105 protein-coding genes and 6 pseudogenes (2 of these 111 running past the window's edge) are annotated in these 115343 nt (G+C 62.9%); 71 read left to right on the top strand and 40 right to left on the bottom strand.

The genetic code is table 11. From position 1 onward, the window contains the following. The 3 genes in view from X265_RS05450 to X265_RS05460 are tightly spaced (each overlapping or abutting the next) and all read left to right on the top strand, a layout consistent with a single transcriptional unit that may run on beyond the window. On the top strand, positions 1-1545 hold the 3' portion of the coding sequence (locus tag X265_RS05450) for a TRAP transporter permease (RefSeq protein WP_164938440.1). 567 nt of this gene lie to the left of the window's left edge; the window shows 1545 of its 2112 coding nt (coding positions 568-2112); its start codon lies off the left edge, out of view; its stop codon occupies positions 1543-1545. After that, positions 1542-1934 carry a DUF1850 domain-containing protein gene (locus tag X265_RS05455; protein WP_244659259.1) on the top strand — a complete coding sequence of 131 codons (393 nt, stop codon included), beginning with the start codon at positions 1542-1544 and terminating at the stop codon, positions 1932-1934. Before X265_RS05450 ends, X265_RS05455 begins: the two co-directional genes overlap by 4 nt. Further along, positions 1934-2740, top strand: coding sequence for an SDR family NAD(P)-dependent oxidoreductase (locus X265_RS05460; protein WP_128969152.1), 807 nt, complete (start codon positions 1934-1936; stop codon positions 2738-2740). Before X265_RS05455 ends, X265_RS05460 begins: the two co-directional genes overlap by 1 nt. A gap of 68 nt (positions 2741-2808) precedes the next feature. Here X265_RS05460 and X265_RS05465 read toward each other — a convergent pair whose 3' ends face one another. Further along, positions 2809-3579, bottom strand: coding sequence for a hypothetical protein (locus X265_RS05465; protein WP_128963971.1), 771 nt, complete (start codon positions 3577-3579; stop codon positions 2809-2811). A gap of 85 nt (positions 3580-3664) precedes the next feature. Beyond that, the gene (locus X265_RS05470; RefSeq protein ID WP_128963972.1) at positions 3665-5209 is read right to left on the bottom strand and encodes a cation:proton antiporter; all 1545 of its coding nucleotides are present in this window, start codon (positions 5207-5209) and stop codon (positions 3665-3667) included. 103 nt (positions 5210-5312) lie between these two features. Here X265_RS05470 and X265_RS05475 point away from each other — a divergent pair, with 103 nt between their 5' ends. The 5 genes from X265_RS05475 (at position 5313) to X265_RS05495 (ending at position 10984) form a co-directional block, all read left to right on the top strand. Continuing rightward, the gene (locus X265_RS05475) at positions 5313-6077 is read left to right on the top strand and encodes a tetratricopeptide repeat protein (protein WP_164938441.1); all 765 of its coding nucleotides are present in this window, start codon (positions 5313-5315) and stop codon (positions 6075-6077) included. A 97-nt stretch (positions 6078-6174) separates the two neighbouring features. Further along, positions 6175-7557, top strand: coding sequence for a tetratricopeptide repeat protein (locus X265_RS05480; RefSeq protein ID WP_128963974.1), 1383 nt, complete (start codon positions 6175-6177; stop codon positions 7555-7557). A gap of 210 nt (positions 7558-7767) precedes the next feature. Then, the gene (locus X265_RS05485; protein ID WP_128963975.1) at positions 7768-9678 is read left to right on the top strand and encodes a propionyl-CoA synthetase; all 1911 of its coding nucleotides are present in this window, start codon (positions 7768-7770) and stop codon (positions 9676-9678) included. A gap of 63 nt (positions 9679-9741) precedes the next feature. After that, a complete protein-coding gene (locus X265_RS05490; RefSeq protein WP_128963976.1) occupies positions 9742-10011 on the top strand; it encodes a hypothetical protein in 270 nt (89 codons plus the stop codon). A gap of 244 nt (positions 10012-10255) precedes the next feature. Continuing rightward, positions 10256-10984: an OmpW/AlkL family protein gene (locus X265_RS05495; RefSeq protein WP_128963977.1), complete on the top strand. Its 729-nt coding sequence runs from the start codon at positions 10256-10258 to the stop codon at positions 10982-10984. 72 nt (positions 10985-11056) lie between these two features. Here the strand turns inward: X265_RS05495 and X265_RS05500 are convergent, their stop codons facing one another. Both X265_RS05500 and X265_RS05505 read right to left on the bottom strand, forming a co-directional pair. Then, the gene (locus tag X265_RS05500; protein WP_128963978.1) at positions 11057-11242 is read right to left on the bottom strand and encodes a hypothetical protein; all 186 of its coding nucleotides are present in this window, start codon (positions 11240-11242) and stop codon (positions 11057-11059) included. 136 nt (positions 11243-11378) lie between these two features. Further along, on the bottom strand, positions 11379-12074 hold the full coding sequence (locus X265_RS05505; protein ID WP_128963979.1) for a DUF1013 domain-containing protein: 696 nt from the start codon (positions 12072-12074) through the stop codon (positions 11379-11381). A 266-nt stretch (positions 12075-12340) separates the two neighbouring features. Here X265_RS05505 and ispH point away from each other — a divergent pair, with 266 nt between their 5' ends. The 3 genes from ispH to rnhA are packed head-to-tail and all read left to right on the top strand — an operon-like array spanning position 12341 to position 14772. Then, positions 12341-13309: a 4-hydroxy-3-methylbut-2-enyl diphosphate reductase gene (gene ispH, locus X265_RS05510; protein WP_128963980.1), complete on the top strand. Its 969-nt coding sequence runs from the start codon at positions 12341-12343 to the stop codon at positions 13307-13309. Positions 13310-13315: 6 nt separating this feature from the next. Then, positions 13316-14311 (top strand): homoserine kinase, encoded by a 996-nt coding sequence (locus tag X265_RS05515; RefSeq protein WP_128963981.1) that lies wholly within the window; start codon positions 13316-13318, stop codon positions 14309-14311. Continuing rightward, positions 14308-14772, top strand: a complete 465-nt coding sequence (gene rnhA / locus X265_RS05520; protein WP_128963982.1) for a ribonuclease HI — start codon at positions 14308-14310, stop codon at positions 14770-14772. Before X265_RS05515 ends, rnhA begins: the two co-directional genes overlap by 4 nt. 110 nt (positions 14773-14882) lie before the next feature. Here the strand turns inward: rnhA and X265_RS05530 are convergent, their stop codons facing one another. The 4 genes from X265_RS05530 to X265_RS05545 form a co-directional block, all read right to left on the bottom strand. After that, on the bottom strand, positions 14883-15368 hold the full coding sequence (locus X265_RS05530) for a peroxiredoxin (protein ID WP_128963983.1): 486 nt from the start codon (positions 15366-15368) through the stop codon (positions 14883-14885). Positions 15369-15594: 226 nt separating this feature from the next. Then, on the bottom strand, positions 15595-17280 hold the full coding sequence (locus X265_RS05535; protein ID WP_128963984.1) for a long-chain fatty acid--CoA ligase: 1686 nt from the start codon (positions 17278-17280) through the stop codon (positions 15595-15597). Positions 17281-17480: 200 nt separating this feature from the next. Beyond that, positions 17481-18962, bottom strand: a complete 1482-nt coding sequence (locus X265_RS05540) for a serine hydrolase (RefSeq protein WP_128963985.1) — start codon at positions 18960-18962, stop codon at positions 17481-17483. A gap of 190 nt (positions 18963-19152) precedes the next feature. Further along, entirely contained in the window at positions 19153-20961 is a 1809-nt protein-coding gene (locus X265_RS05545; protein ID WP_128963986.1) for a glucan ABC transporter ATP-binding protein/ permease, read from the bottom strand. Between the two features lie 304 nt (positions 20962-21265). Between X265_RS05545 and X265_RS05550 the strand changes: the two genes are divergently transcribed. From X265_RS05550 to X265_RS05580, 7 genes are all read left to right on the top strand, one after another. Then, positions 21266-21637 (top strand): hypothetical protein, encoded by a 372-nt coding sequence (locus X265_RS05550; RefSeq protein ID WP_128963987.1) that lies wholly within the window; start codon positions 21266-21268, stop codon positions 21635-21637. A 117-nt stretch (positions 21638-21754) separates the two neighbouring features. Further along, positions 21755-22159, top strand: a complete 405-nt coding sequence (gene hisE, locus X265_RS05555) for a phosphoribosyl-ATP diphosphatase (RefSeq protein ID WP_128963988.1) — start codon at positions 21755-21757, stop codon at positions 22157-22159. 35 nt (positions 22160-22194) lie between these two features. Next, the gene (locus X265_RS05560; protein ID WP_188637356.1) at positions 22195-22797 is read left to right on the top strand and encodes a YqaA family protein; all 603 of its coding nucleotides are present in this window, start codon (positions 22195-22197) and stop codon (positions 22795-22797) included. A gap of 46 nt (positions 22798-22843) precedes the next feature. Beyond that, entirely contained in the window at positions 22844-23383 is a 540-nt protein-coding gene (locus X265_RS05565; RefSeq protein WP_128963989.1) for a hypothetical protein, read from the top strand. Positions 23384-23411: 28 nt separating this feature from the next. Next, positions 23412-24812 carry an aspartate ammonia-lyase gene (locus X265_RS05570; RefSeq protein ID WP_128963990.1) on the top strand — a complete coding sequence of 467 codons (1401 nt, stop codon included), beginning with the start codon at positions 23412-23414 and terminating at the stop codon, positions 24810-24812. 261 nt (positions 24813-25073) lie between these two features. Then, on the top strand, positions 25074-26042 hold the full coding sequence (locus X265_RS05575) for an NAD(P)H-dependent flavin oxidoreductase (RefSeq protein WP_128963991.1): 969 nt from the start codon (positions 25074-25076) through the stop codon (positions 26040-26042). Positions 26043-26187: 145 nt separating this feature from the next. Next, positions 26188-26961, top strand: coding sequence for a thioesterase family protein (locus X265_RS05580; protein WP_128963992.1), 774 nt, complete (start codon positions 26188-26190; stop codon positions 26959-26961). A 393-nt stretch (positions 26962-27354) separates the two neighbouring features. Here the strand turns inward: X265_RS05580 and X265_RS05585 are convergent. Next, positions 27355-28314 (bottom strand): annotated as a pseudogene (locus tag X265_RS05585) (AMP-binding protein); the annotation flags it as partial. Between the two features lie 222 nt (positions 28315-28536). Here X265_RS05585 and X265_RS05590 point away from each other — a divergent pair. The 4 genes from X265_RS05590 to X265_RS05605 all read left to right on the top strand — a co-directional run bounded on the left by X265_RS05590 (position 28537) and on the right by X265_RS05605 (position 31478). After that, complete coding sequence (locus X265_RS05590) at positions 28537-29502, top strand: NAD(P)H-dependent flavin oxidoreductase (RefSeq protein WP_128963993.1); 966 nt, start codon at positions 28537-28539, stop codon at positions 29500-29502. A gap of 122 nt (positions 29503-29624) precedes the next feature. Then, positions 29625-29873, top strand: coding sequence for a hypothetical protein (locus tag X265_RS05595; RefSeq protein ID WP_128963994.1), 249 nt, complete (start codon positions 29625-29627; stop codon positions 29871-29873). A 133-nt stretch (positions 29874-30006) separates the two neighbouring features. After that, on the top strand, positions 30007-30717 hold the full coding sequence (locus X265_RS05600; protein WP_164938442.1) for a hypothetical protein: 711 nt from the start codon (positions 30007-30009) through the stop codon (positions 30715-30717). A gap of 86 nt (positions 30718-30803) precedes the next feature. Beyond that, entirely contained in the window at positions 30804-31478 is a 675-nt protein-coding gene (locus tag X265_RS05605) for a hypothetical protein (RefSeq protein ID WP_128963995.1), read from the top strand. A 60-nt stretch (positions 31479-31538) separates the two neighbouring features. Here the strand turns inward: X265_RS05605 and X265_RS05610 are convergent, their stop codons facing one another. Further along, complete coding sequence (locus tag X265_RS05610) at positions 31539-31763, bottom strand: cysteine rich repeat-containing protein (protein ID WP_128963996.1); 225 nt, start codon at positions 31761-31763, stop codon at positions 31539-31541. Positions 31764-31997: 234 nt separating this feature from the next. Here X265_RS05610 and X265_RS05615 point away from each other — a divergent pair, with 234 nt between their 5' ends. Continuing rightward, entirely contained in the window at positions 31998-32288 is a 291-nt protein-coding gene (locus tag X265_RS05615) for a hypothetical protein (protein ID WP_128963997.1), read from the top strand. 159 nt (positions 32289-32447) lie between these two features. Here X265_RS05615 and X265_RS05620 read toward each other — a convergent pair whose 3' ends face one another. The 3 genes from X265_RS05620 to X265_RS05630 all read right to left on the bottom strand — a co-directional run bounded on the left by X265_RS05620 (position 32448) and on the right by X265_RS05630 (position 37802). Next, complete coding sequence (locus X265_RS05620; protein WP_128963998.1) at positions 32448-34364, bottom strand: sensor histidine kinase; 1917 nt, start codon at positions 34362-34364, stop codon at positions 32448-32450. Then, a complete protein-coding gene (locus X265_RS05625) occupies positions 34361-35032 on the bottom strand; it encodes a response regulator (RefSeq protein ID WP_164938443.1) in 672 nt (223 codons plus the stop codon). Before X265_RS05625 ends, X265_RS05620 begins: the two co-directional genes overlap by 4 nt. A 76-nt stretch (positions 35033-35108) precedes the next feature. Then, the gene (locus tag X265_RS05630) at positions 35109-37802 is read right to left on the bottom strand and encodes a T6SS phospholipase effector Tle1-like catalytic domain-containing protein (protein WP_128964000.1); all 2694 of its coding nucleotides are present in this window, start codon (positions 37800-37802) and stop codon (positions 35109-35111) included. 159 nt (positions 37803-37961) lie between these two features. Here X265_RS05630 and X265_RS05635 point away from each other — a divergent pair, with 159 nt between their 5' ends. Then, positions 37962-38231 (top strand): helix-turn-helix transcriptional regulator, encoded by a 270-nt coding sequence (locus X265_RS05635; RefSeq protein ID WP_244659257.1) that lies wholly within the window; start codon positions 37962-37964, stop codon positions 38229-38231. Positions 38232-38237: 6 nt separating this feature from the next. Here the strand turns inward: X265_RS05635 and X265_RS05640 are convergent, their stop codons facing one another. Beyond that, entirely contained in the window at positions 38238-38471 is a 234-nt protein-coding gene (locus tag X265_RS05640) for a hypothetical protein (protein ID WP_128964001.1), read from the bottom strand. A gap of 79 nt (positions 38472-38550) precedes the next feature. Between X265_RS05640 and X265_RS05645 the strand changes: the two genes are divergently transcribed. Beyond that, positions 38551-39009 carry a DUF6314 family protein gene (locus X265_RS05645; RefSeq protein ID WP_128964002.1) on the top strand — a complete coding sequence of 153 codons (459 nt, stop codon included), beginning with the start codon at positions 38551-38553 and terminating at the stop codon, positions 39007-39009. Between the two features lie 26 nt (positions 39010-39035). On the opposite strand, the gene X265_RS42215 is transcribed toward X265_RS05645, so the two are convergent. After that, entirely contained in the window at positions 39036-39332 is a 297-nt protein-coding gene (locus X265_RS42215) for a (2Fe-2S)-binding protein (protein WP_430648581.1), read from the bottom strand. Further along, complete coding sequence (locus tag X265_RS05655; RefSeq protein WP_128964004.1) at positions 39230-40066, bottom strand: xanthine dehydrogenase; 837 nt, start codon at positions 40064-40066, stop codon at positions 39230-39232. The genes X265_RS42215 and X265_RS05655 overlap by 103 nt, the downstream gene beginning before the upstream one ends. A 318-nt stretch (positions 40067-40384) precedes the next feature. On the opposite strand from X265_RS05655, the gene X265_RS05660 reads away from it, so the two are divergent. The 8 genes and pseudogenes from X265_RS05660 (at position 40385) to X265_RS05695 (ending at position 48773) form a co-directional block, all read left to right on the top strand. Continuing rightward, positions 40385-41224 carry an SDR family NAD(P)-dependent oxidoreductase gene (locus tag X265_RS05660; protein WP_373291566.1) on the top strand — a complete coding sequence of 280 codons (840 nt, stop codon included), beginning with the start codon at positions 40385-40387 and terminating at the stop codon, positions 41222-41224. A 255-nt stretch (positions 41225-41479) separates the two neighbouring features. Beyond that, on the top strand, positions 41480-43210 hold the full coding sequence (nifA, locus tag X265_RS05665; RefSeq protein WP_128964005.1) for a nif-specific transcriptional activator NifA: 1731 nt from the start codon (positions 41480-41482) through the stop codon (positions 43208-43210). Positions 43211-43353: 143 nt separating this feature from the next. Next, positions 43354-43548 (top strand): 4Fe-4S binding protein, encoded by a 195-nt coding sequence (locus tag X265_RS05670; RefSeq protein ID WP_028137126.1) that lies wholly within the window; start codon positions 43354-43356, stop codon positions 43546-43548. Between the two features lie 52 nt (positions 43549-43600). Beyond that, positions 43601-45097, top strand: a complete 1497-nt coding sequence (gene sufB / locus X265_RS05675) for a Fe-S cluster assembly protein SufB (RefSeq protein WP_128964006.1) — start codon at positions 43601-43603, stop codon at positions 45095-45097. Continuing rightward, positions 45094-45852 (top strand): Fe-S cluster assembly ATPase SufC, encoded by a 759-nt coding sequence (sufC, locus tag X265_RS05680; protein ID WP_128964007.1) that lies wholly within the window; start codon positions 45094-45096, stop codon positions 45850-45852. The genes sufB and sufC overlap by 4 nt, the downstream gene beginning before the upstream one ends. Before the next feature lie 4 nt (positions 45853-45856). Then, the gene (gene sufD, locus X265_RS05685; protein WP_128964008.1) at positions 45857-47176 is read left to right on the top strand and encodes a Fe-S cluster assembly protein SufD; all 1320 of its coding nucleotides are present in this window, start codon (positions 45857-45859) and stop codon (positions 47174-47176) included. Between the two features lie 4 nt (positions 47177-47180). Next, positions 47181-48423 (top strand): annotated as a pseudogene (locus X265_RS05690) (cysteine desulfurase). Then, positions 48420-48773, top strand: a complete 354-nt coding sequence (locus tag X265_RS05695; protein ID WP_128964009.1) for a nitrogen fixation protein NifZ — start codon at positions 48420-48422, stop codon at positions 48771-48773. Before X265_RS05690 ends, X265_RS05695 begins: the two are co-directional and overlap by 4 nt. Before the next feature lie 14 nt (positions 48774-48787). Here X265_RS05695 and X265_RS05700 read toward each other — a convergent pair whose 3' ends face one another. Then, positions 48788-49171 (bottom strand): SufE family protein, encoded by a 384-nt coding sequence (locus X265_RS05700; RefSeq protein WP_244659256.1) that lies wholly within the window; start codon positions 49169-49171, stop codon positions 48788-48790. On the opposite strand from X265_RS05700, the pseudogene X265_RS05705 reads away from it, so the two are divergent. From X265_RS05705 to X265_RS05740, 8 genes and pseudogenes are all read left to right on the top strand, one after another. Continuing rightward, positions 49148-50353, top strand: a pseudogene (locus X265_RS05705) (Kae1-like domain-containing protein); the annotation flags it as partial. The gene X265_RS05700 and the pseudogene X265_RS05705 overlap by 24 nt on opposite strands. Next, entirely contained in the window at positions 50353-50589 is a 237-nt protein-coding gene (locus tag X265_RS05710; protein WP_128964012.1) for a HypC/HybG/HupF family hydrogenase formation chaperone, read from the top strand. The pseudogene X265_RS05705 and the gene X265_RS05710, both read left to right, overlap by 1 nt. Further along, positions 50586-51726 (top strand): annotated as a pseudogene (gene hypD, locus X265_RS05715) (hydrogenase formation protein HypD). The gene X265_RS05710 and the pseudogene hypD overlap by 4 nt, the downstream one beginning before the upstream one ends. Continuing rightward, positions 51723-52763: a hydrogenase expression/formation protein HypE gene (gene hypE / locus X265_RS05720; RefSeq protein WP_128964013.1), complete on the top strand. Its 1041-nt coding sequence runs from the start codon at positions 51723-51725 to the stop codon at positions 52761-52763. The pseudogene hypD and the gene hypE overlap by 4 nt, the downstream one beginning before the upstream one ends. Before the next feature lie 9 nt (positions 52764-52772). Continuing rightward, positions 52773-54473 (top strand): hydrogenase maturation protein, encoded by a 1701-nt coding sequence (locus X265_RS05725; protein WP_128964014.1) that lies wholly within the window; start codon positions 52773-52775, stop codon positions 54471-54473. Next, entirely contained in the window at positions 54470-55927 is a 1458-nt protein-coding gene (locus X265_RS05730; RefSeq protein ID WP_128964015.1) for a sigma-54-dependent transcriptional regulator, read from the top strand. The genes X265_RS05725 and X265_RS05730 overlap by 4 nt, the downstream gene beginning before the upstream one ends. After that, positions 55902-57290 carry a sensor histidine kinase gene (locus X265_RS05735; RefSeq protein ID WP_128964016.1) on the top strand — a complete coding sequence of 463 codons (1389 nt, stop codon included), beginning with the start codon at positions 55902-55904 and terminating at the stop codon, positions 57288-57290. Before X265_RS05730 ends, X265_RS05735 begins: the two co-directional genes overlap by 26 nt. A 646-nt stretch (positions 57291-57936) precedes the next feature. Beyond that, on the top strand, positions 57937-58539 hold the full coding sequence (locus tag X265_RS05740; protein WP_006022661.1) for a hypothetical protein: 603 nt from the start codon (positions 57937-57939) through the stop codon (positions 58537-58539). 50 nt (positions 58540-58589) lie between these two features. On the opposite strand, the gene X265_RS41025 is transcribed toward X265_RS05740, so the two are convergent. The 12 genes and pseudogenes from X265_RS41025 to X265_RS05800 form a co-directional block, all read right to left on the bottom strand. Continuing rightward, on the bottom strand, positions 58590-59423 hold the full coding sequence (locus X265_RS41025) for a DUF2971 domain-containing protein (RefSeq protein WP_006022660.1): 834 nt from the start codon (positions 59421-59423) through the stop codon (positions 58590-58592). Between the two features lie 41 nt (positions 59424-59464). After that, positions 59465-59830 carry a hypothetical protein gene (locus tag X265_RS41225; protein ID WP_237863170.1) on the bottom strand — a complete coding sequence of 122 codons (366 nt, stop codon included), beginning with the start codon at positions 59828-59830 and terminating at the stop codon, positions 59465-59467. A 253-nt stretch (positions 59831-60083) separates the two neighbouring features. After that, positions 60084-61358, bottom strand: coding sequence for a DUF4238 domain-containing protein (locus X265_RS05755; protein WP_006022658.1), 1275 nt, complete (start codon positions 61356-61358; stop codon positions 60084-60086). Positions 61359-61397: 39 nt separating this feature from the next. Beyond that, positions 61398-63263, bottom strand: a complete 1866-nt coding sequence (locus X265_RS05760; protein ID WP_006022657.1) for a competence protein CoiA family protein — start codon at positions 63261-63263, stop codon at positions 61398-61400. Positions 63264-63302: 39 nt separating this feature from the next. Continuing rightward, positions 63303-65093, bottom strand: coding sequence for an SIR2 family protein (locus X265_RS05765; protein ID WP_006022656.1), 1791 nt, complete (start codon positions 65091-65093; stop codon positions 63303-63305). A gap of 56 nt (positions 65094-65149) precedes the next feature. Beyond that, positions 65150-65420: pseudogene (locus X265_RS42220) on the bottom strand (ArdC-like ssDNA-binding domain-containing protein). Between the two features lie 316 nt (positions 65421-65736). Further along, a complete protein-coding gene (locus tag X265_RS05775; RefSeq protein WP_006022655.1) occupies positions 65737-66240 on the bottom strand; it encodes a GIY-YIG nuclease family protein in 504 nt (167 codons plus the stop codon). An 18-nt stretch (positions 66241-66258) separates the two neighbouring features. Then, a complete protein-coding gene (locus X265_RS05780) occupies positions 66259-66516 on the bottom strand; it encodes a phage exclusion protein Lit family protein (RefSeq protein WP_006022654.1) in 258 nt (85 codons plus the stop codon). Beyond that, positions 66507-67181, bottom strand: coding sequence for a phage exclusion protein Lit family protein (locus X265_RS05785; RefSeq protein ID WP_006022653.1), 675 nt, complete (start codon positions 67179-67181; stop codon positions 66507-66509). Before X265_RS05785 ends, X265_RS05780 begins: the two co-directional genes overlap by 10 nt. A 55-nt stretch (positions 67182-67236) precedes the next feature. Then, positions 67237-68631, bottom strand: a complete 1395-nt coding sequence (locus X265_RS05790) for a hypothetical protein (RefSeq protein WP_006022652.1) — start codon at positions 68629-68631, stop codon at positions 67237-67239. A gap of 51 nt (positions 68632-68682) precedes the next feature. After that, complete coding sequence (locus X265_RS05795) at positions 68683-69609, bottom strand: hypothetical protein (RefSeq protein ID WP_006022651.1); 927 nt, start codon at positions 69607-69609, stop codon at positions 68683-68685. Between the two features lie 9 nt (positions 69610-69618). Beyond that, on the bottom strand, positions 69619-70173 hold the full coding sequence (locus X265_RS05800; RefSeq protein WP_006022650.1) for a hypothetical protein: 555 nt from the start codon (positions 70171-70173) through the stop codon (positions 69619-69621). Positions 70174-70266: 93 nt separating this feature from the next. Between X265_RS05800 and X265_RS05805 the strand changes: the two genes are divergently transcribed. The 9 genes from X265_RS05805 to X265_RS05845 all read left to right on the top strand — a co-directional run bounded on the left by X265_RS05805 (position 70267) and on the right by X265_RS05845 (position 84331). Then, positions 70267-70902, top strand: a complete 636-nt coding sequence (locus X265_RS05805) for a hypothetical protein (RefSeq protein WP_006022649.1) — start codon at positions 70267-70269, stop codon at positions 70900-70902. Beyond that, positions 70899-72011 carry a toll/interleukin-1 receptor domain-containing protein gene (locus X265_RS05810; RefSeq protein ID WP_006022648.1) on the top strand — a complete coding sequence of 371 codons (1113 nt, stop codon included), beginning with the start codon at positions 70899-70901 and terminating at the stop codon, positions 72009-72011. The genes X265_RS05805 and X265_RS05810 overlap by 4 nt, the downstream gene beginning before the upstream one ends. Next, positions 72011-73342 (top strand): hypothetical protein, encoded by a 1332-nt coding sequence (locus tag X265_RS05815; RefSeq protein WP_006022647.1) that lies wholly within the window; start codon positions 72011-72013, stop codon positions 73340-73342. Before X265_RS05810 ends, X265_RS05815 begins: the two co-directional genes overlap by 1 nt. Positions 73343-73423: 81 nt before the next feature. After that, on the top strand, positions 73424-74017 hold the full coding sequence (locus X265_RS05820; RefSeq protein WP_006022646.1) for a DUF6088 family protein: 594 nt from the start codon (positions 73424-73426) through the stop codon (positions 74015-74017). Next, entirely contained in the window at positions 74010-75026 is a 1017-nt protein-coding gene (locus X265_RS05825; protein WP_006022645.1) for a nucleotidyl transferase AbiEii/AbiGii toxin family protein, read from the top strand. Before X265_RS05820 ends, X265_RS05825 begins: the two co-directional genes overlap by 8 nt. An 18-nt stretch (positions 75027-75044) precedes the next feature. Beyond that, positions 75045-76349: an SIR2 family protein gene (locus X265_RS05830; protein WP_006022644.1), complete on the top strand. Its 1305-nt coding sequence runs from the start codon at positions 75045-75047 to the stop codon at positions 76347-76349. Continuing rightward, positions 76339-78369, top strand: coding sequence for an ATP-binding protein (locus X265_RS05835; protein ID WP_006022643.1), 2031 nt, complete (start codon positions 76339-76341; stop codon positions 78367-78369). The genes X265_RS05830 and X265_RS05835 overlap by 11 nt, the downstream gene beginning before the upstream one ends. Positions 78370-79025: 656 nt before the next feature. Beyond that, the gene (locus X265_RS05840) at positions 79026-81020 is read left to right on the top strand and encodes a PD-(D/E)XK nuclease family protein (protein ID WP_237863169.1); all 1995 of its coding nucleotides are present in this window, start codon (positions 79026-79028) and stop codon (positions 81018-81020) included. Further along, positions 81017-84331 (top strand): UvrD-helicase domain-containing protein, encoded by a 3315-nt coding sequence (locus tag X265_RS05845; RefSeq protein ID WP_006022641.1) that lies wholly within the window; start codon positions 81017-81019, stop codon positions 84329-84331. The genes X265_RS05840 and X265_RS05845 overlap by 4 nt, the downstream gene beginning before the upstream one ends. A 311-nt stretch (positions 84332-84642) precedes the next feature. On the opposite strand, the gene X265_RS05850 is transcribed toward X265_RS05845, so the two are convergent. From X265_RS05850 to X265_RS05875, 6 genes and pseudogenes are all read right to left on the bottom strand, one after another. Next, on the bottom strand, positions 84643-86382 hold the full coding sequence (locus tag X265_RS05850; RefSeq protein WP_128964017.1) for a phospholipase D-like domain-containing protein: 1740 nt from the start codon (positions 86380-86382) through the stop codon (positions 84643-84645). After that, entirely contained in the window at positions 86379-89822 is a 3444-nt protein-coding gene (locus X265_RS05855; RefSeq protein ID WP_006022639.1) for a DEAD/DEAH box helicase, read from the bottom strand. The genes X265_RS05850 and X265_RS05855 overlap by 4 nt, the downstream gene beginning before the upstream one ends. A gap of 234 nt (positions 89823-90056) precedes the next feature. Next, positions 90057-91124 (bottom strand): annotated as a pseudogene (gene dinB, locus X265_RS05860) (DNA polymerase IV). Then, the gene (locus X265_RS05865; protein WP_006022636.1) at positions 91121-91846 is read right to left on the bottom strand and encodes an SOS response-associated peptidase; all 726 of its coding nucleotides are present in this window, start codon (positions 91844-91846) and stop codon (positions 91121-91123) included. The pseudogene dinB and the gene X265_RS05865 overlap by 4 nt, the downstream one beginning before the upstream one ends. 3 nt (positions 91847-91849) lie before the next feature. Next, positions 91850-92299: a hypothetical protein gene (locus X265_RS05870; protein WP_006022635.1), complete on the bottom strand. Its 450-nt coding sequence runs from the start codon at positions 92297-92299 to the stop codon at positions 91850-91852. A gap of 46 nt (positions 92300-92345) precedes the next feature. Next, positions 92346-92741 (bottom strand): hypothetical protein, encoded by a 396-nt coding sequence (locus X265_RS05875; protein WP_024337238.1) that lies wholly within the window; start codon positions 92739-92741, stop codon positions 92346-92348. 145 nt (positions 92742-92886) lie between these two features. On the opposite strand from X265_RS05875, the gene ku reads away from it, so the two are divergent. The 3 genes from ku to X265_RS05895 all read left to right on the top strand — a co-directional run bounded on the left by ku (position 92887) and on the right by X265_RS05895 (position 95071). Then, the gene (gene ku / locus X265_RS05880) at positions 92887-93819 is read left to right on the top strand and encodes a non-homologous end joining protein Ku (RefSeq protein WP_006022633.1); all 933 of its coding nucleotides are present in this window, start codon (positions 92887-92889) and stop codon (positions 93817-93819) included. A gap of 284 nt (positions 93820-94103) precedes the next feature. Beyond that, positions 94104-94610, top strand: a complete 507-nt coding sequence (locus tag X265_RS05890) for an NUDIX hydrolase (protein ID WP_028145790.1) — start codon at positions 94104-94106, stop codon at positions 94608-94610. Further along, positions 94607-95071: a metallophosphoesterase family protein gene (locus tag X265_RS05895; RefSeq protein ID WP_006022631.1), complete on the top strand. Its 465-nt coding sequence runs from the start codon at positions 94607-94609 to the stop codon at positions 95069-95071. The genes X265_RS05890 and X265_RS05895 overlap by 4 nt, the downstream gene beginning before the upstream one ends. 52 nt (positions 95072-95123) lie before the next feature. Here the strand turns inward: X265_RS05895 and ligD (X265_RS05900) are convergent, their stop codons facing one another. Continuing rightward, positions 95124-96071, bottom strand: coding sequence for a non-homologous end-joining DNA ligase (gene ligD, locus X265_RS05900; protein WP_006022630.1), 948 nt, complete (start codon positions 96069-96071; stop codon positions 95124-95126). 138 nt (positions 96072-96209) lie between these two features. Here ligD (X265_RS05900) and X265_RS05905 point away from each other — a divergent pair, with 138 nt between their 5' ends. After that, entirely contained in the window at positions 96210-96812 is a 603-nt protein-coding gene (locus X265_RS05905) for a hypothetical protein (protein WP_006022629.1), read from the top strand. Between the two features lie 95 nt (positions 96813-96907). Here the strand turns inward: X265_RS05905 and X265_RS05910 are convergent, their stop codons facing one another. Together X265_RS05910 and ligD (X265_RS05915) are read right to left on the bottom strand one after the other, a co-directional pair. Beyond that, entirely contained in the window at positions 96908-97111 is a 204-nt protein-coding gene (locus X265_RS05910; RefSeq protein WP_006022628.1) for a hypothetical protein, read from the bottom strand. A gap of 353 nt (positions 97112-97464) precedes the next feature. Then, positions 97465-98385, bottom strand: a complete 921-nt coding sequence (ligD, locus tag X265_RS05915) for a non-homologous end-joining DNA ligase (RefSeq protein ID WP_006022626.1) — start codon at positions 98383-98385, stop codon at positions 97465-97467. A 104-nt stretch (positions 98386-98489) separates the two neighbouring features. On the opposite strand from ligD (X265_RS05915), the gene X265_RS05920 reads away from it, so the two are divergent. After that, positions 98490-98678: a DUF3606 domain-containing protein gene (locus X265_RS05920; RefSeq protein ID WP_006022625.1), complete on the top strand. Its 189-nt coding sequence runs from the start codon at positions 98490-98492 to the stop codon at positions 98676-98678. Positions 98679-98703: 25 nt separating this feature from the next. Here the strand turns inward: X265_RS05920 and X265_RS05925 are convergent, their stop codons facing one another. After that, the gene (locus X265_RS05925; RefSeq protein WP_006022624.1) at positions 98704-98982 is read right to left on the bottom strand and encodes a hypothetical protein; all 279 of its coding nucleotides are present in this window, start codon (positions 98980-98982) and stop codon (positions 98704-98706) included. A gap of 571 nt (positions 98983-99553) precedes the next feature. Between X265_RS05925 and X265_RS05930 the strand changes: the two genes are divergently transcribed. From X265_RS05930 to X265_RS05970, 8 genes are all read left to right on the top strand, one after another. Continuing rightward, complete coding sequence (locus X265_RS05930) at positions 99554-100516, top strand: ArdC family protein (RefSeq protein ID WP_024337240.1); 963 nt, start codon at positions 99554-99556, stop codon at positions 100514-100516. Between the two features lie 97 nt (positions 100517-100613). Beyond that, positions 100614-102728, top strand: a complete 2115-nt coding sequence (locus X265_RS05935; protein ID WP_006018709.1) for a ParB/RepB/Spo0J family partition protein — start codon at positions 100614-100616, stop codon at positions 102726-102728. A 186-nt stretch (positions 102729-102914) separates the two neighbouring features. Next, entirely contained in the window at positions 102915-107234 is a 4320-nt protein-coding gene (locus X265_RS05940) for a bifunctional class I SAM-dependent methyltransferase/DEAD/DEAH box helicase (RefSeq protein ID WP_006018710.1), read from the top strand. Further along, complete coding sequence (locus X265_RS05945; RefSeq protein ID WP_006018711.1) at positions 107234-108295, top strand: DUF7146 domain-containing protein; 1062 nt, start codon at positions 107234-107236, stop codon at positions 108293-108295. The genes X265_RS05940 and X265_RS05945 overlap by 1 nt, the downstream gene beginning before the upstream one ends. Before the next feature lie 339 nt (positions 108296-108634). Then, entirely contained in the window at positions 108635-109558 is a 924-nt protein-coding gene (locus tag X265_RS05950; protein ID WP_006018712.1) for a DUF2493 domain-containing protein, read from the top strand. A 140-nt stretch (positions 109559-109698) separates the two neighbouring features. Next, positions 109699-110148, top strand: coding sequence for a hypothetical protein (locus X265_RS05955; RefSeq protein ID WP_006018713.1), 450 nt, complete (start codon positions 109699-109701; stop codon positions 110146-110148). 92 nt (positions 110149-110240) lie between these two features. Next, on the top strand, positions 110241-110537 hold the full coding sequence (locus X265_RS05960) for a hypothetical protein (protein WP_080654815.1): 297 nt from the start codon (positions 110241-110243) through the stop codon (positions 110535-110537). Between the two features lie 188 nt (positions 110538-110725). Next, a complete protein-coding gene (locus X265_RS05970) occupies positions 110726-111046 on the top strand; it encodes a DUF736 domain-containing protein (protein WP_006018714.1) in 321 nt (106 codons plus the stop codon). A gap of 101 nt (positions 111047-111147) precedes the next feature. On the opposite strand, the gene X265_RS05975 is transcribed toward X265_RS05970, so the two are convergent. Then, complete coding sequence (locus X265_RS05975) at positions 111148-111396, bottom strand: helix-turn-helix domain-containing protein (protein WP_024337241.1); 249 nt, start codon at positions 111394-111396, stop codon at positions 111148-111150. Between the two features lie 146 nt (positions 111397-111542). On the opposite strand from X265_RS05975, the gene X265_RS05980 reads away from it, so the two are divergent. From X265_RS05980 to X265_RS06015, 8 genes are all read left to right on the top strand, one after another. Then, on the top strand, positions 111543-111815 hold the full coding sequence (locus X265_RS05980; protein WP_006018715.1) for a hypothetical protein: 273 nt from the start codon (positions 111543-111545) through the stop codon (positions 111813-111815). A 165-nt stretch (positions 111816-111980) separates the two neighbouring features. After that, positions 111981-112175, top strand: a complete 195-nt coding sequence (locus X265_RS05985) for a transcriptional regulator domain-containing protein (RefSeq protein ID WP_006018716.1) — start codon at positions 111981-111983, stop codon at positions 112173-112175. 136 nt (positions 112176-112311) lie between these two features. Then, entirely contained in the window at positions 112312-112752 is a 441-nt protein-coding gene (locus X265_RS05990; protein ID WP_024337242.1) for a DUF2285 domain-containing protein, read from the top strand. A 134-nt stretch (positions 112753-112886) separates the two neighbouring features. Then, on the top strand, positions 112887-113168 hold the full coding sequence (locus X265_RS05995; protein WP_006018718.1) for a helix-turn-helix transcriptional regulator: 282 nt from the start codon (positions 112887-112889) through the stop codon (positions 113166-113168). A gap of 22 nt (positions 113169-113190) precedes the next feature. Further along, entirely contained in the window at positions 113191-114072 is an 882-nt protein-coding gene (locus X265_RS06000) for a replication initiator protein A (protein ID WP_006018719.1), read from the top strand. A gap of 289 nt (positions 114073-114361) precedes the next feature. Further along, entirely contained in the window at positions 114362-114826 is a 465-nt protein-coding gene (locus tag X265_RS06005) for a DUF2840 domain-containing protein (protein ID WP_006018720.1), read from the top strand. Further along, positions 114823-115335 (top strand): S26 family signal peptidase, encoded by a 513-nt coding sequence (locus X265_RS06010; RefSeq protein WP_006018721.1) that lies wholly within the window; start codon positions 114823-114825, stop codon positions 115333-115335. Before X265_RS06005 ends, X265_RS06010 begins: the two co-directional genes overlap by 4 nt. A gap of 2 nt (positions 115336-115337) precedes the next feature. Then, positions 115338-115343, top strand: the start of a protein-coding gene (locus tag X265_RS06015; RefSeq protein ID WP_006018722.1) for a lytic transglycosylase domain-containing protein. The gene runs 825 nt beyond the window's last position; 6 of the gene's 831 nt are visible here — the first part of the coding sequence; the start codon lies at positions 115338-115340; its stop codon lies beyond the right edge, outside the window.

Genomic DNA, 115343 nt, shown 5'->3' on the forward strand with positions numbered 1-115343 from the left:
GGCGTTCCGATCTACGTCTCGGCGACGTATATCTTCCTCTTCATCCTGTTCGGCTCGTTCCTGGAGCGCGCCGGCATGATCCAGCTGTTCACCGACGTCTCGCTCGGCCTGTTCGGCCGCTCCCGCGGCGGACCGGCCAAGGTTGCGGTGTTTGCCTCGGGCATGATGGGCACGATCTCCGGATCAGGGGTCGCCAACGTCGTCACCGTCGGCCAGTTCACCATTCCCCTGATGATCAGGTTCGGCTATCGCCGCGCCTTCGCGGCCGGCGTCGAGGCGACCGCTTCGATGGGCGGGCAGATCATGCCGCCGGTGATGGGCGCCGTCGCCTTCATCATGGCCGAGACGCTCGGCGTCCAGTATTCCGAGATTGTCAAAGCCGCTGCGATCCCCGCGATCCTTTATTTTGCCTCCGCATTCTGGATGGTGCATCTGGAAGCCGGCAAACACGGCCTTACCGGCATGAAGCGCTCGGAGACTCCGAGCGCCTGGAACGCGCTGGTGAAGGGCTGGTACCTCGTGCTGCCGCTCGCCGCACTCGTCTACATGCTGTTCGAAGGTTTTACGCCGCTCTACGCCGGCAGCATGGGTCTTGCACTGACGGTGGCGCTGATCCTGGGGGCGAGCATCACAGCGGGCGCCTCCTCCAATGTGATCCGCACCATCTTCTGGATCGGCCTTGCGCTCGTCGTCGCGGCGCTCTCGCGCGACGGCCTGAAGATCGTGCCGGTCGGCTGTGTCGTCGTCGCGCTGATCCTGATCACCGCCTTCGTCCGCGGCGGGATGGCCGCGTTGCGCTCCTGCCGCGACTCGCTGGCCGAAAGCGCAAAATCCGCCATCACCGTCGGCATGGCCTGCGCGATCGTCGGCGTCATCATCGGCATGATGTCGCAAACCGGCGTCGGCACCATCTTCGGCAGCTGGGTGATCGGTCTTGGCGAGAAGAGCCTGTTCCTGGCGCTGATCATGACGATGCTGCTGTCCATTCTGCTCGGCACCGGCATTCCGACCATCCCGACCTACATCATCACCGCCGCGCTCGCAGCACCTGCGCTGGCGAAACTCGGTGTGCCCTTGATCGCGAGCCACATGTTCGCGTTCTACTACGGCATCATGGCCGACCTCTCGCCGCCCGTGGCGCTGGCCGCGCTCGCGGCGGCGCCGATCGCGAAGGAGAATCCGGACAAGATCGGCTGGGAGGCGATGCGGATTGCGCTCGCCGGCTACGTCATCCCCTTCATCTTCGTCTATTCGCCGGCACTCATGCTGCAGGCCGGCGATCCCATGGCGGCAAAGCTTGGTTTCTATGGCGCGGTGGCGTTGGCAAGCTTCAAGGCGCTGGTAGCGATCGCGCTGTTCGGCATGGTTGCGATCGGCTTCCTGTTCACGCGGCTGACGCTGATCGAACGCCTCGTGGCGCTCGGCGCCGCGCTCTGTCTGCTCGGGGACTTCCCGTTCAGCGACACGGCCGGCTTCGTTCTGTCCGCTGCGCTGGTGCTATGGCAGTGGCGGCAACGCCCGCCAGCCGTGGTCGAGCCGGCGTGAGCCTCTGCTTCGCAACAGCCGGCAGCGTGAAGGCGCTGGCGCTGTCCACGTTCACGCTGGTGTGGACGCATTCGATCGCCAAGGTCGACTGGCAGGAAGATTGGCGCGTCACGCCTGCAGGACTCGAGCTGGTGCAGGCCCGCGTCAAGGGCACCGGCCCCGGCATGGAGCCGCCGCCCGAGGCGCGGCTCGTCGATGGCTGGTTTCAGTGGCAGCCGACGCGCGCACCGATGCCGGAGGTCGTGCTCGGCAATTCCGGCGCCGCAGGGGAATGGCGGCTATGCCATGATGGACGCTGCCAGACGCTTTCGGAGATTGTCGGCCATCCCATCGGTGCTAACGTCACCACGATGCGTATCTGCGGCGAACAGCAGAAGGGAGACAAATGATGGACCGGCTCAAGGGCAAGGTTGCGATGGTGGTGGGCGCCGGCTCGATCGGGCCTGGCTGGGGCAACGGCAAGGCGACCGCGGTGACCTTTGCGCGCGAGGGCGCGCAGGTGTTTTGCGTCGATCGCAATGGCGCGGCCGCGGAGGAGACCGCCAAGATCATCGCCGGCGAAGGCGGCAAGGCGACCGCGTTCACCGCCGACGTCTCGCGGCCTGCCGAGATCGAGGCGATGGTCGCCGCATGCCTGAAGACCTATGGCCGGATCGACGTGCTCGACAACAATGTCGGCATCGCCGAGATGGGCAGCGTGGTCGAGGTCACCGAGGAGAGCTGGGATCGCGTCTTCAGCGTCAACCTCAAGAGCGCCTATTTCGCCATGAAGCACGTGATCCCGGTCATGGTGAAGCAGGGCGGCGGCTCGATCATCAACATCTCCTCGATCGCCTCGATCCGCCACATGGGCATCTCCTACGTCACCTATGGCTCGTCGAAGGCGGCAATGAACCAGATGACGCGCACCACCGCGATCGAGTTCGCGCGCCATCATGTGCGGGTGAATGCGATCCTGCCCGGCCTGATGAAGACGCCGATGGTCGAGCATTCCGCCGGTCTCGCCAACAGCTACGCCAAGGGTGATGTCGAGGCGATGTGGCGTGCCCGCGACGCGCAGGTGCCGATGGGCCACATGGGCGATGCCTTCGACGTCGCCAACGCCGCGCTGTTCCTGGCGTCGGACGAGTCGAAATATGTGACGGGGATCGAGCTCGTGGTCGACGGCGGGATCACGTGCAAGGCGGGGGCGTAGGCTTCGCCGCGCCCCCCCCGCAGTCGTTCCGGATCCGCACTTCGCTCGTCCGGGAAGAGGGTGGAGATCTACTGCGCCAGCGCCAGGATTCCGCCGGCGAACGCGTGCCACGCCGCGCTTTCGCTGATCGGCCAGTTCAGCACTTTCAGCGCCAGCAGCGCGAGCGTGCCGTAGATGTAGACCGGATGGACGCGGCCCTCGTTGCGCCAGTCCCGCACCATGGCAACGACGAGCAGGAGCGAGGCAACCACGGCCGGCGCGATCGTCACCGGCACCGGAGGCGGGCCGGGCGGTCCGGGAGGGGCCAGGAAAGTCAGGAACCAGCGCGCGATCGCGGCATCGAGGATCGAAACTGCCGCGAGCAGCATCAATCGCTTGTGGATCTCGGGTTTGCGTGTGTTCATGATCGCAAGCACGAACACCACGGCAAAGAACGCGATCCCGCTCATCGGCACGATCGCGAAGCCGATGCCGGCCTCGCGCTGCCCGAGCTCCGCGGAATGCTTCATCACATGCACGGAGGCGAGGAAGCCGAAGATCGTCATGGCGGTCGCGAGCGAGACCCCGACGACGCCGAACGACCGGTGATTGATCACGCGTCCCGAGGCCGCGAGCCAGGTCTGGACCACGAAATAGAAAGACCAGGTGAAGAAGATCAGTCCGTGAAAATGAATCACCGGGCTCCCGGAGAACGTCCGGTGGGCGAGCGGCACGAAATAGGTCGGTGCGAAGCCGAGAAACGCGGTGGCCGCGCAGGCCAGCGCCATGTGGAAATAGAAATACCGTGCAGGCGACGCATCACGCGCGCGTACACGACGGTCGTCGATCAAGGTCGTCATCTGGGATGAGTCTGGGCAGGCCGCATTTGGTTCAATGCGCCGACCTCCCGCCCTGACGCGCAGAGGCAGGCGAGGCGGGAAGGGCTCAGCCTCCCGCGCTCAGTTCCGCCCGATCCAGCTCCTCCTCGATCCGGTGGAACGCGTCGTCGCCGATCACTTCGGTGGCGCGGAGCTCGAAGATGGACCTGCGCGCGGCAGCGATGGCGCGGCGGCGCAGGGGATCGGCAGGCAGCTCACCGTTGGCGATGCCGCCGTGCGGATCGTCGTCGGCTTGCATCATGATGGCGCGGTATTCCAGCCGCAGGATTTCGGCCTCCTCGGACGGATCGTCCTCGATCGCGTCGAGCGCAGCCCGATAGGCGATGGTACGTGCGCGCGCGACCTCGATCCCGACGGGATCGTCGTCCTTGAGTCCGAAGGCCAGGATCAGCGGCCGCAGCGTCAGGCCCTGGACGATCAGCGATCCCAGCACCACCGCAAAGGCGATGAAGACGATGAAATCGCGATAGGGAAAATTCTCCGGCAGCGCGAAGGCCGTGGCGAGCGTGACGAGACCACGCATGCCGCACCAGGAGATGATGAGACCGCCCTTCGGGGAGGCCACGGTGTTCGGATCTTTCGGATGATAGATCCCTTGCGAGATCAACACGCGCAGCGTTGTGCGGTAGAACGTCACCCAGAGCAGCCGCACCAGCACCACCGTCAGCAGGATCCAGGCGGCGGCCATGCAATATTCCCAGCGCACGTCCGTTTCCAGCCGCGTCCAGATCGGACGCATCTGCATGCCGATCAACATGAAGGCGAGCACATTGAGCACGAACACGGTCGTCTCCCACACGGCATAGGACGGCACCCGCAGCCGCGCCGGCATGCGCATCCCCGCTCCGCGCGCCATCGTCATCGCATAGACGACGATGGTGAGAATGCCGGAAAGGCCGAGATGCTCGGCGGCGATCCAGACCAGGAAGGTGGTCGCGAACTGCACGATGATCGCGCTCGGTGCCTCCTTCACCCGTTCAATGAACAGGGGAATGATGCGCCCTGCAAGAAAACCGGCGATGACACTGCCGACGAGTGCCAGCGTCATGATCGGCGCAACCTGGCCCCATGTCAGATGCTCGGTGACGACAGCGCCGACCGCGATACGATAGATCAGCAGCGCGGTCGCATCGTTGAGCAGGCTCTCGCCTTCCAGCACCTTCACCATGCGGTAGGGCAGCTTCACCTGGCTCAGGATCGCGACTGCGGCTGCTGCGTCCGGTGGCGCCACGATCGCGCCCAGCGCCACGGCGGCGGCCCAGGGCATCCCGGGCATCAGCCGGTGCGCAACATAGGCAACGCCCGCCGTGGTCAGGCCAACCGCGGCGACAACCAGGGTGGAGACCGGAACCCAATTGCTGCGCAGATCCCGCAGCGAGGTGTCGAAGGCGGCATCGAGCAGGACTGGCGCGACAAAAAGGGCCAACGCCAGGTCCGGCTGCAGCGTCCAGGTCGGACTATCGGGCACGAAGGCGATCAGTGCGCCGCCGATGGCGAGAAAGGTCGGGTAGGGGACCTTGATCCGCCGCGCCAGCGCCGATAATGCAACGGCGCCGAGCAGAAGCACGATGATCCATTCGAATGTCGACAAATTGGTCCCCGAAACCGATGTGAACGGCGCAACAAGCTAGCACCAATCCGCCCGTATGATGGATAGTGTACCCAGAAAGCAAGGCGATCCGACTGCAACGAGCATGCGTTTTCAGAATCTCATTCGATTGTCAGCCGCCCTGATGCTCTCTGCGCTCTGGAGCGGCCTGGCCCGAGGTGCGACCGGCGGCGAGCCGGCTGCCGTCGTGCAGGTCGACGTCGCGGCGTGCCTTGCGGCAGCCGCGGCCGATGACATGGACAAAGCGGGCCCGGCCTGCGCTGCCGTCATCGACAACGAGAAGACCGCAAAGCCCGACCTGGTCAAGGCGCTGGTCGCGCGCGGCGCGTTGCTGGCACGACATGACCAGATCGATCGTGCCATCGCCGACGACAGCCGTGCCTTGCAGCTCGATCCCACGCTTGCCGACGTCTTCAACGCGCGCGGCGAGCTTTGGCTGAAAAAGGGAGACAAGCCGAAAGCCGTGCAGGATTTCGGCGCGGCGCTGAAGATCGACCCGAACCACGAAAAGGCCAAGGCCAATCACAGGGCGATGGCACGCGAGCTCGAACGGATCGGCGCGCAGATGGCGGTCGCCGGCAAGCCCAGCTTCAATTGCGCGGGCGCGCGCCGCCCGGTCGAGAAGGCGATCTGCGCAAACCACGAACTCGCCGATCTCGACCGCGAGGTCTATGCCGCCAATGCGCGCGTGATCCGCGAAGCGCGCGATGCAGATGAGGCCAGGAAACTTCAGCATGAGCAGGATGATTTCATCGTCCGCCGCAATGCCGGATTTGGCCGGCCGGGTTACGATATGAAGAAGGCGATGCAGGAGCGGCTCCAGCGATTGAACGGGGCGGATGGATATTAACGGTCTTTCGGCCTCCTGACGCTGAAAGCTGCCGCATTTTGAACCGATCCCTCGCCCGCCGCGACAATGGAAAAACCGATGTTGCGGAGCTTTCCTCATGTGCGGCACGCGTTCTTCCGCGCAAATCGTCCCGTTCACAAACCCATTGCGCGCCTTCCTTCTCGGAGCTGCAATCAGTCTTGTCCTCGCCGTTCCAGCATCGGCCGCCGCCGACTGCGTGATGGGCAGCAAGGCCGCCCCGGCGGAGATCATCAACTCGTGCAGCGCCATCATCGACCAGACCTCGAATCCGAATTCCGACCGCGTTGCAGCGCTGCTGGTCCGAGCCGATGCCAATGCGCGGACATCGGGCGGGCTCACGCAAGCGCTGCGAGACATTGATCGCGCCATCGCGCTCGACGCAAGGAACGCGCGCGCCTGGCGGCTGCGTGGCGACCTGTTGCGGCAGGCGGGCGGTGATCTCAACCGCGCCACGTCCGATCTCAGCAAGGCCATCGAGCTCGATCCGCAGGACGCCGAAGCCTATGAACTGCGCGGCGTCGCCTACACCAATCAGCGCCGGCTCGACCGCGCGATTGCCGACTACGACCAGGCCATCAAGCTGAAGCCGGATGATGCGCAGGCATGGTCCGATCGCGGCGCGACCTACTATCTCAACGGCGATAACGAGAAGGCGATCGCCGATCTCAGCGAGGCTTTGCGGCTCGATCCCAACCGGGCGCGCAGCTATACCAACCGCGGCGCCGCCTACAAGAAGCTCGGGCAGCTCGACAAATCGATTGCCGACGACAGCGAGGCGATCAGGCTCGATCCGAAAGTGCCGGAATATTACGACAATCGCGGGCTCTCCTACGCGGCAATGAAAGACTACGACAAGGCGATAGCCGATTACGATCAGGCGCTGCGATTGGCACCGCGGCCCAACTTCTTCACCAACCGCGGCGATTCCTACCAGTTCAAGGGTGAGTTCGGTGCCGCGCTCAGCGATTACGAGGCCGCGCTGAAGCTCGATCCCGACTTCGCGAAGACCTACAACAACCGCGCCGTGCTCTATTCCAAGATGGGCGAGCGCAAGAAGGCGCTGGCCGACTACGAGACCGCGCTGCGGCTCGACCCCGGTAACGAGAACGCCGCGAACGGCCGTCGCACCATGATGGCGGAGATCGCGAAGTTCGGCGCCGAATCGCCACGGCCGCTGGCCGCCAATTCCGGCAACGGACCGTCATTCGATTGCGCGGATGCGAAGCGCGAAGTCGAGAAGGTGATCTGCGCCGACCCGCAGCTTGGAATCCTCGACCGCCAGATCGCCGAGACCTATGAGCGCGTGCTGAAATCGATGAGCCGTCGCTCGGCGGCCGGCCTTCGCAAATCTCAGCACGAGTTCCTCGCCACCCGCGACGCCAGCTTCCGCCGCCCCGGGTATGACCTGAAAAAGGTCATGCAGGACCGCTTGCAGCGCTTGAACGCGATGCAGGGCTAGGTTCTTCCTCTCTCGCAGGCGGGGCGAGGGGTCCGCTACCCGTGCACAACCGTGCCTCCTCCAAAAAGCCTATCCTTATGGGCTTGAACCGCGGCGCGTTCCCGGGAAAATAGCTCTCAAACAAGGTCGAACTTGATCCGAGTCATGGCGGGACGCCGGTCCTGCCGCAAGGTTCAGGATGAGGCCAATAAAGGGAACGGGAGCGCGGGAATGAACAGCCAGGTGCAGAGCAAATATCACGAGGTCCATGCGCGCTCGCTGGCCGATCCCGAAGGCTTCTGGGCCGAGGCCGCGAAAGAGATCGACTGGATCGAGCCGCCGAAGAAGATCTTCGATCCGGCGCAGGGCGTCTACGGCCGTTGGTTCGCCGACGGCGTCGTAAACACCTGCTACAACGCGCTCGACCGCCATGTCGGAGGCGGCCGCGCCGATCAGGTGGCGCTGATCCATGATTCACCGCTGGCGGGCTCGCTCACCAAATTGACCTACGCCGAGCTGCTGGGCGAAGTGCAGGCGCTCGGTGCCATCATGCAGGATTTCGGCGTCGCCAAGGGCGACCGCGTGATCCTCTATATGCCGATGGTGCCGGAGGCGGTGGTCGCGATGCTTGCCTGCGCGCGCATCGGGGCGGTGCATTCCGTGGTGTTCGGCGGCTTTGCCGCCAAGGAGCTCGCGACCCGCATCGACGACGCGCAGCCGAAGCTCATTTTGTCCGCGAGCTGCGGCATCGAGCCGGGTCGTATCGTGCAATACAAACCGCTGCTCGACGAGGCGATCAAGCTCGCATCTGCCAAGCCCAGGGCCTGCATCATATTGCAGCGTCCGCAGCTCGTCTGCGATCTCACGCCAAAGCGCGACTATGACTGGGCGAGCCTGCGCCGCAAGGCGGTGAACGAGGGCAAGAAAGCGCCTTGTGCCCCGGTCGCCGCGACCGATCCGCTCTACATCCTCTACACGTCGGGCACCACAGGCATTCCCAAGGGCGTCGTGCGCGACAATGGCGGGCATCTGGTTGCGGTGAAATGGTCGATGTTCAACCTCTATGGCGTCAAGCCGGGCGAGGTCTGGTGGTGCGGCAGCGACATCGGCTGGGTGGTCGGCCACAGCTATATCGTCTACGGCCCGCTGCTGCATGGCGCGACCACGATCATGTACGAGGGCAAGCCGGTCGGCACCCCCGACGCCGGCGCGTTCTGGCGCGTGATCTCGGAGCACAAGGCGGTCGCCTTGTTCACCGCGCCGACCGCATTCCGCGCCATTCGCAAAGAGGATCCGGAAGGAAAATTCATCCGGCAATACGACTTGTCGAAATTCCGCACGCTGTTCCTCGCCGGCGAGCGTGCCGACCCGCCGACGGTGGAATGGGCTGAGCAGCAGCTGAAAGTGCCTGTCATCGACCATTGGTGGCAGACCGAGACCGGCTGGTGCATCGCCGGCAATCCTGTGGGCCTGGGCTTGCTGCCGGTGAAGCATGGCTCGCCGACGGTCCCGATGCCGGGCTATCAGGTCGATGTGGTCGACGAAGCGGCGAAGCCCGTCGGTCCCAATACCATGGGCTCGATCGTCATCAAGCTGCCGATGCCGCCGGGCTGCCTGCCGACGCTGTGGAATCAGGACGACCGTTTCAGGGAAGCCTATCTCAGCGAATTTCCCGGCTACTACAAGACCTCGGATGCCGGTTACAAGGACGAGGACGGATATGTCTTCGTCATGGGCCGCACCGACGATATCATCAACGTCGCCGGCCATCGTCTGTCCACCGGCGGCATGGAGGAGATTCTGGCCTCGCATCCCGACGTCGCCGAGTGCGCCGTGCTCGGCGTCAAGGACGCGATCAAGGGCGAGGTGCCCTGCGGCTTCCTGGTGCTGAAGGCCGGCGTGAAGCGGCCGCCTGCCGAGATCGAGAAAGAGATCATCGCACTGGTGCGCGACAAGCTCGGTCCGGTGGCCGCGTTCAAGCTCGCCATCACCGTCGGCCGGCTGCCCAAGACGCGCTCGGGAAAGATCCTGCGCGGCACCATCAAGAAGATCGCCGACGGCGAGGCCTGGTCGATGCCGGCCACGATCGAGGATCCCAAGGTGCTGGACGAGATCGGGGATGCGCTGAAGGGGAGGGTGTGAGGGGCGGGGACTTACATTCTCCGCATTCCGGGGTAAACAGGGCCGGCCAACAGGGGACCTTGTATGCCACTCGCCACCGCGCCGCGCCTGCTTGCAGCCATCCTGCTCGCCATCGCTCTGTCCGCCTGCTCGGCGCGTTACCAGACGCCGACCGCGATGGGCGGTGACGACGATGACGCGGTGTGCCAGAGCCGCGGCTATGCGGTGGGCTCGCCGGAATACGTGGCCTGCCGCAAGGACCGCGACGTCCAGCGCAGTGCGGCGATCTCCCGCTCAGATCGCCGTCAGCGCGATCTCGGCGAATACATGCTGAACCATCCCGAGCGCCCGTAATTCACACTGGACATGTTGGATCGAAGCGGCTCGCCGTCGTCGGCGCCGTTACCGCGCGTTTCCATGTACCGAGCTACCGCGCAAGTCGCTCGCAATGTCGTCTGCCGTGGCAGATGTGCAACGCTGTCGCTGAATTGTGACGCGCCAGTCCGGATTTGATGCAGGTCAAATCCGAGGGCCCCTCCTTTCTGCTCTGTCATGTCCGATCGCGCAACGGGGCGCGCATGGCTTTAAGGGGAATTCAATGCGAAGGACAATTAAGAGTGCCGCACGGCTGGCAGTGCTTGCCGCCGCGTTTGGTGGGGCGCTTGCATCGGCGCAAGCTGCGGATTTGCCGGTCTATACCAAGGCACCGCCGGCAGCAGAGGCGTGGAATCCCTGGATGATCCGTCTGCGTGTGCTCGGCGTGTTGCCGGATACCGGTGGCAGCTCAGTCAACGTCGCGGGCGTGCCTGCGCTGTCGTCGCCGAACTCGGGCCTTCACATCAGCAACCAGGTCGTCCCCGAGCTCGACATCTCTTATTTCTTCACCCAGAACATCGCGGCTGAGCTGATCCTCGGCGTCACCCGGCATCACCTCACCGGTTCGGGTACGCTCCAGGGGCTCGATATCGGCAAAACCACGCTGCTGCCGCCTACGCTCACCCTGCAATATCACTTCACCAATTTCGGCGCGTTCAAGCCCTATATCGGTGCCGGTGTGAACTACACCGTGTTCTTCAACAACTCGGCGTCTAACATTCCGTTCGCCGGCCTCGCCGTCACCAGTCTGCATGTCAGCAACCAGTGGGGCGGTGCCGTGCAATTCGGCTTCGACTACATGCTCAACAAGCATTGGGGCCTGAACGTCGACGTGAAGAAGCTGTGGCTTCAGCCGAACTACTCGGCCATGGTCAATGGTGCGATCCCGGTCACCGGCACCGCGCATATCGATCCGTGGCTGGTCGGCGCGGGCGTGACCTACAAGTTCTAACGTTTTCGCGGCGCCGGGCGAGACCCGGCGCCGCGAAATCATTCTCTCGATTCCTCACGGGCGCAGACGCCGTTATCCCGCGTGTACCGTGCGCGGATGGCGCTCGTGTAATAGCTTCGCCAGGGCGTCGCGATCGCCCGGGTGGTCTTTGACGGCAATTTCGAACAGCGCTTCCTGGATGTCCCGGGGCATATCTCCCCAGGCGGCCAGCACGGCCCGTCCCAGCATCACCGCAAAATCGTCTTCGTCGGCCCGCATCGCTGATCCTCCGCGTCGGACACAATGCGACGCGAGCAGCATCGTTCCCGCAGCCGCGCCGCAAAAGTTCCCGCTTGAAAACAAAACGCGGCGGATCGCTCCGCCGCGCTCGAACCGGATGCGGTGAGGGAGGAGCCTACTCCTCCTCTTCCTCGTGCTTCTTGCCGCCGAGGGTTTTCAGCTTGGCGAACACGGCGTCGACGTTGAGGTCGTCGCTCGACTTCTCCGACGGCTCGTACTCGTCCTTCTTGGTGGTCTCGGAAGCCGGCAGCAGGGTCGCGCCGCCATAGGCTGCGTCGACCGGCTTTTCCTTGGCCGCGCGGGCCACTTCGAAATCGAGCTCGATCTGCGAGCAGAGGCCGAGAGTCACGGGATCGATCGGCGTCAGCTGGGACGTGTTCCAGTGCGTGCGGTCCCGAACGCTGGCAATCGTGCTCTTGGTGGTGCCGACCAGACGCATGATCTGGGCATCCTTGAGCTCCGGATGGCTGCGCAGCAGCCAGAGGATGGCGCTGGGGCGCTCGTGGCGCCGCGACACCGGGGTGTAGCGCGGGCCCTTGCGCTTGGGCTGCGGCGGCAGCACCACCTTGCTCTCCTGAAGGCGAAGCCGGTAGTCCGGATTCTTCTCGCCCTTTTCGATCTCCTCACGGGTCAGCTGGCCGTTGGAAAGGGGATCCATGCCCTTGATGCCCTGGGCGGCGTCGCCGTCGGCGATCGCGCGCACCTCGAGGGGATGCATCTTGGTGAAATCGGCGACCTGGTCGAAGGTCAGCGCGGTGTTGTCGAGCAGCCAGACGGCGGTCGCCTTGGGCATCAGAGGTGCGTTGCTCATGGCAAATCTCCTTTGTGCTTCGCCCACCCCCTTAGGAGGCGAAACCGGTGGTCATCAGCGATGACAGGGAATTGGCGCTATATAAGCCCGGAGGGGGTAGCCACGCAATGGTTCTGCTATAGATAGTGCCTTGACAGCGCCCGAAAGGGGGCCCAATTCCCTCTGAAGTCGCTGCAAAGTCCAAGCAGACCGTTTTTAGCCCCTTTCCACCCATCGACCGCCCCCGCCAGAAGGCGAAACGGGTGATTCGGTCCCGAGATCGCTCAATGTCAGCCAAACCAGACCTCAAGATCGTGCTTTGTTCTCCCCGCGGCTTTTGCGCCGGGGTGGTCCGGGCGATCGACACCGTGGAACGGGCGCTCGATAAGTACGGCGCTCCCGTCTATGTTCGCCACGAGATTGTGCACAACAAGTACGTCGTCGACGGGTTGAAGAAGAAGGGCGCGATCTTCGTCGAGGAACTCGCCGAGATCCCGGAGAACACCACCGCGCCGGTGGTTTTCTCCGCTCATGGCGTGCCGAAATCGGTTCCGGCCGACGCTACCTCCCGTAACCTGTTCTCGCTGGATGCGACCTGCCCGCTGGTGACCAAGGTGCACCGCGAAGCCGCGATCCACTTCAAGCGCGGTCGCGAGATCTTCCTGATCGGCCATTCGCATCATCCGGAGGTGGTCGGCACGCTCGGCCAGCTTCCGGTCGGCGCGGTCACCCTGATCGAGACCGCCGAGGACGCCAAGACGATCAATCCGAAGGACCCTGACAACCTCGCCTTCGTGACCCAGACCACGCTGTCGATCGACGACACCGCGGAGATCGTGGCGCTGCTCAAAGAGCGCTTTCCGAACATCAACGGGCCGCACAAGGAAGACATCTGCTACGCCACCACCAACCGCCAGCTCGCGGTGAAGAAGGTGGCGCCGGTGGTCGACGCGCTCATCGTTGTCGGTGCGCCCAATTCGTCGAACTCGCAGCGCTTGCGCGAGGTCGCCGAGCGCGAGGGCTGCAAGATCGCGGTGCTGGCGCAGCGCGCCGCCGACATCGATTGGGACAAGTTCGGCAACATCACCAGCCTCGGCATCACCGCGGGCGCATCCGCGCCGGAAGTGATCGTCGAAGAGATCATGGACGCCTTCGCCGAGCGCTACACGCTCCATGTGGAGACGGTCTCGGCCGCGGAAGAGAACGAGTTCTTCCCGCTGCCGCGTCAGGTGCGCCCTGAAGCCGCCGCCGAGTAGACCTTGATGGCGGTCTACACCGACGTTGCCGCCGACGAGCTTGCGGATTTCCTGAGGCAATACGATCTCGGCGAGTTGCTCTCCTACAAGGGCATTGCCGAGGGTGTCGAGAACACCAATTTCCTGCTGCACACGAGCCAGGGAAATAAGCAGGCCTCGTTCATCCTCACGCTCTACGAGAAGCGCGTGGCGAAGAACGATCTGCCGTTCTTCCTCGCGCTGATGACGCATCTGGCCGAGCACGGCGTCAGCTGTCCGCTCCCGGTGAAGGCGAGGGACGGCGAGGCTCTGCGCGAGCTGTCGGGGCGGCCTGCCGCGATCATCACCTTTCTCGAAGGCATGTGGCCGCGCAAGCCGAACGTGACGCACTGTGCCGGTGTCGGCGAGGGGCTCGCCAGGATGCATCTGGCCGGCGCGAACTTTGCGATCAAGCGAGCCAACGCGCTGTCGGTCGCCGGCTGGCGGCCGTTATTCGACGCGGCTTCGAACCGCGCTGACGAGGTGCAGCCGGGCCTGCGCGCGTTTCTCGCGGCTGAGCTCGACTATCTCTCGAGCGGCGTCTGGCCTACCGATCTGCCCGAGGGCGTGATCCACGCCGATCTCTTCAACGACAACGTCTTCTTCCTCGGCGACAAGCTCTCCGGCATCATCGACTTCACGTTCGCCTGCAACGACATGCTGGCCTATGACGTCGCGATCTGTCTGAATGCCTGGTGCTTCGAGCCGGATCATTCCTTCAACGTCACCAAGGCGCGGGCCTTCCTCAACGCCTATGGCCGGGTGCGCAAGCTGAGCGAAGCCGAAGAGGCCGCACTGCCGCTGCTCGCGCGGGGCGCGGCGATTCGCTTCCTGCTGACGCGGCTGGTCGACTGGCTCAACGTGCCGCCGGGGGCGCTGGTGAAGCCAAAGGATCCGCTGGAATATGTCCGCAAGCTGCGCTTCCACCAAACCGTCTCCAGCGCGCGCGACTACGGGCTGATGCCATCGGGACTGGTCGCGTGAGCGAGCTTCCCAACGTCACGATCTTCACCGACGGCGCATGCTCGGGGAATCCCGGGCCCGGCGGCTGGGGCGCGATCCTCAAGTTTGGCGACAAGGAAAAAGAGCTGAACGGCGGCGAGCCGCACACCACCAACAACCAGATGGAATTGATGGCGGCAATCTCCGCGCTCGAAGCGCTGAAGAAGCCGTGCACCGTCGATCTCTACACCGACAGCCAATATGTCCGGCAGGGCATCACCGGCTGGATTCACGGTTGGAAGCGCAACGGATGGCGCACCGCGGACAAGAAGCCGGTGAAGAATGTCGAGCTATGGCAGCGCCTCGATACTGCGTTGAAGGCGCACGAGGTGCGCTGGCATTGGGTCAAGGGCCATGCCGGCCATCCCGAGAACGAGCGCGCCGATCAGCTCGCGCGCGACGGGATCGTCAAGGCGAGGCTGCAGCAGCGGGTGAGGGAGTAGGGGTCATTCCGGGGCGCCCGGAGGGCGAGCTCGGAATCCATTCCTCTGTGCGCTCTGAGGTGAGATGGATTCCGGGTTCGCGCTACGCGCGCCCCGGAATGACGAGAGTCTTACAGCTGCCCCAGCAGCGTATCGCCGCCGGACACCTCGACCTTGCCGGGCATCGCCTCGAGGTTCAGCTTCTTGACCACGCCATCCTCGACCAGCATCGAATAGCGCTTGGAGCGGATGCCGAGGCCGTTGCCGGAGGCATCTAGCTCCATGCCGATCGCCTTGGTGAAGTCCGCATTGCCGTCGGCGAGGAAGATCGCCTCGTCGCGCTGGTCGGTGTCGCGCTTCCAGGCGTTCATGACGAAGGCGTCGTTGACGGAAACGATGGCGATGGTGTCGATGCCCTTGTCCTTCATGGCATAGGCGTTGAGGAAGATGCTCGGCAGATGCATCTTGTGGCATGTGCCGGTGTAGGCGCCGGGCACTGCGAACAGCGCAACCTTCTTGCCTTTGAAGATGTCGTCGGTGGTCTTCACCTGCGGGCCTTCCGCCGTCATCACGCGGAATTTCGTCTCGGGCAGCTTGTCGCCAACTTGGATGGTCATCGCCGTTTCTCCATGGAAGGGGCCGGGCTGTTCTAGATCATTTTACCGCTGGATGGAAACGGGTTCGAAGAGGTGTGATGGGAGGGGGACGCCAATTTTCGGTCATTGCGAGCGCAGCGAAGCAATCCAGACTACTTCCGCGGGCACATTCCTGGATTGCTTCGCTGCGCTCGCAATGACGAAAGGGTGCGCAAGTGCGCGCCCCTTCGAGGAGAGAGGCGCGCCTTTAGGCCGCCTGGGCCTTCTTCTCGTCGCGCAGCTCGCGGCGCAGGATCTTGCCGACGTTGGTCTTCGGCAGGTCGGTGCGGAATTCGATGTGCTTGGGCACCTTGTAGCCCGTGAGCTGCTCGTGGCAGAACTTGATCACGGCTTCGGCCGTGAGGTTCGGGTCCTTCCTGACCACGAAGGCCTTCACCGCTTCGCCGGACTTGGAATCGGGAATGCCGATCACGGCGCATTCGAGTACGCCCGGATGGCTCGCGATGACTTCCTCGATCTCGTTCGGATAGACATTGAATCCGGAAACCAGGATCATGTCCTTCTTGCGGTCGACGATCTTGGTGTAACCCTTCTCGTCCATCACGCCGATATCGCCGGTGCGGAAATAGCCGTCCGCGGTCATCACCTTGGCGGTTTCCTCAGGCCTGTTCCAATAGCCCGACATCACCTGCGGGCCCTTGGCGCAGATCTCGCCGGCCTGGCCGAGCGGGACCTCGTTGCCGTCGTCGTCGCGAATGGAGATCCAGGTTGAAGGCACCGGGATGCCGATCGTGCCCGTGAATTCCGTTGCGTTCGCCGGATTGCAGGTCAGCGTCGGCGAGGTCTCGGACAGGCCATAGCCTTCGGCAATGAAGCAGCCGGTGATCGCTTTCCATTGATCGGCCACGGGGCGTTGCACCGCCATGCCGCCGCCGTTGGAAATCTTCAGTTTCGAGAAGTCGAGCTTCTTGAAGTCGGGATGGTGCATCAGGCCGTTGTACAGCGTGTTCACGGCAGGGAAGCTGTTGACCTGGTACTTCGCCAGCTCCTTGACGAAGCCCGCGATATCGCGCGGGTTCGGGATCAGCAGATTGCAGCCGCCGGCGCGCACCGCGAGCAGATAGCAGGCCGTCAGCGCGAAGATGTGATAGAGCGGCAGCGCGCAGACGATCATGAGCTGCTCGACATGCGGCGGCGCGTTGAGCGCCGGCTGCAGCCAGGCGTCGTTCTGCAGCACGTTGGCGACGATGTTGCGATGAAGCAGCGTGGCGCCCTTGGAGACGCCCGTCGTGCCGCCGGTATATTGCAGGAAGGCGACGTCGCCGGGCGAGAGCTTTGGCTTGTTGAAGGTCTGGCTGCGACCGGCCGAGAGCGCGTCGTTGAACGAGACCGCGCCCGGCAGCGACCAGGCCGGTACCATCTTCTTGACGCGACGGACGACGAGATTGACGATCACGCCCTTGAAGCCGAGCAGATCGCCCATGCTGGCGACGATCACGTGCTTCACCGGCGTCTTCGCGATCACCTGCTCGACAGTGTGGGCGAAGTTCTCCAGCACGATGACGGCTTCGGCGCCGGAATCCTTGAGCTGATGCTCGAGCTCGCGCGGGGTGTAGAGCGGGTTGACGTTGACCACGGCAAAGCCGGCGCGCAGCACCGCGGCGGTGGCAACCGGGTATTGCAGCACGTTCGGCATCATGATCGCGACGCGGGCGCCGCGTTGCAGGCCGCGCCCTTGCAAATAGGCGGCCAGCGCCAGCGACATCTGGTCGAGGTCGCGGTAGCTGATCGCCTTGTCCATGCAGATGAACGCCTTGCGGTCGGCGAACTTGGTAAAGCTCTCCTCCAGGAGGTCGACCAGCGATGCGTATTGCGTCGGCTCGATATCAGCGGGCACGCCGGGCGGATATTGTTTGAGCCAGATGCGCTCCATGGAAACTCCCCTCTCTTGCACCAGAGCCCGTTGTGTCTCGGGCTTGCCTCATTGCCGGCAGTATCGAGCCTGCCGGAACGGCTGGCAAGCGGTCGAGGCTTAGGGCAAAGGCTAGGGAGTGGCTACTGGAATCGTCGCAAATGGCTGCCGCAGGTGCGAATTGCGGGGTTTCTGCCCGAGCGGGGACTTGGCCCGTGAGCCTAGCTGTTGTTGGCACCGGGCTTCGGCGCAGGTTTTGTGGCCGCCTTGGGCTTGGCAGGCTTAGCCCCCTGATCGCGGGTCGCCGGCTTTTCTGCAGGCTTGGCCGCGGCATGCTTGCTCGCTGCCGGCTTTGCAGCGGTCTTTGCATCACCCTTTGCATCGCCCTTGGCCGAAGCGTCGGGCTTGGTCGTTGCCGGTTTCGCCGCGGCGGTCTTGCGATCGGTCTTCGCCTCGGTCTTGGCCTCGGTCTTGGCATCGCTGCCGGCGTCGGGCTTCTTGGCGACGCGCGACTTCTTGCCACGCGCCTTCGGCGGATTCTGCTGGTCGGTGTCGGCCGCGACGGCCGCGACCAGGGCTGCACCGGTGCGGGTCGGGCCGGTATAGACCACGACAGGCTCTGCGGCCGCAGGCGCGGAAGCCATCAGCTCGGAGGCCTTCATCAGCGGCGGCTGGAGCCCTGCGGTGAAGAAGGTGACCTGGGCTTCGCCGCCGGTGGCGGAGGCCGAGCCGCTGGTGCCGTTGGTCGCGATCAGCGCATCGTCGTCGTCGCTGGCCGGCCGCTTGTGGTGACCGCCGCACATCTCCTCGCGCAAATTCGGCGGCGAGGCATCGACCGGCACGAGGTTCTCGACGGTGCCGAGCGAGGGGCGCAGCCACGACAGATTGTCCTGGCTGAAGCCGCGCTCGAGCAGCTGCGCCGCCTTCACGGCGCGCGCCGTGCCGGAGTTGGCGCCGAGCACCACCGCGATCAGGCGACGGCCGTTGCGGGTGGCTGAGGCGACGAGATTGTAGCCGGAAGCGCAGATGAAGCCGGTCTTGAAACCGTCGGCGCCGGGATAACGGCCGATCAGCTTGTTGAAGTTCGGCGTGATGCGCTTGCCGAAGCGGATCGCGGGAATGTGCACGAAATATTCGTATTCCGGGAGGTCACGGAGAAACGCGCGCGCGAGAATGCCGAGGTCGCGCGCCGAGGTGACGTGTCCGTCCGCGGGGAGACCGTTCGGATTGACGTAGTTCGTCTGGGTCATGCCGAGCTTCTTCGCGGTGTCGTTCATCATCGCCGCGAAGCCGTCGATCGAGCCGCCGACGCCTTCGGCCAGCACCACGGCCATGTCGTTCGCCGATTTGACCATCATCATCTTCAACGCATTGTCGACGGTGAGCTGTGTTCCCGGACGCAGGCCCATTTTCGATGGCGATTGCGAGGCGGCGGTCGGCGACACCGTAAACAGCGTGTCGAGCGTGATCCTGCCGTCCTTCACCGCCTTCAGCGTCACATAGGCGGTCATGATCTTGGTGACCGAGGCCGGGTACCAGGGAATGGTCGCGTTCTCCGCCTGCAACACCTTGCCGCTGTCGGCTTCGATCAGCAGCAGCGCTTCGGCGCTTGCCGCGCGCGGCGCGAGAAGCGCACCAACGGCGAGCGCCGCAGCGAAAAGGTTGAACAGGGGTTTGCGAAGCAGCGGGCGTAAGGCGTGCACTATCCGATTTCCGGTCTTGGAGATCCGCCTGATGCGGACGGCTCTCGTGATCTGAGGTTCGGGTTCTGAAATCCAGCGCCGCCGCTTGCGGCGTCGCAAACCTATACCGGCTCGTGCGTCGAGAATAGGGGCTTCGCTTGCGTATTCCGCAATGAAATAGGCTGAATTTCGACGGTACTACAGGGATCTGTTAAGGCGACTTGGCGGCAGAAAAAGTGGCCTCGGCGGCACTCGCGCCGGCCTGTGCCTTCGGCAATGCCTGTTCCTGCACCATGAACTGGGCCTTGGCGAGCTCGGCGAAATGGCCGCCTTTGGCCACGAGTTCATCGAAAGTTCCACTTTCGATCACGCGACCATGCTCGAACACGAGGATCCGCGTGGCGTTGCGGATGGTGGAGAGGCGGTGGGCGATCACGAACGTCGTGCGGCCCTTCATCACTTCATCGAGAGCGGCATTCACCTTGGCCTCGGTGACCGCGTCGAGCGCGCTGGTCGCCTCGTCCAGGATCAGGATCGGAGGGTCCTTCAGCAATGCGCGTGCGATCGACAGCCGCTGCCGTTCGCCGCCCGAGAGCATGCGGCCGCGTTCGCCGGCATTGGTCTCAAATCCGCCGCTGCGATCGATGAATTCGATGGCCTGCGCGCGCTCCGCAGCCTTGCGCATCTCGGCTTCGGTCGCATCCGGCTTGCCGACGCGCAAGTTCTCGGCGATCGAGCGGTTGAACAGCAGCGCTTCCTGGAACACGACGCCGATGTTCCGCCGCAGCGAGGTGAGCGTGACACCGCGCACGTCCATGCCGTCGATCTTGATGAAGCCGGATTGCGGGTCGAAGGCACGGTGCAGCAGCGCAATCGCGGTGGACTTGCCGGCGCCGGTCGGGCCGACCAGTGCGATGGTCTGGCCGGGCAGTGCGGTGAAGGAGAGATCCTCGATCGCCGGCCGCTTGCCGTCATAGGAGAAGGTGACGTCGTTGAATTCGACGAGGCCGGAGAGCCGGCCTGCGTCGATCGCATCGGGCCGGTCGTGAACGGCGGGCACGGCATCGAGCACGCCGAAGAATTCGCGCAGGCGCGGCGCTTCCATGAAAACGTTGTTGATGAAGCTGACGACCTGCTCGAGCTTCTGAATCAGCAGCGTGGCGAAGCTCACGAACATCACGATCTCGCCGACCGAGGTCAGGCCCTGGTCGTGCAGCGCGATGCCGAGCGTGAAGATCGCGAGCACGGTGATCGTGGTCGAGGCGCGCGTGATCACGGTGACGAGCGCCCACCAGGACAGCACCGGCATTTGCGCCGCGAGCAGCGCATCCGCGACGGAGCGCAGGCCTTGCACCTCGGATTCGACGCGGACGAAGCTTTGCACCAGCGCGACATTGCCGAGCGCGTCGGAGGCCCGCGCGGAGAGCTCGCTATACTGCTCCTCGACCGCCATCTGCATGCCGAACGTCTTGCGCACGACGAAGGTGGTCAGCGCGGTGAAGACGATGCACAGCACGAACAAGAGGATCGCCAGCCGCCAGTTCAAATAGAGCGACAGCGGCAGCAGCACCACGACCGACAGGATCGCGGCAAAGTGTTCGCGGAAAAAGCCGAGCCAGAGCCGCCACAGCGCATCGGTGCCGTTGAGCATGACCTTCATCAGCCGGCCCGAATGGGTGCCGGAATGGAAGGTCAGCGGCAGTTGCAGGATGTGTTCGAAATAGCTCGTCAGCACCGCCTGGCGCTGGCGATGCGAGAGCCGGTCGGCCTGCAGCGCCACGAGCGCGCTACAGCCGATCGTGAACAGTCCGAACGCGACCCAGGCGGCCAGAAACGGCCAGGCCGAGTCGGAGCCCGCTACCGTCTTGCCGGAGAGGACGTCGACGATCCGGCCAAACAGCACCGGCTCGGCAAATTGCGAGCCTGCCAGGAGGAGGTTGGCAATCGCAAGCAGCCAGCCGAGCCCCGCCTCCTTGCCGAGCAGTTCGAGAACGCGGGTATAGAGGCGGAGGATGGACATGTGGCAGGCGGTAACCTGTAAGCGGTGTGACGATGAGGTTGCATTTTAAGCAGGGATCGCCGGCGAGATACAGCGAAGCTTTTTGCATGTTTGGCCGGTGTGTCCCGCCCGCGAGGCTCAGCCCGCTTGTGCCGGCGCCGCGTGCTTCGTCCAACCTGAACGGAAGATGAGCGGAGGTTGCGTCATGATCGCGCAACCTCGTTCAGCTTGTGTTGGGGTGGGGGAACCCAACATGGGATGCGGGTGTTTGAAGGACATGAGCCTGTCTCGAGGCACCGTTGAAGGTCCCAAGGAGGGTCCAATCATGTTTGATCGAATTTCGAAACTGACCGGCCGCAAGGCCGTTCTCGTCGCCGCGGCGGTGCTGGCACTGACCAGTGTCGCTCCCACCGCATCGTTCGCAGGCGGCCGTCACTGGCATGGCGGCGGCGGTGCGGCCTTCGCGGGCGCGGCAATTGCCGGTGCCATCGGCACTGGCCTTGCGATCGCCGCGACGCGTGACGCCTACGCCTATGACAACGGCCCCTACTATGGTGGCCCCGCTTATTACAGCGGGCCGGCCTATTACGGTGACGGGCCCTATTACGGTCCGGGCCCTGACTACCAGTACCAGCGCTATGGCGGCACGGCTCCGTCCGAGCTCTGCGGCCAGGGCCACTACACGAACTGCTACTAGCTCTGGCTACCAGGGATTGACCACAACAGGCCGCCGCGCCTGCCGCGGCGGCCGTTTTTGCCTTTTATTGTCAAGCGTTAACGCGCTCGCCATTTGTTTAGAGTAGTTTTCAGAACCATGAGTGATTCGCTTGAGCGGCTATATCTGGCTGTGCTCGCGGCCAGGGACCTTGATCCGGCAACATCGCGCACCGCCCGGCTGTTTCAGCGTGGGCCCTCCAAAATGGCGAAGAAGCTCGCCGAAGAGGCGATCGAGGTCGTCATTGATGCGGTCAACGGCGATACGGAGGCCGTGGTTCGGGAAAGCGCCGATCTGCTCTACAATGTCACCGTGCTCTGGGCTTCCGCCGGCGTGCGCCCTGAAGATGTCTGGCGTGAAATGTCGCGACGCGAGGACATGCTGGGCATTGCCGAAAAGCTGCCGAAGTCGCCGATGAAGCTGCCCAAGGTCGCCTCACCGCGCGTCGCTGCCAGGCGGCCAATCGCCGCGCTCGAGGGCCGCGTCGCACGCAAGCGGCACTAAAGGGTCACAAAACTGGCGATGGACAAATCCGTCCCATGGTGCTTCATCCCGGCACCATGCTGAAACGTATCTACGACTGGTGCATCGACGCCGCCCATAAGCCCTACGCGCTCTGGATCATGGGGGCCGTGGCTTTCGCAGAAAGCTCCTTCTTTCCTGTTCCCCCCGATGTGATGCTGATCCCGATGTCGCTGGCGCGCCCGCAGCGCGCCTGGGCCTATGCGGCGATCTGCACCGGGACGTCGGTGTTGGGTGGCCTGCTGGGCTATGCGATTGGCGCGCTGCTGTTCGACTCGGTCGGCCACTGGCTGATCCAGGTCTATGGCCTCGGCGACAAGGTCGATGCTTTTCGCGCATCCTATGCCCAATGGGGCGCGGTGATCATCCTGCTCAAGGGCCTGACGCCGATTCCCTACAAGCTGGTGACCATCACCTCGGGCTTTGCCGGCTACAATCTCGTGCTGTTCATCCTGTGCTCGATCGTCGCGCGTGGCGGACGCTTCTTTATCGTGGCGATCTTGCTGAACCGCTATGGCGACTGGATTCGCGAGCGGATCGAGCGGCATCTCGGCCTTTGGGTGGCGCTCGGCGCCGCGGTGCTGGTGCTCGGCTTCGTGGTGGCGATCAAGCTGATCTAACCCGCAAAGCTTTGCCGCCGCGTCCGGTTCGGCTACGGTTGTGGCCATGATGGTTCGATCTGGCAGTTCGGTCCTGCGGCTGGGGACGCTGATAGTTGCAGCGCTTTCACTCCTGCTTAGCTCCAGCGGGACCGGTTGGCCGCAATCCGCGCCGCCGACGCTCGGTCTCCAGGAGCAGGGGCCGCAGGCCGCGCCGCCGCCCTCGACGCCCGCGCCGTCGAGCCCGGCGTCAGGCGAGGAGAATCCCGGGCTGATCCACGAGATGGGAAAGCTGTTCGACAAGCTGCCTTCGATCCTGCCGCCGATCAAAAGCCCCAGCGAGACCCTCGACGATCTATCCCGGTTGGCCAAACCCTCCGCCATGATCTCGGGACGCGCGGTTTGCCCGGTCTCCGCGAACGGCGCGCCCGACTGCAAGCCCGCGGCCGACCAGCTGTGCCAGAGCAAGGGCTACAAGGAAGGCAGGAGCCTCAACACCGACTCTGCCGAGAAGTGCTCGGCCAAGGTTCTCATTCCGGGCAGGCAACGCAAACCGGATGATTGCCGGACCGATACCGTCGTCACCAGCGCGTTGTGCCAGAACTGACGCCACGCGCGAGCAGCAAGGAGCGCCCATGAGCCGCTACGAGCAGGACTTCCTCGGACAGCGTGAGATCGCCGACGACATCTACTACGGCGTCCAGACCATCCGGGGTAAGGAAAACTTCCATATCACCGGCATTCCGATGAACCAGGAGCCTTACTTCGTGAAGGCGCTGGGTTACGTCAAGAAGGCTGCGGTGATGGCCAATCGCGATCTCGGCGCGATTGATACGAAGGTGGCCGACGCGATCATCATCGGCTGTGACCGCGTCATCGCCGGAGACATGATGGACCAGTTCGTCACCGACTTCATCCAGGGCGGCGCCGGCACTTCGACCAACATGAACGCCAACGAGGTGATCGCTAACCTCGCGCTGGAATCGCTCGGCTTCGTCAAGGGCGACTATCAGCACGTCAGCCCCAACGACCACGTCAATTACGGCCAGTCCACCAACGACACCTATCCGACTGCGTTTCGCCTCGCTCTCATCCTGCGCCTGGAAAGCTACATGACGGCGCTGCGCCAGCTGCAGGAGGCGTTCTTCGCCAAGGGCCGGGAATTCGATCGCGTGCTGAAGATGGGCCGCACACATCTGCAGGACGCGGTCCCGATGTCGCTCGGGGCCGAATTCAGGGGATGGGGTACCACGATCGGGGAGGAGGTCGACCGCATCTCGGAAGCACGTGCGCTGCTGCGCGAGATCAATCTCGGCGCCACCGCGATCGGCACCTCCGTCACGGCTGCGGTCGGCTATCCCAAACTCGCGGTCCGGCACCTGAGCGCATTGACCGGCGTCGACTTCATTCTCGCGGGCGATTTGGTCGAAGCGACGTCGGACACCGGCGCTTACGTGCAGCTCTCGGGCGTGCTCAAGCGCACTGCCAGCAAGCTGACCAAGATCTGCAACGACATCCGCCTGCTCGCTTCGGGCCCGCGCGCGGGCTTCAACGAGATCAACCTGCCGCAATTGCAGCCGGGCTCCTCGATCATGCCCGGCAAAGTCAACCCAGTCATCCCCGAGGTCGTCAACCAGACCAGCTTCCTGGTCATTGGCCTCGACACCACGGTGACGCTGGCAGCTTCAGCCGGCCAGCTTCAACTCAACGTGATGGAGCCGGTGATCTCGTTCGCGCTGTTCTTCTCGATCCGCACCATGGAGCGCGCGGTCAACAGCCTGCGCGAGAATTGCGTCGTCGGCATCACCGCCAACGAGGAGCACACCCGCAACATGGTGCTGAACTCGCTCGGCATCGTCACCGTGCTGAAGCCGCTGCTCGGCTACAAGCAATGCGCCGAGATCGCGCGCGAGGGCTACAAGAGCGGCAAGTCGTTGCATCAGATCGTCGTGATGGAGCGCAAGCTGTTGACGCAGGAAAAGTGGGACGAGATGTTCTCGTTCGAGCGGCTGATCAATCCGGATGTGGTGGGATAGGCGCTGGAATCACCTCCCGTCATTCCGGGGCGCGCGGAAGCGCGAGCCCGGAATCCATCGCACCATTTGCGCTGACGCTCGATGGATTCCGGGCTCGACGCTACGCGTCGCCCCGGAATGACACCTCAGGAATTCCGCGGGTTGGAATTGCGGTAACGACATCCGCCGCGACGTCCCAACGCAATACTTGACAGTGGAAAGATTGCCTTGTTGGTATGGTCCCCAACCTCCAATGGTCTGCCAACAAAGGATCGCTCCGCAATGTCCATGCCTGCTCTTTTCAAGGGGCGCCTGTCGATCCCCGTGATCGGTTCGCCGCTCTTCATCATCTCGGTGCCTGATCTCGTGATCGCGCAGTGCAAGGCCGGCGTGGTCGGCTCGTTCCCGGCGCTGAACGCGCGGCCGCCGGAGCTGCTCGACGAATGGCTGGCGCGGATCACCGAAGAGCTCGCGGCTTATGATCGCGCCCATCCGGAACGGCCGTCGGCACCGTTCGCGGTGAATCAGATCGTGCACAAGTCCAACAACCGTCTCGACCACGACATGCAGCTCTGCGCCAAGTACAAGGTGCCGATGATCATCTCCTCGCTCGGTGCGCGCGAGGAGCTCAACCAGGCCGTCCACGGCTGGGGCGGCATCGTCTTCCACGACGTGATCAACCAGAAATTCGCCCACAAGGCGATCGAGAAGGGCGCCGACGGTCTGATCCTGGTCGCGGCCGGCGCCGGCGGCCATGCCGGCACCATCTCGCCGCTCGCCTTCGTCGCCGAGACGCGCAAATGGTTCGACGGCCCGATCGCGCTCTCGGGCGCCATCGGCAATGGCAAGGCGATCCGCGCCGCGCGCATTCTCGGCGCCGACTTCGCCTATATCGGCTCGGCGTTCATCGCGACCAAGGAAGCCAATGCGGTCGAGAAGTACAAGGAGATGATCGCGGGCTCGAGCGCCGACGACATCGTCTACTCCAATCTCTTCACCGGCGTGCACGGCAATTATCTGAAGCCCTCGATCCTCGCCGCCGGCATGGATCCGGACAACCTGCCGACCTCCGATCCCTCCAAGATGAATTTCGGTACCGACGCCTCCGGCGAGCGCGCCAAGCCGAAGGCCTGGAAGGAGATCTGGGGCTCGGGCCAGGGTATCGGCAGCGTGGACAAGGTCGTACCCGCCGCCGAACTGATCGCGCGCTTCAAGAAGGAATACGACGAGGCGGTCGATCCGCCGTTGTAAACCGGCCTTGTGTCCCGGACGCGCTGCAGCGTGCAACGCTACTGCGCAGAGCCGGGACCCGCCGCTCCCCCTAGACCCCGGATCTGCAGCGCATCGTTTGCGCGCTGCGCAGCGTCCGGGGAACGCAGCTGCGATCGAGTGAAGCATGAGTGCCATCTACCGCGTCGACGGCAACAGCGTCGTCACCAGCCCCGCTGCCGCCGGTCCGTGGGACCGGCGCATGCAGCACGGTTCGGCGCCGTCGGCGCTGGTGACCTGGGCGGCGGAGCGGATTCCGACGCCGGTGCCGATGAACATCGCGCGGGTGACGATCGATCTGATGCGCCCGGTGCCGGTGGCGCCGCTCACGATCGAAAGCGAAGTTTTGCGCGAAGGGCGCAAGATCCAGCTCTGCGCGGTCAAGCTGCTTGCTGACGGCGTTCAGGTCGTCGGTGCCACCGTGCTCAAGATCAAGCAGCAGACGCAGCAATTGCCCGCCGACGTCGAGGACTTGCCGGTCACGTTGCCGTCGCCCGAGGATTCGCTGGTCGAGGACGGCCATGGCGCGACCAGTCCGTTCGCCGGCATGGTCTCGATGCGCGCGGCGCGCGGTCGTTTTGGCCAGGCTGGCGCCGGTGCGATCTGGTTTCGTCTCGATCATCCGCTGGTCGAAGGCGAGGCGGTCTCGCAGGTAATGCGCGCTGTGGTCGCCGCCGATTTCTCCAACGGCACCGCCTCGACGCTCGATTTTCGCACCTGGACCTACATCAACGCCGACCTCTCGGTGAGTCTTGCGCGCCAACCGGTTGGCGACTGGATTTTGCTCGACGGTGAATCCTGGATTGGCCCCGATGGCGCGGGTCTTGCCATGTCGCGTTTGGCTGATCGGCAGGGCTATTTCGGCCGCGCTGTGCAGAGCCTGGTGATCGAGAAGCGGTAAGCGTGACGGCGAGCGCCGCGACCATCTCTGGGGCCGATTGAACGGCAGACTTCCGCCGCCGCGGAAGGGATGCCCCAGCATCCTGCCAGTTCACAATCCGTAGAAGATCTTGATCTCCCACAGCACCACGACGATAGCCGTGATCAACGTGATCGCGGCGACTGCACTTTCCAGGGAAGCGACTCTCATTGCTTACTCCGCTTCCCAGCCCCGTCAGCGGTCTAGTTGATTCCCGGATTCGCGGGCAATCGCCCAGGCTGAGCGGCCGCACACTCCGTCGGGCATTGTGGTGCCGGAGCCACAACGACACCGTAGAATCCCGGGTGAGATCGCTCAAATGCCCGGGCTTTCGCGCGATACGTGTATTCCGAACTCGTCGCAGCAATCAGGGCGTTACCCCACCATCCGGTCCCGTCCGCTCCAGAAGCCCGCGCGCAGCACCTTCTTGTCGACCTTGCCGACGCCTGTCATCGGCAGCTGCTTGACGAACTGGATCTGCTTCGGCGCATGGGCCGAGCCCTTTCGCGTCCGCACCATGTTGATCAGCTCATCCGGATCGGGCCTTGTGCCCTCGCGCGGCACGACGATGGCGGTGACCGCTTCACCCCACTTCTCGTCGGGAATGCCGACGACCGCGACCATTGCGACGTCGGCGTGTTGCGACAGCACGTCCTCGACCTCGCGCGGAAAGATGTTGAAGCCGCCAGTGACGATCATGTCCTTCTTGCGGTCGAGGATGAACATGTAGCCGCGCTCATCCTGCCGCGCGATGTCGCCGGTGTGGACCCAGCCGTTCTTCAGCGTTTCGGCGGTGATGTCCGGTCGCTTCCAGTATTCCGCCATCACATGCGGCGCACGCACGCAGATCTCGCCGGCTTCGCCCGTCTTCACTTCCTGATCATCGTCGTCGAGGATCTTGACCTCGCACGCCGCGATCGGAAAGCCGCACGACAAAAACAGCTCGGGCGTCCTGGGATCGTGATCTCCCTTGCGCAGCACCGAAACGGGATAGCATTCGGTCTGGCCGTAAAGCTGCGAGAACACCGGCCCGATGCGCTCGATACCTTCGAGCAACCGGCTCGGCGACATCGCGGAGGCGCCGTAGAGTACGAGCTCGAGCGAGGAGAGATCGGTCTTGCCGAGGGCGGGATGATCGAGCAGCACATAGATCATGGTCGGAACGAATAGCGTGAAATTGATGCGCTCGCGCGCGATCGTCGCCAGCACGACTTCGGGGTCGAAGCCCTTCAGCATGTGCACGGTGCCGCCGCGCATCAAGGTCGGCAGCACCTTTGTGCCGGCAACGTGGCTGATCGGCGCGACGGTGAGATAGCGCGCGGCGTCAGGGATTTCCCTGATAGCTCAGTGATCCCCCGGGCCAGGCGAAAGCCGTCCGGTCGGGATAGCGCGCTAGCGCCCGTAGCGTCTGCGCACAAGTCGGGGACGATGCGTGGAGCGGATCGGCCATAAGTTTCCTCGTTGCTTTGTCATCGGCTTCTCGCGTGCCAATGTTGCCGACGACGCTAGCACAGGGAAAACGCGATGGAACGACAAAGCCCGCGCAGGGAGGCATGGTTGACACACAATCGACTGCAATGCTTCGGCGACCGCCTCGCTTTGCCGCTGATCGCGGCGCCGATGTTTCTCGTCTCAGGCGTCGAACTGATGGTCGCCGCCTGCCGTAATGGCGTGATCGGCAGCTTTCCTACCGTGAATTGCCGCAGCACGGAGCAGCTCGATGCCTGGTTCGCAGAGATCGCAATGCGGCTGCGGCAGCACGAGGATCAATCCGGCCGCAAGGCGGCGCCGCTCTGTCCGAACCTGATCGTGCATCGCTCCAACGCGCGGCTGGAGCAGGATGTCGCCGTGCTGCTCAAGCACACGCCTGAGATCGTCATTACGTCGGTCGGTTCGCCGGCGCCCGTGCTGAAACCCCTGCATGATGTCGGCGCGCTGGTACTGGCGGACGTTGCCTCGATCCGTCACGCCGAGCGCGCGGCGGAAGCGGGCGCCGACGGCTTGGTGCTGCTCACCGCGGGTGCGGGCGGACAGACGGGCTGGCTCAACCCGTTCGCTTTCGTCCGCGCAGTGCGCGCATTCTACGACGGCATCATCGTGCTCGCCGGCGGTATCGGCGATGGCCATGCCCTGTACGCGGCCGAAGTGCTCGGCTGCGATCTCGCCTACATGGGCACGAAATTCATCGCGACGCGCGAGAGCATGGCGGACGAACGTCACAACCAGATGCTGGTCGAGAGCAGCGCCGACGACATCCTGCTCACCACGGCGTTCACGGGCCTGCAGACCAGCATGCTGAAGCCGTCGATCGTCGCCGCCGGTCTCGACCCCGACGACCTGCCGGCGCGTGGCGCCATCGACATCGGCAAGGACATTGACGTCACCGCGCGCGAGGTCAGGCCCAAGCGCTGGCGCGATATCTGGAGCGGCGGGCATTCGACCTCGGGCGTGACGGGCGTGATGGCGGTCGATGACCTCGTGGCCCGGACGACCGCCGAATACCGCGCCGCATCGGGGCGATAGGCTTTTGCGCCGCAGCACGGTTAATCCCGCATAGCTCCGCAACACTGCACTTAACGGCAGATTAACCAAGCCCCGCCAAGAATCTCCCTCACGGCCGCCAATCGGGACGAGAGGGACAGGCGATGGATTTCGATTTTCTCAACAGCAAGACAGCCGCAACGCTGGACGAGATCCGCGTCCGCGTCGCCCATGCGCTGGCCCGTCACCCGCTCTGCCGCAATGTCCGCTTCGACATCGTCCGCGTCCCCCGCACCCGCCGGGGCGGTAATTGGACGGTGACGCTGCAATCGGTGGAGCCGCGCGCGGTCTGGGAGGCTTCCGAGATCGTCGCCGATATCCAGGATGCCTACGACCTGGCGATAGCTGCTTGATTTTGCTGAGTGTTTTGACTTTGTCGCGGCAGGCAGGATGATTGTCGCCGCAAAGGCACACTCAAGCCTTATTTCGCGCCCTTTTCCCGGGCATCTCTAACAACATCGTGAAGCGGTCCTTCCGGAGAGACGTTTGTCCAGAGCCATCACCATCACCGTGCTGACCTGCTTCCTCGTCCTCGGTGCCGCCACCACTGCCATTCTCGGCCGCGACAGCGTCCCCAGCGTCAGTGCCGAGATGATCACCCAGGCCCCGTCGAAGCCGCTCGCTCCCAACCGCGCCGCCAAGGCCGACCGGCTGGTTCCAACGCTGGCGCTAGCCTCCGCTGCGATTGAGCCGGTTCAAGTGCCAGCCGACAAGCTATCCCAGGCGCCGGTCCTGACCGAGCCGCTGCGTCAGGCCTTTGCTGCGGCCACGCCGTCAGACTTCCCAATGCCCAAAGCGGACATCAACGAGGCGCCCGCGCCTGCGGAAGCCCCGGCCGCCGTCGAAGCCCCGGCCAAGCCGAAGCTGGCGGCGAAGCCGCAGCCGCCCAAAACCTATTCGCTGCTCTCCGACGCGCAGATCGCGGGCATCAGGGATCGCCTGAAACTGTCGTCGTCGCAGGAATACTATTGGCCCTCGGTGGAAACCGCGCTGCGCAACGTCGTCCGCAAGATCTCGGCCAACAAGCTCTCAAATCCCCACGGACCCAACGTGCAGATCGATCCGGACTGCGACGAGGTCCAGCAGTTGAAATCGGCCGCGATGCCGCTGCTGTTCCAGCTGCGCGACGACCAGAAGGAAGAAGTGCGCAAGCTCGCCCGCATCATCGGGCTGGAGAAGGTCGCGCAGCAGATCTAACGCGCAAGTTCCTGCAGGAACTATGCTGGAGTCAGGAACATCCGGCAATTGACAGGCGTTGCACGGTCCAAAGAGGGAGTGGACCAATGCGCGCCTCGACAGCTTATTTCGTCGGTGCCGGGTCGATCGTCGCCGCCATCGCCATTGGTCTCGGCGGCGGCATCGTCGCTGGCAACATCATGAATCCGATCGCGCCCAAGCAGGGGCCTGACACCAGCAAGATGGCGCAGCGCTCTGGGGCCGCCGGAGCGGCCACCACGAACGCGCCCTCGGAGCGCGTGCAATATCTCACGGGCTCGCAGGCGTTCGGCGCCATGATCGCCGCGCCGGCTCAGGCCGAAGCCAAGCCGGACGTCAAGCCTGAGACCGGAACGACGCAGGCGAATGCTGAGCCGCCGGCGCCGCCGCAGACGGCGGCAACTGAGCCGGCCAAGCCAACACCTTCCCCGCCGCAAGCGGCAAGGCCTGCCGAACAGCAGGCCGCCACAGAGCCGGCATCCTCTCCTGAGAATGCCTATGCCAAGGCCAGGGAGTCTGACGTCAAGCGCGCCGCGTCTGAGCGGCGCCGGGCGGAGCGACATGCGCGCTGGGCCGAGCGCCGCCGCTATGACCAGCGCGATGCCCGCGGTGGGCGCGATCAGACCAATTGGGATGATGTCGCGCGCAACATCCGCGAGGATTCCGACTCACGCGACTATGCGAGCCGTCCGCGCGGCGGCTTCCCGCAGATCCGTCTGTTCGGCTCCGACGACGATGACTAGCGCCTGAGGCCGTAGGCCGCTTGTTGGCCTTCTCCCCATAAAGGGGAGAAGGAGCAGACGTCACCCCCCGTGCGATTCAACCACCTTGCGACAGGCGTCCGAGAGCTTGGTCTTGTTCTCGCGCAGGCAGGCATTCATCTGCGGCGGCTTGCCGATGTGCTCGGCGCAGAACTTGCTCGCGTCGCCGCGGCAGGCCATCTGCTCCTGCGGGGAGGGGCCGGATTGCGCTGAAGCGGGCACGGCAGCGACGGTGAGCAGCAGCGCGGCAAGAATTGAAGTCTTCATAAAGCACCTCTTCGAAATTGTGATTTCTCTCGCTCGGGATCGGGCGAGCCGGACCATCTCGCGGAGATCCATGGCCGGTCCATGCCATGTTCATGGCATCGGTTCGGAGGCTTGCCTGGCACACCCCCATCTTCATGGCATGTCTTGGCGCGTCGTCTTTTGCCATTGAAGCTGCACGTCGGCTGCGAGACCCGGTGATTGCACCGGGCGCCGGACGGGAAGCAGGAGAGCGAAATGTCGAAAAAAGCGGGAGCGCTGAGCGCCGGACTGACGGTGATGATGCTGGCCGGTGCGGCGACGGTGTCGTTGGGCACGAGCCCGGCGCAGGCGGTGGTCTATTGCAAGACGGTCGGTGTACCCAAAGGCTGCGTGGTGCGGCCGGATGCGGCGGTGGTGGTTGCGCCGGGCGCACCGGTTGCGGCCGCGGTCGTGGCGACGCCCGGCGTGGGCGCGCCCGGAGTCGGCGTCCGCGCAGGCACGCCGATGAATCGCGGCGGCCCCGTCAATCGCGTCGGCGTGCGCTGACGAAGGTGTTGGATTGAGTTGATTGCATTCTTCGGGCCAAGGAAGTCTTGCAAGAAAGCCCTGCAAGCGAGCCTGCGAACGAACCCCCCGTCCTTCGCAAGCCAACATCCCGGCCCGGTCCCTCTCTCCGAACGTCCCATGCGTTCGGGGAGAGGCCTTTCAACCCGCGGCCGCATCGCTGTCGGGAAACACTTGCGGCAATTGCAGCCGCACACATGTGCCCGATTGATCCGAGCTCAGATCGAGCACGGCACCGCAACGCGCGGCGCGGCTTCTCATGTTGCGCAGGCCACGCGCGGTCTGGTTCGCATCCGGCGCTTCGCCATCGCCATCAAGGTCAAAGCCGCCGCCGTCGTCGGCGACGCTGATGACGCCGTACGGTCCCTCGCCGTCGTCGCGCGTGTCGATGGTCACCGTGATGTGGCGCGCGGCCGCATGCTTGACCGCATTGGTCACGGCCTCGTCCAGGATGCGCACAATCTGGATGACGTGCCAGGGCCGCAGTTCAGGATGCAGCGGCAGGCCCTGCGGGGTCGCCACGCGCCAGTGAAGCTTGATGTCATGCGGCCGCAATTGCATCGCAGCGCGCTCGCGCCAGGAGCCGAGCGCGAGCATGATGTCACCGCCGATGTCGTCCATGGAATCGATGACCAGGCGCAAATCCTTCAGCGCGGCGCGGGCCGCATCTGTGATGGTCGCGCCCTCGTGCCCGCGCTCGGAGAGCGCGACGATGCTGATCAATTGGCCGCCCAGGCCGTCATGGAGGTCGCGCATCAGCCGGGTGCGCTCGTTGGCGAGGGCTGCGGCCCTTGCGCGCGCCTCCTCGCGGGCGAAGCTCGCCTTCAATCGCTCCTCGGCCTCGCGCACGCGGGCGACGAGCTGGCCGGCAAAGCTGTCGACCTGGTTCAGCGCACGGGCGAAGCGCCAGGTCAGCCCGGCACCGATCGCGACCAGCATTGCCGAATAGGACAGCCGCGAGACGAAGGTGCGTTCGTTGGTGACGAACTCGAACACCGACAGCATGTCGTGGATCCAGCAGGTCAGCACGATCGTCACCGCGCAGCCGATCGTGAGGCTCGCCGCATCCTGCCGTCGCACCACGGCGGCCGCGGTGACGCCGGCCATCAGGACGAGGCTGATCCCGACGGTGGGGATGCCGAGCAGCAGGAACAGGATGCGCGGCAGCGGCGGTCCTGCGATCAGGCCGACCGCGAACACGATAAGACCCGGCACGAACAGCAGCATGCCGTAGCGCGGCCAGCGCCAGCCGAAGAACAGCACCCCGAACACGACGATCAGCGCGCTCTCGATCGGCGCGGACGCAAGTAGTACGGAGGCGAGTCGCGATACGGTTCCCGGCGGCACCGGCGGCGGCATGAAGGCCTGGACGACGCCCAGCACCATCGCAGCCGCCAGCACGCCGTAGACCGGCTCGCGCCGCCGCATCAGCCACATGATCGCAAGGATGACGGCGAGGATCGATTGCCAGGCGGAGAACACCACGGGGAGTGTGACGAACAGGAGCGTGCGGGTCTCGAAAGCCGGACGCAAGGCAGCGTCCGGTCCGATATAGACGGTGTCGAGAAAGCCCTTCAGCGGACCCCACACGAACAACCGCACCGTGATCTCGTTGCTGCCGTCATGCAGCAGCGAGGAGGGGATCGCGGCAATCTCGGGCGTGTTGCGGTCGGGCCGGTTGGCATTGGCGTCGCGGCGGGAATCGAGCACGACCACGCCGTTGATTGCGACCTCCACCGCATTGCTGAAGCGCGGCAGGAACACGGACCATGCGGCATCGCCGTTTTTGAAGGCGAAGGCCCCGGTGTAGAGCGGAGGATCCGCAAGCGAATAGCGCGAGGACGTGAAATGCGGCAGCGTCACCGGGCGTGTAGTGCCGTCCTCCCGGAGCGAAAATCCGCTCAGCGCGAAATCGTCGGGGTCGCTGGGCTGGAGCAATTGCAGCCCGAGAACGGTCGCGATCACGATCAGCGCCTGAAGCAACAGATAAGGCACGAAGCGTGAAACGATCAGCCGGCGTCTCGGTCGCGCCGGTGCCTTGGCCGCGATTTCGCTCACAGCTTGATCAGGCCCTGCTGCACCGCCTCGAACACCGCTTCGCTGCGCGTGTGCACTTCGAGCTTGCGGTAGATGTTCTTGATGTGGCCGGGCACGGTCTGCCGGGACAGGCCGAGATGGCTCGCGATCTCGGCGTAGCTGAAGCCCTTGGCGATGCCCCAGAGGATGTCGATCTCGCGCGGCGTGAGCTTTGCGGTGTTGAGTGCCGGGCCCGGCGGCGGCTCGGATGAGCTCTGCGTTCGCCTTACGATGAAGCGGGCGATCGAAGCCGAGATCGGCGAATGCCCGGCGACGAGGTCGCGGACGGTGGTGGCGATGTCGGTCGGGAAGGCGTCCTTGAGCAGATAGCCGGTGGCGCCGACGGTGATGGCGGAGATCACGCTTTCCTCGTCGCCCAGTGCCGAGATCACCATGATCTCGGTGTCGGGGAAGCGCCGCCTGGTCTCGCGGATCAGCTCGACGCCATGGCCGTCGGGCAGCCGCAGGTCGGTCAGCAGCACGCGCGGCGCGCGGACCGCGAGCGCACTGCGGGCTTCGCCCAGCGTGCCGGCCGTGCGCACCTCGTAGCCCGCCTTCACCAGCGCGTCCTGGAGGCGCCAGCAGGTCGGTGCGTCGTCTTCGACGAGGAGGATGGTGATGGCCTCACCGGTCTCGCCTTGGTCCGTCATGATCATGGTCCCGGCCGCGTGTCCCCCGCGGCGCACGGCAAGTCTAGCCGCCGCGCGGCGGCCGCGACACCCATAATCATGGGAGCGACGGCGCTGGCAACCGCTGCACTCGGATCGTCGCCGTTCCACTGTTGTTTTTGTAGAACTGGACGCGTCGGCCCTGGACCCAAACGAGCCAGCGCGGCGCATGCCGCGTGGAGATCAGGCGAGGGAAGAGCTGGACGGCGTCGTTGACGTAGAAGAACAATTCGCCAGCCTCGGGCGCCTGGAATTCCGCGACGAATAGCTCCGACAATCCCTGCTTGCGCCACAGCGCCCGCGCTGCCGGCAGCGCCGCTTGCGGGATCGGCTCGAAATCCCCGAATGGCTTCCAGACACGATTCAATTCGCTACCAGGGGTCTTGAACTCGGGGGAGTCCTCGACATGGATCGGGTAGTTGTCCTTGCTATCGTCTTCATAATCCGGCAGCGTCGCGTTGACCCGCCGTGGCAGGTCGTTCGCCGGCAGCCCGTTGATGGCTTGCAGCGGCACGTCGTACGACCCGCGCGCGCCGATCCGCACGATGGGCTGGAACCAGTCTGCGCCCTGGAGCCGCAGGATGGGAACGGCCAGGCGATGGGGCGGATCCGGCGGGGTCCTAAATCCATTCAGGCCGGTCATGATGGTGCGGTCGAACCACGGATCGGCCATCTGGATCCAGACGCGGTATTTGCGGCCCTTCTCGACGGCGAGACGGCTGGGCCAGCAGAAATCGCTGACGTCGAACAATTCGCCGTCGCGAGCGGTCACCGGCGCGTCCCCGACAGCCCGTGTCGATGCGCTGCTCTTGCAGAAGTCGCCGACGCCCGAACGCCAGTCGAAATAGCCGCGGGAGAGCAGCAGCAGTCCCGAACCGAATATGGCCGCGAGGAAAACCGCCGGCATCAGCACATTGGTGAAGGCCATGCGCACGGGCCAGGTGTGCAGTCGCATCCAGCGGCCGATCGCAAGCAGCCAGCCGGACTTGCTGACCCGCTTTCGCGATGCCATCCGGTCCGGCCGGTACCAGGCCAGTCGGGCGCGCTCCTGAATGCTGTCGCGTAGCGCCGTATTCCTGTTCCAGGCGATCAGAATGATGATGACGAGAACCGTGGTGAGGAAGGGATAGTAGAGCGCGATGCCAAGCCAAGGTGCAGCGTAGGACGGCAGTACGCTCGCGAGCAGATCGGCGAATGGTTTGACGACGGTGCTCGTGCCGTTGTCGATCGCCGTGATCCATTTGAGCAGCGTGGTATCTTCGAGCCCGTGCGCCTTGGACGAGCCCACGATCGCGCGCGCGATCCAAGGCCATATCACGAAGATGACGAGCGCGATCACCAGAGAGAAGTAGGCTACGCGGCGCCACCACACCGTGTCGAGGACCTGCCGTGCCATCTCGGGATTCGGCGGGCTCATCGCCATGAACGCGTCGGCTTCGGCCGCCTTATGGCTGTTGCCTGCTCTCTTCGCATAAGCGGACCTCATGGCTTTGCGCGTTTCGTCGCGCGTCAGCGGCAGCACGTCTCCGTTTGGCAGCAGCACTCTGGCACTGGCCGGAAGCATCAGCGGCGCGTAATTGTCGCAGCCATGCAGCATCCGTTCGACCACGGCGAAGTGCACCACCGGCGGTCCGCCATCCTCGACGCGCTCATGGATCGGCCGCGGACCGTAGCGGTACAGCACGCCAGCACCGCTCCGTGAATCGTGCATCGGCCCGATCGCCGACTGATATTCGCGAAAGCGCTCGATGGTGCCGTCCTGGAACCGAAGCTGGTTGCCGAGCTGCTCGGCCATCCACACCAGCGGCACAAAGGACAGCGTGGATTCCGGATAACCGCCGCCGATGTCGGAATGGACGCCCGCAAACCACACCTCCTTTACGATCTGCCCCTTAGCCAGGTCGGCCTGGTCGATGCGTAGCGGATGGAAGGTGGTGCGTTCGTCGTCGAGCGCCAGCGCGTGGCAAGCCTGCTTCACCTTGTCGGAGAGCCGGTAGTTTCGAAACGAGATCGGCCAGATCGCCCAGTCGATAGCGACACGGAGTTCCTCGACCGGTACGCCGAACGCCTCGACCGTGTCGAACAGGCCGAGGAATTCGATCTTGACATCCTTGCGACCGTCCATCGCCTCGCGAACGCTGGCATAAGAGCGATGCCTGAGAATGAAGTGATAGAGAAAGATCAAGAGGTTGCGCAGCCACCGCGCAAGCCAGATTGTCGGCAGGCTGAAAAAGCCCACGGACTCTTCGCGATACTTTCGCCATGCGGCCATCGTGTTGCGCTGCATCTCCGCATGCGACACCGCCACTTTGTCGATCACTGCCGGCACCAGGCCCTGGCTCGCGATCAGGGCTGCCAGAGTGCGCGCGGTGAAGGCGCCGCGGCTGAAGCCGAAGATGTAGATCTCGTCGCCTTCGCGCCAGTTCCAGCACAGGAAGCGATAGAGCTTGCGGACGTTGGAAGGAACGCCGATGCCGGTGGCGCCGTCGAGAGCGGCGAGTGGCGCCCAACCCGCCGTGCCGACACCCTTGATGTAGTAGGCGATCTGATCGGGCTGGGTGTGATCGAGCGCCTCGTAGAGCCGCCAGACACTGGATTCCTGGGTTGTGAAGGCGTTGCCGGTGCCGTCGGCGAACAGCACCAGCTTGCGCGGCGATCGCGCGTCGGTCGCGTCAGCCGCAGCATCTGGATCATCGTGCGGGTGGGCTGGCCTTGCAGGGCCGCCATGCAGCGCTCCGTCCTGGTGCGTCATGGACTGCTCCGAAAATCAGTGAGGATGCTCCAAGCCCCGCTCGGGTGGCATCATCCGAATGCGATCACAAGTGTGTCATGAAACGTGCAAACAGGTGTATTCGTCCCGTAAGCGCGCTGAGGTAGCAAGAAGAATGGCGGTGTCTTGCTCCGGAGGTCTATGATCTGGGCCACAATTGGCAAAAGAAATGCCCGGGCAGCCGCCGGTCTCTCCGAGCGCTACGTCAACGAGCTCCTGTTCGAGGCCGGCGCGAGCTTCACCACACGCCTCACCGAGTTGCGCTTGCGCAAGGCGGCCGATCTGCTCGCCCATCGCGCAGGTCGCATCAGCGACATCGCCTTCGCCTGCGGCTTCAACGATCTCTCCTATTTCAACCGCTGCTTTCGCCGCAGGTTCGGGCTGACGCCGACTGCGGCAAGGGGCAAGTGATCGCGCCTACAACGTCTCCATCTTCGGCGGCGGATATCGTCGCGCCAGCATCGACAGCGGCAGGCGCCGCTCGTCCGCCGACAGCTCCCGCCAGGCCAGCACCAGCGGCCCCTTCCAGTCGCCGACGCCCAAATCCATGTCCACCCATTTCTGCGGCTCGGGCCTTTCGAGGCCGCGGACCCAGACGAAATAGCGGGGCAGGTCGTCGGCGTCCGTATCGGTCCTGGGTTTCCTGGCCATCACACGCTCGCTGCATCGACACGCATTGGCTCAGGATATAGGTACTTGCTCATCCATGTCGAATTCGGATCCAGAGGACATGAACGAAACCGTGATCGACGGCTGGGGGGACGCCTCCGAGGTGGTGACGAGGCTGGCCGGCTCCTGGTCGTTCAGCCGAATCGTCACAGGTCACGTGACCGTGGAGGGTGTCGCGGTCGTGATGCCGTCGGACGACGGGGCGTTCGCCTATCGCGAGCAGGGGCATCTGACGCTGGCGAATGGCACCACGCTCGAAGCAGAGCGCGAATATATCTTTCGCCGGGGCGAGCGCGGATTTTCGGTCTTCTTCAAGGAGACGCCGCCGCGGCTGTTCCACGAGATATCGCTATTCGCATCTGGTGGAGGCGCCCTCAGCGGAAGCGCCGGACATCTCTGCCATCTGGATCATTATCAGTCGGCTTACACCTTTTTCCGCAACGGTCGCTTCGTCGTGCGTCATGTCGTGTCGGGTCCACGCAAGGACTACACCATGGTGACGACCTATAGGCGGCAATGAATCAGGGAGCTGCGAACGGGGCCTCGTCAGAGAATTGCACGACACGCGGACCGCGGCGCCTGCTCGTCGAGAATTCGCCGTACCGATTGCGAGCAGCGTCCGCATCTGACAGTGCAGCCCAGGCAGTCGTAGACCTGGGCAGCCGAGAACGGTGCGTCGTCGGTCGCCACGACCGCGTCCCGGATGTCGTGATCGCTGATGACGTTGCAGGAACAGACGATCATGCCGGATTCCGTTGCGTGACGGAGCGCGCGGCGTGGAGCCTGACAGCCGCGGCCGTGGCGTTGGCAATGGCACGCCCGCGCTGGTCGGTTCCGGTCCATTGCGCGTCACGCCCGCGCGGGTCAATCTCGAGCAGCTTGACGCCGGCCGGCACCTCGCAGCCGTCGCGGGCGATGCCGCGCAAGATGCCGTCGCGCGGGGCGAGCAGAGGAATGCCGGAGAGATGGCCGAGCACAAGGTCCTTGTAGACGCGGGTGCCGATCTCGACCGGCGTGTGCCAGCGTCCCGCGAATTGCGCGTAGACGAAGCGCTCCGCGCCGACATCGCCGAGCGCGCTTGCGACGCCGTCGACGGGGTCGGTCCAGCGCGCGTCGGTGACCAGCCCGATCTTGCCGGGCCGGGTCTCCACCGCGACATCGCAGTTGAAGTTCGACGAGAAGCCTGGCCCAAGCCCGATGGCCAGCCGGGCCAGCCGCCTGAGGTCGGGCGTGATCCGGCGCTTCTGCAGGCGCGCGTCGATCAGGACATCGATGTGACGAACCGGAAGCAGGTCGAGCAGGCCGAGCCAGGTGACCATGACCTGCGGCGGCCGGCCAAGCGCCCGATAGACCTGCATCCCGTCGTCCACGCGCTCGGCCACGACGCCCTCGAGCTGCGCAGTGTCGGTGTAGAGTGCGTCGTGAAACGCCATCTTGCGCCGGATCACCGGTGGATCCGGATCGTGCGACAGCACCACGCAATATCCGGCGCGCATCAACTGGATGCCGATCGCGGATGCGATCTCATTGGTGCCGAGGATGACGGCAAAGAGTCGGCGGTCGTTCGGCTGGGGCATTTGAAACCAATTGTGCGAGTAAGTGCAGCAGGGCACGATCGGACTTGAGACACGCAGAGCAAGAGCCGGGCCATTTGGAACGATTGAAAACCAGCTCTCAACTGCCGACCAACACTAAGAAAGCGGCAACGCCCGTGAAGAGGCGTACGTGGTTCGAAATCGCACGCGATCGTGTCGCGAACCTTCCAGCGTGTCGCAAAGCCGACGTCCCGCGGCGAAATCTGCTGCGACCGAGCGGCGGCGCGTGGCCCAATTCCTGCAAAGTTGCTGCCATTGTCATTTTGTCAGGCGTTCGGTTGGACGCGGCGAGGAGCTTGCGTGACGCTCGATTTGCTGGATCGCGATGGGGAGCCGTCCGGCGCGCCACCGCCCGATGCCGCGCTGTGTCCGTTTCACGGCGACAGGTCGCGCGCGCAAGACGGCGAGCGGAAGACGCTCGTGCTGACCGGCGCCTCGCGCGGCATCGGTCACGCCACGGGAAAGCTGTTTTCCGACGCCGGTTGGCGGATCATCACCTGTTCGAGGCAACCGTTCGACGGCGGCCGCTGTCCCTGGGATTCAGGGGCAGACAACCATGTGCAGGTCGAATTGAGCGACCATCGCGCGCTGCCGCGCGCGGTCGCCGAGATCAAGGAGCGGCTCAACGGCAGCCCGCTGCACGCGCTGATCAACAATGCCGGGATCTCGCCGAAGGCCGCTGACGGCTCGCGGCTGAACTCGATGACAACACCGGTCGAAACCTGGATGAGTGTGTTCCACGTCAACCTGCTGGCGCCGGTGCTGTTCGCGCAAGGCTTGGTGGAGGAATTGAAGCGGGCCGCCGGTTCGATTGTCAACGTCACATCGATCGTGGGCTCGCGGGTGCATCCGTTTGCGGGTACGGCCTATGCGACGTCGAAAGCCGCGCTCGCGTGTCTCACCCGGGAGATGGCGCACGATTACGCGCCGTTCGGAATCCGCGTCAATGCGATTGCGCCCGGCGAGATCAAGACCGACATCCTGTCGCCGGAGACCGAGGCGCAACTGGCGCCGATCATTCCGCTGCACCGCGTCGGCACGCCGGACGAGGTCGCCAAGGTGATCTTCTTCCTGTGCTCGGATGCGGCCAGCTACGTCACAGGTGCGGAAGTACCGATCAACGGAGGGCAGCACGTGTGATCAAAAGGTAAGCGCCGATCGCCAAAGAAACTTTGCCGATTTGCGCTAGATCAATGCGGTAAACCGGCTTTCGCGCGTGGCGCCCTTTCCGGTGGAAAATTCCACGAACCGGATCACAAAGCGTGCAAGTGGGACGGAATCTTTTTGCAGCGATGCTGACAAGTTGAGCGCGACTCCCGACACAACATGAATCAGAATACGACAAATTCCAAAGAAGGCCGCAGGGAGGATGTCACAGGCAACGGAGATTCCGTCATGCTGCCCGCAGCTCCCACGGTTGAACGCCCGCAGACCCATGAGACCGCGCCGCTCGTGCCGCTGAACGAGATCGCGCTGACCGGCATTTTCGAGATTTCCAAGATATTGACGGCGCCGACGCGGCTGGAGACCACGCTCGCCAACGTCATCAACCTGCTGCAATCGTTTCTCCAGATGCGCCATGGCGTGGTGGCGCTGCTCTCCGACGACGGCGTCCCGGATCTGGCTGTGGGCGCCGGCTGGAGCGAGGGCAGTGACGAGCGCTATCGCACCCGCCTGCCGCAGAAAGCCATCGACCAGATCGTCGCGACCGCGATGCCGCTCCTTGCGGAGAACATCGGGACCCATCCCGCTTTCAATCCGGCGGACGTCGAGACCCTCGGAGCGTCGGAGACGACTCGTGTGTCATTCATCGGCGTGCCGATCCGGATCGATGCCAAGGTGGTGGGTACGCTGACGATCGACAGGGTCTGGGACGAGCGTCCGTTGTACCGGCTCGATTCCGATGTTCGTCTGTTGACCATGATCGCCAACCTGGTCGGGCAGACCGTGAAGCTGCACCGCGTCGTCGCGCAGGACCGGGAACGGCTGATGCATGAGAGCTATCGGTTGCAGAAGGAGCTGTCTGAGCTCAAGCCGGCGCGGGATCGCCGCAAGATCCAGGTCGGCGGGATCATCGGCGACAGTCCAGCCCTAAGAGGGCTGCTCGACAAGATCGCGGTCGTGGCGAAGTCGAACTCCACGGTGCTGCTGCGCGGCGAATCCGGTACGGGCAAGGAGCTGATCGCGAAGGCCATTCACGAGCTGTCGCCGCGCGCCAAGCGTCCGTTCATCAAGATCAATTGCGCGGCTCTGCCGGAAACGGTGCTGGAGTCCGAATTGTTCGGCCACGAGAAGGGCGCCTTCACGGGGGCGCTCAATTCCCGCAAGGGCAGGTTCGAGCTCGCCGACAAGGGGACCTTGTTCCTGGACGAGATCGGCGAGATCTCGGCCTCGTTCCAGGCCAAGCTGTTGCGGGTGCTGCAGGAGCAGGAGTTCGAACGCGTCGGCGGCAACCAGACCATCAAGGTCGATGTTCGCGTCATCGCCGCGACCAACCGCAATCTGGAAGAGGCCGTCGCGCGCAACGAATTCCGGGCCGACTTGTATTATCGCATCAGTGTCGTGCCGATGCTGCTGCCGCCGCTGAGAGAACGGCGCAGCGACATTCCGCTATTGGCCAACGAGTTCCTGAAAAACTTCAACACCGAGAATGGCCGCACGCTGAGCTTCGATCGGCACGCGATCGAAGTGCTGATGAGCTGCGGCTTTCCCGGCAACGTGCGCGAGCTCGAGAATTGCGTCCAGCGCACGGCGACGCTGGCGCCAGGTCCGGAGATCGTCCGGAACGATTTCGCCTGCTGTCACAGCCAGTGTCTATCCGCGATTTTGTGGAACGGTGGATCCGAGCTCGCCTCGCCGCGGTCCTTGCCGATCGTGCCGCTCTCGGTGCTTCCGCCCGCCGCCCAACGCGAGTCGGCCGGCGGTGGTTCGCAGCAACCCCTCGAGCCCGGGGGGAACGCCCCCAGCCCGTCGCCGGCCGCGGGCGCTGCCGACCGCGATGGCGTCATTGCCGCGATGGAGAAGTCCGGCTGGGTTCAGGCCAAGGCGGCGCGTTTGCTCGGGCTGACGCCACGCCAGATCGGCTACGCGCTGAAGAAGCACGGCATCGAGGTCAAGCGGCTCTGACGACTGTCGCAGATGCGACATGCTGTCGGGGCCACGACAATCGCCTTGGGCGAAATACCCGTTGAGTTTCCGGGGCTTCGCTGTTGGCATGACGCTTGAAGGGGAAGTGTTCGACGGCATCATCCACTTAAGGAGTCGAACCCATGGCCTACAAGATCGTCGCCTCGCAATGCACGGTTTGCGGCGCGTGTGAGTTCGAGTGTCCGAACGCCGCGATCAGCCTCAAGCGGGACATGTACGTGATCGATCCGAAGAAGTGCACCGAGTGCGAAGGGCACTTCGACACAGCGCAATGCGCGGTGGTCTGCCCGGTTCCCGACACCTGCATTCCGGCCTGAGAGCTGGTCGATGATGCAGGCTGCGCGATCTCCATTGCGAACGGAGCGATAGATGGCTGCGGTTCAGGAAACCGTCGAACGGGTCCGCGGCATCGACGTCGACCAGTATCGTTATGGGTTTGAGACCCTGATCGACTCCGAGAAGGCCCCCAAGGGGCTGTCGGAAGAGATCGTCAAGTTCATCTCGCAGAAGAAGAACGAACCCGACTGGATGCTCCAGTGGCGGCTGGAGGCTTACAGGCGCTGGCTGACCATGCAGGAGCCGACCTGGGCCCGCGTCGACTATCCCAAGATCGATTTCCAGGATCTCTACTATTACGCGGCGCCGAAGCCGAAGAAGACGGTCTCGTCACTGGATGAGATCGACCCGGAGATCCTGAAGACCTACGAGAAGCTCGGCATTCCCTTGCGGGAAGTCGCCATGCTCGAAGGCATCGAGCCCAAGGTGGGCGAGGAAGACCCGGCCCGTCGCAAGATCGCGGTCGATGCCGTGTTCGATTCGGTCTCGGTTGCGACCACCTTCAAGGCCGAGCTGAAGAAAGCCGGCGTGATCTTCATGCCGATCTCCGAAGCCATCCGCGAGCATCCTGAACTCGTGCAGAAATATCTGGGTTCGGTGGTGCCGACCTCTGACAATTTCTACGCGACGCTGAACTCGGCGGTGTTCTCCGACGGCTCGTTCGTCTACGTGCCGCCGGGCGTGCGCTGCCCGATGGAGCTGTCGACCTATTTCCGCATCAACGAGCGCAACACCGGCCAGTTCGAACGCACGCTGATCATCGCCGACAAGGGCGCCTACGTCTCCTATCTCGAAGGCTGCACCGCGCCGCAGCGCGACGAGAACCAGCTGCACGCCGCCGTGGTCGAGCTCGTCGCCCATGACGATGCCGAGATCAAATATTCGACGGTACAGAACTGGTATCCCGGCAATTCGGAAGGCAAGGGCGGCATCTACAATTTCGTCACCAAGCGTGGCGACTGCCGCGGTGCCAATTCCAAGATCTCCTGGACCCAGGTCGAGACGGGGTCGGCGATCACCTGGAAATATCCGAGCTGCATCCTGCGCGGCGATAACTCACGTGGCGAGTTCTACTCGATCGCGATCTCGAACGGCTTCCAGCAGGTCGATTCGGGCACCAAGATGATCCATCTCGGCAAGAACACGTCGAGCCGCATCATCTCCAAGGGCATCGCCGCCGGGAAGTCGCAGAACACCTATCGCGGTCTCGTCACCGCGCACCGCAAGGCGCTAGGGACGCGCAACTTCACCGCCTGCGACTCGCTGCTGATCGGCGACAAATGCGGCGCACACACCGTGCCCTACATCGAGGCCAAGAATTCCTCGGCGACGTTCGAGCACGAGGCGACGACCTCGAAGATCTCCGAGGACGTGCTGTTCTACTGCATCCAGCGCGGGCTCAGCCAGGAAGAGGCCGTCGGCCTCGTCGTCAACGGCTTCGTCAAGGACGTGCTGCAGCAACTGCCGATGGAATTCGCGGTGGAAGCGCAGAAGCTGATCTCGATTTCGCTTGAAGGGAGCGTGGGATGACGGTGCTTCTCGATATTCGCGGACTGAAGGCTGAGATCGATGGACGTCAGATCCTCAACGGTCTCGATCTCACCGTGAACAAGGGTGAGATCCACGCCATCATGGGCCCGAACGGCGCCGGCAAGTCGACGCTGTCCTACGTACTGTCCGGCAAGCCGGGTTACGAGATCACCGGCGGTGAGGTGTCATTCAACGGCGAGGACCTGCTTGCCATGGACCCCGACGAGCGGGCTGCCAAGGGGCTGTTCCTGGCCTTCCAATACCCGCTCGAAATCCCGGGTGTCGCCACCCTGACGTTCCTGCGCACGGCCCTGAATGCCCAACGCAAGAAGCGCGGCGAGGAGGAGTTGTCGTCGCCCGACGTACTCAGGCGCGTCCGTGAGCTTGCTAAGCAGTTGAGCATAGATCCGGAGATGCTGAAGCGGCCGCTCAATGTCGGCTTCTCCGGCGGCGAGAAGAAGCGCAACGAGACGCTTCAGATGGCGCTGCTCGAGCCAAGGCTGTGCGTGCTGGACGAGACCGACTCAGGCCTCGATATCGACGCGCTGCGCATCGTGGCCGATGGCGTCAATCGCCTGCGCGCGTCCGATCGCGGCATGATCGTCATCACCCATTATCAGCGGCTGCTCGACTACATCGTGCCAGATGTCGTGCACGTGCTCGCGGCCGGGCGCATCGTCAAAACCGGCGGCAAGGAGCTCGCGCTCGAACTGGAGGCGACGGGCTATGCGCAGTATCAGAGCAAGGCGGCGTGATCCCATGAATGCCGAGATTCGCCCCGTGAAAACCGCCGCCGAGATCGGCTTTGCGGATCTCTTCGCAACCACGCGACAGAGCCTGCCCGGTGGACCAAGGACCAAGGCTCTCCGGCGTGATGCTTTCGACCGTTTCGTAGCGCAGGGGCTACCGAACTCCCGGGTCGAGGCCTGGAAGTATACCGACTTGCGGCGTCTGGTGCGCGACGCCAAGCCGCTGGCGCCTCGCCCCGGCGCGGAGGCCCGGACTATCGCCCGCAGCGCTGGTGCGGCCTTCGCCGGCCTCGACATGCGCCGGCTCCTGATCGTCAACGGCGCCTTCGTGCCGGAACTCTCCGATCTCGCAGGCCTCGAACCCGGGATCAGCATTCGCGCGACTGCCGAGGCGCTGGGAGCGGACGAGACGGTTCTCCCGCTCGAGATGGCCGGGACCGATCCGGCCGCAGCGCTCAACACCGCACTCGCCGCCGACGGCGTCGTGATCACAGTCGGTGTCGATGTGGCTGTGGAACGGCCGATCCATCTCGTCTTCGTGACGACTGGCACTGCGCCTGCAGCAATGTTCACGCGCTCGCGACTGGAGATCGGCAGCGGGGCTGCGTTCACGTTGGTCGAGACGCATGAGGGCCCGGATCAGTCCGACTACCAGGTCAATGCGGCGTTGCAGATGAACATCGGCGACAAAGCTCGCCTCGACCACATCAAGATCACCGGTGAAGGTACGGCGGCGTTGCATATCGCCACGCTGGAGGCCTCGATCGGAGCCGGCGCGGACTACCGCGAATTCGGCTTTGCGGCGGGCGGCGCGGTGGTGCGCAACCAGATGTTTCTGCAGCTTGCTGGCGAGGGAACCAACGCAAGCGTGCATCAGGCCAGTCTGCTCTCGGGCCGCCAGCACGCGGATACCACGCTCACCATCGATCATGTCGCCGCGGGCTCGCAGAGCCGCGAGGTCTTCAAGGCGGTCGTCGACGACGAGGCGCGCGCGGTGTTCCAGGGCAGGATCACCGTGCAGCCTGGTGCGCAACAGACCGATGCCAGGATGATGGCGCGGGCGCTGCTGCTGTCGGACGACGCCGTCGCCAACTGCAAGCCGGAGCTCGAGATCTTCGCAGACGACGTACAGTGCGGTCATGGCACCACCACCGGCGCGCTGGACGATCAGTTGAAATTCTATCTGATGGCTCGCGGCATTCCGGAAAAGCAGGCCGAAGCGCTGTTGATCGAGGCCTTCGTCGGCGAGGTGATCGACGCCGTCGCGCGCGAGGATTTGCGCGATGCCTTGTCGCGGATGATGCTCGTCTGGCTCAAGGGACGGGAATGATGCCATGCATCCGGCGGTGAGCAATGGAAGCTATGACGTCGACCGCGTCCGTCAGGATTTTCCGATCCTTTCGACGCAGGTGTACGGAAAGCCGCTGGTCTATCTGGACAATGCCGCCTCGGCCCAGAAGCCGAGGACAGTGCTCGACCGGCTAACGCAGACCTACACCAGCGAATACGCCAACGTGCATCGCGGCCTGCATTACCTCGCCAATGCCGCGACGGAGGCCTATGAGGGCGCGCGCGACAAAGTCGCGAAATTCCTCAATGCGGACCGGCGCGAAGAGATCGTGTTCACGCGCGGCGCCACCGAGGCGATCAATCTCGTAGCGCAGACCTTCGGGCGCGAACGGGTCGGCGAGGGCGACGAAATCTTGCTCTCGATCATGGAGCACCACGCCAACATCGTGCCATGGCACTTCCTGCGTGAGCGTCAGGGCGCCGTGATTAGATGGGCGCCGGTCGATGATCACGGCAATTTCCTGATTGGCGAGTTCGAGAAGCTCCTGACGCCGAAGACGAAGCTGGTCGCGATAACCCAGATGTCGAACGTGCTGGGCAGCGTCGTGCCAGTCAAGGAGGTCGTCCGTTTGGCGCATGCGCGCGGGATTCCAGTCCTGGTCGACGGCTCGCAAGCGGCGGTCCACATGGATGTCGATGTCCGCGACATCGATTGCGATTTCTACGTCATGACCGGTCACAAGCTGTACGGACCGACCGGCATCGGCGTGCTCTACGGCAAATACGGGCATCTGGCGGCCATGCCCCCCCTTCAATGGCGGCGGTGAGATGATCCGGGAAGTCTCATGCGAAGACGTCAGCTATGGCGATCCGCCGCATCGTTTTGAGGCGGGAACGCCGCCGATCGTGCAGGCCATTGGTCTGGGTGCGGCGATCGACTATATCGAATCCATCGGCAAGACGCGGATTCGCAGCCACGAAAGCAATCTGCTGTCCTATGCCCAGGAGCGGCTGCGCGGGATCAATTCGCTGCGGATCATCGGGCTCGCCCTGGACAAGGGGCCGGTCGTGTCGTTCGAGATGAACAACGCCCACGCCCACGACTTCGCGACGGTCATCGACCGCTCCGGCGTTGCGGTGCGGGCCGGCACTCATTGCGCGATGCCGCTGCTCGACCGACTCGGCGTGACCGCGACCTGCCGTGCCTCCTTCGCACTCTACAATACCATGGACGAGGTCGACGCGCTCGCCGAGGCCCTGACGAAGGCGCAGGAGCTGTTCTCATGAGTGATCCGGTCGCCGCCAAACGACGGCCCGCCAAGTTGCGGCCCGTTGCCCGCATCGTCTGTGATGCCCGCCGGCGCCGGACGATGCGCAACATGGAGCGGCGGTTCACCGGCGAGTTTTCGCCCGGCGAGCCGGTCCGCGCCTCGGCTGTGATCAGGAACGATGGCATGTATCCGCACAAGGACGTCGGCGAGCCGCTGGTGCATCCCGGCGACACCGGGATCGTCCGCGAGAGCTGGCGCTTTCTGGGCGAAGTGTACTATACGGTCGAGTTCGTGGCCCGATCCGTGTTTGTCATCATGCGAGGCCACGAAATGGCACGAATGGGAGCTTCGTTCGACCACGCCTGACGCGCCGGCGGATATCACATGGCTTCGGCCATGACCGTGGTCGCGTCTGCCCGCATCCGTGACACCATCGATCGGAAGCCGTTCGAGCGTTGTGGCGTCAGATGCTCGCCGAGCCCGAGGCGCTCGAACAGCGCGTGTGGATCTTCGCCGACGATCTCCGCCGCGGAGCGCCCCGACAGAAGCGCAATCAGGATGGCGACTAGACCGCGCACGATGTGAGCATCGCTGTCGCCGGCAAAGCCGAGCAACGGCCGCCCATCCCGGTGCTCGACGGTGGTCGCCAGCCAGACCTGGCTGACGCAGCCCGGCACCTTGTTGGCGTCGGTGCGCTGCGCTTCGGGAAACGGCGGCAACCTGCGCCCGAGTTCGATCACGTAGCCGACCTCGTCGTTTCCCACGACCGAGACATCGTCACTCGTTCCGATGATTCCGTGGCGATGGTCGTCGCCGGCCGGACGCAGTTCATCCGCCGTGCCCGGGGCTATGTGCCCGAGCCGGTCCGCCTGGCGCGGCCGGTGCCGCCGATTCTTAGCGTCGGCGGCGCGCTGAAGTCGACGGTGACGGTTACGCGCGGCAACGAGGCCTTTGTCTCCCAGCACATTGGTGACCTCGATACCGCGGAAGGTGTTCGCTTCTTCGAGGAGACGGTCGACCATCTATTATCGACCTTGGACGTCGATCCGGTCGTCGTTGCGCACGATCTGCACCCGAACATGGCCTCGACCCGTTTTGCCGAGGCGAGCGGGCGGCGACTGATCGCGGTCCAGCACCACCATGCCCATGCCGCCTCGGTGATGGCCGAACACGGCGTCGTGGCGCCGGCGCTGGCTCTGGTGCTCGACGGCTTCGGCCAAGGCAGCGACGGCGGCGTCTGGGGCGGCGAATTGTTGCTGTGCGAGGGCGCACAGTTCCGGCGGCTCGGCCATCTCGCGCCGATGAAGATGCCGGGCGGCGATCGTGCCGCGCGCGAGCCGTGGCGCATGGCGGCGAGCGTTCTGCATGGGTTGCAGCACGGTGACGCTATCGCGACGCGATTTGCAACGCAGCCGCAGGCCGTGCGTCTCTGCGCGATGCTCGATCAGCCCGGCGTTCCCCTGACCACCAGTGCGGGCCGGCTGTTCGACGCCGCCGCAGGGCTGCTCGGTGTTTGTCCGGTGCAGGGTTACGAGGGCGAAGCCGCGATGAAGCTGGAGGCCCTGGTTCGCATGCCCCGCATCATGCACGACGGTTGGACCGTCACGCGCGGCGTGCTGTCTTTGTTGCCGTTGCTTAGTCGCCTGGCCGCCAAAGATATCGATCCGGTCGAGGGAGCCGAGCTGTTTCATGGCACCTTCGCGGCCGCCTGCGTCGACTGGATCGTGCGCGCGGCCCGCGAGACCGGCATCACGACGGTCACCTTGAGCGGTGGCTGTTTCCTCAACGCGATCCTGGCGGAGGAGGTCGGACGCGGCTGCGTGGCCGCCGGTCTCAATCCGCTGCTGCCGCGGCAATTGCCGCCCAATGACGGCGGTCTCAGCCTCGGTCAGGCCTGGATTGCCGCGCTCCAACTCGAACAGCACGGCCTGGAAGGAACCGCCTGATGTGTCTCGCGATACCGGCTGAGGTCACAAAACTCCTGCCTGACGAGATGGCGATCGTGTCCATCGACGGGGTCAGCAAGGAGATTTCGGTGGCCCTGATCGAGGACCTCGCTGTCGGCGACTACGTGATCATCCATGTCGGCTATGCCCTGACCAAGATTGATCCTGATGAGGCGAAGCGGACGCTCGACTTGCTGCGCGAGCTCAGCGCCGAGGCACAGGGAGCAGCGTCATGAAATATGCCGACGAGTTTCGCGATAAGGAGATCGCGCTCGGGCTCGCCAAAGCGATCCGCGCGGAGGCCGATCCGCAAGAGCCCTATCGCTTCATGGAATTCTGCGGCGGTCACACCCATGCGATCTCGCGCTACGGCCTCGAGGACATGCTGCCGAAGAACGTGCGGATGATCCACGGTCCAGCGTCCGGTCTGCGTGCTGCCGGCCGGGCGCATCGACATGGCCATCCGCCTCGCGATGCGGCCGGACATCATCCTGTGCGTCTATGGCGACTTGATGCGCGTTCCAGGCTCGCAAGGTGCCTCGCTCCTGAAGGCGAAGGCGCGCGGCGCCGACATTCGCATGGTCTATTCCACCATCGACGCGATCAGGATTGCCGAGGATAATCCCGGGCGGGAAATCGTGTTCTTCGCCATCGGCTTCGAGACCACGACGCCGCCGACGGCGGTCATGATCCGGCTTGCGGAGAAGAAGCAGCTCGAAAACTTCACCGTCTTCTGCAATCACGTGCTGACGCCGCCGGCGATGCAGAACATCTTGGAGAGCCCCGATATCCGCAATATCGGCCGGGTCGAGATCGACGGCTTCGTCGGGCCGGCGCACGTTTCGACTATCATCGGCACGGCGCCTTACGAGTTCTTCGCCGAGGAGTTCGGCAAGCCCGTGGTGATCTCGGGCTTCGAGCCGCTCGACATGATGCAGGCGATCCTGATGCTGGTGCAGCAGGTCAACGAGAACAGGCACGAGGTCGAGAACCAGTATAGCCGCGCCGTGAGCCGCGACGGCAATCTGCGCGCCAAAGAGGAAGTCTCCGACATTTTCGAGCTGCGCGACCAGTTCGAATGGCGCGGTCTCGGTCAGGTGCCCTATAGCGGGCTGAAGCTGAAGCGCGCCTACGCCCGATACGACGCCGAAATCCGTTTCGACATGACCGAACTGCGTGTCGACGACAATCCCGCGTGCGAATGCGGTGCCATCCTGCGCGGCGTGAAAAAGCCGGTCGATTGCAAGCTGTTCGGCACCGTCTGCACGCCGGAGACCCCGATGGGATCCTGCATGGTGTCCTCCGAGGGCGCCTGTGCCGCGCACTGGACTTACGGCCGCTTCCGCGACCACCAGCAGAGGCGGGCGTCATGAAAGCCTATCAGCGCAAGCTCGACATCAGGAACGGCTGCGTCGACCTGTCCCACGGCTCCGGCGGCCGGGCCATGGCGCAGCTGATCTCGGGCCTGTTCCACGAGGCTTTCGGCAACGAATGGCTGGCGCGCGGCAACGACCAGTCGGCGTTCGACGTCGGCGCAGGGCGCATGGTGATGACGACCGACGGCTACGTCGTCTCGCCGCTGTTCTTCCCCGGTGGCAATATCGGCTCGCTCGCGGTGCACGGCACCGTCAACGACATCGCCATGGCCGGCGCGAAGCCGCTCTATCTGTCGGCGAGCTTCATCATCGAGGAGGGCTTTCGGTTCGCCGATCTCAAGACCATCGCGGAATCGATGGGGGAGGCGGCGCGCGCGGCCGGCGTCCACATCATCACCGGCGACACCAAGGTGGTCGAGCGCGGCAAGGCCGACGGCCTTTTCATATCGACCGCCGGCGTCGGGGTTGTGCCTGATGGCCTCGATCTCTCGGCCGGGAACGCGCGCGTCGGTGACCGCGTCCTGATCTCCGGCACGCTCGGCGATCACGGTGTGGCCATCATGTCGAAGCGGCAGAATCTCGCCTTCGAAACCGAGATCGTCTCGGATTCGGCGTCGCTGAATGGGCTCGTTGCAAGCATGGTGGCGGCGGCGGGCCGCGGCATCCGCCTGATGCGCGATCCCACCCGCGGCGGCCTCGCCGCCACGCTCAACGAGATCGCCCAGCAGTCCGATCTGGGTTTCCACCTCCGCGAGGAGGCGATCCCGGTGAAACCCGGCGTCGCGGCGGCCTGCGAGCTGCTGGGGCTCGATCCGCTTCACGTCGCCAACGAAGGCAAGCTGGTCGCGATCGTGGCGCCTGAGGATGCAGGTGCGGTGCTGGCCGCGATGCGGGCGCATCCGCTCGGCCGCGACGCCGCCGATATCGGCGAGGCCGTTGCCGACGATCATCATTTCGTTCAGATGGCGACGAGCTTCGGCGGCGGACGAATCGTCGATTGGCTGTCCGGCGAGCAGCTGCCGAGAATTTGTTGAGGCACCACGATGCGCATCCTGCTCCTGTCGCATTCCTTCAACAGCCTGACGCAGCGGCTCCATGTCGAGCTGAGGGAGCGCGGCCACGACGTTGCGGTCGAGCTCGACATCTACGCCGACGTCACCCGCGAGAGCGTGGCGCTGCATCGGCCGGATCTTGTGATCGCGCCGTTCCTGAAACGGGCGATTCCCGACGACGTCTGGCGTAGCGTGCGCTGCCTGGTTGTCCATCCTGGACCGCCCGGGGATCGCGGCCCGGCCGCGCTCGACTGGGCGGTCCTGGAGGGCGTCGCCGAGTGGGGCGTCACCGTGCTGCAGGCGGACGACGAGTTCGATGCGGGTCCCGTCTGGGCATCCCGCAGCTTCCCGATGCGGCGTGCCGCCAAGTCCAGCCTCTATCGCAGCGAGGTGACATCATGCGCCGTTGCGGCGGTGCTCGAGGCCGTCGCGGCGATCGAATCGGGACGGGCCGCTCCGAGGCCGATGCGGGCGGACGATCCGCGCATCCGCGTCCGCGGACCTTGCCGCCAGGCGGACCGGGTGATCGACTGGCAGCACGACACCACGGAGGCTGTCCTGCGCAAGATCAACAGCGCCGACGGCATGCCGGGTCTGGTCGACAGCCTGTACTTCCAGGACGTCAGGCTGTTCGACGTGCACGAGGCGCACGACATCTCGGGTGTCCCGGGCACGGTCGTCGCGCAGTGCGACGGCGCACTGGCGCGCGCCACGGTCGATGGCGCGGTCTGGATCGGCCATGTCAGGCGGCTCGCGCCGAAGAGCCTGAAGCTGCCGACGGCCAAGGTCTTTGCCGCCGAGGCGGCGCGTCTGCCGCATCGGCGCGGCTGCGGCTACGCCCCGATCCGCTATCGCGAGCATGGCGAGGTCGGGGAGCTTGCCTTCTCCTTCTATAATGGTGCCATGAGCACAAGCGACTGCGAAGCGCTGCTCGCCGCCTATCGCGCAGCGCTCGCGCGGCCGACCAAGGTGCTGCTTCTGACTGGCGGCGAGGACTATTGGTCGAACGGGATTCACCTGGCCGCGATCGAGGCGGCCGACAGCGCCGCGGACGAGTCCTGGCGCAACATCAACGCGATCGACGATCTTGCCCGCGCCATCATCGAGACCACCGACCGCCTGGTCGTCTCGGTCATTCGCGGCAACGCGGGTGCGGGCGGCGTCTTCCTGAGCCTGGCCGCCGACGAGGTCTGGGCGAGCGACCAGGTCGTCCTCAATCCGCATTACAAGGACATGGGCAATCTCTACGGCTCGGAATACTGGACCTATCTGTTGCCGCGCCGGGCGGGGGCCGCAAATGCAAAGCGGATCACGGAATGCCGGCTGCCGATGGGCGCAGCGGAAGCGCACCGCCTAGGCATCGTCGATCGCGTGCTGTCGAGCGCGGAGCTTGGCGAGGCAAATCTGGTGAAGCATGGCGCCGCCATGGCGTCGGACACCGATTTTGCCGCGCGCCTGGCTGCCAAGCAGACGCGGCGGGCAGCCGATGAAGCCGAGAAGCCGCTGCAAGCCTACCGCGACGAGGAGCTGCGGCGAATGAAGCTGAACTTCTACGGCTTCGATCCGAGCTATCATGTCGCGCGCTACAACTTCATTCACAAGGTACCGAAGTCGCGCACGCCGCTGACCATCGCAAGTCACCGGTCGACGCGCGCGCATGGGCGCCCCACAGGCATGGCGGTGCCGTCGTGAGCATTCAGGGAACCATTCTCGTCGTCGACGACGAGGTCCGCTCGCAGGAAGCGCTGCGGCGCGTGCTCAAGGAGGACTTCGAGGTGCTCTGCGTCGGCAACGCGGCCGATGCCGAGAGGTTGCTGGAGGGCGAGATCGTCCATGCGATTCTCTGTGACCAGCGGATGCCGCATGAGTCCGGCGTGAGCTTCCTGAAGCGCGTCCGCGAGCTCTGGCCGGATCCGGTGCGGATGATCATCTCCGGCTATTCGGAATCCGAAGACATCATCGCGGGACTGAACGAGGCCGGCATCTATCAATATATCACCAAGCCCTGGCAGCCCGATCAGCTGGTCGAGACCGTCAAGGAGGCGGTTCAGCTTTATCGGCTGCAGAAGGAGACCGAGACCGCCGGCGTCGACGTCAAGGCGACGTCGGGTCACATCAAGAAAGTGGTCTCGGTCAAGCGTGGAGCGGCCAAGCAGCTCTACGATTTCGACCGCATCGTGCATTCGGTGGAAAGTCCGATGCACGGCGTGATCGAACTCGGCAAGCGTGCCGCCGATTACGATATTTCGGTGCTCATCACCGGTGAGTCCGGCACCGGCAAGGAGCTGCTGGCACGCGCCATCCACTACGGTTCGGCGCGGGCCAGCAAGGCCTTCGTCGTCGAGAATTGCGGCGCGTTGCCTGACGAGCTGCTGGAGAGCGAGCTGTTCGGCTGCAAGAAGGGCGCCTTCACCGGCGCCTATCAGGATCGCATCGGCCTGTTCGAGGTCGCCGACGGCGGCACGATCTTTCTCGACGAGATCGGCGAGACTTCGCCTGCGTTCCAGGTCAAGCTGCTTCGCGTGCTGCAGGAGAGCGAGATCCGGCCGCTCGGCGCCCAGCGCGTCCGCAAGGTTGACGTCCGCGTGGTGGCGGCGACCAACCGCGATCTGGAAGCCGAGGTCGAAGCCGGCCGCTTCCGGCGCGATCTCTATTACCGTCTCGCCGCATTCCCGGTGCACATGCCGGCACTGCGCGAGCGCCCCATGGACATCCCGCTGATTGCCGAGGGCGTGCTGTCGGCGGTGAAGGTCTCGTTCAACCGGCCCAACCTGCGCTTCGCCCGTTCGGCGCTGGACGAATTCGTCAAATATCACTGGCCTGGCAACGTGCGCGAGCTTCAGAACGAGATCCAGCGTATGGCTGTGCTCGCCGACCAGGACGAGCTGCGCGCTCCGCCGCTGCTCGGCCGTCGCAATGCGAAGCGATCCGCACCATTGCCGACCCATGGCAAGCTGAACGGATCGGCCTCGCTGAAAGACAAGGTGGAGGATCTCGAGAAGTCGGTTATCGTGAACTGCCTGGAGAGGTATGACGGCAATATCAGCCGTGTCGCCAGCGAGCTGGGCCTGTCACGGGTGGGTCTCAGGAACAAGCTGTCCAGGTATGATTTGAGAAAAAATGCCAAAGGCGACGCATTCTCCTGAAGCAAGCGAGACGGATTCGCTCCTGAAGCTGGTGACCAGCGGAGGCGCGATCGAGTTCGATCGCGAGCGCGAAGGCGCCTGGATCGAAGTCATTCGCAAGATGGACGAGGTCTATTCGGACCTGTTGCGCTACGAGGTCGACCTCGAGCACAAGAACGCGGAGCTCGAGGAAGCGCAGGCCTTCGTCACCAACGTCATCGAATCCGTCTCTGATATCCTTGTCGTCTGCGATGCCAGGGGACTGGTGCAGCAAGTCAATTCCGCGTTTCAGCACGCGATCGGCCGCAGCGTCGGGGACGTGGTCGGCAAGAACATTGCCGACGTCATCGATGCCGCGGACAGTCCCAAGCTGGTGCCGTTGTTGAAGCCGCGCGGGACGCCTGACGTCGTCGACGGCGAATTGAGATTCTTGACGGATGGCGGCAGCACGGATCTGTTCGCGATCAACAGCTCGCCGCGCCACGATCATCGCGGCCGCTTCATCGGCGTGGTGCTGACGGGCCGGCCGATCGGCGAGCTGCGCCGCGCCTATGAGGCGCTGCACAAGGCGCATCACGAATTGCAGCGTGCCCAGCGGCAGCTGGTCGAGCAGGAGAAGATGGCGAGCCTCGGCCGTCTGGTCGCCGGCGTGGCGCACGAGCTGAACAATCCGATCAGCTTCGTCTACGGCAACATTCACACCCTGATCCGTTACCGCGCGGCCATCGTCGCCTATCTCGATGCGATCCATGGCGAGGGGCGTGCGAGCGACCTTGCCGCGCTGAGGAAAAGCCTGCGCATCGACGATGTCCTGGAAGATTTCGGTCCGTTGATCGAGGGCACCATGGAGGGCGCGGTCCGCATCAGCGAGATCGTGAAGAACCTGCGGCGGCTCTCCTTCAGCAAGCTCGGCGAGGTCGAGCGCGTCAATATCGAGCGGCTGATCAACACCGCCGTGCTGTGGGCCGTCCGCACCAAGCAGGTCCGTATCGACCTGCAGATGGAGCTCGAGCCGGAGCTGTGGATCTCCGGCAACGAAGGCCAATTGCACCAGGTCATCGTCAATCTGGTCGAAAACGCGATCGATGCGATGCGCGGCACCGAAGCGCCCCGGCTGGTTGTCTCGGCGGCGCGTAAGGGCAACGAGGTCCTGTTCCGGATTTCGGACAACGGCCCCGGAATCGACAAGGACCATATCAGCCACATCTTCGAGCCGTTCTTCACGACCAAGCGCGTCGGCGAGGGCACGGGGCTCGGTCTCTGGATCAGCTACGGCATCGTGCGCGAGCACGGCGGCGAGCTGGTTGCGACCAACGAGCCGGAAGGCGGCGCGACCTTTTCATTTGCGCTGCCGCAGGCCATCGCAACGGTGGTGTCTGAATGATCGGGTGCTACGGAGCCGGACCACGATCCCTGAACCGGCGACCGTAAGGCGCCTCGCGGTGCGCCGGCAGGTCTGTAGTGGCTTGTTATTACTTCTATTTTCAGCGTGGTGCCCCTGGCCGGCAGTCACCTATTTCCTTAACTATCCGAATTTATGGCGATTTTAGTCACGGATTGCTGCCGATACCAGCAGAAATACCAGCAAGCTGAGACGCGCGGTACTCGCTGGCAAAAAATAAGCCAGCAGGCTCCCCGGCAGCAGGCGCGCCCCATGCCGTTCTGGTCTCCACAAGCGCCACGACCGGAATCGAACCCGGCTCCGACTCGAATCCCGATAGGATCGCCCAAACTTGATATCGCGAGGTCAAGGGAGCGCCTTGTCATGCGTAGTCTTTACACTTTGCCCCACGATGCCGAGCGAGATACGTACCTCGTGTTGAACGACTTCGGGGCGAGTCGGTTGCGCCTGGCCAGACCAACACTGAAAGCGCCGGCAGCGACCACTACGCCCGCGGCTTCCGCTCGATCGCCTCGACCCTGCTTAACGATGAGGGCACGTCGGCAACCGGAAAGCAGAAAGCCGCCGTGCGCCTCCGTTTGGCGTTTGCGTGATAGTGGTAATGAAATCATGACCGCAGGATCATGCCATGGCTGATGTGCCGAAGCTCGTCGAGGAATTGTGGAGCTTAACGCTGCTCGAAGCTATAGAACTCGCCGAGATTCTGAAGAAGAAGTGGCGACCGCCGGAGGTATCTCTAGCCGATATAAAGCGCTATCTTCCGCATTGGCCCGATGCAGTCATTGAACTGTGGCTGTTCTACCTCGCAAACCGCAGCGCTGGCGATACGGGTTGGCCGCCGCCGGAGCCGCTCGGCAATCACGCATGGGCAGCCATCCTTGGATACAGGCCCCTTTCATGGTGGCGAGAGGTTAGCTGGAAGCGCGAAACGACTGACTGTGGCTTTGCAAATCTCTGCCAGGGTACGAAGGTCATTGTGGCGCAGATATTGATGGAGAAAGCAAGCGGCACCATTGATGAGGAGACCGGGAGGCGATTCAAGAGGGGGGCCGATTACCTGATGAAGAATGGCGTCTTCGAAAAGCCGCTAGTTGCGATAAGGCTTCCCGATGGCTTGAGCATCCTCGACGGTAATCACCGGATAAGCGCATTCTGTGGCCTGCAAGAAACCCCCGCCGAATTACTGGAGCCGCGCGGTTTAAAGAAGCCGGCGCCCGAACAAGACCTATAGATTGGGACGCACAGCGGCGGCGAAGTGCCGCTGGATTATCTGCCTAGCCTTTAGGCCGCGCCGTCTACCGCTTTGATGCCGAGCTTGCCGAGTTCATCGCGGAGGAAATCGAGGTCGCAGCCGGGGCCGGGAAAAACCTCCGTGATCGTGCCATCTGTCATGGCCTTTCGATAATCAAAGCCGAGTTCGAGTCCGGGGGCAAATTCCATTTTCGTGCCATCGGCCAAGACAAAATGTCCCATGCCAATCGCCGAAAGCGAAATACGCAACTCGCGCTCATCAGCATAGCTCTTGTCCTTGACGTAGGTGTAGCGGATCGGATTGGGCATCCGATCGATATTTTCCCGCACCTCTTCCCACGACAAATAATCGACGATTCCGTAGTTTACGGAGAATATCTGCTTGCAGGCGTTTCCCCGGTACAGCAGTCCATTCCTGACGCTCATGATCTCATTGATGACGGCACGCAGCTTCGCGAAATCGAAAGCGATGCCGACTTTACCATGTGCGCTGCCGTTCCCGTACTCGTGCCAGATGTAGTCGGAGTTCTCCAGCGAGAAGCAGCACGCATAGGTCCGGTTTCGGCAGCGGTCATAATAGTCCGCCCCAGAGAAATCGGGTGCCCTTTCGAACTTGGCGGCCTCATTGGCGGCGCGATCTTGTTGCAACTGCTCACCGTCATGCCCGTCGGCATTCCGGAAGTCCTTGTAGCTATCGACCCGGTTGAAATAGAGGTATCCGCCGCTCACCGACCGGAGCAGGTTCTCAATCGTCATGATTTTGTAAAGCTGTTGCCCGTCCGGCGGTGCGGTCAGCGTTCCGGCGTGCGGTTCGATGGCCCCCAGCGCGGGGTCGAACGGAGCATTATCGGTGTTTTCGGTCATGGCAGCAGTGTGAGGACTTAGCGGCTGCGCAGATCGGCGGCCTAGCTTGCTCTCGTTTCGACCCTCGGCAGCGAAGCATGATATTCATCTATGCTGTTGAGATCAATCATGGTCTTGCCCCCCATCTTGTAGGCCCTGATCCTCTCGTGGGCGATCAGCTCATAAGCTTTAGTTCTTCCAAATTTGCCATAGCGGCAACCATCCTTGAACTCGACGAGCCGGCGCCGCTTGTTGTTATCACTCTCAACCATGAGTCCCTGCAAGCGCTTCGATGATCCCCCGATAAGATCAAAACCGCGCTGAGTGAGATGCGCATATCCATGGCGCGACGCTGTCGGTGCGGGCTCGCCAGAAGACCTACCGTTGTGGTGGCTGACGAGATTCCTGCTGACCCGTTTCGGCGCCATCTACGCGTAACCCAATTGCCATGCATCGATCTAAATTGTCTACGATGCCAAACAAAGGGTCCCCTGATGCCGCCCCCAAGTCCAGAGTGCTGTAGCGTGCAAATCGGATGGACGAGGAAGCGCGGCTCGCGGACGCTTGTATTGTCACCTAGTGCTTTTGACGTGAGAGGTTGCGCTGCATGCTGTGGAACAGGCCTGTGCTGCCAACTGCTCGAAGTTTGATATCGGGGACCTGCTCGCCGGAAATGGAAGGCTACAAGCGGTTGCGATCGAGACGCTTGCCTAACTCTCTCAAACTGGCATCGCGGTGAACTACGCGGAACCAGCCATCGGCTGTGTTTCCAAGAGGCTCCACCATGGCAGCGCCCAAGGTGCGCATGGGGCGTCCATCGACGTAGAGTTCGACACGGAGCATGCCCTGATCCGATGCCATTTGGGCTAACAATGTGATCTGGCCGGTCCGAGCGGTGATCCCTTCTCCGGAAGGATCGATTTCCTCGATTGTGAGGATCCCGTGATCGGCAGGACCGCGTACTACGAGGTGTATTCCCGATTGCATCTCTGAATGTCGTTTAGACGGCCGTCCCATTTCGCCGAACGTAAGGTGTGTCGTGACGGACCGAAGGTGAGGTTGCTGTTCCAACGCTTCACGCGCGCGATCGAATGTGTCGGTGGCCGCGTAGAGGTACCGCGCACTATGAACCGTTTGCTGATGATTGAGGAACAGGACCGCATCTTCATCAATATCGATCGGATTGCCGGACCTGAGGCCGTCTCTGTATCGGAACACTCGCTCCTTTTGATCTGCCTCGAGACTCGCTTGTTCAGCGAACTCATAGCGCTTCACAATTGTCGGGCAGTGCAAGGCAATCATAATCTCTGGTGAGATCGGCAGGACGACTAGTATGCCGTGCGAAGTAAGTCCGAGTTCCCCATAGGGAAAAGCATTCATCACTGCGGTGGGATGATCAGAGATTATGAACCGATGGTCCCCGTTTGCTCGGTATAAGGCGGGATACAGGCGCAGAAGCGCGACGACCTGCTCGCTGCGATCAAGGAATGTCCGTACTGCGCCGAGGCGCAGTGCTGCATCGGGGGGCGTCGCCATGGTCGGATTCTGATCCGGATCGTAGCCGAGCTGCCGTGTGATCTCCCGAAGACGATCAGCGAGGTGCGCCCGCGTGGTTCGACTGAAATGCGTGCGAAGCATCTGGGTGGCGAACAAGTCGGCCAAAGCAAGCCGATCATCCTCGGATAGCCAGGCTAGCGATTTGCGCGAGAGGATCTCCGCAATAAGCAAAGCCGACCGGGTGTCGACTTCCTGGAACAGATCTTCGAAGTTCCACTTGCTGGCGCCGAGACTGATGGTGTTGAAGTCGTTCTCTGAGCCAGCGTTGAGGATCGAAGTTCGGAATGATCGATCCGTTTGTTTGTCGAGCACATAGAGAAAACGGCGCTCCGCGTCCGCAGAGAAATTTCGAAGCTGCGCCTGTGGTACGAAGTGGTGCTTTTTAGAAGGCCGGTTCATTGTCTCTATGCGGTGTATTGACACAGAACATCCGAGTTCCTATCGACGCGAACGTTTCGTAGGTAGCAGCTCACTACACCGCTGCCGGGTAGCATCATCAACCGTGAACTCCTCCGGCGATTTACCACCTAATTCCCGCCTCCTGCCTCGCATCCATAAATTAGCTCGCTCGTCGTCGTAATACCGGGATTGGGCGAGCGCGGCGAGCTCCGCCACGGCTTTTGCCTTCCGCTCGCTTGCTCGATGCTGAACCTCAATCTCTCTTGCTCGGTAATGGAGCGCGCGGACCGCATCCTCGTGACCAGCTTCGCTATCCAAAGCGACCTCGATGGGAGGGCGTCCCCCAGTGTTAGAGTTTGTCGTCACGAGCCAGAGTTCCGCTTCTCTCCCGATCTGTCGAAGCGCGCGATGCTGCAGATCGGCGACGCGGGCAGCTTTATCTGCCTCGATTTTCGCTTGATTGGCGCGTTGACGTTCGGCTTCTTCTGCATGCTTGCGCTCAAGTGCGCGCGCCAGGGCGCCGTGGTAGGGAAGCCCAAAAAGGTCTAAGCGTTCTCGCGGCGAGAACCGGATTTGCGTCGCGATATTATCCAGGTCGTTCGTGAGCGATCGCCACTTCGTTTCATCGAAGTCGATCGCATCACGAGGTGAATGGCCGCGTTCCGGGAGCATTGAACTCCACCATTGTTCAAATACGAAAGCAGCGGTCTCATCCGCTGGAAGAGTGGCAATCAGCTCCTCAACTAATTGACGGAGCTCGCGCGTACGCTTGACCGGTCGCGCGCGGAGCTCGCGCGCCTTATCGATCCGTGCCTGTAGCGTATGTGAGGGCCGCCAAATCTCAGTCGGATCCGAATGAACGAAGCCAAGGCGCTCGAGTTGCGTTAGATATGCTTCGACGGCCTGGAAGGGGGAGTTGAACGGAATCCCGGCCGCTCGCACCCCACATACGATTTCGTCCGAAATGTCAGCAAACGATGAGTCGAGCCATCGTCTGCTTCGGAGTGCCGCGAGCCCATTTCGAGTTCGGAAAGGCGTTTTCGTTGGAGCGAGCAATGCTTCCAGAATAGCCGCTTGCCATTCCGCAACGGCCACTGTGAAGCAACCAGCCCCATATACCGGCAGATTGATGAGGTCGGCGAGGCCGTTTTTCCGGGCCGAAGATTCGCATGCCCCGCTTCCCGGGGATTCTGACGGTGAACGATGGCGATAGGAGCCGCGGTAATTTTCGATTTGCGTCCGCCTCTCCTCTGCTCGCTGTAGCGCTCTCACTTCGAGGCGTGCGCGCGCTTCACGTTCCCGCGGATTGTGCAGCCATGTTCGCGGCGCGTCGTAAAGTATCCGGTCTCCGATCTCGCTGAGCTTGTGGTCGCGGTACTGGGAGAGGTCGATCTCGATTGCGCCGACATCCATCGCTTGGATCCGGGCGATTTTTATTGAGTCGCACGGATGAGTGACCTTGAATTCTACGATGAGCCTGCGATCGCGTAAGAGCAGCACGACGTCGGGAACGATCTGCCCATCTTTGGTTTCTAGGATCGCTCGATCGAAAGTACGCTTCGCCGCCCGGACAACAACTTCGCGATCCTTCTGCTCCTCCACGACCTGCGCTGGCAAAGTAATTTCCAGGCGCTCATCCAAAATGAGTTTCGCAAACTTATGCAGGGCCGTCTCGCCGGCGGACGCGCATGACCGGCCATCTTGCTGAGCATTGTGCGCAAAATGGTGGGCCTGCACATCTCCCTTTTTCGCAACCATCCGCCTTCCGCAGCCGGGACAGACGCAGTTGCAGGCGAGCCCGGAGGGCACCTCGCCAATATGCAGGAGTCGACCATCGGCAGATTCGGCGACGAAAGCGCCGCCTTGCTCCGTACAGGCAAACAGTTCTCTCAGGCGTATAGACATCGTCCGGCTGCTCCCTGGCCGGTATCGCCAGGTGGAGTGTCAGCGCCACTCCATCCATCGTGCTACCCGTGATAGGTTTTCCAAGAATAGATCGAGGTATGCTTCACTGCCCAATGCGAACCCTGCTTTAAGCAGTTGTTGCCTGGTAGGAGTTGATTTCAGCTCGTGTTCTATTGAGCGTCGCCCCTCGCTTCGCCAGCCGATGCGACCGACAGACATCCTAGCCTTCCTGTCGCCGTTCTCCAGTTGATCCTTCAGTGCCCTTTCACTGTTCTCTTCAAGGTGGACCAACGCCCCCAGCGCCTCAAAACGATCGAACAGCAGAGCATTGTCTGTGGGGACGCCCAAAAACGCCGTGCCCCACTCGAAGGATACGTCGAATAGATGGTCGCTGAGTGGTGTTTTTCGGCGGTTGTTGCCTGTCGTGAAACCTTCAACGTTATTCCAGAGATTGTCGTCTGACCCCCTCCAGTCCCACAGGAAGAGCGAATTCACGAGACGTTTTGGGTCCCGCTCGTCCCTAGGCATCGAGAGAGAAAACAGGTCATGCAAGGTCTTCCAACGCTCTGCTCTCGCAAGTCCGAGCCCATATGCAGTCATGAGCAGAACGGCCGGATACGTCCTTAGATCAAGCCATATATTCAGGCCGCTGCCCACCTTGTTCGCCCTGGCAACGACGCCGCGGATCGTATCGGCAATGAGTGCAAGCTCGGCGTCATCCCCCCATCGTCCGAGAACACCAAAGGCTTTCGCGAGCGGCTCGGTAGTGGCCTCATAGAGTTTAAGGCGTCGGCGGAATTCCTCAACGGACCACACACCCTGCGGAGAGAGCTCCTTCGCGTCGAGGCGGTCGAAAAGCTTGTTAACTTCCTGTGTGATGACTTCATCGAGTCGAATGCGAAATTCCGGCCTCGCAACGTACCGCTTGATAGAGCCGACGAGGATATCAATCGTCAGCGGACTCTGCTTCCGAGTCTCGGCGAGTGTTTTCACCAGCTCGGCCAACTTCAGAAAAAAGCTATCGGCGTCGGCAACCGGAATGGTCACAGCCTTACGCTGACTGATGATGGGCTCTGCGCCGCTCCCAACTTTCCCCCGTATGCTCCAGAAAGTAGGGTAACGCCTGTTAGGAGCGCGCAACAATGCTGCCCGTAGCGCGTCATCCCACTCGCCTGACCAACCGCAAACTATAAGACCGTGCTCATCCAAAATGCGGTCGAGCAGCGCATCGTATTGCGGCGGATACACGCCTAACTCTTCGTCGGTATTCAGGATGCGTGCATCCTTGTAGTCACCATGAAGCTTCAGCACGTAGCACGGGCTATGTGTGAGCGGCTCGGCTCCTGACAAGCTGTCGACGGAGGTGACGACAGTTGGCTCAACGCCAACTTCTCGCAGTGCATTTTCTAATAGCCGATCGAAATTGGTCGTTAGTATCACTCGGACATACCCGTCGCGAACCAGGCCCGCGATTGCATGGTGCGCGGCTGTCGGAAGTTTCTTACCCTCTGCACGATCGTCTTCGTCAGGCTCGATGTACGAATGTAAGATGGATCGCCGTTCGGCAGGCGAGGCCGCCAGTCCTGCTAGAATCGCTGAATAATCGGGTTCCGCACCATACGTTTTGCGATACCACGTCGCCCAATCGGACTGATTCTTGACGCCTTGCGCGAGCGCGACTCGTCGAACTAGGTCCAAAGTGATTTCCCATCCAGTTGGAATCCCGGCTGCACGAGAGAGACCAGAGCCGAGAAGCAAAGCATAGACACCCTTGCTCTCGAACATCGAGAATGCGAGCTGAGTAATCGGATCGCTTGATAAAATGCTCATGGCAGGCGCGAATCACTAGGAGGGAAGGGTCCGAGCATAGCAAGATTGCGCAGCAATCAATCGCCGCTCGCGCCTGCTCGGGCGCGCCGCTTCTCGTCGTCGGGTACGAATCGGTCGGCGTACACGACGGACGTGCCGCGCTCGCCGTTGCGGACATTGCCGCCGAGCGCGAGCGCCTGGCGGAAGGTGGGCCCGCTCTGGCCCGAAAAGCCGTGCCGCGGCGCTCCAAAGGATCAGCACGTTGATCCCGGAATAATTCCGCCCGGTCGCGGCGTTTGGCAAGTGGCGCCTTCGCAGCCGCCGTCCTCCAAGGTTGGACCCAGGCACGCGCCCGGCCTCAAGTTCTGCGATGATATTGTCGGTAAGTTCATCGTATAGCTCGCCCGGTCCTGGCCAGCCCGAGCTTGTCAGGTCTTTCTGGACATCACCGATCTCCGCGACCGGCGCCGGGGCCCCTCTTTCAGCCCTCAACCCGTCACGGCGAAGCCGGTCCGCACTCTCACTCTGAAGGGGGCGTTGCGGGGGCTCCCCGCAAAAGGGGGCGGCTGAGACGAAGGCCGGCCGCAGGGGATGGCGTTCCCCTCAGAAGCGCAAAGCCGGGTTTCAGCTTCTCAGGATTGGCATCTTTCCGCCTTTCAGGACATCACTCGTCCGGCGGATACTCACGCGGATCGAGCTCGGAAAAGTCGGTCAGCGTGTCGCATCGGATGCAATAGTACATCTGCGAGGCTTCCTGAAAATGCATGCCGCATAGACATCCGCAGAACGGGCAGCATTCGTCGATTTCCAGATCGGCCCATTCCCACACGCCGAGGTATTCGGGAATGGCGTCGCGATCATAACCGACGATCTGGAAAGCATCGGCGTTCTTGGCGACAAATCCAGCGCGGCCGGCGCGCTTGAGAATGGCCAGGATGTCACCCGGCTCGATGTCGAACCATTCTCCACGCACATGGGTCGATCCAAAATGCTTGTGCAGCTCTCGTTCAAGCTGGAAGGCGTCGGTCGCTTCGATCCACCCGAGCAGTCGCAGCTCCAAAGGATTCCCCGTGTGGAGGTTGCGCTGGCGCGCCTCGATGTTCTTCGCCACGCCGATCTTGATCGGGGAGCATCCGTTTTCATCTTCGCCAATGAAATAGACCGGCACGTCGCGCTCCCCGCAGCGTCAACGGAGCCGGTCGAGCAGGGCCTCGACCATTTCCTGATTTGAGTACGCGATGATGTCGAGCGGCCGGCCCTCCTGCCTCATCAGCGTGATCAAAAGGCAGGCCGTGAAGGGCCAGAAGGACGAGCCGGGCGGCAGATTGTAGCCTCCGATCATCGCCGTCAGCCGCTCGGCGATCGGTGGATACTGCCGATTGCCCCAATGCGCGTGGGTCGGCGTCATCGCATGGATGATCACGGCGGCGAGCGCTATTCCCATCGCGCGCTTCTGCTGGACTTGAGCGTAGTTGTCCTATGCTCCTTCGCATAGGCGGCGAGGCCGCTGGTCATGAACTCGCGGGCCCAGTTATCGCAGCCGATTTCCTCCTCGGGCAGTGTCGACGGTGCGCTCTTGTCGGCGCAATACATGACGTGCCGGAATTCGTGCAGCAGCGCGAAGGCCAGGGCAAACGCGACGAGGTCGAACATCGTCTTGTGCTGGACATCTCCCAAGCTGTCGCGGTCAGCGGTCGGCTCGGGGATGTCCGCAGGCCAGGAAATCTGTGCGGTCTGTTCGGCCGCGATGAGCGATTGAGCGGTGCTGACGCGCTGCTTGTAATCGAATTCGTATTGCCCCCGTTCGGCATCGATCTTGAGGGCCTGATCAAGCGGCATTCCGGTCCATGTCGCCACCAGCAGGGCCGGCGAATACACCTCGATGGCACGCCATGCGCTGAAGCCGAGCAGCCAGAAAAAGTCGATCGTCTTGGTGTCGAACTGGATGCGCTTGTCATCGGCCTTCATCGTCACGCCCTTGGTGCTCGGCGCGACTTCCACACCATGACCATACTGGCTCCATAGGCCGCTGATCTCGTCGGCGCGCTCGGGTACAGCCCCGCGCAGGAGATGGAGGACGATGGTCCGGTCGGATGGTTCCGTTTCCATGTTCAACGATGCTCCTTTGATGGGCGAGGACGGCGACGCATGCATGGCGGGCAGATCATGGCCGCTCGCTTTCGCCTTGCGCGCCGGCCATGCGCAGATGAGTGATCGATGAAATGACCGAGTTCGCCCACATGGTGTTGCACTCGACGTCGCCGCCGCGCTCGAACCAATGGGTCGCGCCGGGTATGAGATCGAAGGGAATGGGGTGCGTCGCCTGTGGGTTGTGAAAGACCTCCAGTTCCTGACACCAGGCTTCGCCCCAAGGCCAGAGCGCTTGGTATTCGGCGCTGTCGACCGACAGATCGAAATCAATGGGCTCCAGCGCGCCCGGCGTTCGGTCGAAGAGAATGCCGCGGCGGGTCATCGTGAGGCCCGGCGGCCGCCATCCAGCGAGAAAGCCCATGCGGTTGAATTTGGCGAGCGTCGCCGCGTTGCTGAAGATGACGGCAGAGAGGTGAGCGAAGTCGGGATCGCGGAATAGCCCGGCCGGAATGCCGTGCCTGCCCGTAAGATTGTTGATCGGCGTGCCGATCGCACGTCGCCCGGCGCCTTCGCCTTCGACATCTGCCCGCAGGCCGTAGAGATAGGTCGGCAAAGCCTCGCGGCTCCAAACCATCGAGCCGGATTCATAGAAGTCAGCGATCGCCAGAGCGAAGGGTATCCCCTTTACATGATCCAGCTCATGATAGTTGCGCTGAAGCTTGCCGCGCAGCGTCTTGGCGAAGCGCTCAGCTGGCGCGCCGGTTAAGCGTTCATTTCGATCGACCGGAGCATGCACCCAGTCCCCGATCCCGCCGGAGCGGGGCGTCTCGGAATTCGCGGTCACGGCTTCGATCCAGCAGGCGGCGCCATCGTTCTCGATCAGGAAGTCCGGTGAGACATGCTTCTGCCGGACGATCAGGCCTTGCTCGCGGAAGCAGGCAAGAAGATAGAGTTCGAAGAGGCGGGACGCGAAATTGCTGGTCTGCAGATCGGGGACGAAATTGGCATCCGGATTGGGAAGCGCGAGGTAGCATTCGCCGACCGCCATCAGCGCCGGGAAATGGCTGATCGTGCTCGTCAGCAGGTCGAACTCCGGCGATGTGCCTCGCGATCCGGTCTTCAGCAGAAGCGGCCGTCGCCGTGCGCCCGGCGGCAATGGCTCGGGCGGCTCGCCAGCGCGCATGCTGATGGTGAGCTGATCCAGCGCGGCTTCGGGAGTGGGATAGGGGCCGCCTTCATCGACGCGGACCCAGCGATGATCGACACGCCTGCGCAAGGCCAGGGCGGTGAAGGTCCCGCGCTCCGGATCGAGGAGGATGCAGCCGCTCGCGCTGCCGTGTCCGGCTTGATAGCTCCCGAAGATCTGCGCGGGATCAAAATTGGGCCCACGTTCGAGCGACAGCGCATAGAGCTCAAACTGCCGCTGGCTGATCGGCGTGATCAGTCGCTGCTCATCGCCGACGGCCATGATCAACCTCACGGAACGGAAGGCGCCAGACGCGGGCACTCGGGCGCATCGTCATGATGCCTCCGCTGCGGCTTGCGCCAGAATGTCGTTGGCCTCCCACTCGTCGCCGCGCGGCGTGATGACGAACTCGCGATCCCAGACGCCCCAGCTTGTCGCCAGCGGAACCTGCGCCAAGGGGTTGTGGACATAGGTCAGCGGGCGGCTTCGACGCGAGAGGTTGCCGAGGCCAACGCGCGACCAGATCACACCTGAGATGTCAGCGAAACGCTCGTCGAGAAACGCCGTGCGCGGGATCGGATTGCGTTCGCGGTCGATGAAGGGGGCCGGGTGAAATCCTTCGTCAACGACGTTGCCGGTCTCGCGATCGATGGTGATGTAGGCATCTCCGATCGGAAATAACGTGGTCATGATCAGCGGCAACGGCTGGTCGGCGACATAGACGCCGAAGCGGCTCGCACTGATCGCGATGATCCTCGTGTCTTCCGGGCCGATCACACCCTGTTCGAGATAGCGCGCGATCCTCTGCGCCTTGGTCCAGAACGCCCCGGACGTGCGCAACTGCGCCTGACGGATCGGTGCGGCGAAGAGGCCGCCGCCCTCGTTGAGGGGGACCGGACGCACGATCTGGTCAGGACCCGGTGCGCCTTCATCTGGGGTAATGGCCTCGATCCAGATTCGGCGGCCATCTTCCAGGACGCAGAGGTCCGGCTGACCGCCTTCGCGCTGGCGCTCGACGACGGGAAGCAGGGTGCGGCCCGCCTCGAGCAGCGTGCAGCCCAGATACATCTCCCAAAATCGGCCATCGACATCGCGTGCGAAACCCTGCCGAAAGTCGGGGTCGGCATAAGGCTCGTAACGCCCCCACATCTCTTGCAGCATGGCGTGAAGCTGCTGCTCGATCGGAAGCTCGGCGGCTTTCAGGTTTTCAAACCCGCGATCGAGATTGGCGCCGTCGACATCGAATAGATCAGTCATCATCTGCTCGTCTCATGCCCGGCGCAGCATCCGCTCGATGCGAACACGGTGGAAGCCGTGCGAATGGACCTGCTGACGAAGCTGCTTGATGTCGTTGACGCCGAACGCCACCGCCGCTTTTAGCGGGCTGGCGAAGGTAGCGTAGAAGGTCCAGCGCGCGCCGTTCGGCAGCGTCGGATTTTGCCGGCGATCGGTGATAACGACGTCGCGCGGATCACTGCTGTTGCGGAAGGCGTGAAAGGTGAACCAGTCAGGCCGGCGATAGCGTGCCGCCTTGCTGAAGGGCACCGACTGAACTTTCACATCGGTCTGGTCGAGCACCCAATCTCGCTGCTCCAGGATCTGCCGCACCATATGGCCGACCATCTGCTTCACGCGGTCGGCCAAGACCTCCTCGCGGAATTCCGCCAGGAGCTGCTCCTCGATGCCTTCGACCGCGGGCTTGCCGAGTTCGGACGCGGTCTCCAGGCGGGCGACGTTTTCGGGCCGCGTGAGAAAGGCCCAGATGCGCTGGCCAAGTTCGGAGGCGTAGAGCGACGCAAATTTTTCGGGGCTATAGGTAAACATGACAGGCCTTCCTTTACCGGGCAAATATGGCCGGTTATAAGCTCCTGTCAATGGTGCGCGCTGCGCGTCCGCAGATATCGCGGGGAGGCTGGATTGGATTTCGAGGATCTCGTGACGGCGCTCGAGCCGCCGCCGAACCGCGCCGGAAAATCGGACGGCGCCCACGAACATCATCTGTATGAGGGCGCGGTGATGGTCGCCTACGCGATGCACTTGCTCCGCACGCAGGGCGCACGGGACGTCCGTGTCCATCCCGACGGCGAGCACGGAAAGCAGTTCGATTTCGCGGGCTGGCTGGGGCGGCGAGCGTTCACCAAGGTCTCCGGCGTCGGTAGCACCGCCTATGGCGGAGTCTATCGAAATCCGGCGGGCCAGACGATCACCGTCAACCCGAAGTCCGGGCTCGGTGATGTCGTCGCGAATATCGGCGACCACGTCATCTCGGCCGAATGCAAGGGCGGCATTATCAACGCGCGGCATCCAGGCCAGTTGTCGCGGCTCTACCGGGGTCTTTGCGAGACCGTAGGCCTGCTGATGGCCACGCCATCGCAGGGGCGTCAGGTGGCCGTGGTTCCGCTGACGGACGGCACCTTGCGCCTGGCCGAGCGGCTCGCGCCGCGGTGCGCCTTGGCCGGCATCGAGATCGCGCTCGTCGGCAGCCGCGGCGAGGTTTTGGAAGTGAAAGCTAGAGAGGCGGCCAAGCAGGCGGCGGAAAGGAACGACACGTGAAACGGGTGCTGACTGTCGGGCTGACTTACACCGGCGACAAGATCGATGGCGTGGAGATCGAAAATCTCGGGCTCTGCCAGCCCGATGTCGATCGAGAGCGGGCGGCCTATCCGCTCTACGAATACGACACGATCATCATCAATCCGGAGAGCTACACGCATTTTCTGTTCGGTAAGGCCGGAGAGTTTTCGAACGAACTTTACGAGCTGGGCAAGCTGAAGGGGCAGAATGACCGCTACGACCTCGACTCCGCCTTCGATGGCGAGGACCGACGCAAGGAGATGGAGGCCGCGATTGCGGGTGGCGCGACGGTCGTTTGGTGCCTGTCCGAGCCGAAGCGGGTGAACTTCTTCGGCTATCGCGAAACCCATCTTGGATATGTGGCGCCGAAAGTGGCGAGTTTCGTAAAGCGTTCGGAGCTTCTCATTAAGAAGGGGCGCAGGATGGGGCCGGTCGATCTCGACAGCCCCTTCGCGCGCTATTTCGAGGTTCTGTCGCGGACCGGCGGCTGGACGCTGTGCCTATCCGATCCCGGCGAAGGCTATGGGTCGATCGCCGCGACGCCGGAGGGCTACAGCCTCGGCGGTCAGCTGATGCTCGGCACCCCGACGGGCTGGCTGCTGACGCCGCCGACGTCGCAGGAAGCCCAGAACCAGCTCGTTCGCGACAGCCTCGCGTTGGAGAAGGCCGATCCGGCGCATGAGAAGTATCACGGCATCTTCCTGAGCCATACTGGCGTCGACAAACCCTTCGTGCGCCAGCTTCGCAAGGATCTGCTCGCTCATGGCGTAGAGCATGTGTGGCTGGACGAGGCCGAAATCGACATCGGGGACTCGCTGATCGCCAAGATCGAAGAGGGGATGAAGCTCAGCCGCTACATCGCCGTCGTCCTGTCGAAAAAGTCGATCGGCGCTCCTTGGGTGAAGAAGGAGCTCGACGTGGCGATGAACCGCGAGATCGCGAGCGGCGAGGTGGTCGTGCTGCCGCTGCTCTACGAGGAATGTGAGCTGCCAGAGTTCTTGAAAGGCAAGCTCTACGCCGATTTCTCCAAGCCCGAGGAGTACGAGGCGGTCCTCGGCAAGCTTTTGCGGCGGCTCCGGATCTCCTGATGAGCGAGACGGGTCCGAGAATGGCGATGCTGATGGCGATGACGGACCTGTGGCGCATACGACCGCCCGGGCCCGACAATATTCTTGCGCACCCGGCCTTCATGCGGCTGCGTGAGATCTGCCGCGACGACTACCCAAACGCCGGCAAGAAGGGGCCGAACTTCGCGCTCTCGACGGCATTGCGGGCGTTGGGCCTTCCATGTCACCTGCAGAAGGACACGGCCCATCTTGCCATGCCTGTGGAGGAAGCGGCGAAGGGATTGGACGCGGCGCTGCGCGCTACCCGGGCCAGGCGCATTCACCTTGCGCCGCTCGATCTTGCCGCCGACCTGCCGCCGCACGCATTCGGTCCGGCCAGGGTGTGCCGGTTGAGCGCCGACGAGCTGCGCGGCGTGATCGATGCGCGCCGGCTGAGGCGGCTTTATCCGCGTCAGGACTTCGATGCCGAGCGCTTCGCCGAATTCCACTGGCTGATCGTTGAGGAGGTCGTGGTGCTCGAGCAGGAGCCGGAGGAACGCGCGGTCCCGGTCCTGTTCATGGACCTGAGCCTAGATCTGGGGCGGGTCGAACCGCATCAAGGGCGGTTCCCGACTGCCTTGGAAGAAGCGCTGTTCTTCCTCCTGCTGGCCCCCTGGGAGAGCTGGTCGACCATGCAGGAAGTCGATTGGCGGGGCTTCCGTGTGCCATGGGTCTACACGATCGACAGCGACATCTTCGTTCGTCCCAGTTCGCCGCCGTCCCCCGACACGTTGAGCTGGGAGGACCGGGTCTACGACGATGGCTATGGCGGGACATACGAGGAAGAGCGCCCGGTCGAGCTGCACCTAGAAGAGGATGCAAAGACCGAGCTGACGGTGTGGGACCAGAGCCGATGGACGACCGTCGAGCAGGCGAAGCAATCGGTTTTGTTTGAGACGCCGATCCCTCACTTCCTCGTCCGCGCGTTCCTGGCCGAGGGCGTGGATGAATTCCTTGCGCACATCACGACGATCGAGGCGGCGCTCGGCTTGCGCGCGGACTATCAGAAGAATTTTCGCATCGCGCCTGACCGCCACAAAGGGATGCGCGCCACGAATAGAATTCGGGGACGGGTGGCCGGCCTGCTGGGCGATCGACGCTTCGCCGATCAGTATGAGCAGCTCTTCAACGTGCGAAGCGCATTCCTGCACGGCCGAGCCATGACCGCCATCTCGACGAAAGAGCGGGTGATGGCGCGGTCGTTGGCCCGCCAGATCGTCGAGGCGTTGATCCTTGCGACGCTCGCGGGGCCGATCAGCTCGCGGGAGGATTTCCTGGATGGTCTACTCGACAGGGGTTCGCCCTTGATCTAGCCGAAATAGACGGCTCCCCAGCAAGTCCGCTGGCTTGAAAACTGTCAGAAAACCGCGTATATTTCTGACAGGAGAACGGCCATGCAACGGTTAACCGAACAGATTCTCGCGCATGCCGAAGGGTTGCCGGAAGGTACGCCCGTGGCGGCTAAGAGCTTGCTTCACCTCGGTAATCGCGCCGCGGTGGATCAGGCTTTGTCGCGTCTGACTGAGCGGGGCCAACTGATCCGGGCCGGTCGCGGCGTCTATCTCCGTCCCATCACGAGCCGGTTCGGAACGAGGGCCCCCTCCGTCCAGCAAGCGGTCGAGGCGCTCGCCAACCAGCGCGGCGAAGTCATCGTCCCGAGCGGGGCGGCGGCGGCCAACACTCTCGGCCTGACGACCCAGGTGCCGGTTCGGTCGGTCTATCTAACCTCCGGCCGCAGCCGAACGATGAATCTCGGCAAACAGGTTGTCGAACTTCGTCATGCTCCGCGCTGGCAACTCGCCCTGGCTCATAAGCCGGCTGGCGAGGCGGTGCGGGCGTTGGCCTGGCTTGGGCCGGAGAAAGCGGAAGCCGCCTTGAAAACGTTGAAGCGGAAGCTCTCGCCGTCCACTTTCAGCGAACTGGTCGCGGCAGCGCCGCAGCTTCCGACCTGGCTCGCGCGCAGCGTAGGAAAGGCGGCGCATGGCTGACGCCTTTCTCCACCTTCCGGTCGCTGACCGCCGCGAGGCGCTAAGCGTCGCGGCCGATCAGTCGGGACGACCGGCGCACCTTCTCGAGAAGGATGTGTGGGTGGTTTGGGCGCTCGCCACGCTCTACGGGTCGGCGCTCGGCGAGCATCTGGTGTTCAAGGGCGGCACGTCACTGTCGAAGGCCTATGGGGTCATCCGGCGGTTTTCCGAGGACGTCGACCTGACCTACGACATCCGGGCGATCGCGCCCGACCTGGTGGACGGCAACGGCGAGGCGTTGCCGAAAACACGTAGCGAGGAGAAGCGCTGGTCGAGCGAGGTGCGCAAGCGCTTGCCGGATTGGGTGGCGGGCACCGCGCAGCCGGTCGTCGCGGACGCGTTGGCTGCCGCGACGTTGGCGGCTGCCGTCCGCGTGGAAGGCGAGAAGCTGTTTGTCGACTACGAGGCGACCACCGCTGGCTCGGGCTACGTCGCACCGAGTGTGATGCTGGAGTTCGGGGCGCGATCAACGGGCGAGCCGGCGAGCCTCCGCGACATCAAATGCGATGCATCCGGCCTGGTTGAAGGCGTAACGTTCCCAACAGCGCGGCCGCGCGTGATGCACGCCGAGCGGACCTTCTGGGAGAAGGCGACGGCTGTCCACGTCTTCTGCCTCCAGCAGCGGCTGCGCGGTGATCGCTTCGCACGCCACTGGCATGACATAGCGCGTCTGGATGACGCCGGCCTGGCGGATGCGGCTTTCGCCGATAGGGAGCTGGCGAACGCGGTCGCGCGCCACAAGGGCATGTTCTTCGTTGAGAGGGCGGCCGATCGAAGTCCGATCGATTATGCGGCTGCCGTGAATGGCGGTTTGCAGCTCGTGCCTGGCGGTGATGCCGCGAAGGCGCTGGAAGAAGATTATGGTCGCATGGTCGAGGACGGTCTGCTGTTGGAAGATGCTGAAACCTTCGAGGTCCTCATGGCGCGGAGTGCAGATGTCGCGCGCCGGGCAAACGAGGCGGCGAAATAGAGATTTGGGGGGAATGCGGTGGCGGATGCAGACAAGACGGAGCCATCGAAGCTCACATTCAAGTTTATTCGCGGCGTCGAGGGTGAGAAGGCTGATTATGATTGGCCTGATGGGGCGGATATTGTCAGAAAGGCGTTGGCTGAGTCACTGAATGCCAAAAATGTGGCGTTCCTCCTGGGAGCTGGCTGTTCTTCGTCGTGGGCTAATGACAAGGAGGTCGGCATCCCAACGATGGCGCCCCTCGCGAAGGAATTCACGGCGGCACCGAAGGAAGGGGATCAATCGTTCCCGACAGCCGACGAACGTGATGCTCTGTTGAAGCAGTTTGGAATCGACCTCGGTGCCGCGGAGTATGCGCGCAACCTAGAGCGGCTGATGGAGCTTCTTTTCAGCCTGCGCTTCGTCTTAGTGCGCAGTTCGCTGAGTGATGCCGCCACAAGACTCAAGACTGTCGAATCGATCATCAAGAAGGTTCAAACATTTCTTTGGGCCAAATGCACGAACGGCGCCTTCGCGAATGGCGACCATACCGTCGTTGGCCTTTATGAATCCTTCTATCGCAAGCTTGTGCTGCGCGACCGATCTCTTCCGCGTCCTTGGGTGTTCACCACGAACTACGATCTCTTCAACGAGACCGCAATGGATAGGCTCGGCCTGCCATACACGAACGGCTTCTCCGGCGTTGTCGAACGGCGGTTCAATCCAGCGACGTTTCGGTACGCCCTCGCTGAACAGCTCGATGTCACCAGCCGCAAGTGGTCTGCGGTCGATGGCTTTGTCTATCTGTGTAAGATTCATGGGTCCATTAGTTGGACAGAGGACGATCACGGACTTTTCCCGATCCGAGAAACGGCCGTCTCCAAAGAACCGGGCAAGGTGATGATCTATCCGACGCCTGCCAAGCAGAATTCGAGCCTTGGGTCTCCCTATGCCGATCTGTTTCGGGAATTCCAGTCACGCATTGTTCGCGAACAGAGCGTGCTATTTACGATGGGGTATGCCTTCGGCGACGAGCACATCAACAATATCATCTATCAGGCCCTGACGATTCCCACGTTCCGGCTCGTGATCTTTGTAGATCCAGATTTGGACGGGGAGATTGCGAAGCTTCGCGCGCTAAATGATCCACGAATTTGGATCATTGGGGGTGCCGGACGCAGCGCCGGACGCAAAGCCCATTACTTCGACACCATTATCGAAGAGTTCATGCCGCAACGCCCGAGCGAGCGCATTGATGACGCCGTTCGGAAGGTGATCGAGGCGATGGCCCCGAAGAAGGAGGCCGCGGCTCCCCAGAAGGGGGAGGATGACGATGAGTCGTGACGATCGGAAGCGCGCAATCGGCAAGGTGGTCTCGGTCGCGGCCGACCGTTTCGTGATCGAGATGCATGCGGGCACCGACAACTTCACCGTCGTCGGATTCGACGACGTTCACTATGTCGCCAGGCTCGGATCGTTCCTGATGGTCGCGGTGCAAACCGAGTACGTGGTTGTCGAGGTCGTCGGCCTGCGTGAGCGCGACGTTGGTCATGTTAGTCGCAGTGAAGGGGAGCTGGATAAGGCTTCTTCGGCGAAGTACCTCGATGTCGTTCCCGTCGGGATGCTGCCTCAAGATCGGCGCGAAAGGTTTCGCTTCGGCGTCTCCGTGTTCCCGTCACTCTACGGCGACGCACTGTATGCGCTGGACGCTGAACTGGATCGAGTCTTCGAAACCGATCATCCTTCGGAGCCTACACCCCCGATCGACAATGTTCCACCCACGCCACCTGATGCCACCCGCTATCGCGCATTGACGATCGGCCGGTCCGTCATATTCGAGGGTTACGACGTTAAGGTCAGGATCGATGATTTCTTCGGCGGACACACTGCCGTCCTGGGAAACACAGGGAGCGGGAAGTCCTGCACGGTCGCATCGGTCCTCCAATCCTTGTTCGAAAAGGCGGAAGAACACCATGCTCGCGGTGCCACGTTCGTCGTATTCGACGTCAATGGAGAATATGCGAAGGCGCTGTCGCCGCTCGCAAAGCGCAAGCAGATCGGCGTGGACCATGTCATTCTGGACGGCACCGCACGCACGGAGCGTTTTCGTCTGCCCCATTGGTTTCTGGAGCAGTCAGAGTGGGAGCTGCTTCTGCAGGCCAGCGAGCGCACCCAACTACCGATACTGCGCATGGCGCTCGGGCTGGCAACATTGTTCTCAGCGGGCAGCGCGGCGGAGCTGAAGGGGATCAAGAACCACATTCTGGCAACCTGCCTGAGCCAAATTCTTCGTGACGACACAGGCAGTCCGTCAAAACACGATCGCATGGTCGGTCTGCTGCAAAGATTCAACACGCCGGAGATCAACAATCAAAAGATCGCGCCATTCATCAAAATCGGCTTCGGCCAGATGGCCAACCCTGCCGGTTTAACAACCTATTTGTTGGGAAACGCCAATGGCGGCGGATTTATCATCGAAGGTTTGAAATTCCCGGCATATGCCAACCTTCCCTTTGAGTTTTCCGCGTTGGGAGAGGCGCTCGATCTGGCGATCCTATACGAGGAGGCTCACGGTAACCGTCAGATCCGAGATTACTGCTCGCAGATGCTGACGCGTTTTAAGTCGCTCGAGGAGCGACCTGAATATGCGTTCCTGCGCTACGACCTTCAAGGAAGCCAAGCTGGGCCGTCGCTCGAAAACTTCCTTGAGCAGCTCCTCGGTTTGGCACGCGACGGAGCGGGTTGGGTCAAACGCAACCAGATCGTCATCATCGACATGAATGCGGTGGAGGATGAGGTTGTCGAGCTCGTAGCGTCAGTGCTCGCTAGAATGGCCTTTCGGCTGCTCCGACAAGCAGATCCACGCAATCGGTTTCCGATCCATCTGCTTCTTGAGGAAGCGCATCGATACATCGCGGAGAAGCCATCCCGCTATGCCATAGACGCCAGCAGAGTTTACGAGCGGATTGCCAAGGAAGGGCGAAAGTACGGGCTGTTCATTCTCGCCGCTTCGCAGAGGCCCAGTGAACTCTCGAAGACCATTCTTTCGCAGTGCTCGAATTTCGTCATCCATCGAATCCAGAATCCCGACGACCTTGCTCATATACGGCAGATGACCCCGTTCATCTCCGAGGCGGTCCTGAAGCGGCTCCCGTCGCTTCCGAAGCAGCATGCGCTGGTCTTCGGCACCTCCGTGAACCTTCCCACGACCTTTCGCGTGCGCGACGCAAATCCTTTGCCTGCAAGCGATGACGCGAGAATTAGAGATTTGTGGTTCCATGAGGAGGGGCGAGCGGCTCAGGTTCGCATTACGCCGGCAACTTTCGAACATGGCGATGATAGCGTCGCGGCTGAGGGGAAATGAGTCGACGATCGATAGTTGTCGAAGGGCCGCTTGCATTCCGTACAGCGCGGATCGCTGCCGCACAGCGAGCGGATTCTGGGCTGCAGATTTTCACACTTCCACTGCTTGCTGCACGTCTCGCCGGAGGCTTTAACCGACCGGCGCGATCCCAGGACCTCGACCCAGCCATTCGCGCTGCACTCGCCGCCGGCGGCTTGACGGAGCTCGAAGGTATCCGTCAGCTTCCGGGCACGACACGGTCAATCGCCCGCACGCTCGCAAAGGTTTGGCAAGCCGACCTCGATCTTGAGGGGCTCGCTAGCCACAATGCTCGGCTTGCCGAGCTTGCGGAGGTCGAGCGCCGCGTTCGCGCCAACCTCCCAGCAGGGGTTCTGACACCGCGCGACTTGCGCGATGCCGCAATTGCGCACGCGGCCCATGCGGCTGCAGCGCTCGGGTCAATCGATATCGATCAGCTCAGTGAGATTGCATCGGTCTGGCGTCCGCTTCTTGCGACGCTCGCGAAGACGGTCCCACTCGCTTGGCGCAATCCTGGAACCTCCGATGCGAACTGGTTTCCGGGCCAGTTAATTACCAGCGACCGCGAGATGGCTGCGGACATATCCTTAGTTTCCTGCGCGAACCCGCGCGCCGAAGCAGTCGAAGCGCTACGTTGGATGCGTGAACTCATTGCCTCTGGCCGCGCGCGACCCGATGAGATCGCGATCTGTGCCACGGCCACCGAGGACTGGGACGAGCACTTCCTGGTTCTCGTCGCGGACGCGGATCTCCCACTCCATTTCTCGCACGGCGTGCCGGTCCTCGCATCGCGCGAGGGACAAGCGTGCGCCGCACTTGCCGACGTCCTGCTCAACGGGCTTGGCCAGGATCGCCTCCGGCGACTGTTCGGCCATGCCGCGGGTCGAAGCCGTGCCTTGGCCGACTTGCCTGCGGACTGGTCGCTCGGCCTCCAGCCTGGTGCGGCGCTGTTCGAGATTGATCAGTGGCAGCGCGCGCTTGACGAGGCGACCGGCCGCCGCGCCGACGCAGGCGATCCAAGACCGGTCGTGATGCCCATTCTGCGGCTGCTTGCGAGTGGCCCCGAGGCGGCTGCGCAGGCCGGCGCGATGCTATTGGGCACAGCGGCCCGTGCGCTCTGGACCGAGGCGCTTCGACGCGCGCCGGCCGAAGGGCTCGAATTCTCACTAGAGGACTTGCGGCTGCCCGATGGACGCGATCCAGGCGCGAGCGCTGTCTGGTGCCCGGCGAGCCACCTTGCAGGTGCGCCGCGTCCCTGGGTGCGCCTGCTCGGCATGACATCGCGCTCTTGGCCGCGCCGCACGGCCGAGGACCCACTGATACCGGCCCACATCCTGCCGCGCTCTGTGCTTGACCCTGATCCCGTCGCCGAGCAAGATCGACGCGCCTTTGCCGTCATCACCAGTCAGGCGGCGCGCGGCTGCGTTCTCTCGCGAAGCCGGCGTAACGCTCAAGGTGGGCAGTTGTCCGCCAGCCCGCTGATCCCGCAGAGCGCATCTTTGCAGATCCTGAAGCGGGCGCGCATTCCGCAGCATGCATTCAGCGAGGCCGATCGTCTTCTTGCACGGCCGGACGAAGCGGCGACATCGCCGGCGCTCACCGCAGCCAATCTCTGCTGGCGCAACTGGCGGCGCCCGATCGTCACCGCCCACGATGGCCAGGTTCGCGCAGACCATCCCCAAATCGTCCGCGCAATCGGTGATGTCCAGTCCGCCACCTCCTTGCGGCTGATGTTGCGCGATCCGCTCGCCTTCGTCTGGCGCTACGCGCTGGGCTGGCGCGCGGTCCCAGAAGACGATCAGCCCCTCACGCTGGACGCACGCTCTTATGGTGAGCTGGTCCATGAGTTGCTGAAGCGCACGGTTGATGCGCTCGAACCTGTGCCGGGCTATGCGCGTGCGTCCCGGGAGGAAATCGAAGCTGCGCTCGCGACCTCGACGGAGACGGTCCGCACGCATTGGCCACTCAAGCGATCGGCGCCGCCCGCGTTGCTCTGGAAACACACGCTCGCTGCCGCAGCTCAGCTCGCCCTCAAGGCACTGACGCTTGACGAGACGTTCCAACCCGGTACGCGAAGCTGGACGGAGCTTGCTTTCAGTCAAGCTGGCGATGGTGCGATGGCACACGATCTACCCTGGCGCCCCGATTCCCTTGTTACGATTCCCGGTACCCAGGTGCGCATCCGAGGCAATATCGATCGGCTCGATCTCACCGGCGACCGTCGCGGCGTGCGCGTGTCGGACTATAAGACCGGCGTAGAACCGCGCCGAGCGGAGGAGATCGTGCTTGGCCGCGGTGCGGAGCTTCAGCGCGTCATCTATTCGGTCGCGGCCAGTCAGTTGCTCCCCGACAATCCGCGCGTGATCGCGCGCCTCGTCTTTCTCGGCAACAAAGAGCCGAGGCCCTATCGCCTACCGGACGTCGACCAGGCGATCGCCGAACTCGGCGGGCATGTCACGGCGGCCATCACCCTCCTGCGCGGTGGCCATGCCCTGCCTGGCCCCGACGCTCAGGAAGAGCACAATGACTTCCGCATAGCCCTGCCGTCGTCGCCAGCAGCCTATCTTCAGCTCAAGAACGGCGCGTTCATGCGCGCTTTCGGAGGGTTTGCACGAGTGTGGGGCTGCCGATGACACTCGCCGACGATCCCGCACGGCTTCGCATCCTGACTGATCTCGACGCCACGTTGCTCGTCGAGGCCGCCGCCGGCACCGGCAAAACGGCGCTAATGGCCGGACGCCTGACCATGCTGCTCGCGCGTGGCACCGAGCCCGGCGCGATCGCCGCGATCACTTTCACAGAGCTTGCCGCGAGCGGGCTGGCGACGCGCGTGCAACGCTATGTCGAGGAGCTGCTTGCGGGACGTGTGCCTCAACCTTTGCGGCTTGCTCTGCCCAACGGACTAAACGTGGACCAACGACGCGCACTTTCCGGTGCAGCGGCGAAGCTCGACGAACTGACAACCGCCACCATTCACGCATTTTGCCAGACGATCATCTCCAGCTATGCGGTTGAGGCCGACATTGATCCGGGCGCGCGCATTCTTGACGCCGTTCAGGCGGCGGCGGCCTTCGATTCCGTCTTCGAGCAGTGGCTGAAACGGCGATTGAATGCGCCCGAGCGGCCAGGCGATGCCATCGCGACACTCTCGCGCGATGATCCGCGTCGCATCGTCGATACTCTTCAGGAACTCGCACGCTTCCGTCTCAGATATCGCGGCGCACGCGCTCTGCCCGCCGAGCTCGGCGGTCGGCCCGACATCGACCTGGTCGACGCCGTCGCGGACTTCCGACGCTGGATTTCGTCGCAGCCGGTCGAGCCCAAGACCCTAGAATTGGTCGGAGAGCTTGAGACGCTCGCCAACTTCTACGCCGGTAGTTTCGACCCTCCACCGGATTTTGCCACGCTCTGGCGTCTCGCCCATCCGCCACAGCTCGCGTGCATGCGCCGACACAGTTTCGATCTTCTCACGCCGAGACGGAAATCAGCTTGGGAGCGTGTCGCGGGCAAAGAGCGAGGCGCGCTCCTCAATGAAGAGGCGACCGCATGCTTTGAGCGGGTCAATCGCTGCTACCGGACCGTTCTTGGTCGGTTCGCGACCGCGCTTGTCGCCCAGCTTGCGGCCGAGCTCGACGAAGTACTCGATGACTACGCCGCCTTCAAACGGGCCGCTGCAGTCTTGGACTTCGACGACTTGCTCGAGAAGGCGCGTGCGCTGGTGCGCCAGCATGACGACGTGCGCCGCGCGCTTGGAGAACGCTATCGCCACATCTTCGTCGACGAATTTCAGGACACCGACCCTGTTCAGACAGAGATCCTCTTCGGGATCGCGGGGAAGGATCGCGCCGGACGCTGGCAGGACAGCGTGCTGCGTGCCGGGGCTTTATTCATGGTCGGTGACCCGAAGCAGGCAATCTATCGCTTCCGAGGCGCCGATATCGGCTCATACTCGCAGGCGCGCGCCGCTGTTGAGCGGCAATTGCCGGAAAATATCGTTCAGGTCACCGCCAATTTTCGTTCGCGTCCCGACATCCTTAGGCACATCAACCGCTGCTTCGCGCGCCCGTTGTCGGGAGAAGGCCAGCCCGGTTACGTGCCGCTCACGTCGACGCTCGGCGACCCCGATCATGATCTGCCCTGCGCGGCGCGAATCACAGTGGATGTGCCGCCTGATTCTCGGCCCGCTCAAATCCGCGACGCGGAGGCCGAAGCCGTTGCCGATCTCTGCACCCGCCTTATCGGCAATCTCCCTATCCGCGACGAGGACGGCGCAATCGTACCGCTCACTGCCGGCGGCATCGCCCTGCTTGCGCCAACTGGCGCCGAGCTTTGGCGTTATGAGCGCGCGCTCGAGCAGCGCGGGCTGCCGATCGCCTCGCAGGCCGGCAAGAGTTTGTTCCGCCGGCAAGAAGTGCAGGACCTGCTCGCGCTAGCTCGCGTACTCGCCGACGCTGGCGACACATTGGCCTTCGGCGCGCTGCTGCGTGGCCCACTGGTCGGGCTTACTGAGGAGGAGCTACTCGACATCACCGTGGGTCTTCCGCCGCATCTCGATCGCGCCGAAGCGCCCCAGCGCTTCTCGGTGCTGACCGATGTCGATCATGTCGCCCATCCTCTGGCACGTCGCACGCTCGCGATCCTACAAGACCTCAGAAAACGCGTGCGGGCGACCACGCCTGCGCTGCTCTTGGCCGAAGCGATCGAACGCCTCGCGGTCCGTGCAACCCTCGCCGCGCGCGAGGGTGATCGTAGTGCGCGCGCGGCCGCCAATCTCGAAGCGTTCCTGGAACGTGCGCGGCCTTACGGTGTGCGAGGCCTCAGGAAGTTCGTTCGGGATCTCGCCCGGGAATGGCGCGACGGCGTGCCCCACAATGAGGGACGAGTTGATGCGGAAGGCGATGCGATCGAAATCATCACGATCCACAGCGCTAAGGGTCTCGAATGGCCGGTGGTAATTCCGATCAACACCGGCACCTTGCTGCGCTCGCGCGAGGCATTCGTCTACCGCGCCGACGACGAAACACTGCATTGGCTGATTGGCGACGTGGTTCCGCCGGAACTGCTTCGCGCACTCGAGTCTGAAGACGATAGCTTGGCCCGCGAGCGGGAGCGCCTCTGGTATGTCGCCTGCACGCGCGCCCGCGAACTTCTGATCGTTCCGGAATTGCCTCAGGCTGAGCAGCGGTCCTGGGCACGGATCGTTGATCTTGCGCATCGGGACTTGCCGCAGCTTGTCCTGTCGCACTTGACGCCGGTCGCCCGCGTGACCGACGTCGCGCCTCCGAATACGCAGACGCCGGAGCTGTTCGGGGCAGAGCGTGCCGCGATCGCCGCCGCGGCGATGCCGCTCCAGTGGCTGCGGCCAAGCGATCACGATCCTGATCGAGCGCCAAGAGGTGAGGCGATCGCGATGGAGCCTGGCGAAGCCCCAGAAACCGAATTGCCGGTCGGCGCCGGCCGCGTGCGGGGCCTTATTCTCCACAAGCTGATGGAGGAGATGCTTACCGGCGAACTGGCCGAGGAGATGCCGGTCGTCGCTGCACGTGCGCGAGTGCTGATGACGCAGCTTATAATTGATGCTGACAACGGAGCGAAGCTTCCGGACCCAGAGGAAATAGCGGTGACCGTCGCGCGCACCCTTGCACTGCCCGAAATCGCCGCACTCAGGCCAAGCCTCGCTCCGGAGTGGCCAATTTATGCGATGCTCTCGGCTTCACCCGCGGCGACTGCGCTGGCTGGGCGGATAGATGCCATCGCTGTTCAAGATGGTCAGCCTGCCGTTGTCCTGGATTGGAAGAGCGATGTCGCGCCCAGCGAGCAGGATAGGCGCGATCATGCCGCTCAGCTGAGCGACTATCTTCGTGCCACAGGAGCACCTCGGGGCGCCGTGGTTTACATGACGGATGGCGTCATTCGGTGGGTCACGACTAGAACGCCACGGTAAAATTCGTGAGGCGGTCTTTTGGACGCTCCCGATCGGGGCTGCCCACCCGGCTAAGCACTGCAAACGGGTTGCGTTATGACGGCGTGGCTTTCACGACGGCAGATTTTTGGGGGTCATACCGATCTTCGTCGTAGTCTGTAGGAAAATCGGCGAGCTCGGTCTGCTTTGTATTTATCAGGCGTTTTGGCTGCGCCTGATGATAGATGGCGAAAGGTTCTCTTTCCACCTTGAACAAAGAACTCAGCAATTTCAGCGCAATTGGCGCGCAGCGCGTTGACAATTTGGACGCAGCCCAAAATACGTGTCAGATACTAATCGTCGAGTTGACTCTCGAACTTCATTAGGAGGAACTCGGCTATGCCAGGCCCTTCCAAATGGAGGCCGATCTCGTCGAGAGGATTATCCGGTGAACCCGACTGAGAGCCCCAATTCATCGTGCTCACCACGACGTGATCTCTGTCCCACAAAAGAAACTTTGCATGGACTTGCGGATCCTCCACGGCGATCAGATCGACTACACCATGTAGCCGTTCGCGGTGGGCCTTGACGTGCCGCCGTTTGATCGGCCCGGTCTGGCGCGAGTAGTAAACACGGACGTCGTCGAGTCGGCGTCCTGCGATTTCGGCGGGGTTAAAGATCGCCGGCACCATGGGAGCTCCGACCTTGTTGGTACAGCAGACAAATCGCTCTTCGGCTTCGTGAGCAACCCTCCGAATCAATCGCTCATGATCGTCAGCCTGGAGAATGCTCATCCGAACTGGAATACTCCCTCCAGCATCGGCGCTAGATGTTAAGGCGCTCCGCGAGCGCCTTAAATCCGATGCTATGAATTGGAGCGTCTCAATCGAACGGCTGGCGCTTGAAAGAGGTGACACGATAGAACGCAAAAGATCCAGGCCCGCCGCGGCCGCGCGGTTCTCTGTCAGCTCGACAGACACCTCCAAGGCAGAAAAGGGCGACGACAGCCAATTGGAGGAGCCGAGCACGACGACAGCGCCGCCGTGGCCGTCATCCGCGGCAAGGCATTTCACATGGCTTCGAACAGAATCGCGCTGCGTGAACACAAAGCCACGCGCGCGACGGACCGACGAGAGCCGCATATTGAGCTCCTGCATCGCGATCGCGTTCTTTCTGTCGGTGTCTAGCGCAGTACCGTAGAACAAGTGGCAGCGCACGCCACGCTGCGCAGCCTGTTCAAGAGCTTTTCGAATGCGTTCATGTTGCTCCGTGTATTTTTCGCCGTGAAGCGTCACAAAAGTCGAAAGTACGAAAACGTCTTCCTCGGCCTGACCCACGATGCGTTCGAAGCATTCGAGATGCTGTTCGCCGCCGACGATCAATTGATCGGTGCCAATCATCGTATCGACGGTCACTGACCGGCTTGGCTGCGGATCGCTAGCTTCCGGCAGAATACCAGTCCTGATTGTTGCTTGAAGAGCGCCGATCAAGTCCTGGCTGGCCCCCTCAGGGAGCAATCCGTTCTTGACGTCGTTCAGTTCGATCGCGAGATATTTTCTTTCGAGAACGGAGTTGATCGTTTGAACGCCGCGCAGCCATTCGCCGGGACGGAGCATGCCGGCGACGAGCTGCGTTACGCGGACCGCCATTGTGTCATCGGTCTCATCTGGGCCCGGAGGAAAGTTGACCTTGTGATCTGTATGGGTCATCCGATAGAGTGGAGCGGTCTCGACGTCGCGGTTGCGAAAGACCGAGTGTCCGACCTTCTCCAGCACTAGACTGATGTGAATCTCCCGATCTTCAGTTCGCTCCGGCAAGGCGCCACCCAACCGGATGAAGTCTTGACCGACGCCGCTTGTCGCCAATTGAGGGACAGGAGCCAGGCGAAGCTCGACCAGGCCGAACTGCATCAACCGCGCGATGGTCGAGCCCGCGACCTGGCTTGGAATCCCGAGCGACGTTGCCACCTCTTCGATCGTTTCTGGGGTGCGATCGAGCGCGAGCAGGATCATTTCTTCGATTGGACTCCATCCCCATGTGCGTTGAACGATGGCGCGCGCGCGATAGTGCCAAGCGGGAAGGTAGATTTTCACGCCGGAAGCCTCCCGTTCTCGTCGATCGCGACGATGGATGCGCCTTTCACCTTAATGCTAGGAGCATCCTTCCTGACGAGCTCGTAATCGGTCCCGGCGAGGGTCGCGAGCTCCTTCAGCATCTTTCGTAGGAATTCAAGATCGTCCTTTTTTGCATCCGGATCGATTCCTTCGACCACTTCGCGAATGAAGCGCTGGCTTGTGGCAAGAATCAGCTTTTGCTTGGCGCGGCTGAGCAGCACATTCATGCGCTGTGGGCTTTTGACGAATCCGAGCGCGCGCGATCCCACCATGACATTGTTGCGCGTAAGGCTGGCGGCCACGACATCGGCTTCGCCACCTTGGAAGCTATCGCTGGTAAAGACGAACTCACCATTACTGCGCGGGCTCGCGAAGCCGAACAAGGTCTTGTCTTTCCTGACTTGGCCGCGCAGTAAGCGCTTGAACCATCTCACCTGCGCCGCGTAGGGCGAGATGATCACGAGGGTCGGTCGGCGGCCGTCCGCGCCAACTATCGGCCGCAACCCTTTCAAGGCCGCTATCAAGGCCTGCGCCTCAAGCTCGTTGCGGAATGATCGCTCCACTTTGTGTTCGAAATGTCGCCGTTTTGACATGCTGAGGGGCGGAAAATCGAGAAGAACGATTGGAGAGGTGAGGTACGCGACCGTGGACGTGACCGTTAGCGTGCGACGCTTGACGCGGTCGGAGGGAGCGAGCTTTCTGTCATAAAAAGTATTCGAGACGAGATCGCCGATGGCGGGGTGCATGCGGCTCTGTTCCAGCAGCGTGTTGACGATCGTGCTCGGACGCCCCGTGTCCTTTTCGCGCTCAATTTCGCGCTCAGCTATTGATCGAAACGGTTCTTCAAGACGCGCCGCTGTTGCGAGAGCCTCCCTCATCAGATGTTCGCTCGACTTAACTGTATCAAGCGCCTCAGTAACTTCCGGCGGTAGATCGGAGATGGTTTCAAGCCGCTCCTTCGCGTCCCGCAGCAGATCAACTGCGCGCTCGGGATCGTAGAATTGTTGCCGCTGGGCGGCATCGAATGGAGAGAGTTGGTTGTGATCGCCAACCATGATTCTTCTGTTGCCCAGCAATAGCGCGCCGATCAGTTCCGCACCGTTGGCGCGGGCCGCTTCTTCGACGATGACCCAGTCGAATTGATCGCCATCGGCAATCATCTCCTCGATGATGTGCGACGATGTCGTGGCAAGCGTGACATCGGAAGAGCGCAGCAGCAGATTGTCGGTATCGCGAAATACGCGTTCCGCAACCGTCGCTTCCGACGCATCAACGGGCCGGAGCGCCTGCTTGATTTGATAGCGTTGGTTGACCATCATGCTTTCAGCGGCGTGGTCGACCGTCGAAACGGACCTAAGAAGATCAACGGAGCTCGCACGCAAGGAGCTGACTTCATCGGTCGATCGTGTCCGCTCGACACGAACGACGATCTTCGTGCCGCTCGCCAGTGTCGCCTTGAGTTCGTCCTCCATTTGAATCAAGGTCTCGTGGTTTTGCGCCGACACTAGAAGCCTTGCGTCCGGTGTTTTGTCCAGAATGCTTTTGACAAGATTCGAAATTAGGAACGTCTTGCCGACGCCAGGAGGGCCAACAACGACATTGATGGACTTGCCTGATACGATTGCGTCCCATGCCACCTTTTTCGAACCGTCCATCTCGTCCGGCGGCACCGCATTCGGGGTCGCAATATCACGTAATACTTCGTCCAGCGCGACCTGCGCCGGATCGTCAATCGCTCTCAAGAGTTCAATATTCGTCCGGGCCGCCACAATATTTTGAAGGCGGCGGCGAATTGCGCGTTCAAATCCACCATCTCTTCGAGGACGAAGAAAAAGAAGCTGCCCCGGTACAACAGCTTCGCTTGTCGCGAACGTGAACGGTAGGCGGCCGTCGACGACACCGCCCGTTCCCTCATAACTGAGTTCCGGAAATCGCTCCCGATCGCCGGCGAGCGCGTCGCTGCGTGAAAGAGTCCAATTTGGTTTGCCGTCGTCGTACTTCAATTCGCGCGCCAAGGCGTCGTATGCCGGGCGCAGTCCCATCAGCTTGCGTCGCATGTCCCGGTCGGGATCTTCGCGGGAGGCGATCCAGGCCAAATCTGAATCCCCGCCGGACGGCGGGTGAAGCACTTCGACGGGATAGATTCGGAATTGCTCCCGCAGCCAAGTAAAGGCTTCGAGAAGAATGAGGGCGTACCAAGTGGGAATCTCTTCGACTGATCGGCTCACTCCTGTTGTGACACTCGCGTCAATCCACGGTTTGGCGCCAGGGCCAAGCCTGCGTACTCGCTCTTCGGCGCTTCTCCGAGTTCGCGCAAGATGAATCCGGTGGCGAACCTCGACGGCATCATAGATGTAGTCGTCAGGCCGCCTCTTGTTGGCGTTCTCGATCATGCCGACATAGTCATCGATGACTTTCACGCCATACGCGGCAAGGTCGGTGACGATACGCACGAAGGCCTCATCTACGACAACAGTGCGTACCGTTGGTCCGCTGAGATCCTCTTCGACAAAACGGAGGACCGCATCCCTATCGTCAGCCGGGATGGTGCCCGATGTAAGCGATGCAAGGTCGCTTTGGGTAACCTGGGTGGAAGGGTAGAGAATTAGCTCGCCTTCGCCGCTTGACCCCGACCGGTCAAGATCGGCCACGACCTCGGCGATCTCGTTTAGCACGATACTTCCGTCGAAAAGCTGGTAGCGTGGCGGATCGGCAAGACGATTAAGCATGCGTCGCTCGATCGACAGCAGGGAAGGACCGCCGCCGTCCTCGGTCAGGCCGAGGATCCGCGACGCTGCCTGCCCAAGATCACTCCAGTCCCGGCGAAACGAGACGGTGCCGGAGGGCCGCAGCAGATGTCCCGCGCCGCCCACATCGCCGTCGGCAATGTGTACGCACGCTTCGTAGCCGCCGAGTCGGAAATCCTCTTTTTCATCGCTATGCGAAAAGATCGTATGTTCGCTGACAGCGCCGTGCACGATGCCCGCATCATGACAAAGTGCAAGTCCTTCAGCTACGCGCAAGATATTGCGCCAAAACATCTTGCGGCCGGTCGTCGTAAGCAGCCGGCCTTCTCGCGCTCGAACCCTGTGCAATGACCCGCAGATCGGACTGCCAGGATCAACCATTAAGATACCGATCTCTTCCTGGTCCTCGACGATCTCAAGAACCTCGACCAATAACTGGCGCGCACGGCGTGACGACAGAACACGCCGGACACGCCTGAGGCCGTGCGTGATGAGCCGCTTCAGGTCCTCGTCCAGCGGGGTTCCGGTCTTCTTGAACAGACGAAGAAGATAGTCCTCGCCGTCGGCGATGCCGGTGGCAAAACGAAGTTGAGAATTCCAACCTTCGGTGCCGCTCGAAAACGCGGTATCAGCAAACTTGAATCGTGCGTCGAGCGTCGCTTTGCCTTGCATGGTAGCTCGCGCCATAGCGCCGTAATCCATCCTTGAAACAGTACAAATGCGGTGATTCGTATATGATAGCGCAGTATATGCTTTGGGTCAGAGTTATCGACTGCAAAGCGATATTTTGCGCGTTTTCCCAAGCATGCTCTGTGTAAATTGGGGGAGTGGATGGCACCTATTGCAAGCAGCAACGAGATGCGGTTGGACCCGCCAAATCAAGCCAGCATGAGTGGCAATTGATCATCATCGAGCCCTGACCCAACAAACCCCCGAAACAGAGATACCGATTAACCGGATCGGCCTCTTTGGCGGCATAAGTTGCGCTAATAGTTCAAGAGCCAGGCTAGAGAGATCGTCCGCGGTGTCGTTCATGCGTACGGACGTGCTGCGAGTGATCAGCTCGAAATCTGAAAAGGATCGCCGTTTGGCCTCGCGCGCCCGTCGCCTCGCAGTGTTGCCGGACCTTGTCGACCAGTGGGCGCAGTTCGATGGTCAGCGCTTCGTGGTCTGCCAAGTCCCGCGAAACGTGCTTTCGGCGCCGACGGACCTTCGGATTCGGTTGGCACGGACAGGACGCTCGTCAATCCCCCGCGAGATCCAGTAATAATACGCCCCAGCTTTCCCAAAATTGGCGTTCATGAACTCGAGCGACTGATTGCGCATATTCATGCCGGTGAAGATGCCAAGGCCATGCATCTTCGCACTGGTCGCCGGTCCGATTCAATGGAATTTGCCGACTGGGAGATCCTGAACGAAGCTCGGCCTCATCTTTGGCGTGATCACGAACTGTCCGTTGGGCTTCCGTTGGTCGGACGCAAGTTTTGCCAGGAACTTATTGTAAGAGATGCCGGCAGACGCGGTCAGGCCTGTCTCGCTCAGGATCTTGACTCTAATCAAGGTCGCGATCTCTGTCGCGATTGGGAGGCCTTGGATGTTCTCGGTGACATCTAGGTAGGCCTCATCTAACGACAGGGGCTCAATGACGTCAGAATGCTCCGCGAAGATTGTCCGGACGTGTCGAGAGACCTCCTTGTAGACTTCGAAGCGCGGCGGCTTTACGAAAATTAGCTCTTTGCATTGCCGTTTGGCTGTCACTGACGGCAATGCCGACCTAACTCCAAACTTTCGCGCCTCATAGCTCGCTGCAGCTACGACACCGCGCTCTTTCGATCCCGCCCACAGCGACTGGCTTGCCACGCAAGTCCGGATTGTCCCGCTGCTCCACTGATGCGTAGAAGATGTCTATATCGACAGAATGATCTTGCGCTGATGCGGTGCTGGCCCCGTTTGGTAGTCGGTCTCGTCCGTCACGTCGTCGGCCCTATTGGGTCTTCCTTGACGCCGCGAGCGACGACCCGGAGGCTTCCGTCCGGAAGCGGCCTTTGCAATTTCAGTACTTCGTCCGCAGGGGCCGTCATCCAGGTCTCGACTTCATCTGGCGTTGTCAGGATCACCGGCATCGCCTTGGGGTGGATGGCGCCGACCTCGGCGTTGGGCTCCGTCGTGAGGAACGCGTAGAGGTCGTTGGTCGTCTCGCCTTCCTTGACCTTCCGGACGGACGTCCAGTTGGTCCAGATACCGGCGAAGCAGGCGAGGGGACGTGTCTCATCGAGCGCGAACCAGATATCACCGCCCTCGGCCTTGTTGAACTCGCTGAACGAGTTGAACGGCACCACGCAGCGATTTTCAGTCCCCAGCCATCGCGTCCAGTGCTTGCTCTTCACATTGCGGATGTTGGTCGTGCCGCCGTCCGGCTCCATTCGCAGCAATTCCTTGAAATCCACTGCCTTGCCCTTGGCCTGCAGCTTCTCGGCTCGCTTCTTCGTGGCGTCCATCAGCGCCTTTGATGACGACGGCATTCCCCATCGCGCCGTAGCGAGCTCGCGGCCCTCCACTCCGTTGCGCACGATCGGTGCCTTGTAGTCGGGAAAATCCCCCGGCATCGGCGCCAGATTTCCAACGTATCGGTTGACAACGCGGAACAGCGCGTTGATCGCGGCTTGATTGGTCGTGATCGAATAAAGATTGCACATCGGTCAGGATTCGGCTCGAGGGTGGCGCGGCTGCCAGGTCAACTGTAGCAGAGTCGCGGATGGACGCCGGCCGGCCTTGGCACATTTGCGACAGCGCAGCCGGCTGGCGAGATCGTGCACGAAGGTGGTCGGCGGGTGCTTCATCGCGGCCAGGTCGACATCGCTCGGCGTCTTGCAGCGCGCGCACCTGATCTCCAGCCAGGGGAAGCCTCCATTTACGGCCTGATCGATGGTCGGCGACGGATCGATCGGTTCGCCGTCACTCCACATCCGCTCGTTCCAGCTTTCGCAAAGCAGCCTGTCGGCTTGCTGGATCATCGCCCCGCCTTTGGCCCGCATCTCCGCCGATTGGGTCGCCAGCATGCTGGCCATCGCGCGTGCCTTGCCGAGCTCTTTCGCCAGAGCCTTGCGATCGCCGCCCGACAAGGGCGTAGGGTGATACTTCGGGGCCATCCAGACATCCAGGCGCAAAGAGATCGGATCGGCAAATCCAGAGCGGCTACGGCGTCTCGAACGCTGGCCAGCACCCGTCTTCTTCATGCCTGCCGGTGCGCTGCCGGCAGGTATTGTCGAGCAGCCGCTGCGCGACGTCCTTCCAGAGCGCGTTGGCGCCATACAGTCGAACGGCATCAGCGGTCTGGATTTCCACGGTCCGCTCGCAGCGGCGGCAGGAGACGCGCAGCACGTGACGCTGAATCTCGGAAAGACGTCGCTGCCGCATCTGAGCCCCGGTCGTGCCGGCGCGTGCGTCTTTCAGGACCGATTCCCAATATTCGGCCGGGAGGGGGGCATCTGGACCCGCAGCGGGCGGCGCTCGTCTGCGGTCGGCTTCAGCGGCCAATTTTTCCATCTGTTTCGGGGTCGGCATGCGCCAGCTCGCGGGTCGGTCGGTCATGCCCGAATTAGAACATAACAAGAACAAATGTCGAGTCCGGCCAGGCAGGCCGATGAGAAAAATCCCGCTGTGGGGCGGGTCGCGATGTCGGAACCAAGCCCGGTCGTTCGTCTTTAATCCGGCATCAGTAATGGAGTTCCCCGCGATGGCCCCCCGCGCCAACTGGAAAGGCTTCCTGCGTCTTTCCCTCGTCACCTGTCCGGTTGCGCTCTATCCGGCCACGTCGGAATCCGAAAAGGTCTCGTTCAACCAGCTGAATCGAAAGACCGGCCATCGGATCAAGTACGCTAAGGTGGATGCCGATACCGGCGAGGAGGTCGACAACGAGGACATCGTCAAAGGCTACAAGGTCGACACGGACACCTTCATCGAGGTGACGAAGGAGGAGCTAGAGAACGTCGCACTGGAATCAACGCGAACGATCGAAATCGACGAGTTCGTCGACCGCAGCGAGATCGATCCGCGATATCTCATTCGCCCCTACTATCTGCGTCCCGACGGTAAAGTCGGGCACGATGCTTTCGCCGTTATTCGGGAAACCATCCGCGAGATGAACAAGGTCGCGATCGGCCGTGTGGTGCTGACCAATCGCGAGCACATCATCGCGCTGGAGCCGTTGGACAAGGGCCTGATGGGAACGCTACTGCGCTATCCTTACGAAGTCCGTTCAGCTGATGAGTATTTCGACGACATTCAGGATGTCAAAGTCACCAAGGACATGCTTGATCTCGCCAAGCACATCGTCAATCAGAAGGCGGGCCATTTCGAGCCGGACAAGTTCGAAGACCAATACGAAACCGCCCTCATCGAACTGATCAATCAGAAGCGCGCCGGCAAACCCATCACCGCGAAAGCGCGTCCCCGCGGCGAGAACGTGGTGGACCTGATCGACGCGCTGCGAAAGAGCATCGGAAGAGAGGGCGCCTCAGCGACAGAGGCACCCAAGAAATCAGGAAAAAAGCCGCGCAAGGCGGCGGCCGGGCAGAAGGAAATGCTGATGCCGATCGCAGGCAAGAAGCCGGCGAAGGAGGCCGCGGCGAAAAAGCCGGCGGCCAAGCCGCAGCGGAAGTCGGCTTAGGTGTCGTGAAGCATCCGGTGACGCCGGACGGCACTCCTTCGTCGTCCGTGGCAGGCTCTGGCGAATGGCAAATCCGTCTCAACGAGGTCACGCGAGATCATCTCGTCGCCGTCTAATGGCGACCCGGCGGGTAGGTGCGTGCGCCAGGAAGGCGGCCGAGCGCGAGGCCGAAGTAACGGTGCATAGGACCGCGGACGAAGCTAAGCAGGCGCTTGGCGAACGCGGTCCCGTATGGCGGGACGACGGCTCGCCGGCTCTCGATTGCTCTGCAAAGTAGGAGCCATATGGCTGCGGTGAAAAAGACTTCCAGGAGATCGACCTTGAGCGCGGGCATTCTCGCATACCGCAAGGGAGGAGCTCGGGGGCTCGAGGTTCTGCTCGTTCATCCCGGCGGTCCGTTCTGGCGTGAGAAGGATGATGGCGCCTGGTCCATTCCAAAGGGCGAAATCGATGCCAATGATGTTCCGGAGAACGTTGCTCAACGAGAATTTGCCGAAGAACTCGGCCCGAGCGCTTCGATTGGTCCACTCCAGGCGCTGGGGGAGGTCCGACAGCGAGGAGGCAAGCGCGTCATCGCATTCGGCGGCGAGGGACACTTTGATCCGGCAGCACTGACCAGCAATACCTTCGATGTCGAATGGCCGCCTCGAAGCGGTCGACGGCAGAGCTTTCCCGAAGTCGACCGCGCGGAATGGTTTGATATCGAGTTAGCGCGGACCAAGATGCTGTCCGCTCAGGTAGAGTTTCTCGATCGTCTTTTGGCGATCTCGGCTGAGAGCGTCGGGAAATGATGTTCAGGATTGGAGTCATTTCGGACACGCACGGCCTGTTGAGGTCCGAGGCGGAGCGAGGCCTGACGGGCGTCGATCACATCATTCATGCCGGCGACATGGGACGCCCCGAGATCGTCGACGCGCTTCGCCGGATCGCACCCGTCACGGCCGTTCGTGGAAACGTGGACAGTGGCAAGTGGGCTCGCGACTACCCCGACACGAAACTCGTCCGTCTGGCAGGTAAGTCGATCTACGTTCTGCACGACCTGAAGACGCTGAAGACCGATCTCGGCGCCGGCTTCGACGTCATCGTCTCCGGGCATTCCCACGTACCGAAGATCGACACGGTCGGTGGCATTCTCTACCTGAATCCCGGCAGCGCGGGACCTCGGCGTTTCAAGCTGCCGATCACGTTTGCGACGCTCGAACTCACGCCTGACGGCATGCGACCGGAAATCCACGACCTTGGAGGCGAGTGAGTGTCGGCGGAGAGTGCATCAATCCTTTTTGCCGGCTTTCGCCGAAGGGAAGCTACTTGCGCGGACGTTCTCGCTCACGCACGACATCCTTCGCCCGCTTGTCGGACCTGAGCCCGAGGTAGACGGGCTGGCGCAGTTCGCCCTTGCTCGTCCACTGCGCAAATTTGACCTCGGCGACCAACGAGGGCTTGACCCAGGTCGTGGCGGCCTCGTCCTTCACTTTGGCAGGGAAGGGTGATTTCGGGATCGTCAGCTTCACGAGCTTGGCGTGGAGGTCTTCCAGGACCTTGTGGCTGAAGCCAGTGCCAACATGTCCGATATAGCGCCATGTGTCGTCTTCCCGCACGGCGAGGACCAGGGCGCCGAAGTATGGTCTTGTACGCCTCGGCGCCGTGAAGCCCGCGATCACCACTTCCTGCCGCTTTGCTGTCTTGATCTTCAGCCAATCCGCCGTCCGGCTTCCGGACGCATACGCGCTGTCGGCGCGCTTCGCCATGACGCCTTCCAGACCCTTCCGCTCGGCCTCGGCGAAGAATTTCATGCCGTTCGCTTTGCGGTGATGGCTGAAGGCGATCAACTTGTCGCGCGGCAGTATTGCCTTCAACCGCTTCTTCCGCTCGAGGAGGGGGTGGTTGCGCAAGTCCGCTGCGTTCTCAAACATGAGATCGAAGGCGCAGTACAGCAGCTTCGCCTCATGGCGCAGCGCGTTTTGAAGCAACTGGAAATGTGAGACGCCATCCTTACCGATCGCGACAAGCTCACCATCGATCACGGCGTCGCCCTTCACGCCCTCCAGCGCTTTGGCGACCTCAATATAGCTGCGGCTGATTATCTTGCCGTTGCGGCTGTAGAGCGCAACTTTGCCCCGCCGGATTTCCGCGATCATCCGGAAGCCGTCGTACTTGTCCTCGAAAACCCAGCTGGGGTCGTCGAACGGCGCCTCGGTAAGCGTAGCAAGCATCGGCTGCAGGCGCTTGGGCAGGGTCGACATCCGGCTCATTCAAGGCCAATCCTTAAGAGCGCGTTGCGAAATGCATGGACGTCCTTCAAGGATTGGGGAACGCTTCGGGGCCGCGTCGTGTTCCGCAGGCATGGTGGCGTGCGAGACGTTGACGATCGACGAGGGCGGATCAGACCGATGGCCAGAAAACTGAAGACCTATCAGACCTCGCTGGGCTTCTTCGATCTGGCGATCGCCGCTCCCTCCATGAAAGCGGCCCTCGAAGCCTGGGGCGCTGACAGCAATCTCTTCCACCAGGGCGCGGCGAAGGAAAGCGACGATCCGGACGTCATCGAGGCGACTATGGCTGCGCCGGGCATCGTTCTGAAGAGACCCGTCGGCTCCAACGGGCCATTCAGGGAGCATGCCGAGCTACCTACCGACCTTGCCAGCGGCAGCTCAAAGAAGACAGGCCGCCGTCAACCGCGGAAGCCTTCTAAGCGGGCCCACGACGATGCGGCCGACCGGAAGGCTGCACTTGCTTTAGAGAAGGAGCAGATGCAACGGGAGCGCGAACGTGCCAAGGAGGAGGCCGTCCGGCAGAAGGAGCGTGAGCGACGGCAGCACGCCGTCGACAAGGCGCAAAGTGCCTTGGACGCGGCCCGTCGCAAGCACGAAGAAAAGGCCGCTGACATTCAACAACAGCTCGAAGTTCTTGAGGAAAGCGCGCGGGACGAGGAAGCGCGTTGGGAAAAGGAGAAGGCCCGGTTGGAAGTCGCGTTACGACGCGCGCGAGGCTAGGTCTCAAAGTGCGACCATCTCGTGTCTTAGCGTTGACGCCTGATTTGCCGCCGAGACCGGAAATTGCCAGACTCTAAACTGCCAAGTCGCGAGCCTTAGCAGTTGCGCTCTTCCCGCAAGATGCGCTCCAGATCATCCTCGAAGATATTTTGCGTTGCTTCAAAGAGAGCCAGGAGCTTCAGAGCTTCTGCGATGTTTGCGCCACCCTTGCGGACCATCCGTTGCTGCCTTTCGACGATCTGACGTCCTTTGGCAACATGGTGACGGGCAAGGATGACACGTTCGGAATAATGAGACATTGGTGGCTCCTGCTGCAGGCGGGAGCGCGATTGGTCTCTCAGTCACCGGTGCCCGCGGGCAGAGTGCCTTTGCCGGTGATGACCAGATCATACTCCGTTTCGCGAATTCGGACACTGTCCAATTCAAGCAGGTCAATCTTGAATGGTGGGTCTCGAGCGGGCGCGCTCAGACTGGGCGCTCGCTGGTAACTATCGGTCGGAAACCGCCCGCCCTGCGGCCTCATTGACCTTTGCGCGGTCCCGCCTGTCCTCCGGAGACAGCTCCATAACCGCTCGATGGAGCTCCGCAGGGATCGTCAGCGGACTATCGAGCGGCTTTTCCGCCCACTCCCAGAAGCGGTCAAAGGCATCCATTACAGATCCTCCCGAAGCCCCCTGAAGAAGGGATGACGGACTTTTCCCTCCGCTGATTTTGCACGGTACTCTATCTCGGCCAGCAGCTTGGGCTCGACCCAGATTCCTTTGTGCGCAATCCGCTTTGCATAAGGCTGCGTCTTGCGGATCAGCGGCTTCAGACGCTTCTGAAGGTCGGCGGCTGATGCCTTGTCGAATCCATGGTCCACCTTCCCGGCGTATATTAGATCGTCGCCCTTACGCCGGCCGACGTAGATGCCGTCCCACTTCGTTCCATCGAGCGCGAAACCCGCAATAGTCAGGGTCTCACGCTGCACGCAGGTCTTCTTGACCCAGTCATTCGTGCGTCCGGCCGGATAGGCGCCGTCCCGGACCTTCGAGACGACACCTTCGAGGCCAAGCTTGCAGGCGTGCGCAAACATCTCGCGGCCGTCTATCGCGAAGCTTTCGCTGAACTGGATGTCGGTGCCGGTCAGGATCTTCTTGAGTTCGGCCTTGCGCTGAAAAAGCGGTAGCTTCCGGATATCTCGGCCGTTCAGATAGAGCAGATCGAACGCCACGAGCACGATGCTCCTCGACTTACCCTTGAGCTCGTTCTGCAGGACCGAGAAGTCGGTCGTGCCATCGGCAGCTGGCACCACGATCTCGCCGTCCACCACCGCAGAGTTCGCCTTGATCCGCCAGGCGTCATGAGCGACCTTCTTGAAGCGGTGCGTCCAATCGTGGCCGCGCCGGGTGGAGATCTTCGCCGTCTCGTTGGCCAGATGGACCTGAACACGGTAGCCGTCGAACTTGATTTCGTGGATCCAGCGCTCTCCCGACGGCACTTTCTCTGTCGAGGATGCCAGGGCCGGTTCGATGAAGGCGGGGAAAGGCGCCTTGACGCCGATAGCCGCCGGCTTGTTACGCTGAAACGCCACTGAAGAACTCCACGCTACAGCCGATTCAAATTGGCACAGTTCGAATCGTTCCGGAACCTGCGAATCCCTGTCGCGTTGCTTCGATGTCCCAACAGGAGGCACCGATGGCGGCAGCGAAGAAGAGCAAAACGGCGCGCGGACGAAAGCAGGACCGGGCGCGGGTGGCAGGCGGGCAGGACTACGAAGTGCAGTACGAGGCGAAGAAGACCGGAAAGTCGGCGCCGGCGGTGAAAAAGGCCGTCAAAAAGGTCGGCAACGCGCGCAAGCGGGTGGAGAAACGGCTAGGCCGCTGAGTAGCAGACGGGTCGGCGTCGGTGCTTAGCGCGGGTCCTCCTCGTCAGGGGGGCATTCTGGGCAGGTATCGCCAATCGAGTCGAGCACGTCGTGAAGCGCGGCCTCCGCGGCTTGACGGGAGACGTCTGCTGGCGGGTCTCGACGGGCAATATCGAAGGCTCGCTCTCGTGCATGCGGATCGGCGCGGTCCTGCATCCAACCATGCTCTTCGCATTCGCGGATGGCGCCCGCTTCCTGGAGCACGTGGATCGCCCAACCCTGCAGTGTCCGTATCGCCGGCCTTCGCTCACTGGTCATCAGCATTGAATAACTCCGAATACACGAATCTAGTGGTCCGCCGTTTGTTCCGGCTGCTAACACAAGGCTGGGATTCTCAGTCAGCAGAGGACAAGGTTTTCGCCCGTTCTGAGACCACTGTGAAATTGCCAGGCTGTTCTCGCAGGATTGCCAGCATCACTTTCGCTCAAGTCTTTTAGTGGTTGTGCGCGTGCGGCCAGGGCCGCACCGGGCTCTCGTGAACCGAGCCGCGCCGCGTCTCGGCCTGCGGCTTCGATCCCTCGCGCCAGAGCTTTGGTGCTCCTCGCCGGGGGCACTCGGAAAAGGGGCTCGCCTGCGGCGATCGTTATCACTGCCCCGTTCCCGGGTGCCCTTTTAACCGGTCTCGTCGCTGCACTCGGTCCCGCGTGCCGCCTTCGGCGTCGCTATGCTCACGCTCCTGCGGGTGCCATTTCTCTTGGGGCGATGCGCCCCTGGCGCACGCCGGATCAGGCCTGCGGCCTAAGGCAAGAAGCTGAGAGTAAGAGTGCAGGCTGGTTTTCCGTGACGGGTTACAATCTGCGAGAGAGGCTCGCGGTGCCCGTCGCGGAGACCCGCGATGTCAAACCCTAATGCTTGCGCGCGCGCCGGCCAGGACCGGGCGAACCTCTACAACGAAATCACCGACAAGATCATCGCCGAGCTTGAGGCCGGACGCGTCCCCTGGGTTCAGCCCTGGGGTACTGCCGCGGCGAAAGCGCCGCTGGCCATGCCGAAAAATGCGTCGACCAACCGGCAATACAGTGGTGTGAACATCCTCATCCTCTGGGGAGTCGTGATCGAACGCGGATTTACCGGTCAAAGTTGGCTCACTTTCCGCCAGGCACTCTCTCTTGGCGGCCACGTTCGCAAGGGAGAGCGCGGGACTACCGTCGTCTACGCGGATCGTTTCGTGCCGAATGATGAAAAGCGCCGCGCCGCCGAGACCGGCGAAGACGCGCAGGCGATCCCGTTCCTCAAGCGATTTACCGTTTTCAACACCGATCAGTGCGAGCAACTGCCCGACGACATTGCCACCGCTGCGCCGCCGCCGCCGGCCGGCCTCATCGAACCGACGGTCGATGCCCTGATCACGGCCAGCGGAATTCCATTTCGGATCGGTGGAGATCGCGCATTCTATGCAACAGCCGAAGACTATGTTCAGGTCCCGCCGCCGCAGGCCTATTTCGAACCCATCAACTGGCACCGTACGGCCTTGCATGAACTCGGTCATGCGACTGGGCACCCGTCGCGTCTCAATCGCGACCAGAGCGGATCCTACGGTACCAAGAAATATGCCTTCGAAGAGCTGGTCGCCGAATTGAGTTCCGCGTTCAGCTGCGCGTCGCTAGGGATCGTCCCCACCGTGCGCCATGCCGACTATATCGGCTCCTGGCTCGAAGTCCTGCGTGAAGACAATCGCGCCATCGTGCGGGCCGCCTCGCAGGCGAGCAAGGCCGCGGACTATTTGCTCGGTTTCGTTCCCGGGTCCATTGAGCCCGCATCGCTGGATTCGGCTGTCGCCGATCACGAGACGGCGTGATGCCTGGCCTCGCGCGAGAGTGAGAGGAGGGGAGGCTGTTCGCGACGGGTTGGAAGCCGAGAGAGAGTCTCACGGCCACCCGTCGTGGAGAGCCAAAATGACGAAAGCCGTACAAAAGATCACGCTGTCCCCTTCTCGGGACATTCCCTTCAACAAGCTCGTGCTCGGCCAGTCGAACGTTCGCCGCGTCAAGGCCGGTGTCTCGATCGAGCAGCTAGCCGAGAGCATCGCGCAGCGTACGCTTCTGCAAGGTCTGAGTGTCCGGGCCGTCGTCGATGCAGATGGCAACGAGACCGGCATGTTCGAGGTGCCAGCGGGCGGCAGGCGCTATCGCGCTCTCGAGCTCCTGGTAAAACAGAAGCGGATGTCAAAGACGCAGGCGGTGCCGTGCGTTGTGCGTGAAGGGGGCATCGCCGAGGACGATTCGGTGGCGGAGAACGATGAGCGGGTCGGCCTGCATCCGCTTGATCAGTTTAGGGCCTTCCAGACACTCCGCGATCTCGGCATGAGCGAGGAAGACATTGCCGCGCGTCATTTCGTGAACCCTGCAATCGTCAAGCAGCGCCTGCGCCTGGCGTCGGTCTCGCCAAAGCTGCATGAGGTCTATGCCGAAGACGGCATGACCCTCGAGCAGCTCATGGCGTTCTCGGTCACGGCCGATCACGCCCGCCAGGAGCAAGTCTGGGAGAATGTCAGCCGCTCCGGTTATGACGAGCCATACCAGATCCGCCGGCTGCTCACGGAGAACACCGTGCGCGGTTCCGATCCCCGGGCCCAATTTGTGGGCCTCGATGCCTATCAGAGCGCGGGTGGCGGCGTTCTGCGGGATCTGTTCGAGCACGACGACGGCGGCTGGCTTCAGGACGTCGTCTTGCTCGACCGCCTCGTAACCGAGAAGCTCAAGGCCGAAGCTGAGACGATTGCTGCCGAAGGCTGGAAGTGGATCTCGGTCGCCGTAGATTTCCCCTACGGTCACACTCAAGGCCTACGACAAATCGAAGGCAAGCCCGTCGATCTCTCGCCTGAGGAGCAGGCCACCATCGATGCGCTGAACGCCGAGCAAGCCAAGCTGGAAGTCGACTACCGGGATGCCGACGAGTTGCCCGACGAGGTCGATCAGCGTCTCGGCGAAATCGAGTCGGCCCTGGCTGCATTCGAAGACCGGCCGATGCTTTACGAACCGGCGGAGATCGCCCGAGCTGGTGTCTTCATCAGCATCGACTCCGAAGGACGCCTCGCCGTGGACCGGGGTTACGTCCGGCCGGAGGACGAGGTGCCGGCAACTGATCCTGATGTCGGGCAGGGCGCCGATGCGTCGTCGACCGAAGGTCTTGAAGTGGGCCCTTCCGTCCAGCGCACGGTCATCGCGGTCGCAGGCGGCGCTGCTGATGCCGAGGAGGATGATGAGGACGCGACCAAACCTTTGCCGGATCGTCTCATCATCGAGTTGACGGCGCATCGTACACTGACATTGCGTGATGCGTTGGCGGGAAATCCAGCGGTCGCGTTCCAGGCAGTTCTGCATAACTTCGTGCTGACGGCCTTTTACCGGTTCGCATCGTCCGGGAGCTGTCTTGAGATCAGCCTTCGCACGCCGAACTTTCCCGCCCAAGCTCCGGGGCTGAGGGAAAGCGTCTCGGCCAAAGCAGTCGAGGCGCGACATGAGGTCTGGAAGGCACGGTTGCCAAAGAGCGAGAACGATCTCTGGGATGCGCTGACGGCTCTCGATGGTGGTGCACAGGCGTCGCTGTTCGCCCACTGTGCGTCGTTTGCGGTCAACGCCGTCCATGAGCCAGCCAATCGCTACAATCAGGGTCGCGTCTCCGCCCATGGCGTTCGCACGCGTCTCGACCAGGCCGATGTGCTGGCGCGCGCGGTCGGGCTCGACATGGTGCAGGCCGGCTGGCGACCGACCGTCGACAACTATCTCGGCCGGGTTACCAAGCCGCGTATTCTGGATGCCGTGCGGCAGGCCAAGGGCGAGTCGTCGGCGCAACTGATCGACCATCTGAAGAAGGCCGACATGGCCAAGGAGGCTGAACGACTTCTGGATGGCTCGGGTTGGTTGCCGGAGCCGTTGCGTCTCCTCGATCCCGATGCGGCGTCAGAGCAGGAGAGCGAGGCGGGCCGGCTGCCCGAATTCCTCGCCGACGAGGAGGATCAGGAGACCGCCGCCGACGAAGATCCGCAACATCTCGACGCGGCTGAGTGATCATCACAGAGCGGGGCGGCTTTGGCCGTCCCGCGGTTGCTTGGGGACCGGTGTGTAGCGCTGGTCCCCATTCTTATTGGGAACGGCGGAGAGTGAGAGTCGGGCCGGGAAGGGTTTGAGCCGTCGGGGGCAAAGGAGAGCGCCTGATGGTTCGACCCATTCCTGCTCTCCGAAAGAATTCCTGCCATGACCGAATCTCTTGCCGGCGGCATCGCCACGCCGCTCTCCATGCGTGCCGCTGCAAATCTCACCTCTGCCGCTGTCAGGGCCGCGCGACAGGTCCTGACCGAGCTCGAACGCGGCCGTCGCATCGATGCCGCTGTTCTGCGTAGCGCCATGGAGTCTGCCTTTGGCGCCTCGGACACGGCCGGCGTTTGGAATTGGAAGACCGCCTATGACGTCTGCGAGGCGGCAGCCGTTCTGTTCCTTCGCAAGTTCGGCCCCGCGATGCGTGCCAAGGCTGGGTCGACGGCAGCAATGCTGCCGATGCTCACGAAGATCGCTAGCTGTCTGCCGACCCACACGCGGCGTTCCGAGGACAGCCAGGCGCTTCAGCAATTCTCGACGCCGATCCCGCTTGGGCTGGCCGCATGCGCCGCGGCTGGCATTACGCCGGCCGATCGCGTTCTTGAGCCTTCTGCTGGGACCGGTTTGCTCGCCGTCTTTGCCGAGCTCGCCGGCGGCGTTCTGGTCTTGAACGAGTTGGCCGAGGCCCGCGCGGCGCTGCTCGATCATCTCTTCGCAGGCGTTAAGGTCTCGCGGTTCGATGCTGCACAGATCGACGACCACCTCGACGCGAGTGTCGTGCCGAGCGTCGTTCTGATGAACCCGCCGTTCTCGGCATTGACGAACGTAGACCGACGGATGACGGATGCGGCTCTCCGTCACATCGCTTCAGCGCTCGCGCGTCTTGGCGACGGTGGACGCCTTGTCGCCATCACTGGCGCCAGCTTCGCACCGGATAACCCGGCATGGCGAGAAGCCTTTGTGCGGCTCCAGGAACGCGGGCAGGTAGCGTTTTCTGCGGCGATCGACGGCGCCATCTACGCGAAGCACGGAACACAAATCGACACACGGCTGCTTGTGATCGACAAGCTGCCCGCTGCCGATCCGACGGCTTTTCCGGCTTCGCCAGGCATGGCGGCCGACGTCGCTACCTTGCTCGACTGGGTGAACCAGCATGTGCCTCCAAGGCTGCCCGTCGCCATATCACCGGAGATCGTCGCTATCGAGCGGCCGGCTATGTCGCGATCGCTGGGCGCCGTTGCACCACGCTCATCGTCTTCTTCGAGAGACGCCGCGCCAGAAGGCGTCGAACTTACATACGAAACGGTCGAATGGTCGCCGCCGGAAGGCACCCGGCTCACCGATGCCCTTTACGAGGAATACGGATTGCAATCGATCCGTATTCCCGGATCGTGCGCACACCCGACCAAGCTCGTGCAGTCCGCGGCGATGGCGTCCGTTGCGTCACCGAAACCATCCTATCGTCCGCACCTGCCTTCGAGTCTGGTGGCAGATGGAGTTCTGTCGGACGCCCAACTTGAGAGCGTCATCTATGCCGGCGAGGCGCATTCTGAGTTTCTCGTGGGCTCCTGGACGGTCGATGCGACCTTTGATGTTATCGCCGCCGCGCGCGATGACGCAGAGAATGCCGTCCGCTTTCGCCGCGGCTGGTTCTTGGGCGATGGCACCGGCGCGGGCAAGGGCCGGCAGGTCGCCGGGATTCTGCTCGACAACTGGCTCAAGGGCCGCCGACGTGCCGTCTGGGTCAGCAAATCCGACAAGCTGATCGAGGACGCGCAGCGCGATTGGTCCGCGCTCGGGATGGAGCGCCTGCTCGTTACGCCCTTGTCCCGGTTTCGCCAGGGCACCCGGATCCGGCTTGCGGAAGGCGTCCTATTTACCACCTACGCCACGCTACGGACCGACGAGCGTGGCGAGAAGCTTTCGCGCGTCAGGCAGATCGTCGAATGGTTGGGCTCGGACTTCGACGGAGTGATCGTCTTCGACGAGAGCCACGCCATGCAGAATGCGATCGGGGGCAAGGGCGAGCGTGGTGACCAAGCGGCCTCTCAGCAGGGGCGCGCGGGCTTGAGGCTCCAGCACGCGCTGCCGAATGCCCGCGTGGTCTATGTGTCGGCGACGGGCGCAACCACGGTCCACAATCTCGCTTATGCCCAACGCCTCGGCCTTTGGGGCGGCGCCGACTTTCCGTTCGCCACCCGTGCCGAGTTCGTCGAAGCGATCGAGGAGGGTGGGGTCGCGGCCATGGAGGTGCTGGCGCGCGACCTCAAGGCGCTCGGCCTCTACGCAGCCCGCTCGCTCTCTTACGAGGGCGTCGAGTACGAGCTTGTTGAGCACCAACTGACGCCGGAGCAGGTCCGCATTTACGACGCCTATGCCGGTGCGTTCAGCGTCATCCATAATAACCTGGACGCGGCGATGCGGGCCGCCAACATCACCGGCGCAACGGGAACGCTGAACGGGCAGGCCAAATCTGCGGCACGCTCCGCCTTCGAAAGCGCGAAGCAGCGCTTCTTCGGTCACCTCCTGACCTCGATGAAGACCCCGTCACTGATCCGTGCGATCGAGAACGATCTTGAGGCTGGGCACGCCGCGGTCATCCAGATCGTGTCGACGGGCGAAGCGCTGATGGAGCGCCGGCTCGCGGAGATTCCAACTGAAGAATGGGGCGACGTCCAGGTCGACATCACCCCGCGCGAGTATGTCCTCGACTACCTCGCCCACTCCTTCCCGGTCCAGCTCTACGAACCCTTCACCGACTCGGAAGGTAACCTCTGCTCCCGGCCTGTCTATCGCGACGGCCAGCCGGTCGAGAGCCGGGAAGCCGTCGCACGCCGTGACCGCCTCATCGAGAAGCTTGCCTCGCTGCCGCCGGTACCTGGGGCACTGGATCAGGTCATCCAGCGCTTCGGCACCGAACTGGTCGCCGAGGTGACGGGCCGCTCGCGCCGCGTCATCCGCAAGGGCGACCGGCTGGTGGTCGAAAACCGCGCAGGCTCGGCCAATCTCGCCGAGACCTCGGCCTTCATGGATGACGTCAAGCGCATCCTCGTGTTCTCCGACGCCGGCGGCACGGGGCGGAGTTACCATGCCGAACTGTCGGCGCGGAATCGCCGGTTGCGCGTCCATTACCTGCTCGAGCCCGGCTGGAAGGCCGACGCCGCGATCCAAGGCCTTGGCCGCACCAACCGGACCAACCAGGCGCAGCCGCCGCTGTTTCGTCCGATTGCGACAGACGTGAAGGCCGAGAAGCGCTTTCTCAGCACCATTGCCCGCCGGCTCGATACGTTGGGAGCCATTACGCGCGGCCAACGTCAGACCGGAGGACAGGGCCTGTTCCGGCCCGAGGACAATCTCGAAAGCCAGTATGGACGTGATGCGTTGCGTCAGCTCTACACGCTGCTCGCGCGAGGCAAGGTCGACGGTTGCTCGCTTGGGAGGTTCGAGGATGCAACCGGTCTGAAGCTCATGGATGCCAATGGGCTCAGGAATGACCTGCCGCCGATCACGACCTTTCTGAACAGGTTATTGGCGCTCACCATCGACCTCCAGAATGTGCTGTTCACCGCCTTCGAGCAGCTCTTGACCGCTCGGATCGAAGGCGCGGTTGCATCCGGCACCTACGACGTCGGGTTGGAAACACTCCGTGCCGAGAGCCTTGTCGTCACCGACCGGCGGACGATCTATGACCAGCGGGGGACCGGCGCCGAGACCCGGCTGCTCACTGTCACACAGCGCCAGCGCAATCATCCGGTGAGTCTGGATGACGCTCTTGCTCGTCTTTCCGATCGTCAGGCCGTCCTGCTGGTCAATGAGCGCTCGGGACGAGCCGCCGTGCAGGTCCCCGCGGCGAGCGTCATGCTCGATGACGGCGAGATCGAGCGGCGCGTCCGTCTGATCCGGCCGATGGATCAGCACACGGTCCCCTTGAGCATGATGGCGGAGAGCCACTGGATCGAAGCGGACCGTGGGCGCTTCGCTGCGGCCTGGGTGGCGGAGCTTGCCGAGGTGCCCCAGTTCACGGAAAGCACGATCCACGTTGTGGCGGGCTTGCTGCTCCCTATCTGGAAGCGGCTGCCGAACGAATCAACCCGCGTCTATCGGCTCCAGACCGATGCGGGCGAACGCATCATCGGACGCAAGTTTTCGGCCACATGGGTCGCAAACGTCCTTTCGAGGGACGCGCCCGCGCTGACGCCGGACGCTGCCTTTGCCGCGCTGATGGAGGGACGCACCGTCCTCGACCTCGCGGAGGAACTCCAACTTCGCCGCGTCCGGGTGATGGGCGCCTATCGCATCGAGCTGTCCGGATTCAACGACACGATACGCGATCGCCTCCGTGCTTACGGCCTCTTTGGGGAGATCATCTCCTGGAAGCTGCGCATGTTCGTACCCACGGACGCGAGCGGCATCGAGGTCCTGTCCAGGGTGCTCGACACCTATCCGGTTACGGGCGTCAGTGAGCGGGAGGCCGCGTGATGGCCGGCGATGCTTCCGAACTGGCACGCCGCCTCTCGTGCGAGGCTGAGGCGGTGTGCCGACACTATCTCTCTAATGGCAGGCGGGCGGGGCGGTACTGGCTGGTCGGCGACGTCTACAATACGCCGGGCCGCTCGTTGTTCGTGCGGCTGCACGAATCACCGAAGGGACCCGCTGGGAAATGGACCGACGCCGCGACCGGAGAACATGGTGATCTCCTCGACATCATCCGCGAAAGTCTGGCCTTGCGAGACTTTCGCGAGGTCGCCGAGGAGGCGAGGCGCTTTCTGAAGCTGCCTCGTTCCGAGGAGCAATCACTCCCGAGGCCCGTTCGTCCAGTCGCGCCGGCCGGATCGCAGGAAGCCGCTCGTCGGCTCTTTGCGATATCCAACCCGATTGAAGGGACATTAGCCGAGGCGTACTTGCAGCGTCGCGGAATTAGTTGCATCAACCATGGTGGCAGCTTGCGCTTCCATCCTCGTTGCTACTATCGACCGGATGAGCATTCGTCGACCGAAACCTGGCCGGCGATGATAGCCTGTGTCACCGACCTCGATGGACGGATCACCGGCGTGCACCGCACCTGGCTAGATCCACACGGTTTTGATCGCGTGCGGCTCGGCAAGGCTCCGATCGACACACCACGACGCGCCATGGGTGACCTGCTCGGCAACGCCGTTCGCTTCGGCGTGGTCGATGATGTGCTCGCTGCCGGCGAGGGAATCGAGACCATGCTGTCACTGCGTTACGCACTGCCGGCCCTGCCCATGGCGGCCGCGCTTTCGGCTAATCATCTCGCAGCGATGATGCTGCCATCTGGCCTGCGTCGGCTCTATATCGCCCGCGATGACGATGCTGCCGGAGATACCGTACAGGCGATTCTCACGCAGCGCGCGGTAGAGGCCGGCGTTGAAGCGATTCCGCTGTCGCCTCGGGTGGGCGATTTCAACGAAGATCTGCACATCTTTGGCCTCGAAGCCCTCCGCGCATCGTTGCGGCTTCAGCTCGTACCAGAGGACGTCGTCCGTTTGCTGCATTCGTCGTTGGCAACCGCGGAATAGCCCCGGCAATTCGATGGGCATCGACAGGTCGGTCGCGGTGCGGCCACTGCCGGGAGAGCACGCGACCACGGCCTTCTAGAGGGCGATCGGACGGCAAGCGGCTCGGACCGGCAATGGCTGCGTCCGGCTATTTTCCGCCGCGCGCCGGCGACGAGAAGACACATTAGCCATCTGGCGAGCGCGCTTTGCATCGCGAAGCAAAATAGCCCGGCCTCCGCCATCCTCCGCTGCGCTTCGGCCCTCCGCTCTGCTCCGGGTTCTGGCCCGTTCCGCCTGCCGTCTGAGTGATCGCCACGAAGGCCGCGATGGTCGCGGCCGATCCGGCAAAGGATCGCCTCCATGACCGACCACGATGACATCGAACCACCGCACGACGCATCTCCGACCGAACACGTTCTTGCCGAATTGCAGCTCTTCGGTTACCGCCCCTTCGACGACCAGCCCGATCCACGGCCGCTTCCCGACGGCAGGATCATTACCGGTGCCGTCGTCGATATCTTCGATGCCCTGGTCGCGACGTTGAGCGACACGCGGCTCGAGCCGGACCTCGACGATCTGCTCTGGTCGACCGTCAACCTGTTCCACCGAGCCGTCGACCGCATCGGTCGCCAACTCGACGACAACGAACAGGCGCAACGGAAGAGTCAGCGCGAGCAGGACGGTTCCGAAGTTCGATCCGTCGAACTCGAACGCATCACGGCGGAAGGCACCACGTTGATCGAGCGACGCAACTGCCTGGAGCTCTTCCGTGACCAAGCCATCGAACGCTTCGAGACTCACACCGGCACATTATGGCGCCCCCGATCGGGATCGCTGGTGAACCACCGCACCCTGACCGCGGCGATGATCGACTCCCGCGACTTCATCGCAGCCAAGCGCCGCGCCGAGACCGAGATCCTGCTGCCCTCAGGGCCAAAGATCGCGCTCACCGGAGGGCTCGACTTCAACGACCACCACCTCATCTGGGATCGTCTCGACAAGGTTCATGCCAAGCATCCCGACATGGTCCTGCTGCATGGCGGCTCCCCGAGGGGGGCCGAACTGATCGCCTCGAAATGGGCGAGCAACCGCAAAGTGGCCCAGATCGCCTTCAAGCCCGACTGGACGAGGCACGCCAAGGCAGCACCGTTCAAGCGCAACGATGCCATGCTCGAACTCCTGCCGATCGGCGTCATGCACTTCCCGGGCACGGGCATCCAGGACAACCTCGCCGACAAGGCGAAACGGCTCGGCATCCCGGTCTGGATGTTCGGCGGCGCATGAGCGCCGTCTGCTCAACTGAAGTCTTTGAGGCGAAATTGCTCCCGCCGCAACTCCGCCTCGTTTCAGTCTCATATCCAGAGTTGCGCCGTGGTGGTGGTGGAAGGCGCGACTGGTAGATCTATGCACATGGAGCCACCACCATGCTCGCTATTGGGCTTGTTCTCAACACACTCGGCATCGGTCTGTTCTGCTGGGCGATCATTGCGCTTGCCGTGTATGCCCTGCCGTTTTTTGTCGCACTCATTATCGGGATGATGACGTTTCACAGCGACGCCGGCCTCATTGGCGCCATGCTTATCGCGACGGCCGGCGGTGCGCTGACGCTGGTCCTCGGCCAGGTCGCCTTTGCTGTTACTCGGTCCTCGGCCTTGCGCATCGCGATCGCAACAGCATTCGCTGTTCCCGCCGCCGTCGCCGGCTATCATGTGGTGTTCGCCGTGTCCAATATCGGGGTGCCCTCGCTGGCTTGGCGTGAAGTCTTCGCTTCCTTGGGCGCGGTTTGCGTTGGCGGCACGGCGATGACGCGCTTGGTGGTTTTGGCGAAGACCCGCCCGTTCGAGCCCGATGTGGTGGTGGAGAAACCGTCCTAGCCAATTCTTACGGCCGCATGGCCCCAGGGGCGATCGCTTACCGCTGCCATGTCGAATAGCTTCGTTTCGCGTAGATCGGCGCGGTGAACGGGATGATCGAACTTGAGCGCGGAGATCTCGTCCTGCTCGGAATTCATCGATCAAGCTGCCGACATTCGGTCTGGCCCACGCAGCCGCGGCAGAACGATCTTATCTCGATCCGTTCTTGGGAGACGATACCGCCTTTTGCAGGAGATTGTTTCTCTTTCCCCGCTGAATCGTTCACGCCTCTTGTTCATCAAAACCGAGATAGCCACGCTTCTCCAGATATCGTGGTTCAGCACGCGGACGCACGTGGCCTCGTTGATGGCTTGATCTGGCCGAAGACCGGCTTCGCCTCGATCGTCTGAGCCGCAACGCCGTTGATGCGACTTTCTTCCCCTGGGCTTCGCCCATTCCTCGCGAGGCAAGAAAGTCGCCACAACGACGTCCTCCGCTGCGCTCCGGCCCGAGCGGGTGCGTCGCCGATCGTCCTCGGCCCTAGATCGCCATCGAGGCCGCGGTGGTCGCGGGCTCGAAACACAACAGGAGAAGTGACATGGCTAACATCGGTTCTTTCAAGAAGGTCGGTAACGAATTCCAGGGCGAGATCGTCACCCTGAGCCTGAAGGCCAAGGGCGTCCGCATCGTCGCCGAGACCAACCGCTCCAATGACAACGCCCCCAGCCACCGCATCTATGTGGGCCGGGCGGAGATCGGCGCAGCCTGGTCGAAGCGTTCCGAGGAAGGCCGCGACTACCTCTCGCTCAAGCTCGACGATCCTTCCTTCAACGCGCCGATCTACGCGAACCTGTTCGACGACGAAGGCGGTGAAGGCTACACCCTGCTCTGGTCGCGGCCGCGCAAGACCGGCGAGTAGGCCACTTCATCAAGCCCCGTCCGGTCTGCCGGGCGGGGCTTCCCATCCTTCCAGGCGTCAGTGAGCGCGAACCGGCCGCCGGATCGAGCGGGTCGGCTCAATCACTCGGCCTGCCCCCGAGTCCTTTTCTTGGTGCTTGTGGGCGGGCGAGTGAGCAGGTCGGCGGCCTCGACACCCAGGCTGCGAGCGAGCCGATCGACAACGTCGATACCCGCCGCATAAACGCTTCGCTCGAGTGCGCTGATATAAGTGCGGTCAATTTCAGCACGATGAGCCAATTCCTCCTGTGACAAACCACGGGCCTGCCGGAGCTTCCGCAAATTGATTGCAAGTATCTCGCGTATATCCATACGCGAGAGGGCATGTCCTTGAAGAGTATTTCACCACGGAGTATTTTCGACAAAACGCGATCCGGACGGCTTCCGCGACAATTTTGGCGCTTCTGCTCCTTCCTGCCCGCGTGTTAGAAATTGTCTAAACTAAGGCGTGGAGTCTTATGAGGAAGCCGCCGCTCGACCCAGGCGTCGCCGACGCTGCGCCTGCAGATCAAATTCTCACTGCCTACGATGAGCAGCATGTCGTGACCTACATGCGCCTTCTGCAGGCCGAAAGCCAAGGGGCTGACTGGATGGAAGTCGCTCGAGTGGTGCTGCATATCGATCCGGTGCGGGAGCCGGACCGTGCGCGAAGCGCATATCAGAGTCATCTCGCGCGCGCCAAATGGGTGACCGAGCAGGGACGCCTCTTGCGCGGCACCGGCTCAAAATAGAAGAAAACCGCCGGCCGGCGACTTGCAGGCAGAACTATTTTCTTTTGCTGATCGGTGGTCATTCCGGTGCACCACGTGGTGCCAAACTAGGGGCTTCCTACAACCGCCTCGTTCATACCTATTGCGGCGCAATCGTTGTTAGCAGCGTGCAATGGGGCGGAAGCAATGCCTGAATTCGACTGGCGGTCGCCGGAATCCTACAAGAGCCTACAAGACGCCGAAATCACCGACATCGCCTGGGAATGTCTCCGCCGCAACGCCGGTTACCGGCGTGAGTACGAGGTGATGATTGCCAACAGCCCGAACGGCGAAGTGACTGACGAATTCAGGAGGAGGTGGGGCCTCTGCTTTCGCCCATGACCCGCGGCGGTCGTTCGATGAGCAGACGATCTTTTGGGCGCCTGAGGTTCTAGCGGCGGTCGTTCCGGTCAAGGTTGCCTCGGCCGCCGATCGCAGTTCAGCGCCTCAACCGCTGCTTGACCTTGCAGCAGGCCAGATGCGCCGCGCCGCCGACGGCTGGCACGCCGTGCTGCGCATCGGTGCAGTGGATCACCGTGTCTGGTCCAAGGATCCACCGGTGCTTGGCGCGTCATATGCAGCCGAACTGCCATTTGACGGCGATTTCGGCGCGCGTGCGTATGCAGCCCGCCGGCTGTGGCGCGCGATGAATGGACGCGCACCAGGTCCTGCCTTTCACCAACTATCTAAACAGCGGCGCGAACGCTTGAGCGCCGCGATCCGTGCGCTTGATGCTCGCAGCGCCGGCGGAAGCTATCGCGTTATCGCCGAAGCGCTCTTCGGCAAAAAGCGAATCCCCGACCGTGCCTGGAAGACCCATGATCTGCGCAATCGAACAATCCGCTTGGTGCAAGGCGGCCTTGCGTTGATGCGCGGTGGTTACCGCAAACTTCTGCGGTCCGGGCGCAGGGACGAATAGCCCTTCCGGTTGGGGGGTATCGAAAGCGGCCCCCTCCATATTCGGCATCCCCCTCCGAGATCTTGCTTCTCCATGATGACCGCACACACGCCGGCCTAGCCAGGCGTAGTGCGATGTCCTCCTGGAGTCCTCAAATGCCCGATCCGATGGCCGGTCTACCACCGCGATTCCTGCGTACACCTGAGGCCGCGCGCTATCTTGGCCTGTCCGGTCGCACGCTCGAGAAGCACCGCACGTACGGTACTGGACCGACGTATCGGAAGATCGGCGGACGTGTTGTCTACGCCGTCGATGACCTGAAAGCGTGGGCTGACCGCGGCGCCAAGACGTCGACGTCCGATCCCGGGAAGGGGACGGTACTGCCGGCCAAGAAGCAGCCCGCGCTGCGCCCGTATGCGGGCCAGGAACGTCGCTGATTGCCGCGTGAGAGTAGTGACCATGCGGCGCAAACACCATTCGGAGCGCGACCAGCTTGAGCTCTTTCGGGCGTTGCCCGGCGATCTTGCGCCGCGCGACGCGCAGGATCTGATGGCGTATCCGTTCTTCTCCCTCGCAAAGACTAAGCGGATCGTGCCGATCGACTTCCGTGCCGGTGCGATCGCAATTCGTGTCGAAGCCGTGCCGGAACACGGCATGGCGACGATCTGGGATGCAGACGTTCTGATCTGGGCCGCGTCCCAGATTGTCGAAGCCCGTGATGCCGGCCTGAAGACGTCGCGCCTGATGGCTGCAACGCCGTATGAAATTCTGACGTTCGTCGGCCGCGGCACCGGCGCACGCGACTATGATCGGCTGAAGGCGGGTCTCGACAGACTTCAGTCAACGACCGTGCTGACGTCGATCCGTCAGCCGGCAGAGCGGCGACGGCATCGCTTCTCCTGGATCAACGAGTGGAAAGAGACGGCCGATGCAAATGGCCGCCCATTTGGGATCGAGCTGATCCTGCCGGATTGGTTCTACGCTGGCGTCATCGATGACGCGCTCGTGCTGACGATTGATCGCGCCTATTTCGAGCTGACGGGCGGACTTGAGAGGTGGCTTTATCGTCTTGTGCGCAAGCACGGCGGACGCCAGGACGGCGGCTGGAGTTTTGATCTGGTGCACCTCCATGCCAAGTCCGGCATCCTCTCGCCCCTCAAGCACTTTGCTTACGACGTGCGCCAGATCGTCCAGCGCCAGACATTGCCCGGTTATCAGCTCGTGCTCACGCGCGACCCTGATGGCACCGAGCGACTGAACTTTGCACCCACGCCTGTTGATCCCTTAACGGCCCGCTTGCGCCGGCGCGGTCTCATTCCAAATTCGGAGGACAACCTGTGAATCAGCTCGTGCTATCGGGGACCGCAACCCTCGTGCTATCGGGGACCCGATCCTCGTGCTATCGGGGACCGGAATCGAGCTTAAGAGCTTGTTTCTCCGCGCTTTCCAGCCGCTCTAACTTTACTAACCGGAAATCCTTCGGATTTCTTCTAACGGAGCAGGCCGAAAGCGGCGTCGATGGCGCTCGGCAACGGCAGTCCGACAGGCCAGCCTGCCTTTGCAGGCGATACACACTCTCGACCGAGCCCCAAGCTCACGGCTGCCAGCCCCAGCGTCCGGGAGCCGCCGCATGAGCGATCTCACGGAAGTGGAAGTGTTGTGGCTCGAGAAGCGCATCGAAAACCGCATTCGGTTCGGTCGCATTGTCGGGGAACGGAAGCTTGATCGCCATCGGCGTGTCCTGTCATTCGCGCCAGGCAGCATCTTTGCCTTCGTCCGGTGGACCTCCAACGACTTTGGCACGATCATTTCGCGCATCGACATCTTGCGCGCGGTCGCACTGGGACAGCGCTGCTCGACCGTTCCTTATGTGACGCCCGGCGGTGAGATTCTGCTGCGCCTGTCCGGCTGGCCGAAGGTCGAGCGCGTGCTGCAGATGATCGATGCCGTTGAGGCGCTCGGCGTCGATCCGGCTGATGTCGCTCCCGACCATTGGCATCACGTTCACAACCGTCTGTCCGTTAATGAAAACCCGCGCCCGTATACGAAAGCGCGCCATCAGGCCTGGCTCCATCGCCAAAGGGTGATGCGATGACGGGCCGCCTACCGATGCTGGCCGTGACGATTGGGGTCGCTGCTGCGCTCATCGCGACGATCGTCCTGGAGCCGATTCCGCTATACATCTGGAACGCATCCGCGAGCGTGCCGATCGGTCTCTACCGCCTCCGACCGGCGGACCAATTCCAAGTTACTGAATTGGTCGCCGTGCAGCCGCCGGAGCCGCTCGCGACCTTCCTCGATTTGAACGGCTATTTGCCCATTGGCGTGCCCATGCTGAAGCGCGTGCTCGCCCTTCCGGGGCAGAGTGTTTGCAGAACCGGCCTCACGATTTCGGTCGACGAGGTCGCGGTGGGCGAGGCGAAGGACCGCGACGGACGCGGCCGGCCGCTGCCGAAATGGCAGGGCTGCCGCGTCGTCGGCGACGGCGATCTGTTTCTGATGAACTGGCAGTCGGACGACTCTCTTGATGGCCGGTATTTTGGATTTCTTCCGGCATCCAGCGTGATCGGCCGTGCGATGCCGGTGTGGACGTGGGAGGGGTGATCGTGCGT

The organism is Bradyrhizobium guangdongense, assembly GCF_004114975.1.
Taxonomy (GTDB): Bacteria; Pseudomonadota; Alphaproteobacteria; order Rhizobiales; family Xanthobacteraceae; genus Bradyrhizobium; species Bradyrhizobium guangdongense.

What these genes read in the sequence shown, in the direction of transcription:
- X265_RS05910 (WP_006022628.1), bottom strand. Translation starts at nt 97,111, where the DNA reads ATGTCTCATTATTCCGAACGTGTCATCCTTGCCCGTCACCATGTTGCC.
- X265_RS05855 (WP_006022639.1), bottom strand. Translation starts at nt 89,822, where the DNA reads ATGCAAGGCAAAGCGACGCTCGACGCACGATTCAAGTTTGCTGATACC.
- X265_RS05975 (WP_024337241.1), bottom strand. Translation starts at nt 111,396, where the DNA reads ATGGATATACGCGAGATACTTGCAATCAATTTGCGGAAGCTCCGGCAG.
- X265_RS05895 (WP_006022631.1), top strand. Translation starts at nt 94,607, where the DNA reads ATGATGTTCAGGATTGGAGTCATTTCGGACACGCACGGCCTGTTGAGG.
- ispH (WP_128963980.1), top strand. Translation starts at nt 12,341, where the DNA reads ATGTCAGCCAAACCAGACCTCAAGATCGTGCTTTGTTCTCCCCGCGGC.
- X265_RS05960 (WP_080654815.1), top strand. Translation starts at nt 110,241, where the DNA reads ATGATCGAACTTGAGCGCGGAGATCTCGTCCTGCTCGGAATTCATCGA.
- X265_RS05725 (WP_128964014.1), top strand. Translation starts at nt 52,773, where the DNA reads ATGCGCATCCTGCTCCTGTCGCATTCCTTCAACAGCCTGACGCAGCGG.
- X265_RS05710 (WP_128964012.1), top strand. Translation starts at nt 50,353, where the DNA reads ATGTGTCTCGCGATACCGGCTGAGGTCACAAAACTCCTGCCTGACGAG.
- X265_RS05570 (WP_128963990.1), top strand. Translation starts at nt 23,412, where the DNA reads ATGAGCCGCTACGAGCAGGACTTCCTCGGACAGCGTGAGATCGCCGAC.
- X265_RS05670 (WP_028137126.1), top strand. Translation starts at nt 43,354, where the DNA reads ATGGCCTACAAGATCGTCGCCTCGCAATGCACGGTTTGCGGCGCGTGT.
- X265_RS05495 (WP_128963977.1), top strand. Translation starts at nt 10,256, where the DNA reads ATGCGAAGGACAATTAAGAGTGCCGCACGGCTGGCAGTGCTTGCCGCC.
- X265_RS05980 (WP_006018715.1), top strand. Translation starts at nt 111,543, where the DNA reads ATGAGGAAGCCGCCGCTCGACCCAGGCGTCGCCGACGCTGCGCCTGCA.
- X265_RS05565 (WP_128963989.1), top strand. Translation starts at nt 22,844, where the DNA reads ATGATGGTTCGATCTGGCAGTTCGGTCCTGCGGCTGGGGACGCTGATA.
- X265_RS05615 (WP_128963997.1), top strand. Translation starts at nt 31,998, where the DNA reads ATGTCGAAAAAAGCGGGAGCGCTGAGCGCCGGACTGACGGTGATGATG.
- X265_RS05460 (WP_128969152.1), top strand. Translation starts at nt 1,934, where the DNA reads ATGGACCGGCTCAAGGGCAAGGTTGCGATGGTGGTGGGCGCCGGCTCG.
- X265_RS05605 (WP_128963995.1), top strand. Translation starts at nt 30,804, where the DNA reads ATGCGCGCCTCGACAGCTTATTTCGTCGGTGCCGGGTCGATCGTCGCC.
- X265_RS05785 (WP_006022653.1), bottom strand. Translation starts at nt 67,181, where the DNA reads ATGGAAACGGAACCATCCGACCGGACCATCGTCCTCCATCTCCTGCGC.
- X265_RS05815 (WP_006022647.1), top strand. Translation starts at nt 72,011, where the DNA reads ATGAGCGAGACGGGTCCGAGAATGGCGATGCTGATGGCGATGACGGAC.
- X265_RS05925 (WP_006022624.1), bottom strand. Translation starts at nt 98,982, where the DNA reads ATGCTGATGACCAGTGAGCGAAGGCCGGCGATACGGACACTGCAGGGT.
- X265_RS05930 (WP_024337240.1), top strand. Translation starts at nt 99,554, where the DNA reads ATGTCAAACCCTAATGCTTGCGCGCGCGCCGGCCAGGACCGGGCGAAC.
- X265_RS05875 (WP_024337238.1), bottom strand. Translation starts at nt 92,741, where the DNA reads ATGACCGACCGACCCGCGAGCTGGCGCATGCCGACCCCGAAACAGATG.
- X265_RS05480 (WP_128963974.1), top strand. Translation starts at nt 6,175, where the DNA reads ATGTGCGGCACGCGTTCTTCCGCGCAAATCGTCCCGTTCACAAACCCA.
- sufB (WP_128964006.1), top strand. Translation starts at nt 43,601, where the DNA reads ATGGCTGCGGTTCAGGAAACCGTCGAACGGGTCCGCGGCATCGACGTC.
- X265_RS05795 (WP_006022651.1), bottom strand. Translation starts at nt 69,609, where the DNA reads ATGATGACTGATCTATTCGATGTCGACGGCGCCAATCTCGATCGCGGG.
- X265_RS06005 (WP_006018720.1), top strand. Translation starts at nt 114,362, where the DNA reads ATGAGCGATCTCACGGAAGTGGAAGTGTTGTGGCTCGAGAAGCGCATC.
- X265_RS05820 (WP_006022646.1), top strand. Translation starts at nt 73,424, where the DNA reads ATGCAACGGTTAACCGAACAGATTCTCGCGCATGCCGAAGGGTTGCCG.
- X265_RS05575 (WP_128963991.1), top strand. Translation starts at nt 25,074, where the DNA reads ATGTCCATGCCTGCTCTTTTCAAGGGGCGCCTGTCGATCCCCGTGATC.
- X265_RS05545 (WP_128963986.1), bottom strand. Translation starts at nt 20,961, where the DNA reads ATGTCCATCCTCCGCCTCTATACCCGCGTTCTCGAACTGCTCGGCAAG.
- X265_RS05890 (WP_028145790.1), top strand. Translation starts at nt 94,104, where the DNA reads ATGGCTGCGGTGAAAAAGACTTCCAGGAGATCGACCTTGAGCGCGGGC.
- X265_RS05640 (WP_128964001.1), bottom strand. Translation starts at nt 38,471, where the DNA reads ATGGCCAGGAAACCCAGGACCGATACGGACGCCGACGACCTGCCCCGC.
- X265_RS05935 (WP_006018709.1), top strand. Translation starts at nt 100,614, where the DNA reads ATGACGAAAGCCGTACAAAAGATCACGCTGTCCCCTTCTCGGGACATT.
- X265_RS05610 (WP_128963996.1), bottom strand. Translation starts at nt 31,763, where the DNA reads ATGAAGACTTCAATTCTTGCCGCGCTGCTGCTCACCGTCGCTGCCGTG.
- X265_RS05595 (WP_128963994.1), top strand. Translation starts at nt 29,625, where the DNA reads ATGGATTTCGATTTTCTCAACAGCAAGACAGCCGCAACGCTGGACGAG.
- X265_RS05530 (WP_128963983.1), bottom strand. Translation starts at nt 15,368, where the DNA reads ATGACCATCCAAGTTGGCGACAAGCTGCCCGAGACGAAATTCCGCGTG.
- X265_RS05735 (WP_128964016.1), top strand. Translation starts at nt 55,902, where the DNA reads ATGCCAAAGGCGACGCATTCTCCTGAAGCAAGCGAGACGGATTCGCTC.
- X265_RS05865 (WP_006022636.1), bottom strand. Translation starts at nt 91,846, where the DNA reads ATGTGCAATCTTTATTCGATCACGACCAATCAAGCCGCGATCAACGCG.
- X265_RS05560 (WP_188637356.1), top strand. Translation starts at nt 22,195, where the DNA reads ATGGTGCTTCATCCCGGCACCATGCTGAAACGTATCTACGACTGGTGC.
- X265_RS05465 (WP_128963971.1), bottom strand. Translation starts at nt 3,579, where the DNA reads ATGACGACCTTGATCGACGACCGTCGTGTACGCGCGCGTGATGCGTCG.
- X265_RS05695 (WP_128964009.1), top strand. Translation starts at nt 48,420, where the DNA reads ATGAGTGATCCGGTCGCCGCCAAACGACGGCCCGCCAAGTTGCGGCCC.
- X265_RS06010 (WP_006018721.1), top strand. Translation starts at nt 114,823, where the DNA reads ATGACGGGCCGCCTACCGATGCTGGCCGTGACGATTGGGGTCGCTGCT.
- X265_RS05740 (WP_006022661.1), top strand. Translation starts at nt 57,937, where the DNA reads ATGGCTGATGTGCCGAAGCTCGTCGAGGAATTGTGGAGCTTAACGCTG.
- X265_RS05655 (WP_128964004.1), bottom strand. Translation starts at nt 40,066, where the DNA reads ATGCCCCAGCCGAACGACCGCCGACTCTTTGCCGTCATCCTCGGCACC.
- ligD (WP_006022630.1), bottom strand. Translation starts at nt 96,071, where the DNA reads ATGAGCCGGATGTCGACCCTGCCCAAGCGCCTGCAGCCGATGCTTGCT.
- nifA (WP_128964005.1), top strand. Translation starts at nt 41,480, where the DNA reads ATGCTGCCCGCAGCTCCCACGGTTGAACGCCCGCAGACCCATGAGACC.
- X265_RS06000 (WP_006018719.1), top strand. Translation starts at nt 113,191, where the DNA reads ATGCGGCGCAAACACCATTCGGAGCGCGACCAGCTTGAGCTCTTTCGG.
- X265_RS05990 (WP_024337242.1), top strand. Translation starts at nt 112,312, where the DNA reads ATGCGCCGCGCCGCCGACGGCTGGCACGCCGTGCTGCGCATCGGTGCA.
- X265_RS05945 (WP_006018711.1), top strand. Translation starts at nt 107,234, where the DNA reads ATGGCCGGCGATGCTTCCGAACTGGCACGCCGCCTCTCGTGCGAGGCT.
- X265_RS05755 (WP_006022658.1), bottom strand. Translation starts at nt 61,358, where the DNA reads ATGAACCGGCCTTCTAAAAAGCACCACTTCGTACCACAGGCGCAGCTT.
- X265_RS05505 (WP_128963979.1), bottom strand. Translation starts at nt 12,074, where the DNA reads ATGAGCAACGCACCTCTGATGCCCAAGGCGACCGCCGTCTGGCTGCTC.
- X265_RS05580 (WP_128963992.1), top strand. Translation starts at nt 26,188, where the DNA reads ATGAGTGCCATCTACCGCGTCGACGGCAACAGCGTCGTCACCAGCCCC.
- X265_RS05950 (WP_006018712.1), top strand. Translation starts at nt 108,635, where the DNA reads ATGACCGACCACGATGACATCGAACCACCGCACGACGCATCTCCGACC.
- X265_RS05905 (WP_006022629.1), top strand. Translation starts at nt 96,210, where the DNA reads ATGGCCAGAAAACTGAAGACCTATCAGACCTCGCTGGGCTTCTTCGAT.
- X265_RS42215 (WP_430648581.1), bottom strand. Translation starts at nt 39,332, where the DNA reads ATGGACCGGAACCGACCAGCGCGGGCGTGCCATTGCCAACGCCACGGC.
- X265_RS05800 (WP_006022650.1), bottom strand. Translation starts at nt 70,173, where the DNA reads ATGTTTACCTATAGCCCCGAAAAATTTGCGTCGCTCTACGCCTCCGAA.
- X265_RS05760 (WP_006022657.1), bottom strand. Translation starts at nt 63,263, where the DNA reads ATGTCTATACGCCTGAGAGAACTGTTTGCCTGTACGGAGCAAGGCGGC.
- X265_RS05500 (WP_128963978.1), bottom strand. Translation starts at nt 11,242, where the DNA reads ATGCGGGCCGACGAAGACGATTTTGCGGTGATGCTGGGACGGGCCGTG.
- X265_RS41225 (WP_237863170.1), bottom strand. Translation starts at nt 59,830, where the DNA reads ATGGCGCCGAAACGGGTCAGCAGGAATCTCGTCAGCCACCACAACGGT.
- X265_RS05645 (WP_128964002.1), top strand. Translation starts at nt 38,551, where the DNA reads ATGAACGAAACCGTGATCGACGGCTGGGGGGACGCCTCCGAGGTGGTG.
- X265_RS05550 (WP_128963987.1), top strand. Translation starts at nt 21,266, where the DNA reads ATGTTTGATCGAATTTCGAAACTGACCGGCCGCAAGGCCGTTCTCGTC.
- X265_RS05985 (WP_006018716.1), top strand. Translation starts at nt 111,981, where the DNA reads ATGCCTGAATTCGACTGGCGGTCGCCGGAATCCTACAAGAGCCTACAA.
- X265_RS05870 (WP_006022635.1), bottom strand. Translation starts at nt 92,299, where the DNA reads ATGGCCCCGAAGTATCACCCTACGCCCTTGTCGGGCGGCGATCGCAAG.
- X265_RS05490 (WP_128963976.1), top strand. Translation starts at nt 9,742, where the DNA reads ATGCCACTCGCCACCGCGCCGCGCCTGCTTGCAGCCATCCTGCTCGCC.
- X265_RS05970 (WP_006018714.1), top strand. Translation starts at nt 110,726, where the DNA reads ATGGCTAACATCGGTTCTTTCAAGAAGGTCGGTAACGAATTCCAGGGC.
- X265_RS05515 (WP_128963981.1), top strand. Translation starts at nt 13,316, where the DNA reads ATGGCGGTCTACACCGACGTTGCCGCCGACGAGCTTGCGGATTTCCTG.
- X265_RS05765 (WP_006022656.1), bottom strand. Translation starts at nt 65,093, where the DNA reads ATGAGCATTTTATCAAGCGATCCGATTACTCAGCTCGCATTCTCGATG.
- X265_RS05790 (WP_006022652.1), bottom strand. Translation starts at nt 68,631, where the DNA reads ATGGCCGTCGGCGATGAGCAGCGACTGATCACGCCGATCAGCCAGCGG.
- ku (WP_006022633.1), top strand. Translation starts at nt 92,887, where the DNA reads ATGGCCCCCCGCGCCAACTGGAAAGGCTTCCTGCGTCTTTCCCTCGTC.
- X265_RS05635 (WP_244659257.1), top strand. Translation starts at nt 37,962, where the DNA reads ATGATCTGGGCCACAATTGGCAAAAGAAATGCCCGGGCAGCCGCCGGT.
- X265_RS05955 (WP_006018713.1), top strand. Translation starts at nt 109,699, where the DNA reads ATGCTCGCTATTGGGCTTGTTCTCAACACACTCGGCATCGGTCTGTTC.
- X265_RS05920 (WP_006022625.1), top strand. Translation starts at nt 98,490, where the DNA reads ATGGCGGCAGCGAAGAAGAGCAAAACGGCGCGCGGACGAAAGCAGGAC.
- X265_RS05630 (WP_128964000.1), bottom strand. Translation starts at nt 37,802, where the DNA reads ATGACGCACCAGGACGGAGCGCTGCATGGCGGCCCTGCAAGGCCAGCC.
- X265_RS05625 (WP_164938443.1), bottom strand. Translation starts at nt 35,032, where the DNA reads ATGACGGACCAAGGCGAGACCGGTGAGGCCATCACCATCCTCCTCGTC.
- X265_RS05825 (WP_006022645.1), top strand. Translation starts at nt 74,010, where the DNA reads ATGGCTGACGCCTTTCTCCACCTTCCGGTCGCTGACCGCCGCGAGGCG.
- X265_RS05840 (WP_237863169.1), top strand. Translation starts at nt 79,026, where the DNA reads ATGCGTGAACTCATTGCCTCTGGCCGCGCGCGACCCGATGAGATCGCG.
- X265_RS05845 (WP_006022641.1), top strand. Translation starts at nt 81,017, where the DNA reads ATGACACTCGCCGACGATCCCGCACGGCTTCGCATCCTGACTGATCTC.
- X265_RS05940 (WP_006018710.1), top strand. Translation starts at nt 102,915, where the DNA reads ATGACCGAATCTCTTGCCGGCGGCATCGCCACGCCGCTCTCCATGCGT.
- X265_RS05535 (WP_128963984.1), bottom strand. Translation starts at nt 17,280, where the DNA reads ATGGAGCGCATCTGGCTCAAACAATATCCGCCCGGCGTGCCCGCTGAT.
- sufC (WP_128964007.1), top strand. Translation starts at nt 45,094, where the DNA reads ATGACGGTGCTTCTCGATATTCGCGGACTGAAGGCTGAGATCGATGGA.
- X265_RS05835 (WP_006022643.1), top strand. Translation starts at nt 76,339, where the DNA reads ATGAGTCGTGACGATCGGAAGCGCGCAATCGGCAAGGTGGTCTCGGTC.
- hypE (WP_128964013.1), top strand. Translation starts at nt 51,723, where the DNA reads ATGAAAGCCTATCAGCGCAAGCTCGACATCAGGAACGGCTGCGTCGAC.
- X265_RS41025 (WP_006022660.1), bottom strand. Translation starts at nt 59,423, where the DNA reads ATGACCGAAAACACCGATAATGCTCCGTTCGACCCCGCGCTGGGGGCC.
- sufD (WP_128964008.1), top strand. Translation starts at nt 45,857, where the DNA reads ATGAATGCCGAGATTCGCCCCGTGAAAACCGCCGCCGAGATCGGCTTT.
- X265_RS05475 (WP_164938441.1), top strand. Translation starts at nt 5,313, where the DNA reads ATGCGTTTTCAGAATCTCATTCGATTGTCAGCCGCCCTGATGCTCTCT.
- X265_RS05485 (WP_128963975.1), top strand. Translation starts at nt 7,768, where the DNA reads ATGAACAGCCAGGTGCAGAGCAAATATCACGAGGTCCATGCGCGCTCG.
- X265_RS05995 (WP_006018718.1), top strand. Translation starts at nt 112,887, where the DNA reads ATGCCCGATCCGATGGCCGGTCTACCACCGCGATTCCTGCGTACACCT.
- X265_RS05780 (WP_006022654.1), bottom strand. Translation starts at nt 66,516, where the DNA reads ATGGGAATAGCGCTCGCCGCCGTGATCATCCATGCGATGACGCCGACC.
- hisE (WP_128963988.1), top strand. Translation starts at nt 21,755, where the DNA reads ATGAGTGATTCGCTTGAGCGGCTATATCTGGCTGTGCTCGCGGCCAGG.